The sequence below is a fragment of the Mycobacterium sp. RTGN4 genome (assembly GCF_033804635.1).
Classification (GTDB): domain Bacteria; phylum Actinomycetota; class Actinomycetes; order Mycobacteriales; family Mycobacteriaceae; genus Mycobacterium.
This window is the reverse complement of record NZ_JAPZLB010000007.1, coordinates 1-112,983: the sequence shown is the minus strand read 5'-3', so window position 1 is coordinate 112,983 and position 112,983 is coordinate 1. Positions and strand designations below refer to the sequence as shown.

Annotated in this window: 108 protein-coding genes, 1 tRNA gene, 3 pseudogenes and 1 riboswitch (1 of these 113 only partly in view); of the genes and pseudogenes, 59 read left to right on the top strand and 53 right to left on the bottom strand. The window is 66.0% G+C overall.

The window, feature by feature from the left end; all coding sequences use genetic code 11:
• On the bottom strand, positions 1 to 327 hold the 5' portion of the coding sequence (locus tag SLQ30_RS16745; protein WP_319447185.1) for a helix-turn-helix domain-containing protein. The gene continues 318 nt to the left of window position 1, outside the view; the window shows 327 of its 645 coding nt (coding positions 1-327); the start codon lies at positions 325 to 327; its stop codon lies off the left edge, out of view.
• Positions 328 to 366: 39 nt separating this feature from the next.
• Between SLQ30_RS16745 and SLQ30_RS16740 the strand changes: the two genes are divergently transcribed.
• The gene (locus tag SLQ30_RS16740) at positions 367 to 1,086 is read left to right on the top strand and encodes an alpha/beta fold hydrolase (RefSeq protein WP_319447186.1); all 720 of its coding nucleotides are present in this window, start codon (positions 367 to 369) and stop codon (positions 1,084 to 1,086) included.
• Positions 1,087 to 1,098: 12 nt separating this feature from the next.
• Here the strand turns inward: SLQ30_RS16740 and SLQ30_RS16735 are convergent, their stop codons facing one another.
• Together SLQ30_RS16735 and SLQ30_RS16730 are read right to left on the bottom strand one after the other, a co-directional pair.
• Positions 1,099 to 2,109, bottom strand: a complete 1,011-nt coding sequence (locus SLQ30_RS16735) for a zinc-dependent alcohol dehydrogenase (RefSeq protein ID WP_319447187.1) — start codon at positions 2,107 to 2,109, stop codon at positions 1,099 to 1,101.
• Positions 2,110 to 2,132: 23 nt separating this feature from the next.
• Positions 2,133 to 4,319, bottom strand: coding sequence for an acyl-CoA dehydrogenase (locus SLQ30_RS16730; RefSeq protein ID WP_319447188.1), 2,187 nt, complete (start codon positions 4,317 to 4,319; stop codon positions 2,133 to 2,135).
• 114 nt (positions 4,320 to 4,433) lie between these two features.
• Between SLQ30_RS16730 and SLQ30_RS16725 the strand changes: the two genes are divergently transcribed.
• Both SLQ30_RS16725 and ppdK read left to right on the top strand, forming a co-directional pair.
• Positions 4,434 to 5,240 carry a thioesterase family protein gene (locus SLQ30_RS16725; RefSeq protein ID WP_319447189.1) on the top strand — a complete coding sequence of 269 codons (807 nt, stop codon included), beginning with the start codon at positions 4,434 to 4,436 and terminating at the stop codon, positions 5,238 to 5,240.
• An 80-nt stretch (positions 5,241 to 5,320) separates the two neighbouring features.
• The gene (ppdK, locus tag SLQ30_RS16720; RefSeq protein ID WP_319447190.1) at positions 5,321 to 8,014 is read left to right on the top strand and encodes a pyruvate, phosphate dikinase; all 2,694 of its coding nucleotides are present in this window, start codon (positions 5,321 to 5,323) and stop codon (positions 8,012 to 8,014) included.
• A 10-nt stretch (positions 8,015 to 8,024) separates the two neighbouring features.
• Here the strand turns inward: ppdK and SLQ30_RS16715 are convergent, their stop codons facing one another.
• Positions 8,025 to 8,342 carry a hypothetical protein gene (locus tag SLQ30_RS16715; protein WP_319447191.1) on the bottom strand — a complete coding sequence of 106 codons (318 nt, stop codon included), beginning with the start codon at positions 8,340 to 8,342 and terminating at the stop codon, positions 8,025 to 8,027.
• 364 nt (positions 8,343 to 8,706) lie between these two features.
• On the opposite strand from SLQ30_RS16715, the gene SLQ30_RS16710 reads away from it, so the two are divergent.
• Positions 8,707 to 10,119, top strand: coding sequence for an MFS transporter (locus tag SLQ30_RS16710; RefSeq protein WP_319447192.1), 1,413 nt, complete (start codon positions 8,707 to 8,709; stop codon positions 10,117 to 10,119).
• Positions 10,120 to 10,133: 14 nt separating this feature from the next.
• Here the strand turns inward: SLQ30_RS16710 and SLQ30_RS16705 are convergent, their stop codons facing one another.
• The 3 genes from SLQ30_RS16705 to SLQ30_RS16695 all read right to left on the bottom strand — a co-directional run bounded on the left by SLQ30_RS16705 (position 10,134) and on the right by SLQ30_RS16695 (position 12,590).
• On the bottom strand, positions 10,134 to 11,342 hold the full coding sequence (locus SLQ30_RS16705; protein WP_319447193.1) for an FAD-dependent oxidoreductase: 1,209 nt from the start codon (positions 11,340 to 11,342) through the stop codon (positions 10,134 to 10,136).
• A gap of 106 nt (positions 11,343 to 11,448) precedes the next feature.
• A complete protein-coding gene (locus SLQ30_RS16700; protein WP_319447194.1) occupies positions 11,449 to 11,727 on the bottom strand; it encodes a hypothetical protein in 279 nt (92 codons plus the stop codon).
• 98 nt (positions 11,728 to 11,825) lie between these two features.
• Positions 11,826 to 12,590, bottom strand: coding sequence for a GntR family transcriptional regulator (locus SLQ30_RS16695; RefSeq protein ID WP_319447195.1), 765 nt, complete (start codon positions 12,588 to 12,590; stop codon positions 11,826 to 11,828).
• 152 nt (positions 12,591 to 12,742) lie between these two features.
• On the opposite strand from SLQ30_RS16695, the gene SLQ30_RS16690 reads away from it, so the two are divergent.
• Genes SLQ30_RS16690 through SLQ30_RS16675 form a run of 4 tightly spaced genes read left to right on the top strand, consistent with a single transcriptional unit; the run spans position 12,743 to position 18,355 of the window.
• Complete coding sequence (locus tag SLQ30_RS16690; RefSeq protein WP_319447196.1) at positions 12,743 to 14,257, top strand: amino acid permease; 1,515 nt, start codon at positions 12,743 to 12,745, stop codon at positions 14,255 to 14,257.
• Positions 14,254 to 15,696 (top strand): FGGY family carbohydrate kinase, encoded by a 1,443-nt coding sequence (locus tag SLQ30_RS16685; RefSeq protein WP_319447197.1) that lies wholly within the window; start codon positions 14,254 to 14,256, stop codon positions 15,694 to 15,696. Before SLQ30_RS16690 ends, SLQ30_RS16685 begins: the two co-directional genes overlap by 4 nt.
• Complete coding sequence (locus SLQ30_RS16680; protein ID WP_319447198.1) at positions 15,693 to 17,102, top strand: NAD(P)/FAD-dependent oxidoreductase; 1,410 nt, start codon at positions 15,693 to 15,695, stop codon at positions 17,100 to 17,102. Before SLQ30_RS16685 ends, SLQ30_RS16680 begins: the two co-directional genes overlap by 4 nt.
• Positions 17,099 to 18,355 carry an NAD(P)/FAD-dependent oxidoreductase gene (locus SLQ30_RS16675; protein ID WP_319447199.1) on the top strand — a complete coding sequence of 419 codons (1,257 nt, stop codon included), beginning with the start codon at positions 17,099 to 17,101 and terminating at the stop codon, positions 18,353 to 18,355. Before SLQ30_RS16680 ends, SLQ30_RS16675 begins: the two co-directional genes overlap by 4 nt.
• 42 nt (positions 18,356 to 18,397) lie before the next feature.
• Here SLQ30_RS16675 and SLQ30_RS16670 read toward each other — a convergent pair whose 3' ends face one another.
• On the bottom strand, positions 18,398 to 19,003 hold the full coding sequence (locus SLQ30_RS16670) for a TetR/AcrR family transcriptional regulator (protein WP_319447200.1): 606 nt from the start codon (positions 19,001 to 19,003) through the stop codon (positions 18,398 to 18,400).
• Positions 19,004 to 19,125: 122 nt separating this feature from the next.
• Here SLQ30_RS16670 and SLQ30_RS16665 point away from each other — a divergent pair, with 122 nt between their 5' ends.
• Genes SLQ30_RS16665 through SLQ30_RS16650 form a run of 4 tightly spaced genes read left to right on the top strand, consistent with a single transcriptional unit; the run spans position 19,126 to position 23,081 of the window.
• Complete coding sequence (locus tag SLQ30_RS16665) at positions 19,126 to 21,105, top strand: molybdopterin-dependent oxidoreductase (RefSeq protein WP_319447314.1); 1,980 nt, start codon at positions 19,126 to 19,128, stop codon at positions 21,103 to 21,105.
• 40 nt (positions 21,106 to 21,145) lie between these two features.
• Positions 21,146 to 22,006: an SDR family NAD(P)-dependent oxidoreductase gene (locus SLQ30_RS16660; protein WP_319447201.1), complete on the top strand. Its 861-nt coding sequence runs from the start codon at positions 21,146 to 21,148 to the stop codon at positions 22,004 to 22,006.
• 18 nt (positions 22,007 to 22,024) lie between these two features.
• Complete coding sequence (locus tag SLQ30_RS16655) at positions 22,025 to 22,567, top strand: nuclear transport factor 2 family protein (protein ID WP_319447202.1); 543 nt, start codon at positions 22,025 to 22,027, stop codon at positions 22,565 to 22,567.
• Positions 22,557 to 23,081 (top strand): nuclear transport factor 2 family protein, encoded by a 525-nt coding sequence (locus SLQ30_RS16650; protein WP_319447203.1) that lies wholly within the window; start codon positions 22,557 to 22,559, stop codon positions 23,079 to 23,081. The genes SLQ30_RS16655 and SLQ30_RS16650 overlap by 11 nt, the downstream gene beginning before the upstream one ends.
• A gap of 24 nt (positions 23,082 to 23,105) precedes the next feature.
• Here SLQ30_RS16650 and SLQ30_RS16645 read toward each other — a convergent pair whose 3' ends face one another.
• The 3 genes and pseudogenes from SLQ30_RS16645 to SLQ30_RS16635 form a co-directional block, all read right to left on the bottom strand.
• Positions 23,106 to 23,369: a cupin domain-containing protein gene (locus SLQ30_RS16645; protein WP_319458330.1), complete on the bottom strand. Its 264-nt coding sequence runs from the start codon at positions 23,367 to 23,369 to the stop codon at positions 23,106 to 23,108.
• A gap of 165 nt (positions 23,370 to 23,534) precedes the next feature.
• Positions 23,535 to 24,332, bottom strand: a pseudogene (locus SLQ30_RS16640) (LLM class F420-dependent oxidoreductase); the annotation flags it as partial.
• 23 nt (positions 24,333 to 24,355) lie between these two features.
• Positions 24,356 to 25,270, bottom strand: coding sequence for a TIGR03619 family F420-dependent LLM class oxidoreductase (locus SLQ30_RS16635; RefSeq protein ID WP_319447204.1), 915 nt, complete (start codon positions 25,268 to 25,270; stop codon positions 24,356 to 24,358).
• Positions 25,271 to 25,439: 169 nt separating this feature from the next.
• Between SLQ30_RS16635 and SLQ30_RS16630 the strand changes: the two genes are divergently transcribed.
• The 6 genes from SLQ30_RS16630 (at position 25,440) to SLQ30_RS16605 (ending at position 30,304) form a co-directional block, all read left to right on the top strand.
• The gene (locus SLQ30_RS16630) at positions 25,440 to 25,889 is read left to right on the top strand and encodes an Rrf2 family transcriptional regulator (RefSeq protein WP_319447205.1); all 450 of its coding nucleotides are present in this window, start codon (positions 25,440 to 25,442) and stop codon (positions 25,887 to 25,889) included.
• Positions 25,879 to 26,739 carry a helix-turn-helix transcriptional regulator gene (locus SLQ30_RS16625; protein WP_319447206.1) on the top strand — a complete coding sequence of 287 codons (861 nt, stop codon included), beginning with the start codon at positions 25,879 to 25,881 and terminating at the stop codon, positions 26,737 to 26,739. Before SLQ30_RS16630 ends, SLQ30_RS16625 begins: the two co-directional genes overlap by 11 nt.
• Positions 26,740 to 26,820: 81 nt before the next feature.
• Positions 26,821 to 27,564 carry an SDR family NAD(P)-dependent oxidoreductase gene (locus tag SLQ30_RS16620; RefSeq protein ID WP_319447207.1) on the top strand — a complete coding sequence of 248 codons (744 nt, stop codon included), beginning with the start codon at positions 26,821 to 26,823 and terminating at the stop codon, positions 27,562 to 27,564.
• A gap of 43 nt (positions 27,565 to 27,607) precedes the next feature.
• Entirely contained in the window at positions 27,608 to 28,003 is a 396-nt protein-coding gene (locus SLQ30_RS16615; RefSeq protein ID WP_319447208.1) for a VOC family protein, read from the top strand.
• Positions 28,004 to 28,005: 2 nt separating this feature from the next.
• A complete protein-coding gene (locus SLQ30_RS16610; protein ID WP_319447209.1) occupies positions 28,006 to 28,989 on the top strand; it encodes a saccharopine dehydrogenase family protein in 984 nt (327 codons plus the stop codon).
• 97 nt (positions 28,990 to 29,086) lie between these two features.
• On the top strand, positions 29,087 to 30,304 hold the full coding sequence (locus SLQ30_RS16605) for an NAD(P)/FAD-dependent oxidoreductase (RefSeq protein ID WP_319447210.1): 1,218 nt from the start codon (positions 29,087 to 29,089) through the stop codon (positions 30,302 to 30,304).
• 4 nt (positions 30,305 to 30,308) lie between these two features.
• Here the strand turns inward: SLQ30_RS16605 and SLQ30_RS16600 are convergent, their stop codons facing one another.
• Positions 30,309 to 31,148: a helix-turn-helix transcriptional regulator gene (locus SLQ30_RS16600; protein ID WP_319447211.1), complete on the bottom strand. Its 840-nt coding sequence runs from the start codon at positions 31,146 to 31,148 to the stop codon at positions 30,309 to 30,311.
• An 86-nt stretch (positions 31,149 to 31,234) separates the two neighbouring features.
• Between SLQ30_RS16600 and SLQ30_RS16595 the strand changes: the two genes are divergently transcribed.
• Positions 31,235 to 32,173 carry an SDR family oxidoreductase gene (locus SLQ30_RS16595; RefSeq protein WP_319447212.1) on the top strand — a complete coding sequence of 313 codons (939 nt, stop codon included), beginning with the start codon at positions 31,235 to 31,237 and terminating at the stop codon, positions 32,171 to 32,173.
• 12 nt (positions 32,174 to 32,185) lie between these two features.
• Here the strand turns inward: SLQ30_RS16595 and SLQ30_RS16590 are convergent, their stop codons facing one another.
• From SLQ30_RS16590 to SLQ30_RS16580, 3 genes are read right to left on the bottom strand one after another with little or no spacing between them, the layout of a single operon-like run.
• Positions 32,186 to 32,566 (bottom strand): DUF4267 domain-containing protein, encoded by a 381-nt coding sequence (locus SLQ30_RS16590; protein WP_319447213.1) that lies wholly within the window; start codon positions 32,564 to 32,566, stop codon positions 32,186 to 32,188.
• 18 nt (positions 32,567 to 32,584) lie between these two features.
• The gene (locus tag SLQ30_RS16585) at positions 32,585 to 32,902 is read right to left on the bottom strand and encodes an NIPSNAP family protein (protein ID WP_319447214.1); all 318 of its coding nucleotides are present in this window, start codon (positions 32,900 to 32,902) and stop codon (positions 32,585 to 32,587) included.
• On the bottom strand, positions 32,902 to 33,378 hold the full coding sequence (locus SLQ30_RS16580; RefSeq protein ID WP_319447215.1) for a DUF1772 domain-containing protein: 477 nt from the start codon (positions 33,376 to 33,378) through the stop codon (positions 32,902 to 32,904). The genes SLQ30_RS16585 and SLQ30_RS16580 overlap by 1 nt, the downstream gene beginning before the upstream one ends.
• A gap of 118 nt (positions 33,379 to 33,496) precedes the next feature.
• Between SLQ30_RS16580 and SLQ30_RS16575 the strand changes: the two genes are divergently transcribed.
• From SLQ30_RS16575 to SLQ30_RS16560, 4 genes are all read left to right on the top strand, one after another.
• Positions 33,497 to 34,087 carry a TetR/AcrR family transcriptional regulator gene (locus tag SLQ30_RS16575; protein WP_319447216.1) on the top strand — a complete coding sequence of 197 codons (591 nt, stop codon included), beginning with the start codon at positions 33,497 to 33,499 and terminating at the stop codon, positions 34,085 to 34,087.
• Positions 34,088 to 34,303: 216 nt separating this feature from the next.
• A complete protein-coding gene (locus SLQ30_RS16570; RefSeq protein ID WP_319447217.1) occupies positions 34,304 to 34,792 on the top strand; it encodes a hypothetical protein in 489 nt (162 codons plus the stop codon).
• Positions 34,793 to 35,008: 216 nt separating this feature from the next.
• Positions 35,009 to 35,428, top strand: a complete 420-nt coding sequence (locus SLQ30_RS16565) for a hypothetical protein (RefSeq protein WP_319447218.1) — start codon at positions 35,009 to 35,011, stop codon at positions 35,426 to 35,428.
• 73 nt (positions 35,429 to 35,501) lie between these two features.
• Positions 35,502 to 36,038, top strand: coding sequence for a hypothetical protein (locus SLQ30_RS16560; protein ID WP_319447219.1), 537 nt, complete (start codon positions 35,502 to 35,504; stop codon positions 36,036 to 36,038).
• Between the two features lie 12 nt (positions 36,039 to 36,050).
• Here the strand turns inward: SLQ30_RS16560 and SLQ30_RS16555 are convergent, their stop codons facing one another.
• Positions 36,051 to 36,416, bottom strand: coding sequence for a hypothetical protein (locus SLQ30_RS16555; protein ID WP_319447220.1), 366 nt, complete (start codon positions 36,414 to 36,416; stop codon positions 36,051 to 36,053).
• A gap of 425 nt (positions 36,417 to 36,841) precedes the next feature.
• On the opposite strand from SLQ30_RS16555, the gene SLQ30_RS16550 reads away from it, so the two are divergent.
• On the top strand, positions 36,842 to 39,274 hold the full coding sequence (locus SLQ30_RS16550; protein ID WP_319447316.1) for a LuxR C-terminal-related transcriptional regulator: 2,433 nt from the start codon (positions 36,842 to 36,844) through the stop codon (positions 39,272 to 39,274).
• Here SLQ30_RS16550 and SLQ30_RS16545 read toward each other — a convergent pair.
• Positions 39,271 to 39,516: a hypothetical protein gene (locus tag SLQ30_RS16545; RefSeq protein ID WP_319447221.1), complete on the bottom strand. Its 246-nt coding sequence runs from the start codon at positions 39,514 to 39,516 to the stop codon at positions 39,271 to 39,273. The genes SLQ30_RS16550 and SLQ30_RS16545 overlap by 4 nt on opposite strands.
• A 779-nt stretch (positions 39,517 to 40,295) precedes the next feature.
• Here SLQ30_RS16545 and SLQ30_RS33135 point away from each other — a divergent pair.
• Positions 40,296 to 40,535 carry a DUF4189 domain-containing protein gene (locus tag SLQ30_RS33135; RefSeq protein WP_413468071.1) on the top strand — a complete coding sequence of 80 codons (240 nt, stop codon included), beginning with the start codon at positions 40,296 to 40,298 and terminating at the stop codon, positions 40,533 to 40,535.
• A 688-nt stretch (positions 40,536 to 41,223) separates the two neighbouring features.
• Here the strand turns inward: SLQ30_RS33135 and SLQ30_RS16540 are convergent.
• On the bottom strand, positions 41,224 to 41,751 hold the full coding sequence (locus SLQ30_RS16540; protein ID WP_319447222.1) for a hypothetical protein: 528 nt from the start codon (positions 41,749 to 41,751) through the stop codon (positions 41,224 to 41,226).
• Between the two features lie 191 nt (positions 41,752 to 41,942).
• Between SLQ30_RS16540 and SLQ30_RS16535 the strand changes: the two genes are divergently transcribed.
• The 5 genes and pseudogenes from SLQ30_RS16535 to SLQ30_RS16525 all read left to right on the top strand — a co-directional run bounded on the left by SLQ30_RS16535 (position 41,943) and on the right by SLQ30_RS16525 (position 44,770).
• Entirely contained in the window at positions 41,943 to 42,431 is a 489-nt protein-coding gene (locus SLQ30_RS16535) for a CAP domain-containing protein (protein WP_319447223.1), read from the top strand.
• A 366-nt stretch (positions 42,432 to 42,797) separates the two neighbouring features.
• A complete protein-coding gene (locus SLQ30_RS33130; RefSeq protein WP_413468062.1) occupies positions 42,798 to 43,250 on the top strand; it encodes a DUF4189 domain-containing protein in 453 nt (150 codons plus the stop codon).
• A gap of 81 nt (positions 43,251 to 43,331) precedes the next feature.
• Positions 43,332 to 43,571, top strand: a complete 240-nt coding sequence (locus SLQ30_RS33125) for a DUF4189 domain-containing protein (RefSeq protein WP_413468060.1) — start codon at positions 43,332 to 43,334, stop codon at positions 43,569 to 43,571.
• A 20-nt stretch (positions 43,572 to 43,591) separates the two neighbouring features.
• Positions 43,592 to 43,729: pseudogene (locus SLQ30_RS16530) on the top strand (HAD family hydrolase); the annotation flags it as partial.
• Positions 43,730 to 43,843: 114 nt separating this feature from the next.
• Positions 43,844 to 44,770 carry an FHA domain-containing protein gene (locus SLQ30_RS16525; protein ID WP_319447224.1) on the top strand — a complete coding sequence of 309 codons (927 nt, stop codon included), beginning with the start codon at positions 43,844 to 43,846 and terminating at the stop codon, positions 44,768 to 44,770.
• A 1-nt stretch (position 44,771) separates the two neighbouring features.
• On the opposite strand, the gene SLQ30_RS16520 is transcribed toward SLQ30_RS16525, so the two are convergent.
• Positions 44,772 to 47,852: an FAD-dependent oxidoreductase gene (locus SLQ30_RS16520; RefSeq protein ID WP_319458327.1), complete on the bottom strand. Its 3,081-nt coding sequence runs from the start codon at positions 47,850 to 47,852 to the stop codon at positions 44,772 to 44,774.
• A 98-nt stretch (positions 47,853 to 47,950) separates the two neighbouring features.
• Here SLQ30_RS16520 and SLQ30_RS16515 point away from each other — a divergent pair, with 98 nt between their 5' ends.
• Positions 47,951 to 49,675 (top strand): serine/threonine-protein kinase PknH/PknJ, encoded by a 1,725-nt coding sequence (locus SLQ30_RS16515; protein ID WP_319447226.1) that lies wholly within the window; start codon positions 47,951 to 47,953, stop codon positions 49,673 to 49,675.
• Between the two features lie 76 nt (positions 49,676 to 49,751).
• Here the strand turns inward: SLQ30_RS16515 and SLQ30_RS16510 are convergent.
• The 6 genes from SLQ30_RS16510 to crcB (SLQ30_RS16485) form a co-directional block, all read right to left on the bottom strand.
• Positions 49,752 to 49,824 (bottom strand) — tRNA-Ala (locus SLQ30_RS16510).
• Between the two features lie 55 nt (positions 49,825 to 49,879).
• Entirely contained in the window at positions 49,880 to 51,187 is a 1,308-nt protein-coding gene (locus SLQ30_RS16505; protein ID WP_319447227.1) for an MFS transporter, read from the bottom strand.
• Entirely contained in the window at positions 51,184 to 52,818 is a 1,635-nt protein-coding gene (gene pgm, locus SLQ30_RS16500; protein ID WP_319447228.1) for a phosphoglucomutase (alpha-D-glucose-1,6-bisphosphate-dependent), read from the bottom strand. The genes SLQ30_RS16505 and pgm overlap by 4 nt, the downstream gene beginning before the upstream one ends.
• A gap of 63 nt (positions 52,819 to 52,881) precedes the next feature.
• On the bottom strand, positions 52,882 to 53,346 hold the full coding sequence (locus SLQ30_RS16495; protein ID WP_319447229.1) for a universal stress protein: 465 nt from the start codon (positions 53,344 to 53,346) through the stop codon (positions 52,882 to 52,884).
• A gap of 32 nt (positions 53,347 to 53,378) precedes the next feature.
• Complete coding sequence (gene crcB / locus SLQ30_RS16490; protein ID WP_319447230.1) at positions 53,379 to 53,747, bottom strand: fluoride efflux transporter CrcB; 369 nt, start codon at positions 53,745 to 53,747, stop codon at positions 53,379 to 53,381.
• Entirely contained in the window at positions 53,744 to 54,253 is a 510-nt protein-coding gene (crcB, locus tag SLQ30_RS16485) for a fluoride efflux transporter CrcB (protein ID WP_413468059.1), read from the bottom strand. The genes crcB (SLQ30_RS16490) and crcB (SLQ30_RS16485) overlap by 4 nt, the downstream gene beginning before the upstream one ends.
• An 18-nt stretch (positions 54,254 to 54,271) precedes the next feature.
• Positions 54,272 to 54,346: riboswitch (Fluoride riboswitch) on the bottom strand.
• A gap of 85 nt (positions 54,347 to 54,431) precedes the next feature.
• Here crcB (SLQ30_RS16485) and SLQ30_RS16480 point away from each other — a divergent pair.
• The 3 genes from SLQ30_RS16480 to mbtN are packed head-to-tail and all read left to right on the top strand — an operon-like array spanning position 54,432 to position 57,438.
• Entirely contained in the window at positions 54,432 to 54,701 is a 270-nt protein-coding gene (locus tag SLQ30_RS16480; RefSeq protein WP_319447231.1) for an acyl carrier protein, read from the top strand.
• 5 nt (positions 54,702 to 54,706) lie between these two features.
• Positions 54,707 to 56,275 carry a long-chain-fatty acid--ACP ligase MbtM gene (gene mbtM, locus SLQ30_RS16475; protein ID WP_319447318.1) on the top strand — a complete coding sequence of 523 codons (1,569 nt, stop codon included), beginning with the start codon at positions 54,707 to 54,709 and terminating at the stop codon, positions 56,273 to 56,275.
• Positions 56,272 to 57,438: a mycobactin biosynthesis acyl-ACP dehydrogenase MbtN gene (gene mbtN / locus SLQ30_RS16470; RefSeq protein WP_319447232.1), complete on the top strand. Its 1,167-nt coding sequence runs from the start codon at positions 56,272 to 56,274 to the stop codon at positions 57,436 to 57,438. Before mbtM ends, mbtN begins: the two co-directional genes overlap by 4 nt.
• On the opposite strand, the gene SLQ30_RS16465 is transcribed toward mbtN, so the two are convergent.
• The 3 genes from SLQ30_RS16465 to SLQ30_RS16455 are packed head-to-tail and all read right to left on the bottom strand — an operon-like array spanning position 57,435 to position 59,405.
• A complete protein-coding gene (locus SLQ30_RS16465) occupies positions 57,435 to 58,061 on the bottom strand; it encodes a GNAT family N-acetyltransferase (RefSeq protein ID WP_319447233.1) in 627 nt (208 codons plus the stop codon). The two genes, mbtN and SLQ30_RS16465, sit on opposite strands and share 4 nt — an antisense overlap.
• Before the next feature lie 41 nt (positions 58,062 to 58,102).
• Complete coding sequence (locus SLQ30_RS16460) at positions 58,103 to 58,975, bottom strand: LLM class F420-dependent oxidoreductase (protein WP_319447234.1); 873 nt, start codon at positions 58,973 to 58,975, stop codon at positions 58,103 to 58,105.
• A gap of 4 nt (positions 58,976 to 58,979) precedes the next feature.
• A complete protein-coding gene (locus SLQ30_RS16455) occupies positions 58,980 to 59,405 on the bottom strand; it encodes a hypothetical protein (RefSeq protein WP_413468058.1) in 426 nt (141 codons plus the stop codon).
• Positions 59,406 to 59,438: 33 nt separating this feature from the next.
• Between SLQ30_RS16455 and SLQ30_RS16450 the strand changes: the two genes are divergently transcribed.
• Positions 59,439 to 59,624, top strand: a complete 186-nt coding sequence (locus SLQ30_RS16450) for a hypothetical protein (protein ID WP_319447235.1) — start codon at positions 59,439 to 59,441, stop codon at positions 59,622 to 59,624.
• On the opposite strand, the gene SLQ30_RS16445 is transcribed toward SLQ30_RS16450, so the two are convergent.
• Positions 59,621 to 60,778: an acyl-CoA desaturase gene (locus SLQ30_RS16445; protein WP_319447236.1), complete on the bottom strand. Its 1,158-nt coding sequence runs from the start codon at positions 60,776 to 60,778 to the stop codon at positions 59,621 to 59,623. The two genes, SLQ30_RS16450 and SLQ30_RS16445, sit on opposite strands and share 4 nt — an antisense overlap.
• Positions 60,779 to 60,788: 10 nt before the next feature.
• Entirely contained in the window at positions 60,789 to 61,874 is a 1,086-nt protein-coding gene (locus SLQ30_RS16440) for a ferredoxin reductase (RefSeq protein WP_319447237.1), read from the bottom strand.
• Between the two features lie 85 nt (positions 61,875 to 61,959).
• On the opposite strand from SLQ30_RS16440, the gene SLQ30_RS16435 reads away from it, so the two are divergent.
• Positions 61,960 to 63,165: a helix-turn-helix domain-containing protein gene (locus SLQ30_RS16435; RefSeq protein ID WP_319447238.1), complete on the top strand. Its 1,206-nt coding sequence runs from the start codon at positions 61,960 to 61,962 to the stop codon at positions 63,163 to 63,165.
• Here SLQ30_RS16435 and SLQ30_RS16430 read toward each other — a convergent pair.
• Entirely contained in the window at positions 63,156 to 64,658 is a 1,503-nt protein-coding gene (locus SLQ30_RS16430) for a subtype B tannase (protein ID WP_319447239.1), read from the bottom strand. The genes SLQ30_RS16435 and SLQ30_RS16430 overlap by 10 nt on opposite strands.
• A 109-nt stretch (positions 64,659 to 64,767) precedes the next feature.
• On the opposite strand from SLQ30_RS16430, the gene SLQ30_RS16425 reads away from it, so the two are divergent.
• From SLQ30_RS16425 to SLQ30_RS16395, 7 genes are all read left to right on the top strand, one after another.
• The gene (locus SLQ30_RS16425; RefSeq protein ID WP_319447240.1) at positions 64,768 to 65,925 is read left to right on the top strand and encodes an acyl-CoA dehydrogenase family protein; all 1,158 of its coding nucleotides are present in this window, start codon (positions 64,768 to 64,770) and stop codon (positions 65,923 to 65,925) included.
• Positions 65,926 to 66,000: 75 nt separating this feature from the next.
• On the top strand, positions 66,001 to 66,468 hold the full coding sequence (locus SLQ30_RS16420; protein ID WP_319447241.1) for an SRPBCC family protein: 468 nt from the start codon (positions 66,001 to 66,003) through the stop codon (positions 66,466 to 66,468).
• Complete coding sequence (locus SLQ30_RS16415; protein ID WP_319447242.1) at positions 66,461 to 68,293, top strand: sulfatase-like hydrolase/transferase; 1,833 nt, start codon at positions 66,461 to 66,463, stop codon at positions 68,291 to 68,293. The genes SLQ30_RS16420 and SLQ30_RS16415 overlap by 8 nt, the downstream gene beginning before the upstream one ends.
• A 74-nt stretch (positions 68,294 to 68,367) precedes the next feature.
• Positions 68,368 to 69,177, top strand: coding sequence for an SDR family oxidoreductase (locus SLQ30_RS16410; protein ID WP_319447243.1), 810 nt, complete (start codon positions 68,368 to 68,370; stop codon positions 69,175 to 69,177).
• A gap of 60 nt (positions 69,178 to 69,237) precedes the next feature.
• Complete coding sequence (locus SLQ30_RS16405; RefSeq protein ID WP_319447244.1) at positions 69,238 to 70,854, top strand: peptide chain release factor 3; 1,617 nt, start codon at positions 69,238 to 69,240, stop codon at positions 70,852 to 70,854.
• A gap of 24 nt (positions 70,855 to 70,878) precedes the next feature.
• Positions 70,879 to 71,265, top strand: a complete 387-nt coding sequence (locus tag SLQ30_RS16400; RefSeq protein WP_319447245.1) for a carboxymuconolactone decarboxylase family protein — start codon at positions 70,879 to 70,881, stop codon at positions 71,263 to 71,265.
• Positions 71,266 to 71,273: 8 nt separating this feature from the next.
• Positions 71,274 to 72,161, top strand: coding sequence for an NAD(P)-dependent oxidoreductase (locus SLQ30_RS16395; protein WP_319447246.1), 888 nt, complete (start codon positions 71,274 to 71,276; stop codon positions 72,159 to 72,161).
• Between the two features lie 30 nt (positions 72,162 to 72,191).
• On the opposite strand, the gene SLQ30_RS16390 is transcribed toward SLQ30_RS16395, so the two are convergent.
• The 14 genes from SLQ30_RS16390 to SLQ30_RS16325 form a co-directional block, all read right to left on the bottom strand.
• Entirely contained in the window at positions 72,192 to 72,884 is a 693-nt protein-coding gene (locus SLQ30_RS16390; RefSeq protein ID WP_319447247.1) for a TetR/AcrR family transcriptional regulator, read from the bottom strand.
• Between the two features lie 12 nt (positions 72,885 to 72,896).
• Positions 72,897 to 73,334 carry a hypothetical protein gene (locus SLQ30_RS16385; RefSeq protein WP_319447248.1) on the bottom strand — a complete coding sequence of 146 codons (438 nt, stop codon included), beginning with the start codon at positions 73,332 to 73,334 and terminating at the stop codon, positions 72,897 to 72,899.
• Between the two features lie 82 nt (positions 73,335 to 73,416).
• Complete coding sequence (locus SLQ30_RS16380) at positions 73,417 to 74,328, bottom strand: LLM class flavin-dependent oxidoreductase (protein ID WP_319447249.1); 912 nt, start codon at positions 74,326 to 74,328, stop codon at positions 73,417 to 73,419.
• Entirely contained in the window at positions 74,325 to 74,942 is a 618-nt protein-coding gene (locus SLQ30_RS16375) for a helix-turn-helix domain-containing protein (RefSeq protein ID WP_319447250.1), read from the bottom strand. The genes SLQ30_RS16380 and SLQ30_RS16375 overlap by 4 nt, the downstream gene beginning before the upstream one ends.
• 189 nt (positions 74,943 to 75,131) lie before the next feature.
• Positions 75,132 to 75,614 carry an FHA domain-containing protein gene (locus tag SLQ30_RS16370; RefSeq protein ID WP_319447251.1) on the bottom strand — a complete coding sequence of 161 codons (483 nt, stop codon included), beginning with the start codon at positions 75,612 to 75,614 and terminating at the stop codon, positions 75,132 to 75,134.
• Positions 75,615 to 75,754: 140 nt separating this feature from the next.
• Complete coding sequence (locus SLQ30_RS16365) at positions 75,755 to 77,044, bottom strand: VWA domain-containing protein (protein WP_319447252.1); 1,290 nt, start codon at positions 77,042 to 77,044, stop codon at positions 75,755 to 75,757.
• Positions 77,041 to 78,048: a PP2C family protein-serine/threonine phosphatase gene (locus SLQ30_RS16360; protein WP_319447253.1), complete on the bottom strand. Its 1,008-nt coding sequence runs from the start codon at positions 78,046 to 78,048 to the stop codon at positions 77,041 to 77,043. Before SLQ30_RS16360 ends, SLQ30_RS16365 begins: the two co-directional genes overlap by 4 nt.
• Positions 78,045 to 80,264: a serine/threonine-protein kinase gene (locus SLQ30_RS16355; RefSeq protein ID WP_319447254.1), complete on the bottom strand. Its 2,220-nt coding sequence runs from the start codon at positions 80,262 to 80,264 to the stop codon at positions 78,045 to 78,047. The genes SLQ30_RS16360 and SLQ30_RS16355 overlap by 4 nt, the downstream gene beginning before the upstream one ends.
• Positions 80,261 to 81,406 carry a hypothetical protein gene (locus SLQ30_RS16350; RefSeq protein ID WP_319447255.1) on the bottom strand — a complete coding sequence of 382 codons (1,146 nt, stop codon included), beginning with the start codon at positions 81,404 to 81,406 and terminating at the stop codon, positions 80,261 to 80,263. The genes SLQ30_RS16355 and SLQ30_RS16350 overlap by 4 nt, the downstream gene beginning before the upstream one ends.
• 2 nt (positions 81,407 to 81,408) lie before the next feature.
• Positions 81,409 to 82,371: a glutamate ABC transporter substrate-binding protein gene (locus SLQ30_RS16345; protein WP_319447256.1), complete on the bottom strand. Its 963-nt coding sequence runs from the start codon at positions 82,369 to 82,371 to the stop codon at positions 81,409 to 81,411.
• Positions 82,368 to 83,630, bottom strand: a complete 1,263-nt coding sequence (locus tag SLQ30_RS16340) for a hypothetical protein (protein ID WP_319447257.1) — start codon at positions 83,628 to 83,630, stop codon at positions 82,368 to 82,370. The genes SLQ30_RS16345 and SLQ30_RS16340 overlap by 4 nt, the downstream gene beginning before the upstream one ends.
• A gap of 37 nt (positions 83,631 to 83,667) precedes the next feature.
• Complete coding sequence (gene nagA / locus SLQ30_RS16335; protein ID WP_319447258.1) at positions 83,668 to 84,840, bottom strand: N-acetylglucosamine-6-phosphate deacetylase; 1,173 nt, start codon at positions 84,838 to 84,840, stop codon at positions 83,668 to 83,670.
• 9 nt (positions 84,841 to 84,849) lie between these two features.
• A complete protein-coding gene (nagB, locus tag SLQ30_RS16330; RefSeq protein ID WP_319447259.1) occupies positions 84,850 to 85,635 on the bottom strand; it encodes a glucosamine-6-phosphate deaminase in 786 nt (261 codons plus the stop codon).
• A gap of 2 nt (positions 85,636 to 85,637) precedes the next feature.
• Positions 85,638 to 86,108: a PTS glucose transporter subunit IIA gene (locus SLQ30_RS16325; RefSeq protein ID WP_319447260.1), complete on the bottom strand. Its 471-nt coding sequence runs from the start codon at positions 86,106 to 86,108 to the stop codon at positions 85,638 to 85,640.
• 115 nt (positions 86,109 to 86,223) lie between these two features.
• On the opposite strand from SLQ30_RS16325, the gene SLQ30_RS16320 reads away from it, so the two are divergent.
• From SLQ30_RS16320 to SLQ30_RS16305, 3 genes are all read left to right on the top strand, one after another.
• Positions 86,224 to 87,813, top strand: a complete 1,590-nt coding sequence (locus SLQ30_RS16320) for a PTS transporter subunit EIIC (RefSeq protein ID WP_319447261.1) — start codon at positions 86,224 to 86,226, stop codon at positions 87,811 to 87,813.
• A gap of 129 nt (positions 87,814 to 87,942) precedes the next feature.
• On the top strand, positions 87,943 to 88,230 hold the full coding sequence (locus SLQ30_RS16310) for a hypothetical protein (protein ID WP_319447262.1): 288 nt from the start codon (positions 87,943 to 87,945) through the stop codon (positions 88,228 to 88,230).
• Between the two features lie 191 nt (positions 88,231 to 88,421).
• Complete coding sequence (locus SLQ30_RS16305) at positions 88,422 to 88,724, top strand: DUF4193 domain-containing protein (RefSeq protein ID WP_319447263.1); 303 nt, start codon at positions 88,422 to 88,424, stop codon at positions 88,722 to 88,724.
• A 10-nt stretch (positions 88,725 to 88,734) separates the two neighbouring features.
• On the opposite strand, the pseudogene SLQ30_RS16300 reads toward SLQ30_RS16305, so the two are convergent.
• Positions 88,735 to 89,043 (bottom strand): annotated as a pseudogene (locus tag SLQ30_RS16300) (sugar phosphate isomerase/epimerase); the annotation flags it as partial.
• On the opposite strand from SLQ30_RS16300, the gene SLQ30_RS16295 reads away from it, so the two are divergent.
• From SLQ30_RS16295 to SLQ30_RS16265, 7 genes are all read left to right on the top strand, one after another.
• Positions 88,951 to 89,343: a substrate-binding domain-containing protein gene (locus tag SLQ30_RS16295; protein ID WP_319458326.1), complete on the top strand. Its 393-nt coding sequence runs from the start codon at positions 88,951 to 88,953 to the stop codon at positions 89,341 to 89,343. The pseudogene SLQ30_RS16300 and the gene SLQ30_RS16295 overlap by 93 nt on opposite strands.
• A complete protein-coding gene (locus tag SLQ30_RS16290) occupies positions 89,340 to 90,170 on the top strand; it encodes an aminoglycoside phosphotransferase family protein (RefSeq protein WP_319447266.1) in 831 nt (276 codons plus the stop codon). Before SLQ30_RS16295 ends, SLQ30_RS16290 begins: the two co-directional genes overlap by 4 nt.
• A 67-nt stretch (positions 90,171 to 90,237) precedes the next feature.
• Entirely contained in the window at positions 90,238 to 90,666 is a 429-nt protein-coding gene (locus SLQ30_RS16285) for a cupin domain-containing protein (protein ID WP_319447267.1), read from the top strand.
• Between the two features lie 150 nt (positions 90,667 to 90,816).
• Positions 90,817 to 91,929, top strand: a complete 1,113-nt coding sequence (locus tag SLQ30_RS16280; RefSeq protein ID WP_413468070.1) for a cytochrome P450 — start codon at positions 90,817 to 90,819, stop codon at positions 91,927 to 91,929.
• Between the two features lie 26 nt (positions 91,930 to 91,955).
• Complete coding sequence (locus tag SLQ30_RS16275; protein WP_319447269.1) at positions 91,956 to 92,603, top strand: TetR family transcriptional regulator; 648 nt, start codon at positions 91,956 to 91,958, stop codon at positions 92,601 to 92,603.
• A gap of 154 nt (positions 92,604 to 92,757) precedes the next feature.
• Positions 92,758 to 93,702 (top strand): zinc-binding dehydrogenase, encoded by a 945-nt coding sequence (locus tag SLQ30_RS16270; RefSeq protein WP_319458325.1) that lies wholly within the window; start codon positions 92,758 to 92,760, stop codon positions 93,700 to 93,702.
• A 7-nt stretch (positions 93,703 to 93,709) separates the two neighbouring features.
• Positions 93,710 to 94,873, top strand: coding sequence for a sulfotransferase (locus tag SLQ30_RS16265; RefSeq protein WP_319447271.1), 1,164 nt, complete (start codon positions 93,710 to 93,712; stop codon positions 94,871 to 94,873).
• Between the two features lie 4 nt (positions 94,874 to 94,877).
• On the opposite strand, the gene SLQ30_RS16260 is transcribed toward SLQ30_RS16265, so the two are convergent.
• Positions 94,878 to 96,278, bottom strand: coding sequence for an alpha/beta hydrolase (locus tag SLQ30_RS16260; RefSeq protein WP_319447320.1), 1,401 nt, complete (start codon positions 96,276 to 96,278; stop codon positions 94,878 to 94,880).
• Between the two features lie 238 nt (positions 96,279 to 96,516).
• On the opposite strand from SLQ30_RS16260, the gene SLQ30_RS16255 reads away from it, so the two are divergent.
• Positions 96,517 to 97,683, top strand: a complete 1,167-nt coding sequence (locus SLQ30_RS16255) for an LLM class flavin-dependent oxidoreductase (RefSeq protein ID WP_319447272.1) — start codon at positions 96,517 to 96,519, stop codon at positions 97,681 to 97,683.
• 61 nt (positions 97,684 to 97,744) lie between these two features.
• Here the strand turns inward: SLQ30_RS16255 and SLQ30_RS16250 are convergent, their stop codons facing one another.
• Positions 97,745 to 99,280 carry a hypothetical protein gene (locus SLQ30_RS16250; protein ID WP_319447273.1) on the bottom strand — a complete coding sequence of 512 codons (1,536 nt, stop codon included), beginning with the start codon at positions 99,278 to 99,280 and terminating at the stop codon, positions 97,745 to 97,747.
• 528 nt (positions 99,281 to 99,808) lie between these two features.
• Between SLQ30_RS16250 and SLQ30_RS16245 the strand changes: the two genes are divergently transcribed.
• The 3 genes from SLQ30_RS16245 to SLQ30_RS16235 are packed head-to-tail and all read left to right on the top strand — an operon-like array spanning position 99,809 to position 103,529.
• Positions 99,809 to 101,878 (top strand): FUSC family protein, encoded by a 2,070-nt coding sequence (locus tag SLQ30_RS16245; protein ID WP_319447274.1) that lies wholly within the window; start codon positions 99,809 to 99,811, stop codon positions 101,876 to 101,878.
• Between the two features lie 59 nt (positions 101,879 to 101,937).
• Complete coding sequence (locus SLQ30_RS16240; protein WP_319447275.1) at positions 101,938 to 102,960, top strand: ketopantoate reductase family protein; 1,023 nt, start codon at positions 101,938 to 101,940, stop codon at positions 102,958 to 102,960.
• A 23-nt stretch (positions 102,961 to 102,983) separates the two neighbouring features.
• Complete coding sequence (locus SLQ30_RS16235; protein ID WP_319447276.1) at positions 102,984 to 103,529, top strand: nuclear transport factor 2 family protein; 546 nt, start codon at positions 102,984 to 102,986, stop codon at positions 103,527 to 103,529.
• A 5-nt stretch (positions 103,530 to 103,534) separates the two neighbouring features.
• Here the strand turns inward: SLQ30_RS16235 and SLQ30_RS16230 are convergent, their stop codons facing one another.
• Entirely contained in the window at positions 103,535 to 104,788 is a 1,254-nt protein-coding gene (locus SLQ30_RS16230; RefSeq protein WP_319447277.1) for a hydroxyacid-oxoacid transhydrogenase, read from the bottom strand.
• Between the two features lie 107 nt (positions 104,789 to 104,895).
• Between SLQ30_RS16230 and SLQ30_RS16225 the strand changes: the two genes are divergently transcribed.
• Positions 104,896 to 105,912, top strand: coding sequence for a zinc-binding alcohol dehydrogenase family protein (locus tag SLQ30_RS16225; RefSeq protein ID WP_319447278.1), 1,017 nt, complete (start codon positions 104,896 to 104,898; stop codon positions 105,910 to 105,912).
• Between the two features lie 44 nt (positions 105,913 to 105,956).
• On the opposite strand, the gene SLQ30_RS16220 is transcribed toward SLQ30_RS16225, so the two are convergent.
• Entirely contained in the window at positions 105,957 to 106,463 is a 507-nt protein-coding gene (locus SLQ30_RS16220) for a DUF2505 domain-containing protein (RefSeq protein WP_319447279.1), read from the bottom strand.
• A gap of 149 nt (positions 106,464 to 106,612) precedes the next feature.
• Here SLQ30_RS16220 and ponA2 point away from each other — a divergent pair, with 149 nt between their 5' ends.
• A complete protein-coding gene (gene ponA2, locus SLQ30_RS16215) occupies positions 106,613 to 109,060 on the top strand; it encodes a transglycosylase/D,D-transpeptidase PonA2 (RefSeq protein WP_319447280.1) in 2,448 nt (815 codons plus the stop codon).
• A 27-nt stretch (positions 109,061 to 109,087) separates the two neighbouring features.
• Here ponA2 and SLQ30_RS16210 read toward each other — a convergent pair whose 3' ends face one another.
• The 3 genes from SLQ30_RS16210 to SLQ30_RS16200 form a co-directional block, all read right to left on the bottom strand.
• On the bottom strand, positions 109,088 to 109,528 hold the full coding sequence (locus SLQ30_RS16210) for a DUF6632 domain-containing protein (RefSeq protein ID WP_319447281.1): 441 nt from the start codon (positions 109,526 to 109,528) through the stop codon (positions 109,088 to 109,090).
• A gap of 97 nt (positions 109,529 to 109,625) precedes the next feature.
• Positions 109,626 to 111,782, bottom strand: coding sequence for an alpha/beta fold hydrolase (locus SLQ30_RS16205; protein ID WP_319447282.1), 2,157 nt, complete (start codon positions 111,780 to 111,782; stop codon positions 109,626 to 109,628).
• Between the two features lie 5 nt (positions 111,783 to 111,787).
• Positions 111,788 to 112,867 carry a class I SAM-dependent methyltransferase gene (locus SLQ30_RS16200; protein ID WP_319447283.1) on the bottom strand — a complete coding sequence of 360 codons (1,080 nt, stop codon included), beginning with the start codon at positions 112,865 to 112,867 and terminating at the stop codon, positions 111,788 to 111,790.
• Between the last annotated feature and the right edge of the window lie 116 nt (positions 112,868 to 112,983).

Sequence of the window (112,983 nt, the reverse complement as noted above, 5' to 3'; positions counted from 1 at the left end):
CATCGACTTCATGAGCTGGTCGACCAGTTCGAACATCGGGGTGCCACGGCGGATTCCGGCGTCGGCTTCCTCGATCATCTTTCGGCTGGTGCCCCAGGCCACTTCGAGGAGAATCTCTTGTTTGTTGGCGAAGTGAAAGTAGAAGGTGCCCTTGCTCACTCCTGCAGCCCGCGCGATCTCCGCGACCGTCGTGGCCTCGAACGCCTCCTCGAAACCCCGCTCGTTCCACATGTCGAGGGCAGCGTGGATCAACTTGCGCCTGGTGTCGCGCGACCGGCTCTGGGCCAGTCCGGAGCGACGGGGTGGCGCGGTTGCGCTGCTAGCCATGCGCGAAGGCTATCGGTGTAGCGAGGTGACTACCAAGCAATGATCACTTCGCGTTTCACCGACTCCGGCGGCGCCCGCCTCCACTTCCTCGACTCCGGCGGATCCGATTACGGCGCCTCGATCGTCTTCGTGCCCGGCATGACCGACATCGCCGATGACTACGCCGAGGTGCTGCCGCTCCTCGGTCGTCGCACGGTCGTCGTCGAGTTGAGAGGGCACGGAAGAAGTAGCGCCCCGGTCGCTGGGTACGACCTCGCCACGCTAGGTAGCGACGTCGGCGCGGTAGTCGACGCCGTGACCGACGGGCCGGTGCACGTCATGACGTTCTCCCGGGGCACGTCGTATGCGCTGGCCTGGGCCATCGCGAACCCTCGCCGGGTGAGATCGGTGTCGATAGGCGACTACGTGCCAGAGGAACGCGTGCTGACCGGCGCACAAACGCGCTTCCTGCTCGACGGCCGCTGGCGTGGCACACTCGTCCGCGATCGCCTCGACGAAGCGGGCGCCATCGCGCAGTTCAACGCTGCTCGAACACAGTCCTTCTGGGAGCCGCTGGCAGATTTGCAGCCGCCGTTGCTCGTCGTACGCGCTCGCGACAGCCCCATCATCGGGGACGCGGACTGGGCGCGCTATCGCCAACTGTTCCCGACCGCGCACCTGCACGAGTTCCCGGATTCACCCCACGACATCTTTCGTCCTGACCGTGGCCGCTATCCCCGACTGGTCCGCGAACACGTCGACCGCATCGACGGACGCTGACCGCGACAACGATCAAGGGAACGTGACGACGACCTTGTCGGCGGCACCCGGCGCGCCTGCCAGCTCGAGTGCTTGGCCGACGTCGGCGAAGGGCACGGTGTGGCTGACGATCAGCGCGTACTTCTGCCAGTTGGCAATCAAATCCCTTGTTACCTCGAAGATCTCGTCCGGGTAACCCATGGATCCGACGATCGTGAGCTCGTTGCTCATCACGTTGGTCAACTCGATCGGAACCGGCTCCTTGTGGACGCCAACGATACCCAGTGTGGCGCCCTTCTTGGCGGCTGCGAGCGCGATCTCGACGACGGGCTTCGCGCCCGCTGCGTCGAGATAGATGTCGGTGCCTGCCTTGCCTCCGAACATCGCCTCGCCGTCGCCGTGCAGCTCGATGAGTCGGGCGACGACGTCTTCATCCGCCGAATTGATCACGGCGTCGGCACCGATCTGTAGTGCCTTGTCGAGGCGTGCGGGAATGAGGTCGGCGACGACCACATGGCTTGCGCCGAGCGACTTGAACGCCAGCACCGCGCCAAGCCCGACGGGGCCCGCACCGAACACGACCACCTTGTCGCCCGGTTTGGCCTTGCAGCGGTTGGCGCCGTGGCGGGCTACGGCCATCGGCTCGTTGAGTGCGGCGACTTCCCATGGGATGTGGTCGGGGATGACCTCGAGGCTGGTGCCCCGTACCGCGTTCTCGACGAGCGGGTAGTCCGCCAGTGCTCCGCTGGCTCCCCCGTTTCCGATGATGCCGCTGGGTGCGGCCATCGGATTGATGACGACGTGATCGCCGACGGCGATGCCGGTCACCTCGGACCCGACCTCGACGATTTCGCCGGCGGGTTCATGTCCGAGCGGCGTGCTGCCTTGTCGCGGCGGGACGCCACCGATGGCGATGTAGAACGCGTCCGAACCGCAGATGCCGCAGGCCCGCATCCGGACGAGTACGTCCCTGGGTCCTGCATGGGGTTGCGGGGCATCGCAAACCTCGGCCGTACCCGGCCCCGTCACCGTGGCTACCTTCACGTCATCACCTTCTCGATCGACGTCTACGTGTCACGGGGCAACCCCAGCAGGCGCTCGGCGATGATATTCAGTTGCACTTCCGAGGTTCCGCCGTAGATCGTCGTGGCACGGCTGGTCAGTAGATAGTTCACCCATTCACCCTGCAGTTCATCGGGTTTGGCGATGGCTCCGTCGACGCCGAACGACGCCAAGCCGAATTCGGCGTAGGCCTGCGCGGTCCGCATCGAGAGCAGTTTGGAGATCGCTGCCGACGGCAAGGCGTCCCCACCTGCGAGCGTCAACAGCGTCGATCGCATGTTGAGCACCTTGGCTGCGTGACCCTCGGCCATCAGTTGGCCGGCCCGGTTTTGTTCGAGCTGGTCGAACTGCCCGTCCCGCACTAGCTCGACGAGGCGTTCCAGGCTGGCGAGGTTCGGGTTCTCGCTACTGCCGATGGAGACCCGCTCCGCGGTCAGGGTGTTGCGACTGACTTCCCAGCCCCGGTTGACGTCGCCGAGCACCATGTCGTCCGGCACGAAGACGTCGTCGATGAACACTTCGTTGAAGAATTCGATGCCGGTCAGTTCGCGCAGTGGCCGCACCTCGACGCCCTCGCTGGCCATGTCGAGCAGGAAGTAGCTGATGCCATTGTGTTTTGGAGCGCTTGGCTCCGTTCTCGCCAGCAGTGCACCCCACTGCGAGAACTGCGCGAGGGTGGTCCAGATCTTCTGGCCGGTGATCCGCCAGCCGCCGTCGACCTTGACGGCCTTGGTCGACAGACTGGCCAGGTCCGAACCGGCACCGGGCTCGGAAAACAATTGGCACCAGATCATTTCACCGCGCAGTGTCGGCGGGAGAAAGCGCTGCTTCTGCGCTTCGGTGCCGTACGCCACGATGGATGGGACGAGAAAGCTGGCGATGCCGAGCGCGGGGCGGCGGACCTTGGCCGTGATGAATTCCTGCGCGGTGATGATCTGCTCGATCGGAGGCGCCGAACGGCCCCACGGTTTCGGCAGATGCGGCGCCACCCACCCGCCCTCGACGATGGCGGTTGTTCGTTGGTCGGACGGAATCGCTTTGAGCGCAGTGACTTCGGCGCGGATTTCCTCGCGCAACTTCTCGGTATCGGGGTCCAGATCGATGTCGAGCTTGCGCAACCCCGTCGTGGTGGCGGTGTCGACGACGCGCTGCGGATAGTCTGCGGCGCGGCCGAACGAGGCCGCGATGCCGAGTGCCCGGCGGTAGTAGACGTTGGTGTCGTGCTCCCAGGTGAAGCCGATACCGCCGTGTACCTGGATGCAGTCTTGCGCGCAGGACTGCGCGGCGGCAGGGGCCAGCGTCGCTGCCACGGCGGCAGCGAATTCGGCAGCGGATTCCGGGTTGTCGATCCCTTCGTCGATGGCGCGGGCGGCATCCCACACCGCTGCGGTTGCGCGTTCGGTGCGGGCGAACATCTCGGCGCACTTGTGTTTGATCGCCTGGAACTGACCTATGGGCCTGCCGAACTGTTCGCGAATCTTGGCGTAGGCGGCCGCCGTATCGGTCGCCCAGCGCGCGACACCGACGGCCTCGGCCGAAAGCAACGTGGACGCGATTGCCTGCGCAGCGCTGCCGCCGAGGTTGCTCAACACGCGCTCGGCGGCCACCTCCACCGCGTCGGCGCGAACGTGCGCGACCGGGCGCAGCGGGTCCACGCTGGCGACTTCTTCGACCTCGAGTCGCTCGGTGTCGAGCACCACCCATGCCCTGCCCGCTTCGGTGGCCACCGGCAGGACGAGCAGCGTCGCCTGGGCAGCGGCAGGTACCGAACGGGCCTGGCCACTGACCACCAACGCACCACCGCTGCGGGTGCCGGTCAGCGCCGATTCCATCGCGAACGTGGCGATCGCCGAACCGGAGGCCAGTTCGGCAAGCAGTTCCGCATCTGGATCGTTGGCCGAGATCAGCGCGCTTGCGATCGCCGAAGGGACGAACGGGCCGGGCACCGCGCCGCGACCGAACTCGGCGAGCACCACTGCGAGTTCGAGGATGCCAAACCCTTGCCCGCCAACTGATTCCGCCAGATGAACACTCTGCAGGCCCTGATCGGCGGCGGCCCGCCAGTACGGCGGCGGAATGGCGACGGGCGTCTCCAGCGCCTCGTGCAGCACGTCGGGCGGCACCATCCGCTCGACCAGGGACCGCACCGAGTCGGCCAGGTCCTGGTGCTCGGGAGTGATGGCAATGGACATGACGGTGAGGCTACGCGGGGTTTGCTTTCCCACGTCCTCGATTGGCGAGCGAGCGCCCGAAAACGATCGGTTACAGTAACCGTTCCCGTATCACCTTCAGCCAAGGACGCCACGATGCAGACGCCCACCCTGACGCCCTTCTTCGTGTCCGAAGCGGACACATTCGTACCGAACGAGATCGCTCAGGGCGGCTGGGGTCCGACGCTTGGTGGGCAGGTGGTTGGCGGCCTGCTCGCCAGGGTCGTCGAGCAGAAACGCGCCGACGACGAACTTGTGCCTGCGCGGTTCACCGTCGACATCCTGCGCCGCGTGGCCACCGAACCGGTCCGGGTGACCGCTGAAGTCGTGCGGGTGGGCCGGCGGATGCAGGCCATCGACGCCACGATGACCCAGCGTGGCGAGCTCGTCGCGCGCGCCTCGACGCTGTATCTCCGGCGCAGCGAGCAGCCGTCCGAACTGCCATGGACCACCAACATTTCGATGCCGGCACTGCCGGAAGAGCCGGCGCAGTTCAATGACGCCGTGCCGATGTTCATCACCGCATACGGGCGCGAGCTCAGCCAGGGTGGCCGCGGGTTCGAGTGGCAGCACGACGGTCCCCGGTACGCCTGGCTCCGGGAGATCCGCGCACTGGTCGACGACGAGGACACGACGCCGTTCGTGCGCGCGGCGATGGCGGTGGACGTCACGGCCTCGATGACTGGGTTCAGCACTGCTGGGCTGGGATTCATCAACGCCGATTACACCCTGACGTTGTGCCGGCTCCCGGAAGGTCCCTACATCGGGCTTGCGGCGTTGACGCACTACAGCGCGGCGGGCATCGCCACCGGGACCGCCAGCCTGTTCGACGCAGCAGGCCCGATCGGCACCGGGGTGACCACAGCGGCCAGCAACTCACACTTCACCGCCCGATCCGGCTGACCGAAAACGCGGCTTCACCAATTCCCGCACGACGGCGGCGACATCGGCTCACTATCGAACTCACCTCAAGGAGACGATGAGTGACCAAGTACGTATTCGACTTCACCGAAGGCGACAAGAGCCAGAAGGACCTGCTGGGTGGCAAGGGTGCGAACCTGGCCGAGATGACGAACCTGGGCCTTCCGGTGCCGCCAGGATTCACCATCACGACCGAAGCGTGCCGTGAGTACCTTGCGCACGGCAGCGCCCCCGGTGAGTTGCGGGTACAGGTGACCATGGCGCTGCGGGGGCTGGAGGACGGAGTCGGCAGGCGGCTCGGCGATCGTCACGATCCGCTGCTCGTCAGTGTTCGCTCCGGCGCGGCGTTTTCGATGCCGGGGATGATGGAGACGGTGCTGAACGTCGGGCTCAACGATGCCAGCGTGAAGGGGCTCGCCGAGGAATCCGGGGATGAGCGCTTCGCCTGGGATTCCTATCGGCGGCTGCTGCAGATGTTCGGTAAGACCGTGCTCGAGATGCCCGGTGAGGTCTTCTCCGACGCACTGGACAAGGCCAAGTCGACCAAGGGGGTTTCCAGCGACGTCGAGCTCGACGTCGACGAGCTCAAGGGACTTGTCGCCGTCTTCAAGGAAGCGGTGCACGAGCATTCCGGTCATGAGTTCCCGCAGCATCCCCGCGAGCAACTGGACATGGCCATCAACGCCGTCTTCAACTCCTGGAACACCGACCGTGCGCGGCTGTATCGGCGCCGCGAGCGGATCCCACAACATCTGGGCACCGCCGTCAACGTGTGCACCATGGTGTTCGGCAATCTCGGCGAGTCCAGCGGCACCGGCGTCGCGTTCACCCGCGATCCGGCATCCGGCCGGTCCGGCGTGTACGGCGACTACCTGTCCAATGCTCAGGGCGAGGACGTCGTTGCAGGCATCAGAAACACACTGTCGTTGGACGACCTGAAAGCCCTTGACCCACAGTCGCACAAGCAGCTCATCAAGGTGATGCGGCGGTTGGAGACGCACTATCGGGATCTGTGCGACATCGAGTTCACCATCGAGCGCGGCAAGTTGTGGATGCTGCAGACCCGCGTAGGGAAGCGCACCGCCGCGGCAGCGTTCCGGATCGCCGGGCAGTTGGTCGACGAGAACCTGATCACGATGGACGAAGCGCTGTCCCGCGTCTCGGGCTCGCAACTGGCGCTCCTGATGTTTCCGCAGTTCGACCGGTCGGCCCGGCGAGAACTGCTGACCAAGGGGATGGCCGCCTCCCCGGGTGCGGCCGTTGGTCGCGCGGTGTTCGACTCGCCGACCGCCAAGGCCTGGGTCGATCGCGGCGAACAGGTTGTGTTGGTGCGCAAGGAAACCAACCCCGACGACCTCGAGGGCATGATCGCCGCCGACGGAATCCTGACCGCCCGCGGCGGGAAGACCTCGCATGCCGCCGTCGTCGCCCGCGGAATGGGCAAGACCTGCGTGTGCGGTGCCGAAGCGCTCGACGTCGATGCCGTGGCCCGGACCGCCCGGGTCGGCACGGTACTGATCAACGAAGGCGATGCGATCAGCATCGACGGGTCGACCGGCGAGATCTTCCTCGGGGCGATGCCCGTTGTGCCGTCCCCGGTGGAGACCTACATCCAGTCCGGGCTGGCGACTGCCCTGGAAGGCGCGGATGACGAGACGACGGCTCTGGTCACGGCGGTCGACCGGTTGCTGACCCACGCCGACGACTCCCGTCGGCTGGAGATCCGCGCGAACGCGGACACCGCCGAAGACGCCGTCCGGGCGAGAAGCCTTGGCGCACAAGGTATCGGACTGTGCCGGACCGAGCACATGTTCCTCGGCGATCGACGCACGCTGATCGAGCGGGTCATCCTGGCCGGCACGACCGATGCACGCGATGAGGCGCTGGCGGCCTTGTTGCCGTTGCAGCGCAAGGACTTCACGCAGCTGCTCGAAGCAATGGACGGCCTTCCGGTGAACATCCGGCTGCTGGACCCGCCGTTGCACGAGTTCCTGCCCGATCGCACCGAACTCGCAGTCAAGGTCGCTTTGGCCCGGGCCGCTGGGGATACCGGCGAGCAGGTCGACAAGGATCGCAAGCTGCTGGCCGCCGTCGAGGCCATGCACGAGTCGAACCCCATGCTGGGCTTGCGTGGCGTGCGTCTGGGTCTGGTGACACCAGGCCTGTTCGCGCTGCAGGTGCGGGCCATCGCCGAGGCCGCCTGCGACCAGCTCGCAGCAGGCAGGAATCCACGGGTCGAGATCATGGTCCCGCTGGTGGGTTCGGTGATGGAGCTACACCTGGTGCGCGACGAAGCCGAACAGATCCTGGCCGAGGTGGCCGCCGAACGCGGGGTGACGCTGAAATTCCCCATCGGGACGATGATCGAGCTGCCGCGAGCCGCGCTGACCGCACACCGAATAGCCGACGCTGCGGACTTCTTCTCCTTCGGCACCAACGATCTCACCCAGACCACGTGGGGGTTCTCCCGTGACGACGTCGAATCCTCGCTATTCGCAGCCTATGTGGACAAGGGCGTGTTCACCGTGTCCCCGTTCGAGACCATCGACGCCGACGGTGTCGGCCGGCTAGTGAAGATCGCTGCGAAGGAAGGACGCAAGACCAAGCCCGGGCTGAAACTCGGGGTCTGCGGCGAGCACGGCGGCGACCCGGAGTCCATCCACTTCTTCCACCAGACCGGGCTGGACTACGTGTCCTGCTCTCCGTTCCGGCTACCGGTGGCACGGTTGGAAGCCGGACGCGCCGCCGTCAAGTAAGGCCGCGAGGTTAGTCCGACCCGTCCGGGATAAAGAGCAATTGCACCGGCAGTCGCGGCTGATCTTCGGGATCGTACTTATTGCCCACACGTGCCCAACCGCCCTGGAATGCGATCTCCCACATCGGGGCATATACGTCGCAGAAGTGAAAGACATCGCAGCAGTCGCCAGTATGCACCTCCTGAACGACGGTGCCGAAAGGCCAAGCGTCCGACTGCATTTCCTCGGCCGTCGAGAGGACGGAGAGGACCGGCTTCACCCCTGCTGTCATGCATCGCTCCTGTTCGAGCTCCGTCGGCGGGCCGAATGTGCTGACCACCATGGACATGCTGGTCCAAGTCTACATCAAACATTGCTACGAAAACATTATCATCGTGTTATCGCAGTTCAACACCTTGAACAGTCAAAGACATTTCATCGCTAGTATAGCGCCCGTGTGCACGGTTTGCCCGGGGCGTTAATTTTGCCAATGCAAACATCCGCCAGACTCGCCGAGCCCTCGGAACAGCGGAATCGCCAGCGACACCATCGCGACCGCCATGAACTGCAGCGCAGAAACTGAGCTGTGTTCGCTAGCTCGATGGCCTGCGGCGCGCGGGTCACCTCGCGCAACGCCGCCCCAGCCGCGGGGCGTAAGTTCGCTTGGGCGGCGCACTGACCGCCACGTATGGATTGGATGGTTTGTGGCGTCGATGACCGCGGTCGGATTCCGCTCCGAGCGCGGACCGGTGCTCGGCTCCGTCATGCTGAGTACCGGACTGGTCGCCATCGACTCGACCGTGCTGGCGACCGCCGTGCCGTCGATCGTCGGCGAATTCGGTGGCTTCCACCAGTTCCCCTGGTTGTTCTCCGCATACCTGCTGGGGCAGGCCGTTACGACGCCGATCTACGCGAAGCTCTCCGACGTCTTCGGCCGCAAGCCGATCATGCTGCTGGGGATCGCGCTGTTCCTGCTTGGCTCCATCCTTTGCGCTGCAGCGTGGAACATGCTTGCGTTGATCGTCTTTCGGGCAATCCAGGGCCTGGGTGCCGGGGCCGTCCAGCCGACGGCGATGACGATCGTCGGGGACATCTACACGGTGGCTGAGCGTGCCAGGGTGCAGGGCTACCTGGCCAGTGTGTGGGCCATCTCCTCGGTCGTCGGCCCCATGCTCGGCGGCGTCTTCTCACAGCTGGGGATCTGGCGTGGCGTGTTCCTCATCAACATCCCGCTATGTCTGATCGCGGCCTGGATGTTCCACCGGCACTTCCACGAGGCGATCACGCCGCGGCATCGCACAGTCGATGCGCTCGGCGCGCTGCTGCTGGCGTTGGCGATGACGTCGTTGGTGCTTGCCGTCCTCGGCGGGGGCCAGACCTGGGCGTGGCACTCCGTGCCGAGCATCAGCGCGTTCGCGCTGGGCGCGGTGCTGTTGGTGACCTTCGTCGTGGTGGAACGCCGAGCCGTCGAGCCGATACTGCCGCTGTGGGTCTTCTCCCGCCGACTGCTGTGCGCGACCACGATCGTCGCGTTCGGCATTGGCGCCATCTTGATGGGGCTGACCTCCTACGTGCCCACGTACCTCGAAGGATCGCTGCGGGTGCGACCCGTCGTCGCGGGTCTTGCGCTGGCCGCGTTGACGATCGGTTGGCCCGCGACGGCAGCCGTGGCCGGAAAGTTGTATCTGCGATGGGGATTCAAGCGGACTGCAGTCGTGGGCGTCACGCTGGTGATCACGGGCGCGGCGGTGTTGGTGGCCATGGCACACCGGCCGAATGTCGGCGTCGTGGCGGCGGCGTGCTTGGTGATCGGTGGCGGCATGGGGTTGTTGGCGGTGCCCACGTTGATCGCCGCCCAGTCCAGCGTCGACTGGAGCGAACGCGGCGTCGTCACGGGCAACAACATGTTCGCCCGGTCATTGGGTAGTGCCGTCGGCGTCGCCATCTTCGGAGCGATCGCGAACTCGATCTTTGGTCCCGGTGACATCCATTCGATCGGTCCGGTGGCCATTCAGGCCGGCTCGGCTGCGGTGTTCATCGGGGTACTAGTCGTCGCCGTGACGACGGCCATCGCCGTGCTCGCCATGCCGCAGACACCGACGCACCAGCACGCTGATCGCACTTAGCGGGGCACGAGTGGTTACGACGTGTGCACGTCCGGAGTGCGCACATGCTCGGGGCGGAAGCCCCGTCCGACGATGAGGGGCGGAATCGCCTGCAGCGGGCCAAGACCCACGATCTTTGGCACGCGAATCGGGGACAGGTCACCGGTCAGGTTGGGCGCGATGACTCTGTCCTGCGCGAACACCTGGAAGGCCTGGATGAATCGGGTAGGCAGTTCACGCCGGCGTTGCACCTTCGCGAGCTCCGCGGTGGTCAAGCGGCCTTCCCTCAGCGGGGCGCACAGGATGTTAGCTGCGGCCACCGCGTCGGCAACGGCGAGGTTGATACCGACCCCACCCACCGGCGACATAGCATGTGCGGCATCTCCAATGCACAGCAGTCCCTCACGCCACCACGTCTTGAGCCGGTCCACTCGAACGTCGAGCTCGCTGGTGTCGGCCCAAGAGGTTATGTCGTTCACGTGTTCCCGCAATCGCGGTTGCACGGAAACCAGTCGCTCCTTGAACGCCTCCAGCGAGCCGCCGCTGGGATGGGACCCCTTGGGCACAATGCTTGCGACCTGCCAGTAGTCGCCGCGGTAGATCATGGCCATGAACAGGCCCTTGCGCAGCACGCCGAACAGTTCCCGAGGGTCGCCCGGGCGCCATTTCAGCCGGAACCACAGCACGTCTATCGGCGAGTGCGCACTGGCGAGTTCCATGCCCGCGGCGGCCCGCACCGCTGACTTGCGCCCGTCGGCGGCTACCACCAGTTCAGCGTGCACCTCCAGTTCCGGGGTGCGCACGCCGACCACTCGATCGCCGTCGAAGAGAAGGTCAGTGACCTCGGCATTGCGGACCAAGGTGAATTCGGGGTAGGCCGAAGCCTTTTCGGCGATGAAGTCGAGGAAGTCCCACTGCGGCATCAGCGCGATGTAGGGCTGGTTGAAACCAAGCCGTTTGAGCACGCTGAAGTTGCCGAAGGTGCGAAGCGAGCCGTCGGTGTCGAAGGCGACCCTGTCGATCCTGGTGTGCGGTAGTGCAAGGAACTCGTCGATGAGCCCGAGTTCGTCCATGATCCGCAGAGTGGTCGGATGCACGGTGTCGCCACGGAAGTCACGCAGAAAGTCGTTGTGCTTCTCCAGGACGACGACCGAAATCCCGGCCCGGGCCAGCAGCAGTGCGTGAACCAGGCCGGCGGGACCGCCACCGGCAACACACACCAGGGCCTGCAGTGCTCGAGTCATGGCCTGACAGTACTCGCGCACGGCCACAGCCTCCGCGCGTGTGCGGCCTGCCGTGCGTCAGCCTCAAAATGCCTGTACCACAGCCGCTCTGGCGAACGACCGGCACTCAGCAGTCGAGTTGCTCGATTGCGGTCGGGACGATGTACATCGCGGCAGCTACCGAGACGCCCAGGTCCTTGATGACCATGGGAACCGCGTCGGACGACTCTCTCCCCGGACTGAGGAATCGGCACACCTTGTAGCCCTCGGTCAGCAGCTGGTTGCTGCTCAGATACGCGAGCTCCGGCTGGATCTCGTGCAGGTACTCGTGCTCATCTGCCGAGGAAGGCGGTGCGGTTCCGATCGCGATGCCCGCAAAGAGGGCAACTGCAAAGAAAGTCCTCATTGGCTACCTCCTGATCGAGGTCAGCGTAGAACACACGTAGCGTTCGCCACGTGCTTTTGGAGTTTGCCGCCCGTCGGACTTCGAAGCGTTGCCGCCGATCAGTGCGGGGTTGTCGGCGCTGCAACGGTCGCGGGCGTGAGTGTCTCGGAGACTTCGAACGCCGTGCGGTCCGCGCGGTAGACGTCACGGGCGTATTCGATGCACTGCCCCGTCGTGTCAAGGGTGCGTCGGGTGAGCAGGGTGCCTGCCGACCCGGGCCGCAGACTGAGTTGGGCACTGGACGCGTCATCGAGCACGATCGACTCCAGCACGGCGCTCGATTGCGCCAACTCGATGCCGTATCGGTTTCGCAGCAGGGCCCACAGCGATCCGTCGTGAGGGTCGTCGAGGATGCCGGGTGTCCGTGCGGCAGGCAGGTATGTCGTTTCGAGGGCGAACGGAACGCCGTCGACGGTCCGTAGCCGGTGGAAGACGTTCACGGCCGCATCCTCGTCGAGTTCCAGCGCGAGGCGCACCGACGGACTCGGCTGCTGACAATCCGCCCACAGCAGTTGGGCGGCGGGCCGGTGGCCGAGGCGGGCGACCTCCTCGGAGAAGCTGCCGATGTGGAAGCGCACCCTGGGCTCGGCGACGAATGTTCCGCGGGGCGGTCTGCGGTATACCACCCCCTCGCTCTCGAGCAGCGTGAGTGCTTGGCGGGCGGTCATTCGGCTGACCTCGTGTTGCTCGGCCAATTCACGCTCGGAAGGCAGCAGTGTGTGAGGTCCCAGCTGCTCAGAGAGGATTCTGTCGCGCAATGCCTCCGCGATGGCGATGTAGCGGGGAGCCGTCGGCCGACGTTTGTTGCTGCTGGCGGACGGCATGCGACCAGCGTAATCGGGCGCGGCGCAATTGTGAACCATCTGGTCTAGGCCATGTGGTTGTAAACAGTTCGTTTCCCGGCTTGACAGTGCGCTGGATCACACCAATACTTTGGCTCAACCGCATGGTCTATACCAACCGGAGGAGCCAAGTAATGTCCGACCCGAAGTCCGCCCCCCGAGCCGGGGGTGACGCCGCCGAACTCGCGCAGTTCGGATACAAGCAGTCGATGGAGCGCCACACCGGAAAGTTCGCCTCGTTCGCGGTCGCCTTCGCCTTCGTCTCGATCGCCACCGGCATCTTCACCACCTACGGCGCGGTGCTGAATTCCTCCGGACCGGTCGGGATCTGGACGTGGCCGATCGCCGTCGTCGGTCAACTCGCGGTCGCATTCGTGCTCGGCACCGTGGCCTCGCGGATCCCGGTAACCGGCTACGCCTACCAGTGGATGTCGCGGCTGGCCAACCCGATCCTCGGCTGGATCATCGGGTGGATCTCCTTCACCTTCCTGGCCATCGTCGTCGTCGCGGTGGACTACACGATCGCCTCGACGGTGCTGCCAGTCCTGCTCGACTACCAGGCGACCAGTTTCGTCACCTGGGGTGTCACCGCCCTCGTCCTGTTGGCCCAAGCCGTGCTGCTGGCGCTGTCGACCAAGTGGAGCGAGCGAGTCAACAATGGCGCGGTGTCGCTGGAGTTGATCGGGATGGTCACTCTGACGGTACTTCTGCTCATCGTCGCGGCGGTCCGTGGCGACATGGACGCTGGCAACCTCTTCAGCAAGGGAGCCGTTCCTGCCGAAGGCTTTTGGAGTTTCGGAGACTGGACATCGGCAGGCCCGTGGATGCTGGGCTTCCTGCTCGGCGCCTTCACGATCGTCGGGTTCGAATCGGCGGCCAACCTCGCCGAGGAGACCAACGATCCTGAGCGCGTCGTCCCCCGGGCGATGTGCCAGGCCGTAATCGCCTCCGGTGTACTGGGTTTCGTGTTCCTCATCGCCGTCACCCTGGCCGCAGGCGACCCGGTCGCGCTCGCCGAGTCCGGCACGCCGATCGCCGATGTCATCAAGCACACCCTCGGCTCGGTGGTCAGCACACTGCTGCTGCTCATGGTGGTCATCGCAATCTTCGCCTGCGGTCTGGTGATCATGATGACCGGAGTTCGCTTGACCTGGGCCATGTCCCGCGACGAGCGGTTCCCCGGCTGGCAGCAATGGAGCCAGATCTCACCCCGGTTCCACACCCCGCTGCGGGCCACTGTGCTGTTCGTCGTGCTCGCCCAGTTGATCCTGGCCATCTTCTCGCAGTCCGAGACGGCGCTGTTCACCCTGTTCGGCGCGGCGACTCTGCTGCCTGCGGTGATCTACGCAGCCACGGTCGTGCTGTATCTGCTCAAGCGCAACGACCTGCCGGTCAACGGCAAGTTCGACCTTGGCGGCTGGGAGAAGCCGATCCTCGCCGTCGCGGTGGTGTGGCTGGTGTTCGAACTCGCCCTGTTCCGCGATGCGTCCTTCAAGGACGCCTGGCTCTATGTCATCGTGATGGTCGTGATCGGCGCGAGCTATCTCGGCTATCTGCTCGTCCGCCGCGGACGCCATGGACTGGCAATGCCCGACCAGCATTCGATCGACGCGGTACTGGACCAGGAAGCGGGCACACACCGGCCATGACCTACGTCCTCGCCATCGACCAAGGCACTTCGGGTACGAAGGCGATCGTCGTCGATGAAGCCGGGCAGGTCGTCTCGATCGCCGAGGTCGCGCTGCGGCCGGACTACCTGCCCGGCGGAGGCGTCGAACAAGACCCGGAAGCGTTGTGGGCCTCCGTCGTCGGCGCCGGACGTCGCGCGCTGGACGATGCCGGGGTCACCGTATCCGCGGTCGCGTTGGCCAACCAGGGCGAGACGGTGTTGGCGTGGGATCGCCGCACCGGACGGCCACTCACGCAGGCCATCGTCTGGCAGGACCGCCGCGCCGAGTCCATCTGCGCGAACCTGGCCGGCTCCGCCGAAGCAGTCGCTGCGAAGACGGGACTCGTGCTGGACCCGTACTTCTCCGCGCCGAAGATGGCGTGGATTCGGGCGAACCTGACCGCCGACGGCGTGGTCACCACCACCGACACCTGGCTGATCCATCGGCTGTGCGGGGCGTTCGTCACCGATTACTCGACCGCGAGCCGCTCACTGCTGCTCGACTTGGACTCCACCACTTGGGATTCCGAGCTCGTTGAACTCTTCGGCCTGGGATCCGAAGAGTTACCCGCCCTCGTCGACTGCGACCACGTCGCCGGGGAGACCGACGTCTTCGGCCCACCTGCCATCCCGGTCACTGGGCTCATCGTCGATCAGCAGGCCGCGCTCCTTGCCGAGAGTTGCCTCGAGCCGGGTTCGGCGAAGTGCACGTTCGGCACCGGCGCGTTCCTGCTTGCCCAACTCGGCGAGCGCCCCGGCCGCTCGCATGCCGGGCTGACCACCTCGGTGGCCTGGCGGCTGCGGGATCGCACCTCCTATTGCGTCGACGGCCAGGTGTACACCGCCGCATCCGCGGTGCGCTGGGCCATCGACCTCGGATTAGTCACCGCCGCAGACCAACTCGACACGGTCGCAGAATCCGCCGGTGACTCCGGCGTGCTGTGCGTCCCCGCACTCGCAGGACTGGCCGCACCCTGGTGGGACGCGCAAGCCACCGCCTCCTTCACCGGGATGACGCTCAGCAGCGGACCCGGGCACCTGGTCCGCGCCCTATTGGAGGGCATCGCCGCCCAGGTTGCGGCCCTAACCGACCTGGTCGCCGACGACCTCGGCCAGCCCCTGACCCGGCTGCGGGTCGATGGCGGCCTGACCCGCTCCGCCGTGCTCATGCAGGCCCAAGCCGACCTGGCCCGCATCCCCGTCGAGATCTACCCCTCGGCGCACGCCACCCCATTGGGCGCCGCCGCCTGCGCCCGGCTGGCACTCGACCCCGCCGCCGGCATCGCCAAGGTGGTTGGCACATGGGCACCGCAGCACACGTACGAACCACGATGGACAGCCGACCGCGCCGCCGACTACATGAGCCGCTGGAAGCACGCGGCGAGCGCGGCGCTCGCCCAGAAGGAGACCCAGCCATGACCACGACCGCTCCCGACGTCAGCGATGTCGTCGTGATCGGCGCAGGCATCGTCGGCGCGGCGATCGCACGGGACTTGGCAGGCACCGGCTTGAGCATCACCCTCGTCGAAGCCCGCGACGACGTCGGTGACGGCACCAGCAAGGCCAACACTGCGTTGCTACACACCGGTTTTGATGCCACGCCCGGCACGCTGGAGTCACGACTCGTCGCGCGCGGCTATCACCTGCTCGGTGCCTACGCCGAACAGACCGGCATCCCCGTCGAACGCACGGGTGCACTTCTCGTCGCCTGGACCGACGAGGAAGTCGAGGCGTTGCCCTCCCTCAAGGACAAGGCTGAGCGCAACGGCTACCACGCCTGCGAGCTCGTCGATGCCGCCGAGGTCTACCGTCGCGTCCCCGAACTCGGCGCCGGTGCGCTCGCCGGGCTCACGGTGCCAGGCGAGGCCATCATCTGCACGTGGACGACGAACCTTGCGCTGGCCACCGACGCCGTGCGGCGCGGCGTCACGCTGCGCCGTGGCGCCGAAGTCACCGACGTCATCCCCCGCACCGACCGCTCCGAATACACCACCCTTGTCACCAGCAAGGGTGACATCCACGGCCGCTGGATCGTCAACGCCGCCGGGCTGGGTTCGGACTACCTCGACGCCAAATTCGGCTACCACCGCTTCACCGTCACTCCCCGACGCGGGGAACTGTTCGTCTTCGACAAGCTCGCCCGCCCGATGGTGCCGTGCATCGTGTTGGCCGTGCCGTCCTCGCGCGGCAAGGGCGTGCTCGTCAGCCCGACCATCTACGGCAACGTCATGGTGGGTCCCACCTCCGAAGACCTCGAAGATCGCACCGCCACAGGCACATCCGAGGACGGCTTCGAGTTCCTCCTCACCAAGGGCCGCGCCTTGATGCCGACGCTGTTCGACGAAGAGCTCACCGCCGCCTACGCGGGGCTGCGCGCTGCGATCGATCACGGCGACTACCTCATCGACGTCGACACCACGCAGCAGTACGTCCTGGTCGGCGGCATCCGCTCGACCGGGCTGACCTCGGGAATGGCGGTCGCAGAACACGTGATGGGCTTGCTGGCCGATACCGGGCTCGACCTCACCCCGCGCGCCGAACTTCCCCCGCCACCGAAGATGCCGAACATCGGCGAAGCCTTCACCCGGCCCTACCAGGACGCCGAGCGCATCGCCGAAGACCCGGCGTATGGGCGCATCGTCTGCTTCTGTGAACGGGTCAGCGCAGGCGAGCTCCGCGACACCTTCGAATCCCCCATCCCGCCTGCCGACCTCGACGGACTACGGCGCCGCACCCGGGTCATGAACGGACGCTGCCAAGGTTTCTATTGTGGCGCACACACCGCGGCAGTGCTGGAGTCCGGGATCTCAGTGGTGGCCCGATGACCCAGCAGGACAACAATGTTCAGCATGTCGCCGTCGCGGTCATCGGCGGCGGACCGTCGGGCCTGACTGCGGCCGCCAACCTTGCACCGCTCGTCGACGGTACCGTGCTGGTCATCGAGCGCGAAGCCGAGACCGGCGGGATCCCGCGCCACAGTGATCATCTCGGCTACGGAATGCGCGACCTGAAGCGGTTCATCAGCGGACCGGCCTACGCGCGCCGACTGACCGATACCGCCCGTGACGCCGGAGCGCACCTGGAAACCGAAGCCATGGTGACCGGATGGGCCGGCGAGCGGCGACTACAGGTGACCTCGCCGCGCGGACGGCGCATCGTGGAAGCCGATGCCGTCGTTCTGGCGACCGGTGCGCGAGAGCGACCGCGACCGGCGCGGTTGATTCCCGGTGACCGTCCCGATGGGGTGTACACCACGGGTCAACTGCAGAACCTCGTCCACCTCAACCACGCTCACGTCGGCACCCGGGCCGTCGTCATCGGCGCCGAACTCGTCAGCTGGTCGGCCGTCCTGACCTTGCGCGAAGCCGGCTGCGCCACCGTCGCCATGACGAGCGGCTACCCTCGGTCCGAGGCGTACGCCGCCTTCCGGATCCCGGGCCGCTTCCTGCTCAATGGGCCGGTGCTGACCCGGACCCGGGTCGTCAGCATCAACGGTAAACGCCGTGTCCAATCGGTTACGGTCGAAAACATTGACACCGCAGCGCGTTCCACGCTCGAATGCGACACCGTGATCACCACCGGCGATTGGATTCCCGACCACGAACTCGCCCGCTCCGGCGGCGTCGAGATCGACCCCGGCACCCGTGGTCCGGTCGTCGATGCCAGTTTGCAAACCAGCAAGCCCGGCGTATTCGCTGTCGGGAACCTGCTTCATCCGGTCGACACTGCCGACGGGGCGGCCCTGGACGGACGGCATGCCGCGCCCAAGATCGCCGCCTGGCTTCGGGCCAATACCGATGCACCGCAAGGAATCCGGGTACGTGCCGCGTCGCCGTTTCGCTGGGTGGCACCACAACTCGTCACCCCGGACGGGGCCGTCGCACCCCGCGGCGACCTGCTGCTCTGGACCGACGAATACCACCGGACGCCGAAGGTGCGCGCCATCCAGGACGGACGCACGATCGGCGAGAAACGCACCCCTTGGCCCGCCGCACCGGGACGCGTCTACCGCGCACCGTGGGCGCTGGTGGCCGACGCCAATCCCGGCGGCGGCGACATCACCATTGCGCTGGGCTAGCACTACTCGAAGTGGGGATCGGCACCGTGCCACACACGCTGATCAGCGGGTGCGCACCATTGCGGGCGCGAGGCCGGTCAACAACGAATCGACCGCGTCCGAGATCAATTGGTCATCGAGCGGATCGATCATCTTGTTGTTGGCCATAGTCGCCAGACCGTGCAGTGTCGCAAACATCAGCGTGCCGATCCGGCGGACGTCACCTGGTGCGAGGTCCCCGGTCGACTGAGCCGACGCGACCAGGCTTCGGACTGGAGCGAAACTCAGTTCCCGTGCTCGCGCGAGCGCGTCGGAAGCGTCGGCGAGATACCGGCTCCCGGACATCAGGTCCACCAACGCTGGGTTGTCAGCGGCGAACCGGACGTAGGCGATCGCAACGTCTTTCAGCACGACGTCGAATGCGCGGCCGTCGGCTTCGGCAGCCAATTCCAGCTCGGATCCCAGGCGGCGAAAGCCCTCCGCCACTAGCGCTTCCAGTAGCGCGGCTTTGTCGTCGAAGTGACGCCGCGGGGCGCCGTGGCTGACTCCGACCTCGCGGGCAAGCTCACGCAACGACAACCCGTCGACGCCCGACAGCCGCAGCGTCGCCTCGGCCTGCGCGAGCAGGGCGGCCCGAAGGTCGCCGTGGTGGTAGCGACGATCGGCCATGGTCAGACGATACCAAGAATGTTGTCGTTGACAGCATTGTTGGCACTGACTACATTCGCATTCGGGGATCAACCCGGTCACCGCCCATCGGGTCGTGAGGAGGAGCCATGGCCGCCGAGGGCATGCGGACGGTCCGAAGCTTCTGCCGGGTGTGCACCTCGGTGTGCGGAATCCTCGTGGACGTCGATGGCGACACGGTGACCCGGGTGCGCGGCGACCGCGAACATCCACTCTCGCAGGGCTATACGTGCCCGAAGGGCCGCGCGCTCCCACTGATGCACCATCATCCCGACCGTATCGAGCGGCCGCAGATGCGCATCGACGGCGAGTTGCTGGACACGTCGTGGGAGCGCTGTCTAGACGATCTCGGCGCGCGCATCCGGTCCATCATCGACCGTCATGGGCCGGAATCGGTCGGCATCTTCTTCGGCACGGGTGTCGGTATGGACGCCACCGGCACCCGGGTAGCTGAAGCACTGCACGCCGCCATCGGTACACCGGCCAAGTTCAGTCCGATGACCATCGACGGCACAGCCAAACCGTTGATCTCCGATCTGGTCGGCGGATTCGTGGGGTTGTCCGGCCGACCCGACTACGACGGCGTCGACTTCATGATCTTCGTGGGCACCAACCCAGTGATCTCGCACGGTCACGCGATCGCCGTGCCGAATCCCACCGGTACCGTGCGTGCGATCGCCAAGCGTGGTCAGGTGTGGGTCATCGATCCACGCCGCACCGAGACCGCTCGATTGGCGACCGGCCACCTCGCCCCACGACCCGGCACCGACCACGCTGTACTGGCATACCTGGTGCGCGAAATCCTCTGCGATGGGGTCGATCCCGACGTACCCGTGCAAGACGCAGCGCTACTAGCGACCGCAGTCGAGCCGTTCACACTCGAACACACTGCGACGCTGGCCGACGTCGCACCGGACGAGTTGGTGCGACTCCGCGACGCGGTGCGAGCCGCCGAGCGGGTGGCGATCGAGACCGGCACCGGCGTGACCATGACGGCCGACAAGGCCAACGTCACGCAGTGGCTGGCATGGGTCTTGATGATCCTCACCGGATCGATGAACCGGCCCGGCGGCACCTGGTTTCATCCTGGATTCGCCTATCATCTCGAGGGATTCGAACTTCCCTGCTCACCGCCGGAGGGCTCGTTCGGTCCTGGCCCGCGTAGCCGCCCCGGTACTCAGTCGTTCATGGCCGAATGGCCATGCGCCACGCTCGTGGACGAGATCGAGGCAGGCAACATCCGCGCCGTGCTCAATCTCGGCGGAAGCCTGATGACGTCGTTCCCGGACACCACCGCCCTGGAACCGGCGCTGCGCAAGCTCGAGGTACTGGCCACCACCGAGATCATCGCCAACGAAACTGCTGCGTTGTCGACTCACGTGCTGCCGACCAAGGATCAACTCGAACGGTCGGACGTCACGATTTGGGACGCACTGAGCTCGCGGGTCTCGGCGCAACACACGCCTGCGGTCGTCGCTCCGGTCGGCGACCGGCGCTCGATGTGGTGGTTCCTCGCCGAGCTCGGCCGACGGCTAGGGCACGACGTCGCCGACCCCGCGCAGCCCGACGACACGATACTTGCCGGCGTAATCGCCGCCGCACGTTGCTCATTCGATGAGTTGACGGAAACCGGGTGGGTAGATGCGGGCCACCAGTTGCCCGCCCCATGGGTGGAGCGGCACATCGAACGATTGGGTGGGTGGCGACTGGCCCCACGGCTCTTGGTCGACCAGTTGGCCGCGCTGCGAGCGCCCGCCCCGCTCGTACTGACCCCACGCAGGCAGATGCGGCGGCTCAACGCCCAGTTCGACTTCCTCGGCGATCCCGCCGACGTGCTCATCAATCCCGACGACGGCGCGGCGGCGGGTGTCGTCGACGGCGCGTCGGTAACCGTTCGCAGTGCGCACGGAGAGTTGACCGGCATTGCGAAACTGGACCCTGGCATCCGCCGCGGCGCGGTATCGGTCCCCCACGGCCACGTCGAGGCGAACGTCAACGCGCTGACGAACAAGGACGACATCGACCTCGTGACCGGCATGGTGCGCTATTCCGGCGTGCCGGTCAGCCTGCACCCGGCACACTGAGCGCGAGCCAATGTAGGAACGGTCTTGGTGAGGAGCAACGTTGGGTGCACTATCCGGCAAGGTCGCCGTCGTGACCGGCGCAAGCCGCGGAATCGGGAAGGGCATCGCGCTCGCCCTGGCCGACCACGGTGCGTGTGTCTACGTCACCGCGCGGACCACGGCGCCGGGCACCCATCCGCTGCCCGGGACGCTTGGCGAGACGGCCGCCGAGGTTGACCGACGCGGCGGCAAGGGAATTGCCGTTGCGGTCGACCATGGAGTCGACGAACAAGTCGCGGCGCTCTTCGAACGCGTGATGGACGAGCAGGGTCGGCTCGACCTTCTGGTCAACAATGCCTTTGCGTTGCCCGACACGCTCGTCGAACCCGATCCGTTTTGGGCCAAACCGCTTTCGTACTGGCAGATGGTCGACGTCGGGGTGCGCTCGAATTACGTCGCCGCCTGGCATGCCGCGCGGATCATGGTCCCGCAGCGCGCCGGGCTGATCGTGGCAACGTCGGGCTATGTCGGGGTGACTTACACCTACGGTGTCGTCTTCGGCACCTGCAAGGCTGCGGTCGACCGGATGGCCAGGGACATGGCCATCGAGCTCAAACCGCACGGCGTGGCGTCACTGTCGTTGTGGATGGGCTTGACCTTCACCGAGCGTGCAGGACTCGCGCTCCAGGAGAACCCGCAGATGTCGTCGCAGACCGTCACCGACCCGCTCGTCGGTTCATCGGCCGAATTTCCCGGCCGGGTGATCGCCGCACTCGCGGCCGACCCGAATGTCATGGCGCGCACGGGTGGAACGTACATCGCCGCCGAACTCGCACTCGACTACGGCGTCACCGACGTCGACGGCACGGTGCCTCCATCATTGCGCGCTCAGCGCGGCTCGCCGCTGTATGGACCCGTTTAGCCGCCAAGAGGAGGCACGTTGACCGACACCGCACGACTCGAACAACTGCTCGACCGACAGGACATCTTGGACTGCCTCACCCGGTTCAGCCGCGGAACCGACCGCTTCGACCGCGAACTGGTACTGAGCGCCTTTCACGCCGACGCCGTCATCGCCGCAGGCGATTTCGTAGGAGGCCCGGTGGACCTCTACGAGTGGTCCACGGCCATGCACGAAGAAGGACAGACCGCGACCCACCACAACCTGCTGAACCACACCTGCGATTTCGACGGCGACATCGCCCACACCGAGACCTACTACCTGTTCGTCGCGCGCAACCGGGACGCGACCAATTGGATCGCGGGCGGACGCTACCTCGACCGATTCGAGCGACGTGACGGCGCCTGGAAGATCGTGCTGCGAAACAACGTCATCGAATGGTCTGGCCTCGTGCCCACCATGGACATCCCCTTTGCCGACGTGCCCGACATCCACCTCAACGGCACCCCATCCCGCGACAGGTCCGACCCGTCCTACCAACGGCCGCTCACCAACAGACGCGAGGTACGACGTGCGAGGTGAACTGACCGACATCATCGACCGCGAGAAGATTCGCGACCGCCTCGCCCGGCTGAGCCGCGGCGTCGACCGACGAGATGCAGAGCTGATCCGCGCTTGCTACTGGCCAGATGCCAGCGACGACGAAGGCGTGGCCGTCTGCTCGGTCGATGAACTCGTCGACTGGATCGTGCCGGGCGATCCCGCCATTGCCCTGACGTTGCACACCCTTGGGCAAAGCCTCATCGAACTCGTTGGCGATACCGCACTCGCCGAGACACACGTCACGGCCTATCACCGCGTGCGAGTCGACGACCACGATCGCGACATCGTGTTGTGCGGGCGCTACCTCGACCGCCTTGAAAGGCGCGCCGGCGAGTGGCGCGTCTCGCATCGAAAATTGCTCTGCGACTGGCAGAACGACCTCGGTGCAGCGGCCGACTGGTCGCAAGGGCTCTTCGGCGCGCCGTTCGTATCGGAGCATCCCGTGGGTCTGGCGCGCGGCGATCACAGTGAGTCTTTCCTCCGATCCGGCTAAGCGTCAACGGGATTCACACGTCCGTTACGGTGTGCGCGTTTCGTTGGTGGGAAAGTCCGGGATGGGCGAGAAGACCTCGATCATGGTGGTGTCTTCGAGCGCCACGGCGGAATGAGGCACCCAGCCCGGGATCCCGAGCGCCTCGCCCGGCCCCACCTCGAGCGCCTTGCCATCGACCACGTATTTCATGCGCCCGGTCAGGATGACGTCGATCTGCTCCATCGGGTGGACTTCCTGCTCGGTGAGATCCGCGGGATTCGGGATGGCGGTGCCCGCCGCGATCTCCACCCGGAGCACCTGGGCGACGTCGGCGGTCAGCGCCTTGATCGTGATCCGATCGCCGAACTCCGCCAACGGGGTTGGGGCGATCTGATTCCAGATGCGGTGCTGCGGTCGGCCGGAGTCGCGCGGCGGCGGCGTTGGCCAGCCGAGCGAACGTGCGACGTCCACGTACTCGTCGAGCTTCGCGAGCGTCTCCCGCTCAGGCAGTGTCTCCAGGTCGAACACGACGCGTTCGGCGCCGCTGTCGGCGTAGCCGCGTAGCGCAGTCTCGGTCACCGGGCCGACGTGGGCGGCGGTCACCGGAGTGTCGCATCCAGTCACCGCGCGAAGTTCCGCCATTGCCACGGTGAGTTCGTCACTGCTGGGGCTGACGGCGTACCAACCGGCACCGAATTTCTTGATCCGCGGGAACGCTGCGGGTCCGCCGCCGAAGTAAAGCGGTGGGTGCGGGCGGTGCACCGGTTTGGGCCAGGCGTACAGCGGCTCGAGGTCGACGAATTCACCGTGGTACTCGGCGATCTCGCGGGTCCATATCGCCTGCATCGCCTCGACGCGCTCGTCGGCGAGCCTGCCCCGCGTCTTCGGATCGGTGCCATGGCTTTCCATCTCCTCGCGGTTCCAGCCGATGCCGATACCGAAGAGGAACCGCCCGTTCGAGAGCAGATCGAGGGTGGCGACCTCCTTGGCGGTGATGACGGGGTCGCGTTGGGCCACCAACGCCACGCCGGTACCCAGCAGCAGGGTGCTCGTCACCGTTGCCGCAGCCGTCAACGCCAGGAACGGATCCATCATTCGGTAGTACTTCTCGGGCAGCTCACCGCCGCCGGGAAAAGGGCTGCGTCGTGAGGCGGGAACGTGGGTGTGCTCGGTGACGAAGAGCGAGTCGAACCCTCGTTCTTCGAGTGCCTTGGCCAGTGGAGCGGGACCGATTCCTTGGTCCGTGAGAAAGGTTGCGACACCGAATTTCATTGTGACTCCTATAGATAAGTCTGCTACGGGTGAGTTGGCGTGAGGTCGATCCGCGCTCCGAGACGCTCCAGAAGCGGACGTAGCGTGTCCTCGGACAGACCAGAGAGCAGTGTCCGCGACACTCCGGCCTGGGCGAATCGTTCGAAGACGCCGGTGACGTGATCGATCGCCGTGCCACCTCGTGCGGCTGCTATCAGTTCGCCGACGTTGCCTGGATAGGGCACCGTCACCTCGATCTCACTTGGATCACGTTGCACGCGTTCCATTTCCACGGCGAGGAGTTCCATCAGCGGTGGCAGTTGCTCCGCGTCGGTGATGCTGGGGAAGTAACCGTCACCGATTTCCGCAGCACGGCGTGCCGAACGTGCCGAACGGCCGCCGATCACGATCGGCACGCTCCGGTGGATCGGGTGCGGCAGGCTGATCGCGTCATCGAATTGGACGTGGGTGTTGTGCACGGTGGCCTTGGTATCGCGCCACAGCGCCCGCATCGCCTCGACGTAGTCGTCGTGCCGGCGACCGCGGTCGGCGAACGGCACACCCACGACAGCGAACTCCTCGGCGAGCCAGCCCACCCCGACACCTAGCACGACTCTGCCGCCACTGAGCACGTCCAGGGATGCGACCTGCTTGGCAAGCACTACTGGATTGCGTTGCGGGAGCACGATTATTCCCGTTGCAAGCTTGATCCGATCGGTGACCGCAGCGGCGAACGACAGCCACGTCAGCGGGTCGGCGATGTCGAATTCCTCGGCGCCGCCCATCATCTTTCCGGACTCGTCGTAGGGGTACTCGGTCTCGTATCCGGAGGGCACCGCGGCGTGATCGATCGTCCACAGCGACTCCACTCCTAGCTGCTCTGCCAGTACCGCGGTACTGCGGGCTCCCTGCGGGGTTGCTCCGTCACCAACGTTGACGGCGAATAGACCTAGCTTCACGATGACCTCCCTTGGCGCGTTGTCGAAGACGAGTCAACGTGGCTGAAGTCGGTTGCAGAAGGGCGGACCTTCCTAGGAGTGCCGCACCCAGGAACGGCGGATGCTGTGGGCGCGGGCAGGTTTCAGCTCCCGGATGACACGTGTAACAAACCCGGTTACAGTCAACGCAATGAGCGCGAACAGCAGGATGACCTTGGCCGTTCACGTGCTGACGTGGATCGCCTTCGACCGTCGTGGCACCGACGACGCGATCGGCACCTCGCAGCGAATCGCGACCAGCGTCAACACCAACCCGGTGGTCATCCGCCGATGCCTCGGCGAGCTGCGGGAAGCCGGGCTCGTCGAATCACGGCGCAGCAGCGGCTGGGCCCTTTCCCGGGCGGCCTCCGACATCACCCTGCACGACGTCTATCGCGCGGTCGGCGGCAGCGTGTTCGCCATGCACGCCTCGCCGCCGGACCACGAATGTCATGTGGGATACGGGATTCAACCCGTGTTGATCCGGGCCTACGGGCGCGCCACCAGCGCACTGTGCGGATCATTGGCGGACACGACGATCGCAGACATCCTGCGCGACACACTGGCCGAGGCCGACCGGGAGCTCGCTGATGCCCACTGACTCACGGCGCCCGCCCACCAACGAACTGGGCGGCTTCCTCAGAGCTCAGCGTGCGCGGGTGACGCCGCAGGAGGCAGGTCTGCCCGCCGTATCGGGCAGGCGCGTCGCGGGTCTGCGGCGTGAGGAGGTCGCCGTCCTCTCGGGGGTCAGCGCCGACTACTACGCCCGCCTGGAACAGGGCCGTGAGCGCACCCCCTCCGCGCAGGTCGTCGACGCGATATGCCACGCGCTACGACTCACCCCGGACGCCAGGGCGCACGCGTTTCGCCTCGCAAAGCTCTCGCCCACCTCGATGCGAACCGGCGAGCCCAACGAGACGGTCAGCCCTGAACTGCTCCAGACGATGGCCGCATTCCCGCATGCGGTCGCCTACGTCACCAACCCCGCGCTTCGCATCCTCGTCGCCAATCCCGCCGCCGTGGCCTTCAGCGCTCCCTTGCAGCGCAAGGAGGAGAACGTCATGGCAGCGATCTTCCTTGACCCGTATGCACGGGAGTTCTACGTGAACTGGGCCGAGGTGTCCAAGGCGACGGTCAGCGCGCTGCGCCTGGCCGAGGGCTTCGTGCCTGCGCACCAGGAAGTCACCGAACTCGTCGCGCGGCTCTACCGGGACAGCGACGCATTCCGTGAGTTGTGGGACGACCAAACCGTGCAAGGCCTCACCGCAACACGGACGACGATCCGCCATCCCGACGTCGGGTTGCTGCAGCTGACCCACCAGGTCTTCGACGTCCGCAGTGCCCCCGGCCAACAGCTCACCGTGGCCACCGCTGCGCCAGGGTCGGCCAGCGCCGACGCCTTGGTACTACTGGGGACACTGTCTGCATCCCGCCACCAAGAGTGGGTGTAGCACTCCTAGGATCGCTCGCCCTTCCCCGCCCGTGGTCGTCCGCGTTGACTCGTAGTCACCACACCTGGAAGGCAGACATACATGAGCATCGTGATCATCACCGGAGGCAGCCGCGGCATCGGCGCCGCCACCGCATTGGCGTGCGCCCAACGTGGAATGGGCGTGATCCTCACGTACAACAGCAATCCCGAATCCGCCCACGACGTCGTCGACAAGATCGTTGCAGGCGGCTGCCGAGCGGCCGCGTTGAAGCTGGACGTTGCGGACAGCTCGTCGTTCCCGGCTTTCGGTGACGCCGTCGCGACGGCACTGCGGACGACGTGGGACCGCGCCGACTTCGACTACCTGGTCAACAACGCGGGCTACGGCCTGTTCAGCCCCATCACGGCCGTCACCGAGGCCGAGTTCGACGGCCTGTTCAACGTGCATCTGAAGGGGCCGTTCTTCCTTACGCAGGCACTGCTGCCGTTGCTCGCAGACGGCGGTCAGATCGTCAACCTCACCAGCGCAACGACCCGGGTGACCACCGCCGGGGTGGCGCCGTACGCCAGCTTCAAGGGCGGGCTCGAAGTGCTCACCCGCTACATGGCACAGGAATTCGGCGACCGCCGCATCCGGGTCAACGCAGTCTCCCCCGGCCCGATCCGCACCGAGCTAGGCGGCGGACTCAACGACGAGTTCGAGACCCTGCTTTCCGCGCAGACGGCGCTCGGCCGCGTCGGCGAGCCCGAGGACGTCGCCACCGCCATCGTCAGTCTGCTGTCCGACGACAGCCGTTGGATCAACGCCCAATCCATCGAAGTCGCAGGAGGTTTCGCCATCTAATGGCCCGGACCCTCGACATGACACAACAAAGGAAGGTCATCACATGCTCGACCACGTATTCATCTCGGTGAGCGACATCGAGCGCTCCATCTCCTTCTACTCCGCAGCGCTCGCGCCACTCGGCATCACGACCCGCGTCGACTACGACGGAAAGGACGGTCCGCCAGGGCATCCCGATCTGAAGGGTTTCGGGGCGGACGGCCGCATCTTCTTCTGGCTCCGGGCCGGGGACGCCGACAGCCGAGCCGCCCACGTCGGCTTCGTCGCGAACAGTGCGGCTGAAGTCGATGCCGCCTACGCCGCCGCGATCGCCGCCGGCGCCACCGACAACGGCCCACCGTCGACGCGGGAGTACTACGACCCCCGCTACTACGCGGCCAGTGTGCTGGACCCGGACGGTTACAGCCTCGAATTCACTTACAAGAGTTGGCAACACTGAACATGACTGCCCTGATGATCTACGGCGCGACCGGCTACACCGGCCGGATGGCCGCCGAACACGCCGCGGCGGCCGGACTCAAACCGATCCTGGCCGGGCGCGACGGCTCGCGTCTTGCGGCCCTCGCCGACGAACTCGGCGTCGACCATCGGGCATTCGGCCTCGACGACCCCTCCGTCGTCGACGAGTCGATGTCCGATGTCTCCGTCCTACTCAACTGCGCAGGCCCGTATCAGAAGACGGCGCACCCGCTCATGACGGCCGCGATCCGGTCCGGCAGTCACTATCTCGACGTCGCCGCCGAACTCGACGGCTATCGGCTGGCCGAAACGCTCGACGACCAAGCACGGGCAGCGGAGGTAATGCTGCTGCCCGGCAGCGGCGGCAGCGTCGCCATGCTCGGATGCCTGGCGGGCCATGCCGTAGAGCGCGTTTCACATCCGAAGCGCATCCGGATCGCACTGCATGTCACCGGTTCGATGTCGCGCGGGTCGGCCATCAGCGCCGCCGAGAACTTGACCACGGAGTGCCTCATGATGGCTGATGGCCACCTGGTGAGTCGCGATCCCGGCGAGGTCCGAGAGTTCGACTTCGGCACCGGGCCGACGACCTGCTCCCCGGTGACGCTGCCCGATCTGGTGACGATCTGGCGCTCTACCGGAGTCCCTGACATCGAGACGTTCGTGCACGTCTCGGGAGGCGGGTTTCCCGAAGGCGATCTCGACGCCCTGCCTGCTGGACCCACCGACGAACAGCGGGATGCCAACCGATACCACGCCGCCGTGGAGGTCACCGGCGCCGACGGACGGGTGGTGCACTCTGTGCTCGACACCGTCAACGGCTATACGTTCACCCCCATGGCGGCGACGGAGGCCGCGCGCCGTGTGCTCGGCGGTGAGTTCAGAGCCGGATTCCACACTCCTGCAACGATATTTGGAAACGGCTTCGTCGAAACCATCGCCGACAGCGGCGTCTTCGATCTCTAGGCGGGGCTGTACTCAAACTCTGAGCCGATTGCACGGCGTACCGACGGCCCTGGTGCCCACTCTTGTTTGTGAATCGACGGGGAGCGACGATAGGGGGATGCCGCCCACCAAACGTGTTCTTGTGCTCGGGTCTGGCTTCGCCGGGCTTTGGGCCGCGCTCGGCGCCGCCCGTCGCCTAGACGAGCTCGGGGCTGCGCAAGGCGCAGTCGACGTCACCGTCGTCAGTTCGCAGCCATTCCACGATATTCGGGTCCGAAACTACGAGGCCGATCTGAGCGCGTGCCGAATCCCGTTGCAGGACCTACTGGATCCGGCCGGTGTCAGCCATATCACCGCTGACGTGACCGGAATCGACGCCGTGGCTGCGACGGTGAGCACAGCCGACGGTGCAACGCTGGGCTACGACCGCCTCGTACTTGCGTTGGGCAGCAGGGTGGTCAAGCCGAACCTCCCCAGGCTTACCGAGTTCGGTTACGACGTCGACACCTACGACGGCGCGATGAAGCTTCAGGCGCACATCCACCAGCTGGCCGAACACGCGGCGGATCCCGCAACCGCGACGGCGGTCGTCGTCGGCGCCGGCCTCACCGGAATCGAACTCGCCAGTGAGCTACCCAAGATCCTTTCGGACGCACTAGGGGCCGGAGTCTCACCGCGGGTGATCCTCGTCGACCACAACTCGCACGTCGGGTCCGACATGGGTGAATCTGCTCGTCCGTTCATCGCGAAGGCGTTGGTCGACAACGCGGTTGAAACCATCACCGGGGTGGGCGTGACTGCCGTTGACGAGCGAAGCGTAACGCTGTCGTCTGGGGAGGTGGTGCCGGCGGCAACAGTCGTGTGGTGCGCCGGAATGCGGGCGAACCCGTTGACGACGCAGTTCGGCGTGCCGTGCGACAAGTTGGGTCGGCTGCCCGTTGACGACCATCTGAGAGTTGAGGGCGTTGCCGGTGTGTTCGCCGCAGGCGACGTGGCGGCGCTGGAGGTGGACGACGAACACACATCCGTGATGTCGTGTCAGCACAGTCGGCCGATGGGCCGCTATGCAGGCCACAACGTGATCAGCGACTTGCTGGGTGCCCCAATGTTGTCGCTGCGAATCCCCTGGTATGTCACGGTTCTCGACCTCGGACCGGCCGGCGGGGTGTACACGGAGGGCTGGGACCGACGAGTCGTCAGCAGCGGCGCAGCGGCCAAGGCGACCAAGCGACTGATCAACGGTGAACGCATCTATCCCCCGCTCAGCGGCGACCGGACCGCACTGCTCGCCGCAGCCGCCCCGGAGTTGCAAGCCGCACCCGCACACGGGCATTGAACACTCACGCCGACGATGGCGCGCCAATCACCGACAGCAGCTGCAGCTTTTGGTAGCTTTCGCTGCCTGGCACCGCTGTGTAGACCAAGAGCGCCTGGGACTCGTCGGGGTCCAGCAGGACCTGGCAGTTGAGCTCCATGAGCCCCACCTCGGAATGCTGGTAGCGCTTTACCTCTCGCGGTCTGACACCGACCTCGTGTTCCTTCCAAAGGTCGCGAAACTCCTCACTCTGGGCGGTGAGCAACTCCGCCAGTCGAGCGGCCTTGGACCCGGGCCCGCGGAGGGTGAGTATTCCCCGAAGCCCCGAAACGTACATCCGCGAGTAGAACTGGTGATCCTCGGACGGATGGATACCGCGCGCTTCCGGATCGGTGAACCACCGGTACCCGATGCTGCGCGCCGCGCCCGTGTGCCGGCTCAGGTCGCCAACGAGCGCAACGCCGAGCGGAGTCTGCCTCAGCGTCTCCCCGAGCTCGGTGACGATCTCCGCCGGGGTGTCGGTGAGCCTGTCGAAGATTCGCAGCATCCCGGGGCTGATGTGATCGGTGCCTGCGCCCCGGGCCTGCGGCTGGTGCCCGGCAAGGCGGAAGAGGTGGTCGCGCTCGTCGCGAGAGAGGTGCAACCCCTGAGCGATCGAGGCGATCATCTGCTCGGAAGGCTGTGGGCCACGCTCACGTTCCAGTCGCGAGTAGTAGTCGGTCGACATATGGCACAGCACGGCGACCTCCTCCCGTCGCAGCCCTTTCGTCCGACGTCGCTGCCCACGTGGGAGTCCAACATCCTCCGGCTGTAGGGCCTCCCGGCGATGGAAGAGGAACTCCGCCAGTCCTGCGCGATCGATCATGTGTACATCTTCGCCTCAGCCGGATCGGTTACCCACGGACTGTCAGACCGTGGATATATCTCTGACTCCCCGGCAGGCTTGTTGCCATGGCACGCAGCGAATACGACATAACCATTCCCGACCTCTTCGGAAAGCGAGCGGTGGTCACCGGTGCGAGTGACGGCGTCGGACTCGGCATCGCAACCGTGCTCGCCGGTGCGGGCGCCGAGGTGATCATGCCGGTCCGCAACCCGCGCAAGGGTGAGGCGGCGGTCACCAAGATCCGTGACCAGCACCCGCACGCAAAGCTGGCACTGGAGTCGTTGGAGTTGTCTTCGCTGGCGTCGGTGGCAGCGCTCGGCGACAAGCTGCGCGCCGACGGAGCCCCGATCCACTTCCTCATCAACAACGCTGGCGTCATGACACCGCCCGACCGGCAGACCACCGCCGACGGATTCGAGCTTCAGTTCGGCACCAACCACCTTGGCCACTTCGCGCTCACCGGCCACCTGCTGCCGCTCCTCAAGGCCGGCCGCGCACGGGTGACCTCGCAGACGAGCATCGCCGCACGCAGCGGCACGATCAACTGGGACGACCTGAACTGGGAGCGCAAGTACGACGGCATGGCCGCCTACCGGCAGTCCAAGATTGCGTTCGGGCTGTTCGGGCTCGAACTCAGCCGCCGCAGCTCGACCGCGGGATGGGGAATCACCAGCAACATCTCTCATCCCGGTGTCGCCCCAACGAACCTGCTCGCGGCACGTCCGGAGGTCGGTCGGGCCGAGGACACCGTTGGTGTCCGTTTGATCCGCTGGCTCTCGGCGCGAGGCCTCATCGTGGGGACTGTGGACAGCGCCAAGCTCCCGGCGCTGATGGCCGCGACCTCGCCCGAAGCCAAGCCCGGTGCGTTCTACGGACCCCAGTGGCTCGGGAACGTGGGTGGCCCTCCCGGTGAACAGAAACTCTGGAAGCCGATGCGCGACAACGAGACCGCAGTACGCGTGTGGACGGTGTCGCAGGAGCTCACGGGAGTCACATTCACGTGATGTTACCTCCCCCTAGGAAATGAGCAGGAGCGCGGACGTGACGAGCATGACGGCCGCGGTGAGCCCATGGACTCCCCAGGCGATTGACTTGGAGCCGCCGTTGCCGAGCACGATGAACGCGTCGGCGAGCGGAATGATGGTGGCGGCCAATATCACCCAGCCGAGCAGGTGCGTGGCACCCGCGGCCATGAGCACGAAGACGATCAGCCCCGACGCGATGTCACGGACGCCCTTGACGGTCAGATAGGCGCCGGCGGACGGCTGGCCGAGCTCTGCTGGCACGCCGTAGCCGGCGGCGGCGACGCGCGGCGCGACGATGAACCGTGCGCCGATGAATACGATGCCCACACCGATGAGTCCGGCGAGTGTGTAGCCAATTGTCATGGTGGTCATGTCAAAGCTCCTGGGGTGTCAGTGGATTGGTGAGAACGATGTCGGGTCCAGAGGCACCGACTGAACGTCGACGATCTCGTCGACGTCGAACCCGGCCATGTCGGCGGCGAATTCCGGGCTGGTCATGATCTGCCGCGTGAGTTGTTCGGGGTCGGCATCCGGCGGGTAGCCGATCAGCGCGACGAGTCGATTCGCGCCGCCGCTTCGCTCGGTCCACACACCGTGGGTGGTGACCCCGAATGCCGTGAAAGTCGGCAGGTGGCGGGCCCAGTGCACGGTCGCATACTGCTGCAGGGCTTCGGGCGATCGCAGCGTGTAGATCCTGAGTTGAAACATCAGCTCACCAGCGCCACGCACAAGGCAACCACTGCCAGCCCTTGCAGGGTCGCGCGGGCGACGATGATTCGATCCCACTTCTCTTGCAGCACACGCCCATTCGGTAGCGAATGCCCGGCGTCGGCGGCCGCGGTCAGTTGTCGATTGATGGGCGCGCTCACCCGGGCGTAGAGCACGAGCCAGACCAGCAGCAAGACCAGCGCGGCGCCGGCCGCGATTGCCTGTACCCAGTGCTCCGCCACCGCGGCGAGCGCCGCGCTTGTCACGGCGCCCAGAATCCCGATGACTCCGGGCACTGGCATGCGCCGGTCTCCGTATCGATGCACGCTTCCGGTCACCGCGACCAAGGCATCGTCGTCGATCGACGCCAAAGCCGGTCGCAGCACGATCGCGCAAAACACGTCGGTGCCGTAGACCACCGCGGTACCCAGTACCGCGGTAAGCACGGCTGCGTGAGTAATGAGATCTAAGCCCATGACAAGGCTCCCGTCGCTCGTAATAGCTAGCAATGCTAGTTCGTGCTAGCAACGCTAGCCCCAGGTCATCGCACTGTCAATAGCAGCGCTAGTTTCACTAGCCGTGCTATAACAAGGTATGGCCATTGAGGATCGTCGTGAGCGTGAGCGCTCGGCCCGTCGACGGCTGATCATCACAACGGCCCGCGAGTTGGCCGAGGCCGAAGGCTGGGATGCGGTGACGACGCGTCGGCTGTCGGCTCAGATCGAATACAGCCAGCCCGTGTTGTACAACCACTTCACCGGCATGGAACAAATCGCTGATGCCGTCGCCATCGACGGGTTCGGCGAGCTCGCGGACGTGACACGGGCTGCCCGGCTACGCGCAGGCACCCCCAGCGACGTCCTGGCCCGGATCGCACACGCCTACCTCGACTTTGCCCGCGACAACCCGGCCGTTTACGACGCGATGTTCGTCCGCGCGACCGCCTTGCACTTCGCCGCCGAGGACACCCCGCCTCAGCTGACGGCGGCCTTCGCCGAGCTGCACCAGGCGGTCGGCCTCATCGCCGACGCGCAGGATGCGGACACGCTGACCGAGGTGTTGTGGGCCGCGCTGCACGGACTGATCACCCTCAGCCGGGCCGGCCGACTACGCGCCGACTACGACTCAGACCGTGTCCAACTGCTCGTCGATCAATTCACCAGCAATCGAGAAGCGAAGCGATAGGCCACGCACCCGGCCTGGGGTGCGGGCACGCGCAATGGTTGCGCCTCCGGTTGCCTGGCACTCCCGAGTGCCGCACGATGAGTACCTGAACAACACATGTACAAATCCTCTGATTTGCCTGGAGACACAATCCGCGACACCGCCGGCGCCTGATCGCATGAGCCGGACGAAACACGCCGAGGCCAACATGCACGCCGGGAACCGGAACCAAACGAGTTGAACGCACGAATCTGTCTGTTCCTTTCCGCCACTCCGTTATCCGCTGCGCTCCTCTTCGCACCGAGTGCCCAGGCGGAACCCCCGCCGACGATCCCCGGAGCGGACGCCGCCATCGCAAAGGCTGAAAGCGAGCTCGGGTCAGACCGCTTCGGCCCATACGGATGTGAGGCTTTCGTGGCCTACGCCTACGGCGTGCCGCAGGCTCGGTACGGCTGGGACGGCGCTTCCGAAACCATGTACCAAACCCTCCTCGGACAAGGTCAGATCCACACCGACATGAATCCCCCGCGGGGAGCACTCGTCTTCAGCAAGGGATCCGACGGCCCGCACATCGACCTTGCCCGCGGAGACGGGACCTATGTCTCCGGTGGCGTCCAAGGACTCGCACGAGGGTACGGCGACGGGCACAACATCCAGATTCTGCCCAGCCCCAACGTGGGGCGCAGCTGGCAATACCGGGGCTGGAGTCTGGCCTATCCGCAATGACTTTGAGTGACTTTTCGCCGGGATTCCCGGTGGCCGATAGGGACGCCGGATCGAAATCCAGGTAGTCGATCGGGGCGCCGGATCGAAATCCAGGTAGTGCGCTACGGGGTGGGCTGATCCTCGCGTGCATCAGACTTGACGCTGGTGGATGGAGTGACGTCGCTGCGATGAGGGCAGCTCACGGCCAATTCAGTCGGGTAAGGAAGGTTGGGCGCTATGGCCTTTGCACGGGTATGTGCCACGATCACCGTCTTCGTCGCCATCGCGCTGGGCGCCAGCGCGCCGGCCTGGGCTGCCGACATGAGCGGGGCTTATTGGGCTACCGAGATCGGCGATCCCGCCGCGGTATGGACCTTCAGCCCGTGCGGCAGCGGGTGCGCCGAGGTCGTGTTCGCCGACGGTCGAACCGCGCAGGCCAGACTGGACCGTGGCCAGTGGAGAGTCGACGACGTCGGCAACTCCACCGCGATCAAGTGCACCGCCGACGGCACCCAGAGCGTCGGATCGGCCCATTACTCATGGGATTCCACCACCTTGGCGGGTCAGGTGTGGGCCACCGACGACACCGGAGCGTGCGGGGTGCTACCCGGAACCGACACGGTCGGCGTGCCGTTCAATCTCACTCAGGTGCGCTAGGCATCGACCAATGAATCATCAACGGACACAACGAGTCACCGCAGGAGCTCTTATGCATGACAGTGCGCGGCCGATGAGCCGATACAGCCTGTGCTCGTTGCTCGCAGCGGTTGTCGTTGCCGTCGTCGCCCTCAGCCCATCGGCCTACGCCGACGACGACGATCTGTTCACCCCCACCGGGCCGTCCATCGTCGTCGGCGGAACCGTCCACCCCCCGGGGACCATCGTGGTCGATCCCGAAACACCAGCTGCGACAACGGGACCGATCGACCCGTCGAAACCCATCGACGTAGATCCAAGCGCCAGGGTCAATTTGGCTTCGCCGACATGCTGCGAATGGGTCAAAATGGCGGGATTCACCCAACTGGTGGGGGTCCCATACTGGCCTTCCTACGCCAAACCACCGGTTAAAACGGTTGAAGTCAGGCCCGAGAACGGTCGAACGGCCTACCTCGACAACCACGGGCGGTACTGGGTCCTGTACAAGGGTGCCGCGACATTCGAGCAGGTCGGTGGATGGCCAGCGCCGTTGCCGACGGCATCTTCGCCGCAGTTGGATCCTTACAAACCCATATTCGGCGACGGTCTTCCGGTACAAATTCCGAAGTGAGATCGAGTGTCGTCACGCTGACAAGTCTGCGGCCGCGAAGGAGTTCTTGGTGAAGAAGTTCAGCATTGCCGTTGCCATCGTCGCACTGTTGGCCGCAGGGTGCTCTGGCGGTACGAGTGCGCCCGTGACCGTCACCGAAACCACGACCTCGTCGGCGATCTCGTCCACGCGAACTCCAACTCCAACTCCTACGACCGGTGCACCGGCGTCGTCTGGCACCAAGACTCCGGCGACATCCGCCTCGCCGACTCCGGCACCGGGCACGCCAGCACCCGGCACGCCGGCACCGGGCACCGACTTCGGCGGCACCTGCGAGGGACAAGAGCACTGCCCGACCGAGCGAGGGGTTCCGCCGGGCAACACCGACTTCGGTGGCACGTGCGAGGGGCAGGAACACTGCCCGACTGTTCCCGCCGCACCGCCTGCACCTGCGCCGCAGCACGGCGCCGATTTCGGCGGGACCTGCGAAGGCCAGGAGCACTGCCCGGCGGCCGGGTAGTCGCGGCCTCACCGCAGGTCGTGTCCCTAGGTAATTAAGTTGGGCACCTTACAGAATGACTCGGCTGTGAGGTAGCTGGGGCATTAGCATTCGGCCCATGGCAGATAGCTGGCCGCTGATGAGTCGTGCGGAGGAACTCGGCTTCATCGGCGAGGCGCTCGACGATGGCGAGCACAAGGGTGTCGTCGTTGCCGGCACGGCCGGGGTCGGTAAGACCCGATTGGCTCGTGCGGCGGCCGAAGCGGCGGCACGCTCGGGATGGTCGGTGCGCCGGGTGGCCGGTACTGCGACGGGTCGGGCGGTGATGCTCGGAGCGTTCGCGCGGTGGGCCGATGATTCGGATTCCTCGTCGTCGGCATTGGTGCGCAAGGTGTTCGCGGGGTTGACCGAAGGTACTCCCGGTGGGCGTTTGCTGGTGCTGGTCGATGATGCACATCTACTCGACGATCTATCGGCGCTGATCGTGCATCAACTGGTGCTGCAGGAGGTGGCGAGTGTCATCGCCACCATCCGCACTGGCGAGTCCACACCAGACGCCGTGACGGCGCTCTGGAAGGACGGACTGCTGCCCAGGCTGGAGTTGCAGCCGCTGTCCCGCGACGAAACCCGAGCTCTGCTGCAATGTGTTCTCGATGGTCCGGTGCTGACCAGCAGCGCCGACCGGCTGTGGGAGCTCAGCCGTGGGAACGTCCTGTTCCTGCGGCACCTCGTCCAGGATGAACAGCGGTCAGGCCGTCTTTCACGTGTCGGCGGCGAATGGTGTTGGACAGGAGCACCATCGGCGTCACCGTCACTTGTCGAACTCGTCGAACAGCAGATCGGCGCGGTGCCCGAGGACGTCCAACAGGTCGTGGACCTAGTCGCGATCGCCGAACCGATCGACCGGCAGATCCTGGCTGGTCTCGCCGAACCGGATTCGATCGAATCTGCCGAGCGGCGTGGGTTGATCGCGGCCGCCCTCACCGGAAATGGCATTTCTGTCGGGCACCCGCTATACGGCGAGATTCGGCTGGCCAACTGCGGACCGTTACGGCTGAAGAGGTTACGTGGGCGCCTCGCAGAAGCCATGGCAGATATGCCCGGAACTGATCTGCTTCGGCTCGGCCTGCTGTGGCTGGAGTCCGACCTCCCCCCTGACGTGAAGATCTTCAGCCCGGCGGTGAAGATCGCCGGGTCTCGACTCGACATGGGTCTCGCAGAGCGACTCGCGCGCGCCGCGGTGGCCGCACACGCGGATCCCGAGACGAAGATCCCGCTGGCCTGGGTCCTGTACCTGCAGGAGAAGGGCAGTGACGCCGAGGAAATCCTCGACACGCTCGATCCGTCCGAACTGGCCAATAACGGCTTCTTCGACGGATCGATCCTGCGTGCTGCAAACCTGTTCTGGCCGTTGCGTAGACCCGGTGAGGCGCTCACCGTGATCGGGGATGCGATAAGCCTCGGTGATGACGCCCGAAACCATTCGCTGCGCACGTTCCGCGCCGCGATGGAAGTGGTGGCCGCCGATCCGACCGCAGCAATCGAGACGCTTGCCACCGTCGATCGCAGTCAGCTCAATGACCACAACCACATCATCGGCTATGCCGCCGAGACGATTGCGCTTGGCGACGTCGGTCGTGTGACCGACGCGGGTGTGCAGGCCAAGATGGGTTACCGCGTGCTTGAAGAGTCTCCGCAGGAAGAGTCTTTCCATGGCACGGGTCTGGCCGAATTCCATGCGTACGCGCTGCTGGCGGCAGGCTACGTCGACGAGGCGGTGGCCGTGACCGACGAACAGTATCGTCGGTATGCCGATCTGCCGGGGATGTCACGGTCGATGGCAATTGCCGCGCAGGGCATGACCGCCCTCGGTAACGGCGATCTGGCGGCCTCCCGGCGATTTTTCCGTTCGGCGGCAGAGAGTTTCGGCGGATACGGCGAGATTTCGGGTCTGTTCTACCGATTCAGGATTCTGCAGACCGAAGCGCTGGCGCGGTCCGGCGACATCGATGCCGCCCTTCCCTTGATGGAGAAATTGGACCGAAGCCGACATCCCGCGTACGAGTATGTGGAATCGGGATACCTATTGGCGGCCGCTTGGGTCAATGCGGCGCAGGGGCGAACCACAATTGCCCTCGAGAATGCCTCGCGCGCAACAGCATTTGCCAATAGCCACAACCAGTTGGCGCGCGAGGTTCTTTGTTTGCAAACCAGTGTGCAGTTCGGCGACGCTGGCGTGGCCGGCCGACTGGAAGAGCTTGCCGCCCTGGTGGAGGGGCCCCGGGCGCCGTTGTCGGCCCGATATGCACGCGCGCTGGCCGACGACGATGCGCCCAGACTGGATGGCGTCTCAGCTGGCTTTGAAGCGATCGGCGACACATTGGCTGCAGCTGACGCCGCGGCACAAGCGGCCGTCAGTCACCGCTCGGCCGGCCGGCGCGGTAGCGCACTGACTTCAGGTGCCCGAGCTCAAATGCTGGCGGTGCAGTGCGGAGGCGCAGTCAGTCCAGCACTGGCTGCGAGCAAGGTGACGTTGCCATTCACCCGGCGAGAGCACGAGATCGCCGCTCTGGTCGCCAAAGGCCTGTCCAATCGGGATATCGCCGAAGCGATGTCCTTGTCGGTCCGAACCGTCGAGGGTCACGTCTTTCTGGCCAGTACCAAGGCTGGAGTGTCGTCGCGTGCAGAACTGTCCGCTTTGGTCCAGCGCCTCCACGATCTAGGGGCGGACCCTGGAGGCGCTCTGATCCCGACCTAAGCATCGGTGTTGTCGATGGCGCTGTTCAGTTTGCGTCGCGCCATCTCGAACAAGGTGCTCAGGCTCTCCCGCTCGATGTGCAGGTATCCACAGATGACGTCGTCGGCCACACCGGCATCTTGCAGGCGAAGTGCCAGCGAATACGCTTCGGGCAAGCTTCGCAGCGCCGCTTCGTACTCGTCGTCCGTTGTCACGAGAAATCCGCCGCGCACGGCGACAGCGGTCGGCGCCGAAACTGCCACCGCGGCCTCATTGCCGATTGCCCATCACGCTCCCCTTTGACCTGTAGCGAACTACCTTCGGTTGCATATCCGGCCATCTGGTCTCAGGTGCTTCAGACGAGGCGACTTGACATCATTCTCGTAGATTCGCTGCAGCCGCGGGAATACCGCAATCCAAGCTAGACCCGATATAGCTTGCTAACAACAGCTTTCGGCGGTCGGGGCGAAAGACAGGTAGTCGTGCTCGTCGTCGACGTGAAATCCACGTAGTCCGCGACGGGACACCCGCAGGGACAGACAGCCGTAATCCGTTGCCACAGTTGAAGACGACGGCGCGACGGTCCGCCTCGCAGAACTCTGACCTCACGGGTTCCGTTGCCGTCTACGTCCGGTGACGAGCACAGGAGTGTCACACCTCCAGGTAGTCGCTGCCGAAAACCAGGTAGTCCTGGTCGCAGCCGCCCTCAAATACAGGTAGGGCAGCACGGGGCACGCAACCCTTCGCTGCGCCCAAGATTGCACGAGAACGACCCGAGCTGCAACGAACCAGCACGCCGCTCGACATCAGTCCACCTGAAAACGAGCATGGCGCCGGCCGTGACCAGTCGCAGACCATACGATCGAGAAAAGGAAAGATCATGTCAATCATCAGCTTTCGAGCACCCATGGCAATCTCCGCAGCGGGTATCGCCGCGGTAGGCGCCGCTATCGTGGCCCTGAGCCCCATCGCACACGCTGACGATCAATGGGCGGCGTGTGCGGCGCCGGCCAGCGCCACAAGCACCGGGAACACGATCTGTTTGGGAACGCCGTACCCCGACCAGGCCTCGGCCGAGTCGCGCGCGCTGGCCATGTGCAACTACCTAAAGAACCGGGGATGCACCGTGGTGGTCAGCTACACGGACTGCGGCGCGATCGCTGGAAACGGGAGCCAGTGGGCGGGGGGCAGGGGCCCCACGCAAGGGGACGCAGAACAAGACGCCCTGAGAAATATTGACAACGGCAAGATCGCCAAGTCGACGTGCCTCCTGCCAGGCTGATCGCCCTCGGATTCGACTTTGCGCACAGAAGCGCCGCAGAGCGCTGACGGATCGGCGACCTGAGTCGCAGGCGACTATACGGCGGCTGCGATCAATGAATCATCAACGGAAACAACGAGTCACCGCAGGAGCTCTCATGCATGACAGTGCGCGGCCGACGGGCCGATACCGCGTGTGCTCGTTGTTCGCAGCGGTTGTCGTTGCCGTCGTCGCCCTCAGTCCGTCGGCCTACGCCGACGACGACGATCTGTTCACCCCCACCGAGCCGTCCATCGTCGTCGGCGGAACCGTCCACCCCCCGGGCACCATCGTGGTCGATCCCGAAACACCAGCTGTAGCAACGGGACCGATCGACCCCGCACAGCCCATCGGCGTAGATCCACGAGTCAGGGTGCCTTTGCCTAGATGCTGCAACGCCATAATCGCAAATGGAAAGGAGACGCCGTACCCGCAGTGGCCTGGTGTTGACGCCAAACCGCCGGTTTTTCCGGTTCAAGAGAGGAGCGAGGACAATCGAACGGCCTACCTCGACAACCACGGGCGGTACTGGGTCTTGGACTACAAGACAGTGACATTGGAGCAGGTCGGTGGGTGGCCGGCGCCGCAGACGACGAACCCTTCGGATCAGCCGATGCCGACGCATAGTTCCAGTTCCGTATACGGAACTTCGCCGTGAGATCGAGTGTCGTCATGCTGACAAGTCTGCGGTGGCGAAGGAGTTCTTGGTGAAGAAGTTCAGCGTTGCCGTTGCCGTCGTCGCGCTGTTGGCCGCAGGGTGCTCTGGCGGTACGAGTGCGCCCGTGACCGTGACCGAAACCACGACCTCGTCGGCGGTCTCGTCCACGCGAACTCCAACTCCAACTCCTACGACCGGTGCACCGGCGTCGTCTGGCACCAAGACTCCGGCGACATCCGCCTCGCCGACTCCGGCACCTGGCACGCCGGCACCGGGCACCGACTTCGGCGGCACCTGCGAGGGACAAGAGCACTGCCCGACCGAGCGAGGGGTTCCGCCGGGCAACACCGACTTCGGTGGCACGTGCGAGGGGCAGGAACACTGCCCGACTGTTCCCGCCGCACCGCCTGCACCTGCGCCGCAGCACGGCGCCGATTTCGGCGGGACCTGCGAAGGCCAGGAGCACTGCCCGGCGGCCGGGTAGTCGCGGCGAAGCCCCGTGACGATGTCGCGAACTTCTTCAGCTGATTCGTCGAGCACAGCAGTTTCACACCTACAGGTAGTCGCTGCAGAAATCCACGTAGCCGTGGTCGCAGCCGCCCTCAAATACAGGTAGGGCAGCACGGGGCACGCAACCCTTCGCTGCGCCCAAGATTGCACGAGAACGACCCGAACTCATGGGCGTGTCTGCCAGCCATACCAATCACCCACTTAGACAGGAGTATTCATAAATGAAGACCACCAGCCGGTTGACCCGTCGGAAGGCCCGCAACACAATCGGCGTCGGGGCGGTCGTCCTCGCGCTGACCGCGGCGCTGGTCGGCGCCCCCGCCACCGCGTCGGCAGACCCAGACCCAACACTGCTCAAGCTCATTAACCAGCAACGAGCACAAGCGAACCCCCGTTGTAAGGCCCTCAACGCGAGCCCTCAACTGCAGGCCGCCGCCGACAGGCACGCGAAGGACCTCGCCACCTACGGCTGGCGCAATGACCACAACGACAACGATGGAACGTTGGCCGAACAGCGCATCGACCAGGCGGGTTACGACTGGGGGTCGTTTGGTGAGAATCAGGCGCAGGGTACGTCGGCGCAGGACGCGGTCAACGGGTGGATGAACAGCGGAAGCCACAAAGCCAACATGCTCGACTGCGCAATGACAGACGCGGGGACGGCAAGTTCCGGTTCGGTCTACGTAGCAGTGTTCGCCCACCCTCTCTGAACAGTAAGCGAGGTCAGGTGATCATTCACGCAACCGTAATCCGTTGCCACAGTTGAAGACGACGGCGCGACGGTCCGCCTCGCAGAACTCTGACCTCACCGGTTCCGTTGCCGTCTACGTCCGGTGACGAGCACAGGAGTGTCACACCTACAGGTAGTCGCTGCAGAAAACCAGGTAGCCCTGGTGGCAGCCGCCCCCAAATACAGGTAGGGCAGCACGGGGCACGCAACCCTTCGCTGCGCCCAAGATTGAACAAGAACGACCCGATCTGCAACGCACCACCACGCCGCTGGACATCAGTCCACCTGAAACGAGCATGGCGCCGACCGTGACCAGTCGCAGACACAGTCGAGAAAAGGAAAGATCATGCCAATCATCGGCTTTCGAGCACCCATCGCAATCTCCGCAGCGGGTATCGCCGCGGCGGGCGCCGCTATCGTCGCCCTGAGCCCGATTGCACACGCCGACAATAAATGGGGAGCCTGTGCAGCGCCGGCCAACACCACACTGACCGAGAACGCGATCTGTTTAGGTGGTTACGGGGAATTCGACCAGGCCACGGCCGAAAGAGTCGCCCTGCAAACATGTAACAACCCGCCTCAATCGGCCCGGCGATGCATCGTGGTGGTCAGCTTCGGGGACTGCGGTGCTATCGCTGTAAACGGGAGCCAGTGGGCCGGGGGCAGGGGCCCCAGGCAAGCGGACGCAGAACAAGACGCCCTGAGAAGTCTGGCCAACGGCAAGATCACCAAGTCGGCGTGCATTTGGCCAGGCCCGGCTCCGGCGCCGGAGCCGGAGCCGGAGCCGGAGCCAGGCTGATCGCGTCGGATCGACATTGCGCACAAAAGAGCCCCGAACCTGATAGCCGAAGATTGGACGAGAACCGGCAACGCGGTCTGTTTGAGTAACCCGTACCCCGACCAGGCCTCGGCCGAATCACGCGCGCTGGCCCTATGCAACTACCGGGAGGGCCGGGGATGCACCGTGGTGGTCAGCTACACGGACTGCGGGGCGATCGCTGGAGACGGGAGCCAGTGGGCGGGGGGCAGAGCCACACAGCAAGGGCTCGCAGAACAAGACGCCCTGAACCAGCTGGACAACGGCAAGATCGCCAAGTCGGGATGCGTCACGCGAGGCTGATCGCCCTCGGATTCGACCTTGCGCACGCCGTCGGCAAGCCCGCGCCCGCCGGATTCCTTTCCGCCGCTTCACGGCTCGGGGTCGACCCGGATGAGATGTACATGATCGACGATCTCAACAACGATGTGCTGGCCGCCAAGGTGGTCGCGATGGTCGGGTGTGCTGGTGCGTCGACGCGCTAGGAGCTCAGGCCGCACACCGCCTCAATGCGTGCCCGCGTCGGGCCAAGGGGACTTAGGATGGCTGCGATCGAAGACGGAGGGCGATGCCGCGTGCAGCTAGTACCTTTCACCGTTCGGTTGGCACGCGGCGACGGCCTTGTCGCACGGTTCGGCGACGTCGTCGTGTACACCGTCAGGAATAACGATCCGGCGGCCGCGCTGATTTCGGCCGTGGCATCAGCCGCGCACAATCCGCGTGCCGGTGCGATGCTCACCGAACAGATCGGGCCGGCCGCCTTCGATGATGCGCGCAGTGTTTCGTTCGGTGCGGTCGTGGGGTCCGCGGAGGGAACACAGGTACTTCTTCGCGGTCGGGTGAGCACCCGGGTCGAGACGCAGCAGGGTACCCACGAGTTGTCAGGCGAGTCGGACCCAAGATGGGTCAGCGAACTGCTCCCAGGCGCACTGCGGAAGGCCGAGCTCTGGGGCAGCCATTCCGGTCTGACCCCGATTCCGCGCACCGACCTTCGGGCAGGCATGGTCGCAGGTGGAGGATTTGTTCTGCTTGGCCCCGCCCAAGCCGTGCCCGCGGTGCCGGATGTCGATGCCACCGAACGGATTTCCTCCGCATCGGGAACGACTGCGACCGAGTTGGCGTCGAGGGCCGCCCCGGCTGAAACTGCCGTGGCCTCCGCCACAGTCGGAGTGCTGTCGACACCCGACGGCGCCACTTATGTGTTGGACCGGTCTTATGTCATCGGCCGTGCTCCGCTCACCGATGACGCCGTGCGCAATGCGACTGCCTCGCCGATCGTTGTTCAATACGATCCCTATATCTCCCGCGTGCACGCTTACATCACGGTGGACGGGGGCGGGGTATTCGTGCGCGACGCGGCTACCACCGCCGGTACGTTCATCGCTGCGCCCGGCGATTCGGAATGGACCCAAATCGGCACAGCGCCAACGCAGCTCGAGCCGGGATGGAACATGCGGATCGGTGAGTGGATCGCGACCTACCGGGTGAGTCTCGGCCAGTAGCTCATCGCGCGGGAGCGGGTTCGCCCGTCAACGCGCTCCAGTCGCCCGCCCGCAACGCTTTCCGCGCCTCGGGACTGATCCTTAACCTGCTCGCCACGGCGGCCTTCGCCGCGGTGACATCGGAGGGGTGATGCCCCAATACCGTCGCACCGACGACGCGGCCCTCGAAGATCAGCAACCGTCGATAGGACGGCACGGTGGGCCGGTCGATGACAATGACTTCGTCTGTCGGCGATGCCTCGACTTTTCCTATCGAGAATAGTTCCAGGCCAACGCCTTTCAGGATCGTAGCTGGCGTATCGGAGGTCAGGATCATGTCGCCGCCCAGTGCGTTGACGGCCGCTGCCTCGGCCTGCTCGACGGCAACCGGCCACAGCCCGAGCACCTGGTCGACGTGCTCGGCGACGTCACCTGCGGCGTACACCCCGCGCACCCGCGTCCGCATCATGTCATCGACCAACACGCCTTTGCCGACCGGGATCCCGGCCTCACGGGCCAACTCGACGTTCGGGCGGATGCCGGTTGCCGCCATGAATACCTGGCAGGGCAGGTGGCGGCCGTCTTTGAGGACAACCCCGCCGACCGCGGGCGTGCCGTCGACCCGAGACGTCTCTGCCTCCTTGAGCACGGCGATGCCCGCCTTTGCGAAGTGGTTCTCCACGAGCGCAGAACACCTGGAGTCGAGCTGGCGGCTGAGCAGTCGCTTGCCCCGCTCCAGAACGGTCACCCGCAGGCCGAGCAGGTGCAGCGAGTAGGCGGCCTCCAGACCGAGCAGCCCACCACCGGCAACCACGGCGTCGCGGCAACCATGCTTCTGGACATAGGCGCGCAGCTGCATCGCATCGCTGGCCTCACGCAAGACGAAGCTGCCGGGTCTGTCCAACCCGTCGATTGCCGGTCGCGACGCGCTCGAGCCCATCGCCAGGATCAGCCGGTCGTACGGCAGCGCTTCGCCGGTACCGAGCAGAACGCGCTGCGAGCGGATGTCGATGCGCTGCGCGACCGTGTTCAACCAGGCATGCACGCCATGGTCGTCGTACCACTGGTCGGGCAGCAGGTAGAGGCCCTGCATCGCCGAGCGGCCGTAGACCAGACGGGAGATTCCCATCCGGTTGTACAGCGCATGAGACTCCTGCCCGACAAGATGGATTTCACAGTCGGGGTGGCCCCTGCGTACGAAGTCAGCCGCGGTGACACCCGCGATACCGCCGCCAATGACGACGACGCTGACGATCGACCGGTCGAATCGTGTAGGCGTTGTGCCGACCTGGTCACCTGGCTGCGGGGTCAATGAAACCGTGACGGTTCCCGACTCAATCCGAGCGCAGCATGCCATCCTTGTGGACTTGCCGAAGCCTAAGCGCCGCAACGTGTTCAGTTCGTCCTGCCCTGGCGGCGTTAGGCATGATGCACCGTCCAGCACCGCGACCGGGTCGGCGCCGCAGACGCCCATCCGGCAGCCGGCCTCGATCGGCTGGTTGTTCCGTTCGGCAACGTCGAGCAGGCTGGTGCCGATCTCCGCGGCCACCGCGGCTCCATCGGATTCAAAGTGGACCCGCGCTGCGCTCTCGGTCTGCGAACGGGGTGGCACTTTGGGCTGCTTGAGCAGCACGGGCTCAGCCCGCGCGCCTGTCGTCCACGCGAACTGCAACTCAACGACTCTGGTCCGGGCGATCCACAACAGCGTCAGCACAGCGATCCCGCTGCTGATCAGCCACCGCACCCACGGGACGTCCACCCCAGTCATCTCGGCGAACGATGCGGCGAGCACCGGGCCAGCAAACCAGTAGAAGATATTCAGCGCCGCCGCAGCGTAGATCACCGCCACCGTGGGTGAGCTGAGCGGCGTGACGGCGTCCACCGCATAAAATAGCCCGACGCTCACCAGCACGAACAACCCGAGCAATGGATAACGCTCCGCGAGCGGCAGTTGCGCATCACCGAGGAGGATGAAGAAACCCAGGATGAAACCGGGCAGCGCCGCGACGAACAGTTTGCGTGCCCCGCTCCACTTACCGTCGGTATCGGCGAGGTCGGCCTGGTAGGCGGCGCGCGGCTTGAAGTCGTAGCAGTTCTTGGCGCAACCGACGCAGGTCTTGCAATGGCTGTTGGGGACCGTGACGTAAGGCGTCTGCCCGTACGCGCGCTGCAGCGGGAACAACGGACAGATGCTGCTGCACCAGCCGCTCTTGCCCTTGAAAACGAAGCCACCCGTGAACGCCACCGCGATCGCCATCGCGAGCACGATTCCCGTTGCGGCTCCGCTCTGATCGAGCCCGGCGAGCCGGGTGGCTGCGATACCGAAGAACAACGCCATCGCGATCAGATAGCCGCGGTTGCGCAACCAGTCCGGTGGCTCCAATGCGCGGCCGAAGCCGAACACCCGGGGTATCTGGTTGGTAGCGGCAAGGGGACAAATGTTGCGCCACAGTCCCGGCGCGGCGAGGAAGAGCACCGGCAGCAGCGGCACGATGACCCCGAAGAACACGAACAACCCGGCCGCCGGCCGCACGAAAAGGGTTACCACCAAGGCGAAGTAAGCCACAACGCTGCCGATGCGGACTGCTTGCCACAGGCGCAACGGCACCGTCGTCGGCAAGTCGGTGTAAGCGGGAAACAGCTCCCTGTCGCCAGTCGGGTCGATACCTAGAACACGTTCGGCCAGTGCCACCGCGGGTGGTCTATCGGTCGCGACGACAGGTGGCGGCGGCATTGAGACGGCCCGCATGTTCATTCGGGTGGCGTCGACATCGGGCTCTGGCAGAGGTTGTTCGCCGCCACGGGAGGCAGGCATTGAGAGCACGATGATCTCGGAACGGCCAAGGCGCACCACGTCACCCGCGGAGAGCGCGGCTCGCCCTGTCAGCGCGACACCGTTGAGCAGCGTGCCATTGCTGCTGCCCAGATCAACCACCGACAAAGCAGTGGGACTGGGCACTACCCGCAAGTGTTCACGAGACACCTCCGAGTCCATGAGAATCTCGCCGGCACAATCACGACCGACCACGATCGGTCCGCTCAACGCCAACCGACGGGGACTGCGACCCCAGTCGCGAATCTCGATCAACGGCCTTTGGTCCATTTCAGCGCTCGCTCTCATGACGCTGGGGTGCGGATCATCGTACGTCCGACGAGGGATTTCGGCGTGGGATAGGGCATTACGGCTATAGACTTCGCGCCATGCCACTGGCGCCGGGCGACACGTTTGCGGGCTTTACAATCCTGCGCCAGCTCGGATCCGGCGGAATGGGCGAGGTCTATCTCATCGACCATCCGCGACTGCCCCGCCGTGAGGCGCTCAAGATCCTGCCAGCCGCCCTAACCGCGGACGACGAGTTCCGCCAGCGATTCAACCGCGAAGCCGACGTCGCCGCCGACCTCTGGCACCCGCATATCGTGGCGGTGCACGACCGCGGCGAGTCGAACGGTCAGCTGTGGATCACCATGGACTTCGTCGAGGGCACCGACGCCGCAGCCCTGATTAGAGACCGCTATCCCGCAGGCCTGCCCCCGGAATTCGCCGCCGAGATCGTCACCGCCGTCGCCGATGCGCTCGACTACGCGCACGAACGGGGCCTGCTGCACCGCGACGTCAAGCCCGCGAACATCCTGCTCAGCGAATCCGGCGGATCATCGCAGCGACGCCGAATTATGTTGAGCGACTTCGGTATTGCCCGCCGAATCGATGACAACAGTGGACTGACGGCCACCAACATGACGGTCGGCTCACTGGCCTATGCGCCACCCGAGCAGCTGATGGCGGCGTCGTTGGACGGCCGGACCGACCAATATGCGCTGGCCGCAACGGCATTCCAGCTTCTCACCGGGAAGCCGCCGTTCGACAATCCCAACGCGGCGAGCGTGATAACCAGCCATTTGTCTGCCTCGCCACCGAAGATGGCCGATCGCCGACCCGATCTGGGTTTGCTGGACCCGGTGATCGCCAAGGCGATGGCGAAGAAGCCCGCCGACCGGTATCCGACCTGTCGCGATTTCGCTTCTGCCCTATCTGAACTCGTCGGTGCGGCGCCGCAGACCGATCATCCAACGATGGTGGCCACGCCGGCAATCGAAGGTGTGGCCGTCGGTGTGCCGGCGCAGCTTTCCGCCGCGACGCCCTCGGGACCGGCGCAGCTCCCCGACGCGAAGCCTCCTCGACGTAAGGGTATTTGGATCGCCGCCGCGGCCATTGCTGCCGTGCTCCTTGGCGTCGCCGCGGTGGTTGCGGTCCCGCGCATCATGCATTCGTCGCCAGAGCAGACCGAATCCGGTGCGGCAAGCTCGTCCGGCGCACCGCAACCGCCGCCCTCCGCCGGAGCCGGGCTGCCGGTCGTGCCGGTATCCGCGGCCAATTCGCTGCTTGCGCCCGCCACCAAGATCAGCGCGATCATTGGCGCCAAGGTCGAGGACACGGACTCATATCGCGAGCCCTACGACACCGCGGGCCGCGTGCAACCCGAGGAATGCGCCGGCGCCGTGTTCGCCGGGACGGCGCTGGTTTACGGGGATCGCGGTTATACCGCGCTGCGCCAATCTCTCCTCTATCCGCCGGAGGGCAGCCCGTCCAACCACCTCGTCGACCAGTCTGCGGTGCTGATGCCGACCGTGGATGGCGCTGCCAAGGTCCTGGCCGATTCGATGCAGCAATGGGGGGACTGCACGGGCAAGACCCTGGCGATCGCCGATCCCATCTACAACGTGACGCTGGCCGACGTGCAGCAGCGCGGCGATCTGATCGTTCAGGACCGGACAGTCTCCGACTACTCGGTGCCCAATTATCGCTGTCAACATTCCCTCGGGGTGTGGTCGAACGTCGTCGCCGAGGCGGTGGTGTGCGGAGACACGGACGTCGGTGATCAGTCGCACACCATCGTGGAGGCCATTCTGTCGAACGCACGGACCTAGGCGTTCAGTTGCGCCGGATCTGTGGCGGCCTACCTATCGCTGCCGGCGAATCCGCAAACCGGCCTAACCAAAAGGGTGGAGCTAAGGGGATTCGAACCCCTGACCCCCACACTGCCAGTGTGGTGCGCTACCAACTGCGCCATAGCCCCTAAAGTCGTGCTGGTCGACGGTACACCACCAGCAGGATCGGTTCAAAACAGCTGGTCACGGTAGTTCTCCACCGGCCTCTGGGCCCAGTGCGCGCACCGGCGTGTGCTCGGCACCTGGCCGCGGTCGGGTCTCGGGCGCGAAAACCCAAAAGATCGCGGCGACCAACAGGATCACGCCACTGATGACGAACGCCGAGCCGAACGAGAAATGCTGGGCGATCTCGCCGACCGCGAGCGACCCGACGATCGCGCCTGCATCCGCCATCATCTGATAGCTCGCGACGGCCGTCCCACCGCGCGACTTGTTGCCGACGATGTCGGCGACGGCGGCCTGCTGTGGTGCAGTGAACATGCCGGCGGCCGCACCCGCCACCACGGCGCCCGCAAGGAACAACGTCAACGACGACGCCAGCCCCACCATGATGGTCGCCACCCCGGACGCCACAAGGCCGACGATGAGCAGCGTCCGCCTGCCGATCCGGTCGGAGAGATATCCACTGGGAATCGTGGCGGCCACGTTGCCTGCCGCGAAGGTCGCCAGCGCCAGCCCCGCGACGCGCGGACCTCGCATCAGCACCTCGGTGACGAACAACGGCACCAATGCAATGCGCAGGCCGAAGACCGACCATCCAGTGGCGAAGTTCGACACCAGTGCCGACCGGTAGGCCCGGTTGCGCAGCGCCATGCCCAGGGTCACCGGCGGTTCCGACTCTGCTTCGGCTGGCGCGGCCAACGCGGAGTGCCGCAACCGGAAGTACACCACCGCCGCCGCCACCAAAAGCGCGACGCCATAGATCGCGAAGGGTGCCGACAACCCGAGTCCGGCGGTCAAGCTCCCGAGCACCGGCCCACACACCGATCCGACCAGGAATGCGCTCGCGAACAAGCCAGCGACGCGCCCGCGTGCATCAGGTGGGGATATGCGAATCATCAGGCCCAGCGACGACACCGAGAACATCGCCGACCCGAACCCGCCGAGCGAACGGAACAGCAACAGCTGCCAATACGTCTGAGCGAATGCGCATGCCGCCGTCGACAACGCGACGATCAACAACCCCGTCAGGTAGACGCGCCGCTCCCCCAGCTTCTGGATGACCAGCCCGCTGGCCGGGGCCGCGAGCAACCGCATCAACGAGAACGCCGTGATCACGAACGTCGCGGCGCTGATGCTGACGCCGAAGTTGCGCGCATACTGCGGCAGCACGGGCGCCACCACGCCGTAACCGAGGGCGATCACCACGTTGGCGGTGATCAGCACCCAGACTTCACTCGGCAGCTTCTGCTTGGCCTCCGATATTGCTTCCCGGGTCGCTTCGCTCCTGCCCTCCGAAGCCGTACAGTCGGCCTCCGCGTCGGAACTCACCCTATGACTGTATTCACCAGATCTTTCGCCGCCTCCTGCACCTCGGCAAGATGCTCCGGTCCCTTGAACGACTCGGCGTAGATCTTGTAGACGTCCTCGGTACCCGACGGCCGCGCGGCGAACCAGGCGTTCTCAGTGGTGACCTTCAGCCCGCCCAGCGGTGCGCCATTGCCGGGCGCGGTGGTCAGCTTGGCGGTGATCGGTTCGCCGGCCAGTTCCGTCGCCGTCACCTGGTCCGCCGACAGCTTGGCCAGCCGGGCCTTCTGTTCACGGTCGGCGGGCGCGTCGATGCGGGCATACGTTGGCGCGCCGTACTTCTCGGCGATCGCCGCGTATCGCTGCGACGGCGTCGAGCCCGTCTTGGCCAGGATCTCCGAGGCCAGCAGCGCCAGGATGATGCCGTCCTTGTCGGTAGTCCATACCGATCCATCAGTGCGCAGGAACGATGCGCCTGCGCTCTCCTCGCCGCCGAAACCGATTGTCCCGCTGATCAACCCGTCGACGAACCACTTGAATCCGACCGGTACCTCGATCAGTTTGCGGCCCAGCCCGGCCACCACGCGGTCGATGATCGAACTGCTCACCGCCGTCTTGCCCACCGCCGTCGACCCCGGCCACCCCGGCCGGTTGGCGTACAGGTAGTCGATGGCCACCGCCAAGTAGTGATTCGGATTCATCAGTCCCCCATCGGGAGTGACGATGCCGTGCCGATCGGAGTCGGCGTCGTTGCCGGTGGCGATCTGATAGTCCCCGATCTTGGAGATCAGCGACGCCATCGCGTTGGGTGAACTGCAGTCCATCCGGATCTTGCCGTCGGTGTCGAGCGTCATGAACCGCCACGTCGCGTCCACCAGCGGGTTGACCACCGTCAGATCCAGCTTGTGCGTCTCGGCGATGGCCGCCCAGTAGTCCACACTTGCGCCCCCAAGCGGGTCGGCGCCGATGCGTACGCCCTCGGCACGGATGGCGTGGATGTCGACGACGTTGGGCAGATCCTCCACGTAGGCGTTCATGTAGTCGTGGCGCTGTGCGAGCTGCACCGCCCGCGCCAGCGGAATGCGCTTCACGTCGGCCAAGCCGCCACGCAGAATCTCGTTGGCGCGCTTGGCGATCACGCCCGTCGCGTCGGTGTCCGCGGGCCCGCCGTTGGGCGGGTTGTACTTGAAGCCGCCGTCACGCGGCGGGTTGTGCGATGGCGTGACGACGATGCCGTCGGCCAGGTCGCTGTCGCGGCCGCGGTTGAACTTCAGGATCGCGTGGCTGACGGCAGGCGTCGGCGTGAAGCGATCGGCGCCGTCGATCAACGCGACGACGTCGTTGGCGGCCAGCACCTCGAGCGCCGACGCCCAGGCCGGTTCGGATAGCGCGTGGGTGTCACGCCCGATGAACAGCGGGCCCGTCGTGCCCTGTGAGGCCCGGTACTCGACGATCGCCTGCGTCGTCGCAAGGATGTGAGCCTCGTTGAACGCCGCGTCGAGGCTGGAGCCGCGGTGTCCCGACGTGCCGAACGCAACCTGCTGGTCGACGTTCTCCGGGTCGGGTTGGAGCGTGTAGTAGGCCGTCACCACCTGTGCGACGTCGATGAGATCTTCGGGTTCTGCCGGTTGCCCGGCGCGGGGATTGGCGGCCATGGTTACCGATTCTGCTCCGGTTCCGCCCTCCGCACCGCCGCGTCGCCAAGAATTCAGCTCGAGCTAGGCAGACGACGTGTCGGGCACGAGCAGCACCGGTCGGCCGTGCTTGCGCGACAATTGGTGTGAGACGGACTGTCCGGCGAACGTGTCGATGAACGAGTGCATGCCGCCCCGGGGCGCTCCGACCACGATCATCACCGCATCGACCTCCTCGGCGAGGTCGGCGAGCACGTCGGGCGGACGACCGTGCATGGCGTGATAGGTCCAGTTCGCGCCAAGCTCGCTCAACAGTGCGCGTGCACCAACGGCATGCGCCTCGAGGCTGTCGTGGAACTGCTGCTCCCAGTCCCACGCGTCCGGATCGATGGGCAGGTCGTCGAAGTCGGCGATGTGCACGACGTGAAGGTGGGCGCCCAGGCGTTGAGCAAGGCCGACGGCAAAACGTAACGCCGCGGCGCTCGCCGGTTGCCGGTCCCAGCCGACCACCAACTCCGTCGAGACTCCGTCGTTGTTGGTGTTGTCCATCTCGGGCTACCTCCTCCGTCGTAGAGCGCTCATCAGAGCGCCCACACCAGGGCGAGTCCGGCCGCGCACGCGGCGACCGACGAAACGAGTGAACCCGCCGCGTTGGCCAACGCCTGCAGTCGCTGGTCCTGCTGGACCAGGCGGACCGTTTCGAAACTCGCGGTGCTGAAAGTCGTGTATCCGCCGCAGAATCCGGTGCCCACGACGGTCTGCCACATGCTGGACTGACCGTGGAATAGCACCAGCCCGGCGAGCACGCCGAGCAGTAGCGACCCCGTCACGTTGATGATCACGGTCGCCCACGGGAACGTGGACTTCCACCGTTGCTTGATCAACGCGTCGAGCACGAATCGAGCCAATGCGCCCGAGGCTCCGGCGAGCAGGGTGAGAGTGGGAATCACGCTGACGCCCTCCGCCGGTGCACGCTCGCCGCGACGACGATGCCGAGCCAGGCGGCGACGAGTCCACCTACGACGCTGAGCACCCCATAGCCGATCGCCGTGGGAAGGTGACCGTGGCGACCGAGCAACACGACTTCCAACGCGAACGTGCTGTAGGTGGTGAAGGCACCGCAGCCACCAGTGCCTGCACAGAGCCGGGCCCGCCGCCGCCAACCGGAGTCATCGCCAAGCCGCGCCAGGGCCTCCAACAAGCCGCCCAGGATGAACGCGCCGCTGAGATTGATGAGAAACGTCGCCCACGGCCACCCCGCGGCGTCGTGCGGCAGCAGATTCTCGATCCCGTACCGCAGCGCCGTGCCGACGACGCCTCCGGCGAACACCCACGCCAGCGCCGAGGGCCGCACGTGCAACGGTGTGCCCGGCGTGGCGACGACGTCGGGATCGCTGGGCAACTCAGTGTGGGAGTCGCCAGAATCATCGGCACGGTCGGCATCTGGTCGTTTCACACACACCTACCCATCGCGACGACGGTAGGAACTATCAGCCAGTTGGCGGTTCGAGCGACCTGGGCTCGGGCGAGATCCATCACCACTGCTGGAGGACTGTACCGCCTCCGCCACGCCGTGTCGCCGACGACCACGTAAGCCTAGCCTTGCCTAATTCTGACGTGTACCGTCGCACGCCGTGGAGCACTCAACACCCGAAGAGGTCAGCGTCGCGCTCGGCGAAATCCTGCGCGACGACATGAACGTCGACATCAGCCGAATCGCGCCCGACTCCAGGCTCATCGACGACGTCGGACTCGACTCGGTGGCCTTCGCCGTCGGCATGGTCGCCATCGAGGACCGCCTCGGAGTTGCCCTCACCGAAGAGGACCTGCTCAGCTGCGACACCGTCGGCGAACTCGAAGCCGCCATTCTCGCGAAGGTGCCTGCCGCACAGACGAACTCGTGAACGAACTGGCTGCGGCGCTCTCGACAGCCATGTCAGGCGCCGCCACCAAGCTCGCCGTGCTCGACTCCGAAGGCAAGTGGGCGCACCACCCATGGGGCGAGGTACACGCCCGCGCCGAGAACGTCGCCGAGCGGATCGGAGCCGACGGCGCCACCGCGGTCGGACTCATCGGCGAACCCACGGTTGAGTTCATCGCCGCCATTCCCGGCACCTTCTTCGCTGGCGCGGCATTGTCCATCCTGCCGGGCCCCATCCGCGGCGCCAACGACGATCAGTGGGCGCTGGCCACGCTGGCGCGCTTCCGCTCCATCGGCGTCCAAACGGTCTTCAGCCATGGTGCCCAGTTGGAGTTGCTGGGTAAGCACGCCGATGCCATCACGGTGCACGACGTCACGAAGGTCGGCCATGCGCAGCGCTCGACGACGTTCCAAGGGGCGGCAGGCGGCGACGTCGCGATCCTGCAAGGCACCGCGGGGTCGACCGGTACGCCGCGCACGGCAGAGATCTCGTCGGTCGCGGCCCTTGCCAACTTTCGCGGGCTGATCGAGCGCGTCAACGTCGACCACAACTCTCGGGCGCATAGCTGGCTGCCCATCTACCACGACATGGGGCTGGCCTTCCTGCTCACCGCCGTCTTGGCAGGCGCCGAGCTGTGGCAGGCCCCGACGACGGCATTCGCCGCGTCACCCTTCGGCTGGCTCAAATGGCTCTCCGAGAGTCGCGCCACCATGACTGCGGCGCCGAACATGGCCTACAACATCATCGGCAAGTATTCCCGCCGCATCACCGACGTCGACCTGAGCAACATCGGTTTCGCGCTCAACGGGGGTGAGCCGGTCGACTGCGACGGCACCGAGCGCTTTGCCACCGCAATGGCCCGCTTCGGGTTCGACCCAACGGCGCTGGCGCCGTCCTATGGGCTCGCCGAATCAACCTGCGCAGTAACGGTTCCCGAGCCCTTCTCCGGGCTGCACGTCGACGAGATCGCGATCACCACCGCCACTGGGCAGTCGACCCGCCGGCTTGCAGTGCTCGGCGACGCGATTCCCGGGATGGAGGTCCGCCTCAACGACGCCCATGCACGTACGACGGACGTCGTCGGTCGGGATGTCGGCGAAATCGAGGTCCGCGGAACGTCACTCATGTCGGGATACCGCGGCGAAGCGGCGATCGACCAGGAGGACTGGCTGCCGACCGGCGATCTCGGCTACTTCGTCGACGGGGGCCTGGTGGTCTGCGGGCGTGCCAAGGAACTCATCACGGTGGCTGGCCGCAACGTGTTCCCCACCGAGATCGAGCGGGTCGCCGCGCAGGTCAAGGGCGTCCGCGAGGGCGCCGTCGTCGCGGTCGGAACCGGCGAGACGTCCGCAAGGCCGGGGCTGGTCATCGCCGCAGAGTTCCGCGGCGCCGACGAACCCGCCGCCCGCAGCGAGTTGGTATCGCTGGTCGCATCGCAGTGCGGCGTGGTGCCCACCGACGTGGTGTTCATGAAACCGGGCTCACTCCCCCGCACCTCATCGGGCAAGCTCCGCCGACTCGAAGTCAAACAGAACCTGAATGGAGTCAATCGATGACGGCCACTACCGAGGCTCCGCCCACCGAGGACTATCGCGCGCTGCTCGACCACGTATTCGACGAGCGCGTCACGGCATGGACAGCGGAAGCCGAAGAGCACGAACACTTTCCGCGCGAGCTCATCGAATATCTCGGCAAATCAGGGGTTTTCGCTGCGAAGTGGCCGCCCGGTCAGCAGCAATCCGACGTCGCGAAGGTCATCGAGCTGGCCAGAAAGCTCGGCCGACTCGGTTCGGCCGGCATCGGAGTCGGGGTAGGACTGCACGACTCGGCGATCGCGATCTTGCGCCGCTTCGGCAAGTCGGACTACCTGAAGGACATCGCCGAACAGGCCATCCGCGGCGAGGCCGTGCTGTGCATCGGCGCCTCCGAACAGTCCGGCGGCTCCGACCTTCAGATCGTCGGGACCGAAGTCCGCTCCGTACGTGACGGTTTCGAGGTCGAGGGCATCAAGAAGTTCGTCTCGCTGTCCCCGATCGCCGACCACGTCATGGCGGTGGCCCGCAACGTCGACCACGATCCGAACAGCAAGCACGGCAGCGTCGTCGTGATCGCCGTGCCCCTGGCGCAGTGCGAGGTACAGACGCCGTACCGCAAGGTCGGCGCGGGACCGCTGGATACCGCCGCGGTGCACATCGACACGTGGGTGCCTGCCGACGCATTGGTCGCCCGCGCCGGAATTGGACTGGCCGCAATCTCGTGGGGCCTGGCGCAGGAGCGGATGTCGGTGGCCGGCCTGGTGTCGTCGTCTGCCCAGAAGGTCATCGGAATCACGTTGGCACGCATGATGGCTCGTAGTCAGTTCGGCCACACGCTCTACGAGCATCAGGCGCTCCGGTTGCGCATCGCCGACCTGCAGGCGCGCGTTGACATGCTGCGCTATGCCCTCGACGGCATCGCCGCGGCGGGCAAGTTGGACCTCCGCGCGGCCGCGGCCATGAAGGTCTGCGCTGCCCGCCTCGGCGAAGAGGTCATGAATGAGTGCATGCACATTTTCGGCGGCTCGGGCTATCTAGTGGACGAGACGCCGCTCGGGAAGTGGTGGCGTGACATGAAGTTGGCGCGCGTCGGCGGAGGCACCGACGAGGTGCTGTGGGAGCTGGTGGCCGCGGCGATGAAGCCCGATTACGAGGGCTACGCCGAATTTAACCAACTGCCCTAGGCGTTCGGGACGTCCTCCGGCGTGCGCGGCAGGGTGTAGAGCGCCATCCGACGGTTCGCCATGTCGTGCTCGCCAAGGAAGCTGCACCCCGCCCACTCGCACAGTCGGCGCGCCCCGGTATTGCGGTGGTCGGGGTCGAACATGATGCGACGGCACTGCGGCTCTAGCTCGAACAGACTGGCCACCACGCGCGGCAGCAGGATGGGGGCGATGCCCTTGTTCACGAACCGCAGGTCTGCGAGGGCGGCGTGCAACCCCAGATCGTGCGGGTCCGCGGCGTAACGCGGCGCGATCGAATCCTTCGCGGCCCGGTACACCTCGAGGTAGGCGACCTCCTTGCCGCGGAAGCTGCCGACGAACGGGCGGGAGTATGCGCCCGCGAGTTGGGCGCGCAGGTAACCACGCCAGCGTTCGGGCGGCCAGTCGTACTCCCACGCCTCGGCAAGGTGGGGGCGGTTCATCCACTCCGAGATCAATTCGGCGTCGTCATCGGGATCGGCGACGCGAATGTCGTACGGATCGGCCAACTCCGGGGTCGGAGGGGCCGCGATCGAACGCACCTCGACGGCGAGCGACGGCAGTTCACGGGGAAGCACGGGCAGTGCCTCATCAATGTCGGTCATCGATCGTCGAGCCTACCGGAGTCAACTAAGGATAGGTTTGCCTACCTTGATGGCGGGCGCCATTGCGCGGCGAGATCCGCCACCCACGCGTCGGCCTCCCGAGGATCGTCTGGCGGGCCGGCCACGACGACCAGTTCGTCCACTCCGAGTTCGGTCAACGCGGCGACGTCGGAATGTTGGGGATCGCGCAGTGCCACCGCCAGCCGCAGTTCGTCGGGATCGCGGTTGGCCTGGAGGCACAGTGCCCGCAGCGTCGCGATGCGCTCGGCGGCGGCAGCCACGTCGTCGACGTTGAAGCCGTACCAGCCGTCGCCCCACGCGGCGGCACGGCGCAGCGCGGCATCGCTGTTGCCCCCGAGCACGATCGGAATGCGCCGGTTGCGCATGGGCTTGGGGTTGACCCGCACGGAGTCGAACGCGACGAACTCGCCGTCGAATGACGCGACGTCATCGCGCCACAGCGTCCGCATCGCCGCGACGTATTCGGCGGTGCGCGCGCCCCGCCGCTCGAACGGCACGCCCAATGCCTCGAATTCCTCCCGCGACCATCCGATGCCGATGCCAAGCGTGAAACGGCCGCCACTCAGCGTGTCGAGGGTGGCGGCCTGCTTAGCCAGATGCACGGCATTGTGTTCGGGGAGCAGTAGCACTCCGGTCGCGATCCCGATCGTCGACGTTGCCGCCGCCGCGAAGGCGAGCCCGATCATCGGGTCGATCCAATCCGCTTGGGCAGGAACGGCAATCTGGCCGTCAGCGCTATACGGGTACCGCGACGCGGAGCGGTCGACCATCACGACGTGCTCGCCCGACCACAGCGTGGCGAACCCATGGCGCTCGGCGGCGGCGGAAACCTCGGCGATGACGCCACGGTCGGCGCCTGCCCCGATGCCCAGCGCGTGCAATCCCAGCTTCATGACGTCATGTCCCGAGCAGTGTGATGGCCGCGACGACCAACGCGACCACCTTGATCAGTTCCAGTGCGATGTACGCGTAGTGCGCGCGGGAACGCTCCCCTTCGTCGCCGGCCAGCACCTCGGAGGTGCGCTTGGACAGCAGAGGTCGCACGAGCACCAGCTGCAACAGCAACGCGGCCACCGCGACCGACAGCGCCACGTCCAGCCGCAAGGGCGTGTGATGGGTGAACAGGGCCGCCGCGGCGATCATCGCGAACAACAGCTCGGCGGTGTTGAGCGCACGAAAGATCAACCGGCCGATGCCCAAACCGATACGAAGAGTCACGCCGGGGGCCCGGAACTTCAACGGCGCTTCGAGGAACGAGATGGCTACGACCATGCCCAGCCACACGAATACGGTGGCGGTCGCCACCCGCGTGCTCAGGTCCACGGCCGCAGCCTACGACAGTGGGATGCTTACTCGGTGGGTGCCGACCGTGACTACGTTGCCGAGCTGATTCGTTGGGTCGACTCCGGCGCCACCTGGCAGGTCGTGGCGCGGACGCGCCACGGGGTCACGGTGGCGTTGATGCGCTGCGACGGCGGCGAGGAGGCCGACCGGTTCACAACGGACGACCCGCGACTGCTGGCCTTCGTCGAGGATCGCTAGGCAGCTTCGGCCACCGCGGCCGGCGCGACGGTCGCAGCAGGCGCGGCCTTGCGCAGGAAGGCAGTGGGCTTGAAGTCATTCGGCAGCGACAGCTTGAAGACCTTCTTCCACGCCGACGCCACCTGCCTCGGCATGGATCCGGTGGTGTAGGTCAGGCCGTAGCGCTCGAACAGGTCCTGAATCCGCGGGGCGATCTCCTGATAGCGGTTGCTTGGCAGATCCGGGAACAGGTGGTGCTCGATCTGGAACGACAGGTTGCCAGTCATGAAGTGCAGCAACGGCCCTCCGGAGATGTTGGCCGAGCCGAGCATCTGGCGCAGGTACCACTGTCCGCGCGTCTCGCCCTCGATCGACTTCTTCTCGAACGTCTCGACACCTTCTGGGAAGTGCCCGCACATGATGACCGAGTGTGTCCACCAGTTGCGCACCAGGTTGGCCGTCAGGTTCGCGGTCAGCGTGCTCAACGCCGACGGGCCCGACAGCAGCGGGTGTAGCAGGTAGTCGCGGGTCGCGTGCTTGCGGACCTTGGCGAGCACCTTCTTGCCCTGGGCCCGGAATTCGTCCTTGTCGGTGCGGCCCTTGAGGTACTTGCCGATCTGCAGGTCGTATGCGGCGATGCCGTACTGAAATAGGCAGGCGTTGATGAAGTTCCACAGCGGCTGGGCCAGGTAGAACGGCATCCACTTCTGATCCTCGTCGACGCGCATGATGCCGTAGCCAAGGTCGTGGTCCTTGCCGAGCACGTTGGTGTAGGTGTGGTGCACCTCGTTGTGAGAGTGCTTCCACATCGACGCTGGCGACGCGTTGTCCCACTCCCAGGTGGTCGAGTGGATCTTGTCGTCGCGCATCCAATCCCACTGGCCGTGCATCACGTTGTGGCCGATCTCCATGTTTTCCACGATCTTGGAGACGGACAGTCCGACGGTGCCGACGATCCACGCGGGCGGGAACAGCGAGAAGAGCAGCACGGCGCGGCTGCCGAGCTCGAGCTTGCGCTGGCCGTCGATGACCTTTCGGATGTAGGCGGCGTCCCGCTCGCCGCGGTCGGCGATGAGCTCGGCGCGAATGGCGTCTAGCTCGCGCCCGATGTTCTCGACGTCCTCGTCGGACAGGTGTGCGGTGGGATCGGTCTTGGTGGCTTGCAGAGTATTCATGGTGACTCCCTTAGAGTTCGATGTCGCAGGCGCCCGCAGCGGCGGAGACGCAGGTTTGGATGAGCACGCCGTCGGCGGCAGTGGTCAGGTCGCCGCTGCGCAGATCGCGTACGGCGCCTTGTCGCAACGGTGCTACGCAGCCGAAGCAGATGCCCATCCGGCAGCCCGATGGCATCAGGACTCCAGCGGCTTCGCCTGCGTCCAGCAGGGTTTGGGCACCGTCGACGTCCACGGCGGTTTCCGACTTCGTGAACGTCACCGTGCCGCCCTCGCCTGCGGTCACGACCGAGGCGCGGAATCGCTCGGTGTGCAGCCGCTCGGAGATCCCCTCAGCCTCCCAACGGCTTTCGAGTGCGTCCAGCAGACCGGCGGGCCCGCAGGCCCAGGTGTGTCGCTCGGCGAGGTCGTCGACCAGCTGGTCGAGTTGCTCGACGTCGAGCATGCCCTCGGTGTCGGTATGCTTCTCCACCAACCGGATTCGGCCTTCGCTGGCCAGCATGCGAAGCTCGGAACCGAAGATGACGTCGGCTGCGGTGGGTGCGGAGTGCACGACCAGCACGTCGGCACTGCGGTCGGCGAGGTTGCGCAGCATCCCCATTACCGGGGTGATGCCGCTGCCCGCGGTCAGGAAGAGGATCTTGGCCGGTACCTCGGCGCCGAGCGTGAAGTCACCCGCGGCCTGGTCGAGTTGGACGACGGTCCCGACTGCTGCGCGCCGGACGAGGTGATTGCTGACGACGCCGTCCGGGATGGCCTTCACCGTGATGGCGATGCAACCATCGCGTCGGCTCGTGTCGGAGGTCAGCGAGTAGGCCCGCCACTGGCGGACCCCGTCGACGTCGATGCCGATGCGGACGTACTGCCCAGGAGTGTGGGTCTTCCAACCTCGTCCGGTCTTGATGACCACGGTGACCGCATCACGGGTCTCGGGCTCGATGGCGACGATGCGACCGCGCAAGTCGGCGCCCGAGCGAAGCGGGTCGATGACGTCGAGGTAGTCGGCGGGGACCAGCGGGGTGGTGACCCGTTCGGCGAACTTGATGACCCGCTCCCGCAACGCGCCGACAGCGGTCGGGCGGGGTGCTGTTGTTGTCATGTTCCCACTGTGGCTGAGTAGAGGGTATAAAGTCTTGACCATTGAGCGTGAATAGTCGCCACAAATTTGTTCGCAAAGGATAGTTTTGTCCGAGCCGGCACTTCGCTTCACTGGCCTCGACCTCCCTGAAGAGGTGGTCGAGGCGCTGCAGGCCGTGCTGCCGCGAATGGCGGAACGGACCGTGACCGCGGTGACCGTCGAGGTGCCCAGCTACACCCGGGCGTTCAGCGGGCGCATGGGCCAGGTCATCGAGAACGCAGTGCAGATGGCGCTCGGCGCCTTCCTGCGGCTGGCCGTGCGCGCACACGATTCCGACCCGACCGCGACGCTGCGGCCCGCCCTCGACGGAGCCTACGAGCTGGGTCGGGGTGAGGCCCGCCAGGGCCGCTCCATGGACGCGCTGCTGTCGGCCTACCGCGTCGGCGCCCGCGTGGCCTGGCAGGAACTGTCAGCCACTGCGGTCGAGGGGGGACAGTCGGCCGCCACCGTGGCCCGTTTCGCGGAACTGGTCTTCGCCTTCATCGACGAACTGTCGGCATCCAGCGTCGCGGGCCACGCCGACGAACTGGCGACGACGGGCCGGGTGCGGCAGCGTTACCTCGAGCGACTCGCCAAACAGTTGCTTGCCGGCGAGCCCCCCGAGACGTTGCGCGCGAGCGCCGAGCAGGCCGACTGGCGTCCACCCGAGACCTTGACCGCAGTGGTAGTGGCAGAAGCTCAAACCCGCGGCTTGGCAGCACGATTCGGCCAGTCGACGTTGCAGCTCAGTGAGGACCTTCCGGGCGTAGACGCGTCGGAGTCGCTGGCCGTGCTGCTCGTTCCCGACCTGGACGGCCGCCACCGCGGTCAGCTGCGCTCGGCTCTGCAGGGCAGGCGGGCGCTGGTGGGTCCCGCGCGGCCGTGGATGGAGGTCCAGTCGTCGTATCGCCGCGCGCTGCGGGCGCGTGAGCTGACCATCGCCGATGATGTCGAGATCGTCGACACCGACCAACATCTCGTCGAGTTGGTGCTGACCGCCGACCGGGAGGCCGCCGACGATCTCCGCCGCCACGCCCTGGCGCCGCTCGCACATTTGCGGCCCAACACCGCCGAGCGATTGGCGGACACCCTGAGGTCCTGGCTGCTACATCAAGGCCAACGCGACGCCGTGGCCGCGGACCTGTTCGTGCACGCACAGACGGTGCGCTACCGAATGACTCAGCTGCGCGAGCTCTACGGGGATCGGCTCAACGATCCAAGGACCATCCTTGAACTGACTGTGGCACTGGGTATTTCACGACATCAGCCCTGATAGTCGGTCACCGTGCGAATCCAGGCGATGAACTCGGCCGCGTCGGTGTTGGCGCCATGCCCCTCGTCCCAATACATCTGGTGGTTGACGTCGGCGCCGAGCGCGTCGAGCTTCGCGGCCAGGTTGGCACTGACGGTGAGTGCGGTGTCGGTGTCCTTGGTGCCGAGCCGAATCCACCAGTGCGGAGCATGATTCGGGTTCGGCTGGCCGAGGAAGTACATCGGATTCATCAAGTCGACGAGTTCGGAGATGTCGCCGTCCAGTCGGTGACTCTTGAGCCCGGTCGTGTCGTGGTCGATGCCGAATTGGGTGAAGTGCCTTGCCTTGGTCGTTCCGCCGCCGAACTCGTTGTTCTCGGCCGCGGACAGGTCGAAGGCATCGAACGCGGGTAGGGCCTTCTTTCGCGGCCCGACGTGTGCGAGGTAGCCGGACCAGTCGAAGCCGGCCTTGCCGTCGGCCCATGCGATGAACGGGTTGGCCGCGAGATACGCCGAGCGCTCGGCATCCGGCAATGCCGTGAGGTAGCGGGCGGCCGAGGGCTGCAAGTATTCCTTCAGCAGGTAGTCGCCATAGGTCTCCGCGCTGAGCGGGCCGAAGCCATTGCGGCCGTTGATTTTCAGCGCAGCCTGATACTGCGCGAACTGAGCGCGTAGTTCACCCGAGAGCGCTTGGTCGACTTGGCCACCCGGGGCTTGGGTGACGTTGGTGCCCCAGTTCCACTCGTAGGCGGCATCGGCGTGCTCAAGGTCGGTGATCGGGCACCAATCGGCGCTGACGAAGATGGCGTCGCTGGTGTCGGCGGCCCCCAGTTCGTCGAGATACCTCGAGTAGCGCGGGCTGTCGCCGGACGCACCGAGAAGCGCCGAAAGTGCGCCCCCTGCACTCGTTCCCGTCGAGATGAGCTGGTCGGTGTTGCCGGGGATGCGGCCCCTGTTGAACCGCAGGTAGCGGATCGCGGCCTTGAGGTCGACGATGGCCGCCGGCGCCGTGCCGTAGTAGGCGCCGCCTGCGTCGACCAGTGACCTACCCCGGCAGCCCGGTTCCACTGCGACATAGCCAGCAGCAAGGGCCAATTGGGCGAGGTTGACTCCCGCGTGCAGCCCGGCCTCGCCAACACCCTTGGCGTCCTTCACCGTGGCAGGCATGTAGCCCCATACCGAGTTGACGAAGACGATCGGAGCATTGGCCGCGTCCACGGCTTTGCCGTCGATCGAGATCGGGACACTAACGACCAAGCTCTGGTAGTCCTCGTCGACCGGGTTGGCCACGTAGGTCACCGGGCCGTAGAAGCGATAGGTGACAACCTTCGGGCCCGCATCCGTGGTGATCGTCGTCGTCTGCTCGGCCGGGTTGCCACCGAAGACCAGCGCACTGGGTGCACCGGGGCCACTCGGCGACGGCCGGCTACCACCCGAACAGCTGCCGAGAAATGTCATTCCCGCGACGGCGCCCAGCCCCAACACGAGCGTCCTGCGGTTCACCTCGGCGTTCACCCGGTCCTCCTCGTCATGAATATCCGCTACGCGGGGTACACATACCCATCGCGGGCCGGGGTTACCCGTTACCTGAAGGCGGGTCAGACCAGCTCGTAGCGTGGGAGCCATGAAGCGAACGCTGTACGACGACGACCACGAGACCTACCGCACGACGCTCCGCGACTTCATCGAATCCGAGGTCGTCCCGGTGTTCGATCAGTGGTACGAAACCGGCATCGTGCCGCGAGACTTCTACCTCAAGCTGGGCGAACTGGGCGTATTCGGGATCGAGGTCGCGGAGGAGTTCGGCGGGGCCGGCATCGAGTCGTACAAGTTTCAGGCGATCCTGTCCGAGGAGACCAACCGCGCAGCCGTGTCGTTCGGGGCGTCCGGCGCGCACATCACGCTGTGCCTGCCTTACCTGCAGGCCTACGCGAACGACGAGCAGAAGCAACGCTGGCTGCCGGGATTCGTCACCGGCGAGACGATGTTCGCCATCGCCATGACCGAGCCCGGCACCGGATCGGATCTGGCAGGCATGCGTACCACCGCCAAGTTGACGGACGACGGCAAGCACTACGTGCTCAACGGCTCGAAGACGTTCATCACCGGCGGTGTCCAGGCCGACCGGATGATCGTGTGCGCACGCACCGCGCCGCCCAGCGAGGACGATCGGCGCTACGGCATCTCACTGCTCGTCGTCGACACGACGCTGCCCGGCTACTCGGTGGGCCGCAAACTCGACAAGCTCGGCCTGAAGGTGTCCGACACGGCCGAACTGAGCTTCACCGACGTCATGGTGCCCGTCGAGGATCTGCTCGGCGAGGAGCATCGAGGCTTCTCCTATCTTGGCCACAATCTGCCAAGGGAACGGCTCGGCATCGCCGTCAACGCGTACGCGCAAGCCAAGGCGGCCGTGCAATTCGCCAAGGCGTATACGAAGGATCGCCTGGTCTTCAACCAGCCCGTGGCGGCCTTTCAGAACACGAAGTTCGAACTCGCCGCCTGTCAGGCCGAAGTGGACGCCTGCGAGGCCGTCGTCGACCGCGCCGTCGAGGCACTCGACAAGGGCGAACTCTCGGCTGCCGACGCCGCGTCGGCCAAGCTGTTCTGCACGGAAGTGGCCTCGAGGGTCATCGATCGCTGCCTGCAACTGCACGGCGGCTACGGCTACATCACCGAGTATCCGGTCGCCCGGCTGTATGCCGACAGCCGCGTGAACCGCATCTACGGCGGAACTAGCGAAGTGATGAAGTTGATCATCGCAAAGAACATGGGGCTGTGAGACATTCGCGCAGTCGTCTCGCGGCCGTCAAGACTTGAGGCCAGCTATCGAAGACCGGCGACACATGCCCCCGCCATGGTGTTGGATGGCGGAGTGGCAGACATCAGCCGTACGCGGACGATAGCGGCCCCGCCACAGGCGATCTGGGATGTGCTGGCCGACTTCGGCTCCTTGAGTTCCTGGGCGGCGCGCGCCGACCACTCCTGCATCCTGAACCAGGGACCGGACGGCGGCGCGATCGACACCACTCGGCGTGTGCAGGTCGGACGGAACACCGTGGTGGAACGCATCATCGAGTTCGAACCGCCATCGGCCATCGCCTATGCCATCACGGGTCTGCCAAAGCAGTTTCGCCACGTCGTCAACCGCTGGACGCTGGCGTCCTCCGGTAGCGCGACCGAGGTGACGCTGACCAGCAGGTTGGAATTCGGCTCCACCCCTGTGGCTCGCGCCGCTGGGTGGGTCGTGTGCCGCGGGATGGCAAAGCAATCCGACTCGCTGTTGGCCGCCCTGGCAAATCGAATGGAGCACGCACATGGGTGAGACAGCACCCCCCGACGTCGTCATCCTCATGACCGACGAGGAACGTGCCGTCCCACCGTATGAGTCGGCCGACGTGCTCGCCTGGCGTCAGCGCATCTTGAGTTGCCGCCGCTGGTTCGACGAGCACGGCGTGAGCTTCGCGCGGCACTACACCGGATCGCTGGCGTGTGTGCCCAGTCGGCCGACCATCTTCACCGGTCAGTATCCAGATCTGCACGGGGTCACCCAGACCGATGGAATCGGCAAGCGCTACGACGATTCCCGGCTGCGCTGGCTGCGCCGAGGTGAGGTGCCGACGCTGGGCAACTGGTTCCGCGCCGCCGGGTACGACACCCACTACGACGGCAAGTGGCACATCTCGCATGCCGACCTCGAGGACCCGGTCACCGGTGAGCCGTTGGCGACCAACGACGACGACGGCGTCGTCGATCACGCCGCAGTGCAGCGCTATCTCGACGCCGATCCGCTCGACCCGTACGGCTTCTCCGGCTGGGTCGGTCCGGAGCCGCATGGAGCGGCCATGTCCAACAGCGGTTTTCGTCGTGATCCGCTCTTCGCCGACCGAATCGTGGCGTGGCTCGAAGATCGCTACGCCCGAAGGCGCGCCGGCGACGAGCAGGCGCTGCGCCCGTTCCTGCTGGTGGCCAGCTTCGTCAATCCACACGACATCGTGCTGTTCCCGGCCTGGCAGCGCCGCAGCCCGCTGGATCCCACCCCCACGCTGGATCCGCCCCACGTGCCCGCGGCCCCGACGGCAGAGGAGGACCTGCGTACCAAGCCGGCCGCACAGATCGCGTTCCGCGAGGCGTACTACTCCGGTTACGGTCCCGCCCCCGCCATCGGCCGCGGCTACAAGCGCAACGCCCAGCAGTACCGCGACCTTTACTATCGCCTGCACGCCGAGGTCGACGCGCCGCTGGACAGGGTGCTCCGCGCCGTCACCGAGGGCGGGTCCGGCAACGCCGTACTGGTGCGCACGTCCGATCACGGCGAGCTACTCGGGGCGCACGGCGGACTGCACCAGAAGTGGTTCAACCTCTACGACGAGGCGACCAGGGTGCCATTCGTCATCGCCCGCATCGGCGCCGATGCGACGGAGGCTCGCACCGTTACGGCGCCGACGTCGCACGTCGACCTCGTACCCACCCTGCTTGGCGCGGCCGGTATCGACGTGGATGCCGTCGAGGCCGTGTTGTCGGAATCGTTTTCCGAAGTGCACCCGCTGCCAGGTCGTGACCTGATGCCGGTGGTCGACGGCGCGCCTGCCGACGAGGATCGGGCCGTCTACCTGATGACGCGGGACAACGTACTCGAAGGCGACACCGGCGCATCGGCAGCGGCCCGCCAGCTAGGCCAGACAGTGAATCCGCCCGCGCCACTTCGCATCAAGCTGCCCGCACACGTGGCCTCCAACTTCGAGGGCCTGGTGGTCCGGGTCGACGACGCCGGCGAGGAAGGCGGAGCGCCCGGTGGCGCCGGACACCTTTGGAAGCTGGTCCGTACCTTCGACGATCCTTCGACGTGGACCGAACCCGGTGTGCGCCAGCTGGCCTCCAATGGCATCGGCGGCGAGGCGTACCGGACCGATCCGATCGACGATCAGTGGGAGCTCTACGACCTGACCGCCGACCCGGTCGAGGCCAAGAACCGGTGGACCGACCCCGATCTGCACGAACTACGCCAGCACCTGAGGATGGAGCTCAAGCGCGCCCGCGCCTCGTCGGTGCCGGAGCGCAATCGGCCATGGCCGTACGTCGAGCGGCAGCCGCCCACCGGCAAGTCACCCAGTGTGGTGAAACAGGTGTTGGCGCGCCTGAGGAAGTAGCCGACGTGCCGGTGCGTCCGGTCATTGGGACAACCGGCGGACGCCAAGGCCCTCAAGAGGGCATCATTTCGCGCATGCCTTCTTCGCTTCAGCGCTATGCCGACCGCCGCGTCCTGATCACCGGCGGCGGGTCTGGCATCGGACAAGCCACCGTGCTCCGGATCCTCGAGGAGGGCGGCCGCGTGGCCGCCGCCGACATCAGCGAGTCAGGGCTGAAGGACACCGTGGCCAAGGCCGACGGGCACGGCGACCGGCTGTCCACGGTGCAGCTGGACGTCGGCGACGAAGCGTCGGTCAAAGCGGGCATGGCCGAAGCAGTCGCGACGCTGGGCGGGTTGGACACCTTGGTCAACGCGGCCGGGATCCTGCGGTCGGCGCACTTCACCGACACCACACTGGCCGATTTCGAGCATGTGGTGCGGATCAATCTCATCGGCACGTTTCTGGTTACCAGGGAGGCGATTCCTGCGCTGCGACAGGGAAATTCGCCTGCAGTCGTGAACTTCAGCTCCACGTCGGCGACCTTCGCGCATCCGTACATGTCCGCCTACGCCGCCTCCAAGGGCGGCATCCAGGCGATGACGCACGCCTTGGCATTGGAGTTCAGCAAGGAGCGGATCCGATTCAACAGCGTGCAGCCAGGATCCATCTCGTCGGGGATGACCGACGGCGTCGGCGAGTCGAAGCAGAGCATCGGACCCGGACTGCCCGACGACATGGACTTCTCGTTGCTCGGCAAGATCCAGGCGCTGCTGCCCCTTGAGGGTGGCGCCATGTTCGCGAAGCCCGACGCGGTGGCCGCGGTGGTGGCGATGCTCGGCTCCGACGACGCCTACTTCGTCACCGGCACCGAAGTGCGCATCGACGGTGGGACGCACATGTAGCCGGTCCGCTGGCAGCACGATTATTGATCCGGGCCTGCGGCCAATATCATCGACGGAGAGATGACCGTCAATGACCTGGCCAGACCTGCAAACAAAGTCTCCGCCGAAGCCGCCCGCCGCCGAACCTTCGCCGTGATCAGCCACCCCGACGCGGGTAAGTCCACGTTGACCGAGGCGCTGGTGCTGCACGCCAATGCCATCACCGAAGCAGGCGCCATCCACGGCAAGGCGGGCCGCCGCGCAACGGTCTCGGACTGGATGGAGATGGAGAAGGCCAGAGGCATCTCGATCACGTCGACGGCGCTGCAGTTCCCGTACTCCACGGCGGGGCAGGACTGCGTCATCAACCTGCTCGACACCCCCGGCCACGCCGACTTCTCCGAAGACACCTACCGCGTGCTCACCGCCGTCGACTGCGCGGTGATGCTCATCGATGCCGCCAAAGGCCTTGAGCCGCAGACCCTCAAGCTCTTCCAGGTCTGCCGCCATCGCCGCATCCCCATCATCACGGTGATCAACAAGTGGGACCGGCCCGGGCGCGATCCGCTGGAACTCATGGACGAGATCGCGGCGCGCATCGGGCTGCGGCCCACGCCGCTGACGTGGCCAGTCGGAATCGCAGGCGACTTCAAGGGCGTACTCGATCGGCGCTCTGGCAACTTCATCCGCTACACCAGGACCGCAGGCGGCGCCAAGGCCGCACCCGAGGAGCACATCGCCCCCGAGCAGGCCCATGACGCCGCCGGGGTCGACTGGGACCGGGCGGTCGAGGAGTCCGAGTTGCTCGAAGCCGATGGCGCCGACTACGACCCCGAGACCTTCCTCGGCTGCGAGTCCACACCGGTCTTGTTCACCTCCGCCGCGCTGAACTTCGGCGTCAACCAACTCCTCGACGTGCTGGTGCAGCTTGCTCCGCCACCCAGCGGGCAGGTCGACGTCGAGGGCCACCGACGGCCCACCGAGGCGCCGTTCAGCGCCTTCGTGTTCAAGGTGCAGGCAGGCATGGACTCGTCTCACCGCGACCGCATCGCGTACGCCCGGGTGTATTCGGGCACCTTCGAGCGGGGCGACGTGCTGACCCATGCCGCCACGGGGAAGCCATTCGTGACCAAGTACGCGCAATCGGTGTTCGGCCAGCAGCGGTCCACGCTCGATGCCGCATGGCCTGGCGACGTCATCGGGTTGGCCAACGCCGCTGCGCTGCGTCCAGGCGACACGCTCTACCGCGACGTCCCCGTGCAGTACCCGCCGATCCCGAGCTTCTCCCCCGAGTACTTCGCGGTGGCCCGCGGCACCGATCCGAGCAAGCACAAGCAGTTCCGAAAGGGAATCGAGCAGCTTGAGCAAGAAGGCGTCGTTCAGGTGCTGAGGTCCGACAAGCGCGGCGACCAGGCGCCCGTGTTCGCCGCCGTCGGCCCCATGCAGTTCGAGGTGGCCACGCATCGGATGGCCGCCGAACTCAGCGCGCCGATCTCCCTGGAGTCGCTGCCGTACACCGTCGCGCGGATCGTCGATCCGGAGGACGCGGACTTCCTCAACAGGCAGCCGTCGGCCGAAGTTCTGACGCGGACCGACGGAGTGATGCTGGCGCTGTTCTCCACCAGCTGGCGGCTCGAGGGGTTCCAGCGCGACAACCCGAACGTGCACCTGCGCTCGCTGGTGGCCGCAGCCGATTAATACACGTAGTCGTACACTTCCGGCATGACTTCGGATCGGCCAATTTACGACAAAGGCCTGGCGATCCGTCGGGCCGTCATCGGTGACGCATACGTGGACAAGGCCTTGAGCGAAGCGGATGACTTCAGCGGGCCGCTTCAGGATCTGGTCACCGAGTACTGCTGGGGCGCGGTGTGGGGTCGCGACGAACTGCCACTGAAGACGCGCAGCATGCTCAACCTCGCGATGATCCCAATTCTCAACCGGCCCAACGAGCTACGTACCCACATCAAGGGCGCCCTGACCAACGGCGTCACTCGAGATGAGATCCGCGAGGTCTTCCTGCAGGTCGCCATCTATGCCGGCGTGCCCGCCGCCGTCGACAGCTTCCGTATCGCGCGCGAGGTGTTCGCCGAACTGGATCAGGGCTAGGAGACACCGTGGACATCGGATTCATCGGCCTGGGCCACATGGGTTTTCAGATGGCCCGCCGTCTCATCGAGGCCAATCACCGAGTCGTCGTCTTCGACACTCGCCCAGAGGTCGTCGACGAACTGGTGGCGCTCGGCGCCGAAGCCGGGTCCTCGGTGCAGGACGTCGCCGACCGGGTCGAGACCGTGATGGCCAGCCTGCCGTCGGTCCAGGCCTCGATTGACGTCGCAACGGGTCCCGACGGTGTCGTCAGCGGCGAACGGGTGAAGCGCTTCGTCGACTTCTCCACCGTGGGCGCGCCGACGGCGGTCCGCATTCACGACCTGCTCGCCGAGCGCAACATCGTCCAGGTCGACTGCCCCGTCAGCGGCGGTGTCGGCGGCGCGCAGAAGGGCACGCTGGCACTCATGGTCTCGGGGCCGGAGGCAGACGTAGCCGCCGTGCGGCCTGCGCTCGACGTGCTCGGCAACGTCTTCTTCATCGGCGTGCAACCGGGTGCGGGGCAGACCATGAAGCTCGCCAACAATCTGCTTGCCGCAACGAGTTTGGCGGCGACCTCGGAAGCCGTCGTGCTTGGCGTGAAGGCCGGTCTCGACCCGGCGGTGATGATCGAGGTCTTCAACGCCGGTTCGGGCGCCACCCACGCCAGCCGCGACAAGTTTCCGCGCGCGGTGCTACCCCGCACGTTCGACTACGGCTTCGCCACCGGACTGATGGTCAAGGACGTACGGCTCTGCCTGGAACAGGTGGAGGCCCTTGGCTTGGCGATGGAGATCGCTCAGGCCGTCGGCCGGGTGTGGGAAGGCGCGTTGCGCGAAACGGGCGCCGACTCTGACTTCACCTCGGTGATCAAGCCGATGGAGCAGGCCGCCGGAGTCGTGGTGCAGGGCACCTAGCGGTCACGCCGCGTGCGTCCCCCTTGGTCGCTAAAGCAGCGCGACCATCGCCTCGACCTGTTTGCGGTCGAGCACGACCGTCGACCCGTCTGGTAACCCGAGGATTCGGTCCGTCGCGACGCCGTAAAGCTTGAGCCGCATCACCGAAACATCGATCGCCTTACGGCGCGATCTCGCATCGGGCGCATTGAGCACGTCGACAAGGTGGTTCTGCATGCCGGCCGCGAAGCCCTGAATCATGTCACCGACACCCTCGGGATCGAAGGTGTCGAACACACCCTCGGCTACCCCCTGTGCGATCAGATCGGTAAGGACAGGCCGAAACAGGTCCTCCCAGATGGTGACGATCCGCTGGTACAGGGCCTGGTTCTGCGGCTTCAGTAGGGACGTCATCGCCGCGATCTGTTCGGGCGCCCCCATCGCCATCTTGACCTGGTAACTCGCCCGAAGTCCGGCGTTGAGGCGATCCAGCGCGTTCTTGCCGGGCTGGGCGAAGATTGGCTGCAACGCTTCGAACGCTTCCGCGGCACTGCGTTCAGCGAGCGCGGTGACCAGCGCCTCCTTGGACGGGAAGTAGTGGTAGAAGGCGCCTTTCGACGTAGATTCATTTGCGAGCAGGTCGTTCAGGCTGACGTTCTCGTAACCCCGTTCGAGGAAGAGCGCCAGTGCCTGGTCGAGCAGTTCGGTCCGCCGGACGGCCCTGGGTTTCACAACGCGCGGCATGACGATATTGAATCAGTCGACCTTCTTCACCCACCCCACGTAGGCCAGGTAGAGCCCGCACAGTGCGAGCAGTCCGAAGGCGACCCGCACCAGGCCGACCGCAGGTCCCGAGGTTTGGGCGGCGGAGGTGGCAGCGTCGACGACCAACTGCGGCACCGCGAGCAATGCGAAGCCCCGCAGGAGTAGGAACCAGCCGAACAGCGAAACGATCACGGCGGCGACGCTGCGCCAATACTGGTGGAACGCAACGACAAACAGGCCGCAGAAGAACAACAGCGCCCCCGCCATCCACGGCCACAGCGGGTCCGTCGAGAAGCTGGACATGATGCTCCCAAGGCTTGCGGCCCGGATCGCGACGATCGCGGGGACCACGGCGATGAAGGGTCCGAGCACGCGCGCGAACGAGCGGGTGCGCAGCGAGGGATCAGTACTGGTGACGGTTGTGCTCATGAGTACGCCTCCTTGTCCACGTGGCGGCGGAGGGCCGTCCATCCGCCTTTTAGACCACTGGTCTATAGATTAGACCACTGGTCTAAACATTGACCACTGGACCCTTGAGCAGCGGTGCAACCTCGGATCCGACGAACGTGACGAACGAGGAGATGTCCACGTCGGCGGCGGGTTGCAGCACCACGGTGTCGGCGCCTGCCGCGAGCCAGCGGTGGGCAGCGCGGGCAATGTCCTGCGCACTGCCGAAGGCGGCGGCGTCTTTCGTCGAGTCGACCTGCCAGAACTCGAGCTCGCGCATGGCATCCGCACGGGCGTCGGCCCCGGTGGCGGTGACGATGTTCACGATCACCGAGTGCGCGCCGATGCGCCCGAACTCCTGCCGTCCGGAATTGATGTGGACCAACGCTTCTCGGACTTCATCGGGCGTCGTTCCACTGGTGAGGATGGTCCCGCTAGACAGTTCACCGCTGAGTGCCAGCGTGCGCTGGCCCGTCGCCGCAGCGAGCAGCTCGATGTTGGGATTCGGTGGCCACTCCAGACACACGTCAGCCAGCTGAACGTAGCGACCCGAATAGGTGACGGTTTCGCCACGCAGCAGTGCAGTGAGACACGTGAGGTACTCGCGCAGGTAGGTCATCGGCGACGAGACTCTTGCCCCGATCTGCCCCATCCAGTCCTGCACCCCGTGACCAACCCCGATGCGAACCCGACCCGGGAACGCGCGCTCGAGGGTGGCAATTTCCATCGCCGTCAGCGCGACGTTGCGCATCGGGGCCGGCAACACCCCGACCCCCACCGTCAGAGTATCGCTGTGCGACAACGCAATCGCAGCGGACGAAATCCCTCCGTGAGCGAAACAGTCCTCCCACAGCCATAACTCGTCTAGGCCCGCGGCGTCGGCGGCGCGGGCCACGGCCGCAAGTCCTTCCGGCGCCAACTGCGGGCGGAAGACACAACCCACCCGGGGCCCTGCGGTCGGCATGTTCCCAGTCATGTGCGCTCCAAGTCCTCAATGATCCGCTGACGAACGTAGTTCCACGTTCGGCTGTCCCCCCGGATGTCGCCGACGGCTTCGAGTAGGGCGTCGCCCCGGAGTGCGGTGACCGCGAACCGCAGCTTCATGTCGATGTCGGGCGACGCGGCGATCTTCCCGCCGAACATCGCTTCTGCGCGGCTGGCAATGTGCACGTCGGTGGCGTTGAAGACGGGAATGATTCGGTCCATCAGCGCTTGGTCGTGTCGAGCGCCGGCATGGGTGGCCACCGCGGCATGGAAGACCACGCTGTGGAAAACCTCGTACAACATGTCGAGGGCGTCGGCCAACCTCTTCGGCCCAGGCTTCAGCGTCGCGAGTTGTGCATCGAACTCGGCCAGCCGCTCGGCGACGGCCTGCGCGAGCACTCCGGCCACCATCTCGGTCTTGTTCAGGAAGTGGTGCAGCAAGCCGCCACGGGACAGCCCGGACGCTGCGGCCACTGAGGCAAACGTGGTGGCCTGATAGCCGCGGTCGGCCAACGAGGCCAGCGCCGCATCGACGATCGCGCGCCGAGCCGCGTCGACGCGCTGCTGCTGAGTCCGGCGCGTCGGGCGTTGAGCGGTGGCCCCCACGCCGTCAGCATATACCGGACACTCATCCGGTATTGACAGGACGATCGTCCGCTATCTAGCGTGAGGAATCCGCCCCGCCGAGGAATCGCTACAAGCTGCCAAGAAGCGTCGCGGTGGTCGATGCGTTGCCGCTGTCGAGCGCAGGAAAGGTGCTCAAAGGCGAGCTGCGCCAGCACTATACGGACAGCGCTAACTCCCCTGCTCGATCGTGATCGTGGTCCACGCGCCGACGTGGATGCGGCCCCCGTTCGCAAGCGGAGTTTCCTCGTTCTTCGGCAGGAGGGTGTCACTGCCGTTGATACTGGTCCCGTTGGTCGAGCCCAGGTCGGTCACGGTGATCCCCGAGTCGTGGATGCGTAGCACCGCATGCTGTCCGGAGACCCCGCGGTCGGCGGGGTGGATGCCGAGGTCGATCTCCGGCTGCACACCCTGGTCGCGGTTACCCCTCCCGATCAGTGCGGTGCTGCTCTGCAACGGGATTCGGCGGACCGGGAAGAATTGCGGGAAGTCGACGGTCTCGGGGCCCTCGCGGAGGAGCACGCGTTCGTAGAACTCACGGTCGGCAGAAACCACGGCCGTCCAACCCACCGCGGTGATCTCAGCGTGCACGGGCTCCGCAGGCGCGGGCAGCGCGGAATCGTGTCCGCACGTCTCGCAGAAGCGGCCGCTCACCGGGAACCCGCACGCGGGGCACGGCTTCTCAACGGGCGCGGGCGTTGAATTAGGTTGCGCGGCAGGGGGTCCAATCGGCGAACCACATACGTCGCAATAGTCGGCTGCCGTCGAGTTGTGTCCTTCTGCGCACGTGGGCATCAGGCCTCCTTCCGTACCCGAGCGGTCTTCGTCGACCTGGCATCGAGCGCCATCTCGTCAGCCGCGGCGACCTCGCGCTTGAGCCGGGCCGTTCCGGTTCGCTCGTCGACCTCGATGACTCCTCTGAGCAGTTTTGCCGTGCCGTCGTTGCCCGATTCCACGGCGAGTTCCATGGCGCGCTGCAGCTTCGCGGTCGCGGTCGCGACGTCCCCGCTCTTGCGCGCGCTCAATCCGTCCTGCACGGCTTGGGCAAGCTCGGCCTGACCCGTGTAGTGCGCCACCCGGCGACTGATCCGCGCCGACAACTCGGTGTCCGCAGTCCACAGTGCCTTGACCAGCCCCTCGCCAAGAACCTCGTCGCCCGCGACAACGCTGATCCGCGCCACCAGCTTCTCCCGCCCCGCCGCTGCGGGTTCGACCTCGACCTGCACGTGGTAGTCGCGATCCTCGGCACCCCAGGAGCCCAGCGGATACTCCCCCGTCTGATTCCCCGAATCGACGCGGCGGCCGGTCAGGTCTTCGACGGTGGGTGCGACCTGCTTGACGAACTCGATGCGGGCGCCAGCAGGGGTCCAGAGCCGCAAGGTGAGGTCGGGAATGGTCTTGCTCATGGACACCCGCATCATCGCCGCGAAGTCGTCTGCCAGGTCCGCGGGGTCGGCGACGATGTCCACGGTGCCCAGCAGTGCGGACGAGATCGACCGCAACTCCTCGACGTGCCAACTGGTGCCGACTCCCCGGCAATCGCACGTGAATACGCCGACGCTCGCGGCGATCTCCGCTTGCAGTTGTTCAGGTGTTTCGTGCTCGTCCTTGCCGTCGGTGAGCAGGATCGCGTGTGTGAGCGCCCCAGGGTGCAATCCGACGATGCCCCGGACATACGCGAGCCAGGTACCCATCGCGGTGCCCCCGTTGGGCCGTAGACCGTCCACCGCGCGCGCGGCCGCGGCCCTGGTCGACGGGCTTGCCCGCACCGGCGTTCCGTCGCCAGGGTAGACCGGAGCGGCCTGCCCGGTACCCGCGACGATCGCGAAGTACGTACCTTCGATCAGCTCGTCGATCGCAGCGGTGGTAGCGCGTTTCGCGGCCTCGAACTTGCCCTCGGGCTTCAGCATGGAGGTCGAGCAGTCGATGATGATGGCCTCGACCCGCTCCGGTGGCGCAACGGCCGCCGCTACGTCGCTTCCGGCCGTGATGCTGACAATCGCGTCGACCGTGCCGGTGCCCTCGGCGAGGTAGGGATTGTGATCGACGTCGACGGAAATGCCCTGCTGTTCATCCGAACTCATGTAGCCCCTCCGATTGGGATCACTGCCACGGTGATGTTGTCGTGGCCACCTGCCTTCAAGGCATATTCGGTCAGCGCGTGCGCCGCCGCGGTTGGATCAGTACCCGTGCAGAACGGTGCGAGGTCGGCGGGCTCGGGCAGGTAATTCCACAGTCCGTCGGAGCACAACAATAAAGAACCGGGGCCGACGACGGTGATCGCCTGCACACTCGACTCAGACCAGGGCGTCGGTTCGGAGTCGGCACCGAGCCACCGGGTGAGCGTGTGTGCACCGCGTTGCACGATCTCGGAGTCAGGTGCGGCGCCCGCGGTAATGAGCTCTTGCGCGACCGAGTCGTCGACGGTCAACTGTTGGGCGATTGCCGGTGGATCGGGCAGCCAGTATGCCCTGCTGTCCCCGACGTTGCCGACCGTGATCTCAACCGCCCCTTGCGAAGTCGGGACCACGGTTGCCGCGGTGTACGTGCAGGACGGCGCGGTCGTGGAATCCCCTCCCCGACCGGCCGCCACCGCCGCCTTCGCCGCATCGGCCAGCCCCGCCAACACCGCTGCGCGTGCGCCCTTGGACGCGGCCAGCGCGGTCAGCATGCCATCGACTCCGGCCACCGACGCCGCGACCGCGGCCAATTGTGCTTCCCCCGAGCTCGATACCCCGTCGCACACGACCACGGCGACCGCATCCGACACCGTCCCAGCCGCGGCCGCGTCCTCGTTGCGAGTGTGGTGGAGCCCGCGGTCGGTGATCAACGCCATCGGCCCTAGCTGTGCCTCGTCACGATCGGGCTCGGCGCGCCGATGGCCGCAGGCGGTGCAGTACTCATCGGTGAACGTCGTGTTCCCGCAATCGGAACACGGGCCATCGGCACGTCCCGCGCGTGGGATGGCGACTCGGCTGACCTCCGGCACCTGCACCTCCACCAGTGGCGCGCCACAGCTCTCGCAGAACCGGTGGGCCTGCGCGGCGAGCGTCGCGCAGCTCGGGCACGCAGTCTGCGGGCCGGTCATACCCTGGTCCTCGGACGAATGGCATTCGCGCGCTCGACCAGCGCGATACGGGCCCACATTTCGTCCGTCTCGTGGGCTAGCTCGCGGTAACAATGTTCCATTCCGGTCCGTATGCCGCGTTCGTCGAAATCGGCGCCGAGTATGCGTGGAGTCTTGGTCGCGTTTCCCGCCCGCAGCCAACCCAACGCCGCGTCGAGCACCTGCAGCCGGATCGTCGCTCGTTTGGCGGTCGATTCCAGCTTCAGCGCCGCAGCCCGCTTGTCGGCATCGAGCAGGATCTGCTCATTGAGCTGTTCGGATGTCCGGCCGTCCAGCAACACCTCGATCGCCGTGGCACGGGCGGCAGTGAAATGTGAAGACGCCGAAGGGACTTGGTCAAGTGCAGCGATCGCACTCCCACGATCGCCCGCGCGCTCGCGCTGTCGCGAAAGTCCGAACGCGGCGCTGACGTAGCTGCGGTCCGTGCGCCATACCGCGTCGTAGTAGCGCATGGCGTCGTCGCGCGCGCCCCGTAGTTCTGCGGTGGCGGCGATGGCGATCTTGGGTGCGAGCTCACCGGGCAACGACGACAGCACCGTATCGAAATCAGCTGCGGCCCTGTCGTATTCGCCCTCCAGTAGCGCGCACTGTCCGCTGTACCAGACCAGTCGCCAGTCCCCGGGGAGCACCGCTTCGAGCTCGGCAAGGCGCTTGCGCGCATCCTTCACGGCGCCGACCTCGAGGTCCGCTCGGATGAGTCGCAGCGGGATTTCGACCGACGAACTCTTGCCTTGGTGGGCGCCACCTCGGGCCAGGTCGAGCGCGTGCTCGAGCTGAGCGGGCGGGACACCGCTGGTCGTGGCCAGCAGGGCGGCACCGGAGTCGGTAGGGTCGACCACGGGAACCGGTAGCGCCGCAATCACCCGAGCGGGTTCCACCGTCGCGTCCCGACCCGCGCCGTAGACCTCGCGCTGCGGGCTGAAGTACGTCGACATGCGCGGCTGCGCCGATCCCGTGTCTGCGGAAGCGATCTCGTGCAGCACGCCGGTCAGCTGGTCAGCCAGTTCCTCCATCGACGAGAATCGCCGCGCGGGGTCGGGGTCGGTGGCACGCAGTATCGCGCGGTACAGGGATTCGTGATTCGCGAGCACCGGTACGGTCTCGGGGCCCGGCAACTGATCGACGAAGCGCCCACGCTCCTGCGGAACGTCCATCACGAGCACGGCGAGCGTCCGGCCGACCGTGTACACGTCGGTGGCGACGGTCGGTCCGGTGGTGGCGATCTCCGGCGCCTGGTAGCCCACGGTCCCGAAGATCGCGCTGGTCTCGTCGTCCATCGGGATGACGGCGCCCAGATCGATGAGCTTGAGTTGCTCGTCGGTCTGCATCACGTTGTCCGGCTTGAAATCGCAGTAGGCGAGCCCCTGCGCGTGGAGATACCCGATCGCAGGCGCGATCTCGACGATGTAGGCGACGGCCTGGTCGGGCGGCAGCGGGCCGCCCTTGGCCTTGCGGATCTGCTTGAGCGACGTGCCGCCCACGTACTCCATGACGATGTACCCGACCGGGGCGGACGCTCCCGCGTCGAGGTGTTCGACGAAGTTGTAGATCCGGACGATGTTCGGGTGCTCCACCTCGGAGAGCGTCAGCACCTCGGCCGCGGCGGCGGCCATCGCGTCGGCGTCGGTCGAGTTGATCAGCCCCTTGAGCACCACCCAGCGGTTATGCACATTGCGGTCGACCGCAAGGTAGATCCAGCCGAGCCCGCCGTGCGCGATGGCGCCCTGCACCTCATACTGGCCGCCGACGAGGTCACCGCGAGACAGCTTGGGGATGAACGAATATCGCGTTCCACACTGAGTGCAGAAGCCTTCCGCGCGTCCCGGCGTACCTTCGCTGCCACGTCCGACGGGCTTGGCACAGTCGGTGTTGCCGCAGAACCGGCTACTCTCTGGCACCTTCGGGTCGCTCAAGATCGCCGCTGCCGGATCACCCCTCGGCACTCGCGGTATCGCGACCACGCCCGCACCGAGGCGGCCCCGCGCGCTGGAGGACGATCTGGACGAACCGCTACGTGCGGTGCCCGCCGAGCGGGCGGTCGGACGGCTGGCCGCCGTGCTCTTGGCGGCCGCGGTGACGGTGGATGGCACGGATCCTGGCGGCGCGGGCGCGGTGCCGCACACGTCGCAGTAGCCGTCGACGACGGTCCCGCCGCATCCGGGTTCGACACAGGTCATCTCGCGCCCTCCTGCTTCTCGACGAGCAACTGCCGGTAGTGCGCCACCGCCCGGGTCACCGCCCGAAGGTCACACGGTTGGCGATGCAGCAGGCCCGAGGCAATACGGCTGCTCGCCAACAGGTCTCGGTCCTCGCCGAGCTCGAGCCTGGCCGCCTTGGCCTGGTATGCCGTCAGCCGGCCCTTGAGCTCGGTACGGCGGTCGAGCAGCCCTTGTGCGAGTTCCTCGTCCTCGCGCGCCACGCGTAGCGCCGCCTCGATCCGGCGGCGCAGGTCCCGCAGTGCAGCGGGATCTGGCGTGGTGATGGAATCGAGTTGCGCGCGTAGCCCAGGCTCGGCGTCTTCGTGGCTCGGCAGCGGCCCGGCCAACACGGTCTGCTCGACCCGCACACGCACGTCGGCCGCACTGGCGACGGCTGCGCGCAGTGTGTCGAGTTGCCCGACGGTCACCGCGATGGCGTCAGCCCAATTCGATTGCAGTTCAGCGAGTTCAGCGAGTTCGGTGGAGCGCCGGTCGACGTCGGCCACGATGGTGCGCACGCGTTCCTCGACGTCGGACGTGGTCAGGGACAGCGGATCGGTCGCCGAAACGGTCAATAGTTCGGCCATCTGCTTGGGGCCAGTGGCACCCGCGGCGTCGAGCCGCTTCTGCAGCGGACCGAGCCGCGCTACGACGAGCGAGTTGATTTTCTCGACGCCGTCAAGGAATTCGGCCACCGCCGGGTACGCAGCGCGCATGTCATCGGCCACGTCGCCGAGTCCGACGTAGCCCACCGATTCTCCTGGTGCGGTGATCACCCGCTGTGCCAGCGGGATTCGCTCGCGTGACACCTCGAGCGGTCGTTCGCGCAGCAGCCTCGTCAACTCGACACGGTCGTCGTCGTCAGGCTTCGACCGGCGACCCCGCAGCGCCTTGGCGGAGTCGAGGATCGTCGTCATCCGTCCCACGTCCTCCCACAACTCGCCAAGTGCTCGCTCGATCACCACCCACCGTTGCGCGGTCACACCCGTCGGTGGATAACGCCGCACGTGCTCCAGCCCTTGGTGACTATCCAGTTCCATCAGCGTCGCCACGGCTGCAGCCACTTCCTTTGTGCGGGAATCGAGCTCGCGGTCGATCTCGTCGGTCGTCAGCGCGGCCACGATCAGTCCTGATAGCGCGCGGGCGGAGGGCCAGGCGACGGCCCGAGGGGTTGCAATTGGGCTTGATAGAGCTGTTCCCACGTCCCGTCGGCCCGGATGTCCTCGAGCACGCCGTTCACGAACCGAACGAAGTCGACGTTCTCCTTCTTGATGCCGAGTCCATACGGTTCGACACCGAGGCTCGGACCCACTACTTCGACGTTCGGATCCTGTGCGGCAAGGCCTGCGAGCACCACCCCGTCGGTGCCGATGACGTCGAGCTGCCCCTGTTGCAGCATGACGAGGCAATCGGTCCACGTGCCCGCACTGAACACCGTTGGCCGCGGGTTTAGTTCGAACAACTTCGCCAACGACGTCGTGCCAGCAACAGCACACGCCCGCTTGCCGGAAAGGTCTGCAGCAGTTCGGATTCCCGAACCCTTCAACACGAGCAGACGCTGATCGGCGTAGAAGTACACCGTGGAGAATGCGACGTTGTTCTTGCGTGCACAATTGATCGAGAAGGTCCTGGCCACCATGTCCACCTGACCGGACTGCAGAACCGATTCCCGTTCACCTGCCTCGACCACACGCAGATCGATGCGGTTCGGATCGCCGAAGATACCGCGTGCGACCTCGCGGGCGACGTCGATGTCGAAGCCCTCCAGCTGACCCGTGGCAGGGTCACGGAAGCCGAACAGATACTGGCTCTGGTCGACACCGACAACGAGCCGCCCGCGTTCGGCGATCGCCGCCATCGTCGAACCTGGGGGCATGGCACCGGGTTTGGGGAGCGGGCCGGGGCGCAGGCTGGCTTCCTTGTCGCAGTCCGCGTCGGCTGCCGGGGGCAGGGTCGTCACCTCCTGGACGCCGCCAGGCATGGCATCAATCGGGGCGACCGTGACGGCCTGCGGCGACGGCGACGACGTTCCACATCCGGCGACGAACGCGCACGCGAGTGCCGCCATCGCGATCCGCGCCCTCACAGGAATTCCTTTAGCCGGGGCCACAATCCGACGACGGTGGCCGAGCCGGCGATCACCATCAGGATCAGCGTGCCCGTCGGACTCCACGTCAGCCGTGAGCCGGCCGTCGACACCCCGCCGCGCAGGTTGGCCCGAGTCTGTTCGATCGCGTCACTCAGGCTGGATTCGACGGCCGCGAACTGTGCGGCTGACGCACTCGGATCAGCACCGACCGCCTGCGCCACCGCGCCCGGGTAGTCGCCTGCGTCGTAGCGCTCCACCTGTTTGCGGTGACTGGCAGTCCATTTCACGACGCCGTCGACGGCGGCAGCAGGACCTTGAGCCACCAGCGTGGAGAGTTCGCCGATGTGACCATTGAAGGATTTCTCTCCTGCGGTGAGGTCGCCGCGCGTGATCAGCTGCAGGGTCTCGTCGGTCCGCGCCTCCTGGGCGAGGATGCGGGCCTTGGCGAGCTGCTCGAACCGCGCGGTGCCCTCGGTTCGGCTCTGGTCAATGCTGGCTGCCGCGAATCGGTTGGCGACGACGATCCATGCGATCACCAACAGGACCAGCCCCGCCGCGACGACCAGCCCCTTGTTGAACTGCCGGTTGGTACGTCCGACCAGAATCAGCGAACCGACCACGATCGCCGCCAGCACACCCGCCAACAACACCAGCCCGACGATCGGCAGCGACCCGACTGCGCGCTGATCGGCTTCGAGCGCGGCGAGGTTGTCGGTATAGATCTGCTCCGCCCCGGGAAGCAGCGACGTCTGCATCAACGAGGCGGCTTCCCGTAGGTAGGCGGACCCCACCGGAAAGCCCTGCAGGTTATTGGCTCTGGCCGACTCGACCTTGCCCGTGTAGGCCGCCAGCCCCGCCGAGATCCGCGCCAACGCGGTACGCGTGCCCGCGTCGGCGGCTCCCGCGGTCGCGTCGGTCAGCGCCGAAGCGGCGTCCGCCAGGGCCTGTTGGTACCGGGTCCGCATCGGCGCCGTCTGGAGCCCGCCGGACAGGTAGGCCGACGAGGCGGCGGCATCGGCCGCCGACAATGCGGCGTACAGCTTCTGCGCCGAGTAGGCGAACGGCTCTGAACGGCCCAGCACGTCGTTGCGCTCGGCAATTCGGCCGTTGAGTTGCGCTGCGCACACCACGCCTGCGATGACGCAGCACGCCGCGACGATGACCGCGACCAAACCGACGAGCCCGGGGGTGGTGCGAGCGAAGCGTCGCAACCAGCCCACGGATGCTCGCGCGTCCAGCGTGCCCACAGAAGTCACTCAGTTCACCCCCTGACGCGATGGTAACCGCACATGATCAACATGAAGGACCTAGGCGAGAAATCAGCCCGGACGGCTCGACGACCCAGGATCCTTGCCGAACGACCCCTGCGACGGCGAGCTCCGAGTCGAGTACCACTAGGTCGGCCGCCGCCCGAGGGATAAGGCCTTCGCACGGAAGACCCAGTGCCCGTGCGGGATTCAGTGACGCCTGACGGACGGCCAGCTGCAGGGCGTCGTCGCACGCGAGCCCACTGTTGGTGACGGCGAATCGGAACACCCTGTCCATGGTCGCGGTACTACCCGCGATGGTATCGGTGCCCGCCACTCGCGCCACCCCTTCGACGACGTCCACCGCCAACGGCCCCAGCCGATAGACCCCGTCGGCCATCCCGGTGGCCGCCATCGCGTCGGTCACCAATGAGACCCGGTCCGGCCCGGCGCTGTGCGTGACGTGACGGTAGATGGCGGGGTCGACGTGCACGCCGTCGGTGATCAATTCGACGGTCACTCCAGGCTCTTCGAGCAACGCGATGATCGGACCGGGCTCCCGACGGTCGATGGGACGCATTGCATTGAACAGGTGCGTTCCGACCGTCGCGCCAACCTCGATCGCGGCCAGGGTCTGGTCATACGTTGCCTCGGTGTGGCCGACGGCCACGACCACCCCGGCATCAACGAGTTGCCCGATCGCCGCGAGCGCACCGGCTCGCTCGGGTGCGATGGTGACCATGGCAACGGTTCCGCCGCCCGCACCGAGGATGCGGTCCAGCTCGGCGGCGTCCGGGTCGCGCATCAGGGCCGGCTGATGGGCGCCGCACCGCGTGGTCGACAGCCAGGGCCCCTCCAGGTGAATCCCCGCGATCAGGCCGGACCGCACGTCGTCGGCCAAAGCTCGCACCTGGCGCAGTAATTCGTCCGTTCCGGCCGTCACGAGGGAGGCGACGAGCGTGGTGGTGCCGTGCCGTCGATGGAACTCCACCGCGGTGGACGTCTCTGCGTGTGATGCGGAGGAGAAGTTCGCCCCGCCACCACCGTGGAGGTGGGTGTCGACGAAGCCGGGAACCACCGTCATGGCGCCGAGCTCGTGGTCCGCCGGTCGCGGCGCGGCCCCCGCGCCAACCGCGACAATCGTTGCCCCGGCCACATCAATCCAACCGGGCCGCAACAGTTCTCGGCCCGTGAGCAAGGTGTCAGCGGTTATCAACATGCGGTTGCCTCAGATACCCTGCCAGTCCGGCTTCGAGCGATGGGTCTCGCGGTAATAGTCGACCAGCTGAAGCCGGCGCGCTGCTGCTTCGTCCAGCAGCACCGTCACGTGCGGATGGTGCTGGAGGATGGTCGCGGGCCACAGCGCGCTGACCCCACCCTCGACCAGGTGATGAACGGCCTCGGCCTTACTGCGACCGGTTGCCACCAGGATCACGTGCCTGGCCTCCATGATGGTGGCCAGCCCCTGGGTCAGACAGTGCGTCGGCACCGATTCGACGTCGTCGCCGAAGAAGCGGGCGTTGTCGATCCGCGTCTGCCTGGTGAGCGTCTTGATCCGGGTGCGCGACGCCAGCGAGGAGCCCGGCTCGTTGAACGCGATGTGCCCATCGGTACCGATACCGAGGAGCTGCAGGTCGACCCCGCCCGCGTCGCGGATCGCGCGCTCGTATGCCGCGCACGCGGCCGGAATGTCGGCGGCTTCGCCGTCGGGGCCTTGCACTGCGTCCGGCCCGAAGTCCACCCGCGACACGAACACGGCGTCGATGACGGTTCGATACCGCTCGGGGTGCTCGGCGGGCAGCCCGACGTATTCGTCGAGGGTGAAGCCGCGGGCCGCTGCGAAGGAGACCAGCCCGGCATCGCAGCGTTCAGCCAACTCGTCATAGACCGCCAGCGGCGATGATCCGGTGGCCAAGCCGAGCACCGCAGTCGGCTTTCGCTGCAGCAGCGCGGCGATCGCATCGGCAGCAAGACTCCCGATGGCCCTGATGTCCGGCAGGAGGACGACTTCCATCGTTATTTGGTCGCCGTGAAGAGGATTGCTCCCGAGACGAGCTCCGCGCGCAGGGCGACCGCATCGGACGGGGTCACGTTTCCGGGCTCGCGCTCGTCCATGACCACAACGGGGACAATGGGATTGAGCCCTTTGGCCTCGATCGAGGGTACGTCGTAGGTGATGACGAGCTGACCGGCCGTGACCTCGTCGCCCTGGCTGACGTGTGCCGTGAAGCCTGCGCCGTTCAGCGCAACGGTGTCCAGCCCCAGGTGAACCAGCACGCCGACGTTGTCCGGGGTCAGCACGATGTAGGCGTGTGGCATCAGCTTCAACAGCTTGCCGCTGACCGGGGCGACCGCGTCGACCACCCCACGCGGGGGGTCGATGGCGGCGCCGTAGCCGACCATGCCCTGAGCGAACACCGGATCGGGGACATCGCCGAGCGGAACCGCGCGCCCTGCGACCGGGGCGAGGACTTGCGTGATGCTCATGCGCACCAACAATACGAGCGCGGGGGCAAGACGGTCTCGGGTTCACAGGTTCTCGGCTAAGCTTCCGCACAATTTCGGCCTGCGGGCGAGGATTGCGGCGGAGGAAGGTAGGCGGATGACTGATCTCACGAAACCGCAAGGAGTGCAAAAGAAGTCGGGTCCGCGCATTCCCGGCTTCGCACAATTGCAGCGACTGGGCAAGAGCCTCATGCTGCCGATTGCCGTGCTGCCGGCGGCCGGAATCCTGCTGCGGCTGGGCCAGCCCGACCTGCTTGGCAGCATCAAGACTCCCGTCATCGGACCGTTCTTTCAGGCCATGAGCGCCGCGGGCGATGCGGTATTCGCCAATCTCCCCCTGCTCTTCGCCGTGGGTGTCGCGATCGGATTCGCCAGGAAGGCGGACGGTTCGACCGCACTGGCGGCCGTCGTGGGCTATCTGGTGGTGCAGGCGGTGTTCAAGACCATGTCGCCTGTCGTGCTCGCGGGCGAGCTAGACAAGGCAGGCGAGCAAGCCCAGATCAACTACAGCGTGTTCGCGGGGATTCTGGTCGGCCTGCTGACCGCATGGCTCTTCGACCGCTACCACACCATCCAACTGCCGTCCTACCTCGGATTCTTCGGTGGCAGGCGCTTCGTCCCGATCGTGGTGTCGGTGGCGTGCCTGTTCCTCGGATTCGCGATGAGCTACTTCTATCCGATCTTCGATGCGGGTCTGACGGGCCTCGGCAGGTTCATCGGCGGCTCGGGTGCACTGGGTGCGTTCGTTTACGGATTCGCCAACCGCATGCTGATACCGCTAGGCCTGCACCACATCCCGAATTCGTACGTGTGGTTCCTCTACGGCGACTACCAGAAGCCCGACGGCGATGTCGTCACCGGCGAGCTCACCCGCTTCGCCGCTGGTGACCCCACCGCCGGCCTGCTCACCTCGGGGTTCTACCCGGTGCTGATGTTCGGGTTGCCCGCCGCCGCGCTGGCCATGATCCTCGCCGCCAACAAGAAGCAGCGAAAGGTCGCGGTCGGCATCCTTTCGGCAGCAGCGCTCACCGCGTTCCTGACCGGAGTGACGGAGCCGCTGGAGTTCGCGTTCATGTTCGTGGCGTTCCCCCTGTACGTCGTGCACGCGGTGCTCACCGGCCTGTCCTTGGCCATCGCCTACCTACTCGACATTCATCTCGGGTTCTCGTTCTCGGCAGGACTCATCGACTTGCTGCTCTACGGCACCGCGCCTGCCGCGAAGAACATCCCCCTCCTCATCGGGATGGGCGCGGTGTTCTTCGTCGTGTACTTCCTTCTGTTCAGGTTCGCGATCACGAAGTGGAACATGAGGACTCCTGGACGCGAACCGGAGGACGAGTTCGAGGCGGAGCAGGCAGCGAACCTCGGCCAAGGCGTCGACGCTCCCACTGCGGTGACCGTCGGCGGATCAGATGCCGCGACCGACACGTTGACCGCGCCCGTGTCCGTCGACTCCGACAGCAAGGCCGAGCAGCTCATCGCAGCGTTCGGCGGTCGCGAGAACCTCGTGAACGTCGACGCCTGCATCACCCGTCTGCGCATGGAAGTCGCCGATACCGGCAAGGTGGACCAGGCTCGCTTGAAGAGTCTCGGAGCCGCGGGAGTCATCGAGGTGGGCAACAGCGTTCAAGCGGTGTTCGGCACTGCTGCCGAGGCGCTCAAGAACGACATTCTCGACGTGCTGTAGCTCCGCGTTGACCTGCCCATCTCGAGTGTGAACCGGCCGTCGGCGACGAGCTGGCGACAACATCACTTTTAGGCGCAGCGGCTGGTGGGTATTTGACGAGAAGGTCAACCGCCAATCGAGGAGCAATCGATGATCGAACAGGGCTATTCGGAGTCCGGAGATCCCATGCTGGAGCTCTTTGGGCACGGTTGGACGCCGGCCGACGAGCAGAACATCGACACCTACACCGGTCGGCACCGTGCCGTAGACAGGAGATTCGACATGGAACCGCAGGGGAATCCGCAGTCCATCCCGAAGGACGCGACGAGGCCGACTGAGGAACAACGTGAGCTACAGCACGAGCTAGAGCACCGAGATGACGACCCGTACGCCCCGGGCCGGCACCAAGATCGTCACCAGATCGCCGACGAGACCTAGCGCCAAGACCGGGTCTCTTGCCCACGGGCCGGGCACTTCGACACGACGAAGCCGCCCTGTACGACGATCGCCCCGACTACGGGTACGTTCAGCGGGCCAAAATTTGTTTGTTTCGCTTTGCCTGCGGACGGGAACAAGCTGCGCATCGTTCACGTTGTGGTGACGCCGGATGAATACCAGAAGGGACTTCCATGGCTACTGATTACGATGCACCCCGCCAGAAGGAAACCGACGACGTCGCCGACGAATCGCTCGAAGCGCTGGCCGGGCGGCGCAATGACGCCGCCACCGCCGTGCTCGACGTCGATGACGGCGAGTCCGAACTCGAGGCCTTCGAGCTACCCGGTGCCGATCTCTCCGGTGAGGAGTTCACGGTGCGGGTCGTCCCCAAGCAGGCTGACGAGTTCACCTGCTCGAGCTGCTTCCTGGTACAGCACAGTCATCGCCTCGCCAGGCAGGTCGGCGAGCGCATGATCTGCGCCGACTGCGCCTGACGACTGACCGCTAGACGGCCACCGAATTGGCCGCCTTCAACGTGTCCGCAGCCACTCGAAGCCCCTCGAGCCTTCCGAGTTCGACGTCCTCGTGCTCGATGTTGACTGCCATGTCCGGGTCGACCTCGCCAAGTGCCGCCAGGAAGCGCTGCCAGAACTCGACATCGTGACCGCGCCCGACGGCGACGAAGTCCCACGCGGAATCCTCCGGCCACTTGTTCACCACATGGCGACCCCCGAGCCCAGTCGGATTCTGATCCAGCGGGATTCGGGTGAAGCGCTCATCGAGCACGCCATAGATCTTGCAGTTGTCGTTGATCGTGGCAGCGGCCGACCGCGCGGGTTACCAGGTCGTGCTTGGCGCGGTGACGGCCACGCATCAGGAGTCGCGCGTCATCGAGACGCTGCTCGCCGCATCGCAATCGGGATGCTCGACCAACTCAGTCACATCGACCTGACGTCCGTCAGCCAACAATCCCGAGAGCAGGCCGACCGCGCCGTCGCAGCACTGGTGGAACGCCTTAACGGCAACCGCGCCGAAGCGAGTTCCTCGGTGTTGCAACCGCGTTTGATCGTGCGAGGGACGACCGGACCGCCGCCCGACACCGGGGTTTCGTGACCGAGCCTCCCCCAGACATTCGCGCAATGGTCGAGCAGTGGGAACTGCGCCCCGACGGACCAACCACCCACGGGTCAGGCGCCCTTCTGCTACCGGTTCGTACCGCCGACGGTGCGCCCGCGGTACTGAAGGTCAGCTTTCCCGACGCGGAGTCCAAACATGCGCATCTGGTGCTGCGGCGCTGGGCCGGTACGGGGGCTGTCCGCTTGCTCCGTGCCGACCCGCACCATCGCGCCGTACTCCTGGAACGGCTCCGTCCGCAGGACCTCGACACCCTTGCCGACACCGAAGCGTGTGAGGTGATCGCCGGACTCCAGCGCCGCGTCCACGTGCCCGCGTTGCCTCAATTGCGTTCGCTTACTTCATATGTCGAGCAGTGGGCACACGAATTCGAAGCGTTGCCCCGTAGCGCGCCGATCCCCCGCAGGCTGGTCGAGCAGGCCGTCGCGCTGAGCCGAGACCTGGTGGCCGATCCCACAGGCGCCGACGTCGTGCTCCACGGCGATCTCCACTACGGGAACGTGCTCGCGGCCGACCGTGAGCCGTGGCTGGCGATCGCACCGCGGCCGTTGAACGGCGATCCGCACTTCGAACTCGCCCCGATGTTGTGGCACCGCTGGGACGAGTTCGCCGGACACATCCGCGATGGAGTGCGGGCGCGCTTCTACATGCTCGTGGATGCCGGCGCGCTCGATGAGCAACGAGCGCGCGCCTGGGCCGTCGTTCGGGTGGTCCACGAGGCGACCCGCGCACTGGGTGCCGGTTCGCAATCCGACACCTCGACGCTGACCAGGTTCGTGACACTCGCGAAGGCACTGCAGGATTGACATTGGCCCACATAAGGGACATGTAATTGGACCATAGATCTGGTGCACTTCGACTTATCGTTGAGGCATGTTGACCATTGGGCCCGCTACGACGAACACGTTTGACCTTCTACTGCACCAGAATACGAAGATCGCCGAGGGTTCGGCGGCGATGGTCGCCACGGTGACCATCCCTCCCGCGGATCCGGGTTCCGGCCCACACCGCCACTCCGGCCCCGTGTTCGGCTACGTCTTGCAGGGCGAAATCCTGTTCGAGCTCGAAGGCGAACAGCCCTACCCACTCAAAGCGGGAGAAGCATTCTGGGAACCCGGTTTTGACGTCGTGCACTATCAAGCGGCGAATCTGCGCGACGACATGGAGAGCAAGTTCGTGATCTTCATGCTCTGTGCTCCCGACGTACAGATGATCACCTTCCTCGACGAGGACGAGCTCCATGCGCGCGACCATCTTCGTCATCCGAGCACGCAAGGGCATGACGCACTCACCCCGAACTAGACAAAAATCCAAAAGTGTCCACCTGCTGTTCCGCGAAGGCCTAGCCTTGACCCAAGGCGAAACCTACGTGTGAAACACCGGAGGACTCCCGTGACTGCTTCAGTACGACTTCCGTTTCTCCAGCCTCACCCACTCGAGCCGCCGCCCGACCTGTGCGCACTGCAGGCCACCGGACCGATCCACCGCATCCGCACGGCAGTCGGCGACGAAGCCTGGCTGGTGACCGGCTACCCCGAGGTACGCAGGCTGATGGACGCCGAGTTGCTGGGCCGCGCACACCGCGATCCCGCCAACGCGCCGCGCAGCAGGACGTCGGCGATCTTCGGCGGCCCTGTCGGCGATTTCGACACCGAAGTCGAAGATCACACCCGGATGCGGCATCTGCTGCAGCCGCACTTCTCGCCCAAGCACATGCGCACACTCGAGCCCAAGGTCGAGCGGCTGTGCGCAGAACTGCTTGATGACTTGGAACGGCTCGGCCCTCCCGCCGACCTGCTGACGAACCTGGCGAGGCCGCTGCCCGTACTGGTCATCTGCGATCTGCTCGGCGTGCCCTACGCCGATCGGAATCGATTCCAGCTGTGGGTGGACGACGCCGCCTTCGGCTCAGACGACGCGGTCTCCGAGGCGGGCCTGGGCGCACTGCTCGACTACGGGATGGAACTCGTCGCCCACAAACGGGATCACCCTGACGACGACGTGATTTCGCGATTGTGCGACGAGCCCGAGCTGGCCGACGCCGACATCGCACGACTAGCGATGATGCTCCTATTCGCCGGCCATGAGACCACGATGCTGCAGATCTGGCTTGACGCGGTACTTCTGCTGAGCAATCCCGATCAGTGGCAGATGCTGCTCGACGATCCGGAGCTCATCCCCAAGGCCGTAGAAGAGTTGCTGCGCACGGGCATGCCCGGCGGAATCGGCGTTCCGCGCTATGCCAGGGCGGACATCGACGTCGACGGCGTGACGATCCGGGCAGGCGACCTGGTCCTGCTAGACCCCGGCGCAGCCAACCACGACCCGGCGGTCTTCCCCGAGCCCTACCGCCTGGACATCACTCGGGTGGGCACCTCCCACGTCGGGTTCGGTTACGGTCTGCACTATTGCGTGGGCGCCGCACTGGCTCGGATGGAGCTCAAAACGGTCTTCTCCCAACTCATTCCGCGTTTTCCGCAAATGCGGCTGAGTTCTGAGCCGACCCTGGCCACCGGGTTTCACTCACTGTCGCACGGGCTGGTCGCGCTGCCGGTCTCTTGGTAGCACTCCGCGGATCTAGTATCTGACGCGTGCCACCCGACGCATCGAAGACCAAGGCCCGGCTGCTCGACAGTGCCGCCAGAGCCTTCGCCCGCGACGGGGTCTTCAATGCGTCGCTGATCGACATCACCCGCCAAGCGGGCCAGCGCAACCGGGCTGCACTCACCTACCACTTCGGATCACGCGACGGCGTGCTCTGCGCCGTGCTCGACCGCCACGCACCGTTCCTGGCCCGTCGAGAGGGCGAGCTTCTCGACATCGCGACGCGGGCGCCCGCCGACGACCTCGGTCCCGTCATCGAGGCGATCGTGCGGCCCGCCGCGGAGCTTGCGGACCGCGATTGGAGGGGGCGTTGCTGCCTGCTGATCATCGCCGAATTGACCACCGAAGACATGGCGCAGTACAGCCAGGAGCTTCAGGAGGTGCTCGCTCGCACCGGCGGCAACGAAGTTTTCGCGTTGCTGACCGAGCGCACCGGTTTCCTCTCCGATTCCCTTCGCACCGAACGGTTCTCGCTGATGGTCATGTTCATCTTGCGTGCCATCGCCGACCGTGCCCGGTTGTTGGAGCGACGAGATCGGCACGGGCGACCGCAACTCGACTACGAACCGTTCGTTGCGAACCTGGTGTCGATGGCGGCGGCCGCCATGGCCGCACCTACGCACCCGTTGACATAAGTACCCCTGCTTACTACTGTTGCCGCTGCGTGCATCGGTGCACCGCCTGGCAGGAGGTCGACGGTTGAAGGCGCTTCAAGTCATACGTCACGGAGCTCCATCGGAAGCGCTTGCAGTTCAAGATGTTCCGGTCCCAGAGCCCGGGCCCGGCGAGGTGCGGATCGCGGTCTCGGCAGGCTCGCTCAATTTCGGGGACATCGCGCGGTGTCGCGGCACGGTCGCCAGCGTCATGGGTCAGGTGCCCTTTACGCTCGGCATGGACGTCTGCGGCGTGGTGGAGCAGGCCGGCGAAGGCGCATCCGAGTGGGTGGGCCGCCGGGTCGTCGCCATGGCCAAACAGTCCCTTGGCGGATTAGCGGAGTACGCGATCGCGCCGATCACCGGAACCTTCGATGCGCCGCCCCAGTTCGACGACGTCACTGCGGCGGCCTTCACGCTGCCATTCCACGTCGGCTACCTCGCGCTGCACCAACGCGCGAAGCTGGCCGCTGGTGAGACGCTGCTCGTCGTCGGAGGAGCCAGTGCGGTCGGGACGGCGGTCATCCAACTCGGTGTTGCCGCGGGCGCCAAGGTGATCGCGATTGCCGGCGGAGCCGAAAAGGCGCGGCTGTGTTCCGAACTCGGCGCCTCGGCCATCGACTACACCGCGGGCGGCGACCTCTTCGACGAGGTGAATGCCCGGACCGATGGGCGTGGCGCCGACGTGGCCGTCGACCTCGTCGGTGGCGAGCAGACCGAGGTCATCTGGACGTGCATGGCACGCGAAGGGCGTTACCTGCCGGTCGGTTTCAACGACGATCCCCAATCGGGGCTGACGGGCCGTCCGCTGCGCAAGGTGTCGATGGGCAACTTCTCAGTGCTCGGGGTGATCCTCGGTTACGGCGAGCTCCCGGTCGACTTCCGCCGATTCGGCCTCAACATGTTTCCCGCCGAGCTCGGCCGCGAAGTGCACGGCGCGCTGCTCGACCTGGTGGCCTCGGGCGCAGTCCGTCCCGTGATTGGTCGTCAGATCACGCTGGACGAGGTCGCCGCGGCCCTCGACGACCACGAGCACCGCCGGACCTCGGGGCGCACCGTCGTCGCGATGGCGCGCGGGTAGACCACCGATGCCCGAATTGAACGCCGACGAGATCATCTCGGCTGCAGTCGAACTCGCAGGTTCCGATGACTTCGGCCCGGACGAATTCCTCGAGGGGCTCACCGTCCTGTGCGCATCGGCCGACGAGCAGGCCCAGCTGAATGAAATCGGCCATTTCGCGTTGCAACAGAACATGATCGGCGGCCTCGCCAATCGGCTGAAGATTCACGACTGGATCCGCCAGCACCCCGAGGTGCGGCAGGAACGCATCGAGGCGCCCCTGATGGTGGTGGGCCTGTTTCGGGCGGGCACGACATTCCTGAGCCAGTTGCTCGACCAGGACCCCGCCAACCGGGCGCTGCTGCGATGGGAGGCCGCCGACAGTGTTCCGCCTCCGAACCCGCAGACGTACCGATCGGGTCCCCGCGTCGATGCCGCCAACACGGCCATCGAGATGCTCGAATCCCTGAACCCGCGGATGAAGATCGTCCACCACGAAGACGCCGAGGGACCCACCGAGTGCATCACCCTGCTCGGCCAGGACTTCAAGAGCCTGACCTGGGAGGCGATGGCGAACGTGCCGTCGTACAGCGAGTGGCTGCTGGAGGCCGACTACCAGTCGGCATACGAGTACCACCGCACCGTGCTGCAGGTACTCCAGAGCGGAGGTCGGCGCGGTGCGTGGACGTTGAAGAGTCCCAACCACGCGATCGCCCTTGACGCATTGCACGCGGTGTACCCGGATGCGCCACTGGTACTTCTGCACCGGGACCCGACGGTGTTGTGTGCGTCGGCCTGCAGCCTCATCTCCACGCTCACCGGGACGTTCAGCGATGCCGACCACATCGCCTACATCGCAGCACACTGGACGCAACTGCTGGCGACGTCCATCGAGCGGGTCGAGGCCTTCCGACTGGCCCATCCGGAGCACGAGATCATCGACGTCCAATACGCCGACCTCGTCGGCGATCCGCTGCGCACGGTCGAGACCGTGTACGGAGCCTGTGATCGAGTACTCGACGACCGGGCGCGGGCCGCGATCGCAGCGTGCGTCACCGCAAGTCCGAAGGGCCGATTCGGCACACACGGATATCGTCTCGACGAGTTCGGACTTCGGGCCGACGCCATCCGTGACCGCTTCGCGGACTACATCGAGCGCTACGACGTGCCGACCGAGGCCAGCAACGCCTGACGCGCTACCCCGGCAGTTTCAGCGGTTTGCCGGCCAGCGACGACGTGACGGCCGGCGCCGCCGGTGCCGGCAGCGGGATGCGAGGCACGCCCGGCGTACCGAGCTGACCCGCCAGCCACGGCAGGGCTGAGGCGAACGCTCGACCGGCGAACGGCCAGTCGTGCCTTCCGGTCTCGGCCACCACGGCGCACGCGATTCCGCGGGAATGGCCAAGCGCGCACAGTGAATTGGCCGCGCTGCGCTGAGGATTGTCCGGCGCCGAGACCGTGCCGTGCCCGTCGACGGCGCCACCCGAGGTGACGAACAGCCCCGAGACTCCGTTGTAGACAGGGTGTTTGGTCATGACCGTCGTTGGATCGAAGGCACTCCATTCGGCGGTGCTGCCACCGAACAGCCTTGCCACTGTTTGTTCCTTCGACCCCAGGTTCGGACCCGCATCACCTGCGATATCGACGAACCCACCGAAGAGGTCTGGATGCATCACCGCCAGGTCGATCGCGCACGTGCCGCCCGACGAGAACCCCACGACACCCCGGGTCGACGCCGTCATGCCCGTGCCGAAGTCGGAACTCAGGAACGGGATGACGTCTTTGGTGAGGTGGTCGGCCGCGTTTCCGCGCGAACCGTTCACGCACTCGGTGTCGACGTTGAAACCGCCGCCCGAATCGACGAAGACGAGGACCGGGGCGAAGCCGCCGTGGGCGAGCGCGAAGGCGTCGACGGTGGTGATGGCGTCGCCCGCCCGCAGCCAGTCGGACGGCGTGTTGAACTCAGCGCCGACCATCATCACCGTCGGCAGGCGTGGTGGTGGATTCGCCGCAAACCACGCAGGCGGGAGGTACACCAACTCGCGTCGGTGCGCGAAGCGCGATGCGCTCGAACCGATGTCCACCGGCACGACGACGCCCTTGGCGGGCACGGTGCCCGCCAGTTGCATCGCGGTAACCGTTGCGCGGTCGGTCTGGTTGGGTAGCGGGCCCGCAGTCAGTTGATCCCAAGCCGTCCCGACGGTCGGGAAATAACCCACCCACAGGTTGAGGGCGAGCGCTGCGCACAGCAGCGAAGCCGGTACGGCCAGTGCCGACAGCCCGCGGCGCCACCATCGGGAGTGGCGCCAGCCAGCAATGGCAGCGACGCCTGCCAGCCCCGTCACCGCGATCCACAGCCACAAAGACCGGGGTGCAGGCTCACCGGCCAGCCCAGCGGAGCCCACGTACCAATGCGCCCACGCGCACAGTCCGATGCCGCCCACCGCAGCGACGGGCAACCAGACCATGCGCCACCGCCGCGTTCGCCAACCCACGCCGAGGACGAGCACCACCGCCGTCGCGACCTGAATGAACACAGGCGCCCAACCATGCATCAGCGAGACATGTGCGAGGTCGTGGCGCCACGATCCGCCCATCGCCGTCAGCGGCGTCAACGCGACCTTCGGCATCGGTTCACCGAATCCGCCTGCGTCCCAACCGGGAACGACGCCGAATGCACGACCACGAAGCAGCACCTTAGTCAGCTGACGTGCTGAATTTGGTGGGGAACCGCGTAACACCCGCTGTGAAGATGCAGTCAATCGGCGAACGTCGTGCAGCACTGAATTCGCGCAGTCGGCCAGGAATCGGCGGGGGGCGGGTCAGAATGGCTAGATGCGCTTCGGAAACTTCATGGCTCCCTTTCACCCGGTCGGTCAGAACCCGACGCTCGCGATCGAGCGTGACCTCGACCTGATCGTCGCGATGGACCGGCTCGGTTTCGCGGAGGCGTGGATCGGTGAGCACCACTCCGCGGGTTTCGAGATCATCGCGTCACCCGAGGTCTTCATCGCAGTGGCCGCTGAGCGGACCAAGCACATCAAGCTGGGCACCGGCGTCAGCTCGCTGCCGTACCACAATCCCCTGATGCTGGCCGACCGCATGGTGCTGCTCGACCACCTCACCCGCGGACGGGTGATGCTCGGCTGCGGCCCCGGCCAACTCACGTCCGACGCCCACATGCTCGGAATCCCCGCGGACGAGCAGCGGCCCCGCATGGAGCAGAGCCTCGACGCCATCATGCGGCTGTTACGCGGCGAGACCGTCACCATGCACACCGACGGATTCACGCTGCAGGATGCGCGGCTCCAGCTGAAGCCGTACAGCGACCCATGTTTCGACGTCGCGGTGGCGGCGTCCTTCTCGCCCACCGGCCCGCGCGGCGCGGGCAAGCACGGCATCGGCATGCTGTCGGTCGCGGCTACCGCCAAGCAGGGCATGGATCTGCTTGCCCACCATTGGAAGACGTGGGAAGAGGTGGCGCATGAGCACGGCCACGTCGCCGATCGCTCGAAGTGGCGGCTCGTCGGCCCGATGCACCTCGCCGACACGAGGGAGCAGGCGGCCCGCGACGTCGAGTACGGCATCGTGGAGTTCTCCCGGTACTTCAAGCACATCCTGCCCGCCGGCCCGGTGCAGGGCGACACGGCCGCCGAGATCATCGCCAACAATCGTGACTTCGGGTTCTCCGTCATCGGCACGCCCGACGACGCGATCGCCAAGATCGAGGAACTGATCGAGGCGAGCGACGGTGGCTTCGGCGCGTTCCTGCTCATGGACAACGATTGGGCGCCACCGGCCGCGAAGCTGCACAGCTACGAACTCTTCGCTCAGTACGTCATCCCGCACTTCACCGGACAGCTTGCGGCACCGGCCGCGTCGAACGATTGGATCCTCGGTAGCGGGACCGAGTTCGTGGACCGTGCCGCGCACGCGATCGGCAAGGCCATCGATGACCACGCCGCCGAGCAGGAGGCCAAGCAGGCCCCGGCTGCCACCTGACAAAACGAGTGGCCCCCTCCATGTCGGAGGGGGCCACCCGTTTGTTCGAGGTGTTGCTCGGCTACTCGGCGCTCGCCTTCTCGTGCTTCGGCGGCGTCGTGGCCTTCTTGACGTCCTTTGCGAGCTTCTTCAGCGCTGAGCTCACCGGGTTGTTGACGGTGGCGCGGTGCTTGGGACCGGTCTTCGCCTTCTCGGTGGTCGTGCTGGAATCCGCTCCCGACTTGGAAACAGGCGTCTCAACAACCTTGGCGTCGGTGTCCGGCTTGGGCACCCCAAGCACGTTCTTGAGCCCTGGCTTGATCGAATCCCTAGCCGGAATCAGCACATTGGCTCTGAAGTCGCTGACGAGGCTGCCGTGCATATCTGTAGGCGTGGTGCTGGGATCGCCCCCGATGGGCTTCGGCAGGACATCGTCGATCGCGAAGATCGTCGGGTCAGCGATATGCAGCGGCGCGTCGACGTAGGACTCGGCCACGTCGTACAGACCCTGCTTGTCACCCTTGACGAGCGCTTGCGCTGCGGCGATCGGGCCGAGCGCCCCAAGCGCAGTATCAGTCACGAACCGCTGTCCGGACTCGGCGAGCCCTTGAGCTAGCCGGGTGGCGGTGAACACCGGGTCGCCGACCGGGTCGGGTTCGGCAAGGGTGGTCGCGCTACGGCCCAAAAGAGACGTATCGAGGGCGGATGGCAGCCCCAACGATTGCTTGATCTGTTCCCGAAGTGCGTAAAGCACCTGGACGCGGAACTTGAGTATGTCGCTGCCCTGGCTGAATTGAGGAGTGAGGCTGGTGTCGCCGCCGAAAGGCTCGGGCAGCACGTTGTCCAGCGCGAAGATCGTGGGGTCGGCAATATGCAGCGGGGCGTCGATGAAGTTCACGGCGATCGCCGTCAACGCCGCCTCGGGGTTGTCACTGCCGAGCGCCTGAATGACGGCAAGCGGAGTGAGCGCTCCAAGAGCCGTATCGACGACGAAGTTCTCGCCGGATCCGGCGAGCCCCTTCGCAAGCTCGGCCAGTTTTTCCGGCAAGGTCGTCGGCAGCGTCTCACCCACGGGCGCAGCGGCTGCGCCGATGCCGACAGCGGGTTGCACACCCAGCGCGTCCTTGATCGCTTCGCGGAGTGCGTAGAGCACGTTGACGCGGAACTTGAGTACGTCGCTCGTGTTGCCGAGACGGGGGTCCGGGTTGGGGTCTTGGCCCAACGGCTCGGGCAATACCTTGTCGAGCGCAAAGATCGTCGGGTCGGCCACATACAGCGGTCCGTCGATGTAATCGGCGATGATGGCCTTCGTCGCTGCGTCGTCGCCGAATGCCCCGGCCAGGGCGATCGGACCCAGGAGGCCCTTCAGTGTGCTTTCCACCAAACGCTCGCCCGACCCGCCGACGCCCGTACCCAGGATCTGCAACGCCGCCAAGAGGGACGCCGGCGTGGGTGTCGCCGTCGCCGCCAAGAGCTTCATGTCCGAGACGTCCACCGTCCGGATTTGATCGGCCCTCATCTGCTGTGCCGGCTGCGGCGCCATCGGAGCTAGCGCTAACGCGCCCGCTCCGACCATCGCGACGCCGACAGTGACGCAGCCTTGTACCCGTTCCCTCATAGATTTCCCCTCAAAAGTGGCGCATGTCCGAGCGACAGCCCCCTGGCTGCAGCGAACTTAACCTATTCTCAGGTTATCTGCGCTACTTCTTGGGAAATTAGTTGCCCTTGCTTTCGATTATCGTTGTGTTTGCAACGAAATTTCAAGATCGTTGCGTTAACTAACTTTCTGCATTACTGCCAAAAGCCGCACCTGAAAGCCGCCCTCGAGGCCCGACTACGCCGTAGCTGACCCGAATTGCGTGCCAACGAGATTCGCCATCAAGATCAGGGCGCGTTAATTGGAGACACCTAAGGGTGGCACATGGGGGCCCTCCGCATGGCGAACGGCGAACGGGAGGTGAACATCCCGACCCGACAGTCGTCGAACCCGCACCCTCTTGGTGGCGCAGCGACGGTTGAGGCTGCCTCGGCCGGCACCTCGACTGGCGCGCAAATGGTCGGCACAGCAAACGACATAAGGCCAGAAGGCCAGGTGAATCCAGGTGTGGCTACGGATGTCACCAGACTCGTAACGCACAATCGAGCGATGCAATCCGCAGCGCTGACCGGCACTGCGCGATTTCTCGTCGACTCCGATCCCGGGCGGCTGCGCCTACGCAGCGCTGCGGCAACGACGACGGCTCTGGTCCTCGCCATCGTCGCGCTGCTGACCTTTACTCGCTTCGCGCACCAGCCGGTAACCGTCGCAATGCTCGGCACCATCGTCGCAATGCAATCCTCGGCCGCCGTCAAGGATCGCCACCAGCGCAGCCGCGTCGTCACGACGCTGCTGCTGTTCTTCCCAGCGGTCGGCGCAGTGGCCTTGGCAGCACTGCTGTCCCCTTACGGATGGATCGCCGACGTCGGATTCATCGCCGTGCTCTTCGGCGCCGTGTGGGTTCGCCGGTTCGGCCCACGTGGCAACGCCATGGGGATGGTGGCGTTCATCTCGTACTTCTTCGCGCTGTTCCTGCGGGCGACACCCGCCCAGTTACCGACGCTCGCCGTCGCCATCGCCGTTGGACTGAGCGCCTCGCTGTTCGTGCGGACGCTGATATTTCCCGACCGTCCCCACGTCGAGGTGCGCCGCCTGGTCCGGGCACTGCGAGGGGTGTCTACCTCCGTGTTGGAGGTCGCCACCAATCAAGCCGAACACGACCTCGCCGTGCTGCGGCGCCGCCTGGATCGGCTGGGCGAAACGGCAATGATGATCGACGATTGGCTCGACCGCCACGACGCGGCGCAATCGCTGAACGTGACCAGTGAGGATCTCGCATTGCGGGTCTTCGACGCTCAGATCGCCATGGAGCAGCTCGCCAGCCTGCTGTGGTCGATCGACCCGGCGACGGCATGGCCAAGCGGACTCGACGACGCCATCGCCTCACTGTGGTTGTGTTTGCAACACAATCCATCCGAAGACGAACTCAAGGTTGCCCGCAAACACGCCGTTGCTGCCGCCGATCGCGCCGACCTGTCCACCCCGGAGGGCGTCGCCACAGTGGTCGCCTACCGAGGGGTGCAGGCGCACTTGGCAATTCACCACATCACCACGAATGCCTTGGGCAGCTCCGACAGCGCCGACTCCGATCCGGAGCCAGCTCCCGAGGAAGAGCAGGCTGGACTGAATCCCAGCACGAAGGCAGCCATTCAAGTGGCCGTTGCCACCACCGCGGCCACCATCCTCGGCGAATTGATTTCACCCGACCGCTGGTATTGGGCGGTACTGACCGCCTTCCTCGTCTTCACCGGGGTGTCCACACGCGGCGAGATTCTCACCAGGGCCGGTCACCGCATCGTCGGTACCATCGCCGGTGTCGTGGCTGGCGTGTTGCTCGCCACCCTTGTCGGGCACAACCCGCCCCTTCAAATCGTGCTACTGGTGATCTGCGTCTTCTGCGCGTTCTATCTGGTCACCGTCGCCTACGCCTGGTTGACGTTCTTCGTGACCGTGTTGCTTGCGATGTTGTATGGACTGCTAGGCAATTTCAGCGTCCAGGTCCTCGAACTCCGCATCGTCGAAACCGCGGCGGGTGGTCTCGTCGGCATCGCTTCGGCGTACTTGATCTTCTCGACGGGCACCCGAGCCACCTTCACCGAGAAGGTGAACGACTATCTCGACCGGATGACCGACTTGATCGACGCAGGCATCGCTTCGGTGGTCGCTCCCGGCGGCGAGACCGAACTCGTCGCCGCGACGCGTCGCCTCGACACCGCCTTGCAAGACGTGCTCAAGGCAGGCAAGCCGCTCGAGCTGGGACCCGCCGTGCGGAGCCGGCGCGGTACCCAGCGCGTGTTGCGCGGACTTCAGGTGAGCAACCGATCAGCACACGCCCTTGCCCGCGCCGGCGTGAACGCGGCAAGGGCGGATTCGGACACCGCGCCGCCCGAGGTCACCGCGGTCGCGTTGCGCGAAGCAGCGGACCACGTCAGCCGCACGATCGACACCGTGAAGCAGGTGGTAGCCGGAAACTCCTGCGAGCCGCAGGAAAAGACCACGGAGGCAATGATCTTGGACGTCATGGGCACATCGGACATCCCCCCTGGTCCCGTGCGCGGTGCAGTTCGGGCGTTGAGCACGCTCGACCGCGTGCTCACCGAGGTCACCACCCGCGTCTGAACCGTGTGCGGTTGCGGCCACACAGCGTCACACCAGCAGAGGGCGCTAGCCTCGAATCAATGCGTTACATCATCATCGGAGCGGGTGCCGTCGGCGGCACCATCGGCGGGCGGCTGGCGCAGAGCGGGCACGACGTCGTCCTGGTCGCCCGCGGAGCACATCTCGCTGCCCTGCAAGATCGGGGACTCCGGCTCGTCACTCCGACCGGGGTCGTCACGCAAACCATCCCGGCCGGCTCCGGCCCGGAACCGCTCGGCGAGCTGCGCCCCGACGACGTACTGGTGCTGACGGTTAAGTCCCAGAACACGGCTGAGGCCCTGCAGGTCTGGGCCGGGGCCCCTGTCGCGGGCGGCGGGTCGGCGGCCGAACGACTCCCGATCGTGTGCGCCCAGAACGGAGTGGACAACGAGCGGACGGCTTCGCGACTGTTCGACGCGGTATACGGACTGTGCGTATGGCTTCCGGCCACGCACCTCGAGCCCGGCGTGGTGGTGTCGCATACCGCGCCGTTGAGCGGAATCCTGATGCTCGGCCGCTATCCGGGCGGAGTGGACCCCGTCGCCGAACACATCGGCGCGGACCTGTCGCGAAGTGTCTTCGACGCGCCCGTCGTTGATGACGTGATGCGTTGGAAGTACGGGAAATTACTCAAGAATCTCGCCAACGCCCTTGATGCGCTGCTCGGCCCGGCCGGCGCCCGTCACGCGGACGTCGTCGCCGACATCCGGCGCGCGGTTCAGGCCGAGGGTGAGGCCGTGCTGGCGGCCGCCGGGATTTCGTACAACTCAGACGACGAGCGGCGGGTGTTGCAGGGCAACCGGATGGAGTTCCGCGACATTCCGGGCGCCCCGCGCGGCGGCGGATCGACCTGGCAGAGCTTGACGCGCGGCGCGAGTTCGGTTGAGGCCGACTACCTCAACGGGGAGGTCGCCTTGCTCGGCCGACTGCACGGCGTCGCCACCCCCGTCAACGTCCTGTTGCAACGGCTGGTCGGCGCTGCGGCGCGCGCACGCCGCGCGCCGGGTGACGTGCCTGCGGAAGACTTGGACGCCCTACTCAACGTGGTAACCGCTGGACACTGACGTCGGGCGGCTACGCTGCGGCGATGGCATCGACGGACGCGCTCCAGCAGGAAATGCTCGACGAATTTGCCCTTCGAAAGCTCGTCCATGGCTACTGCCGTGCCGTCGATCGCGGGGACTTCGAGACGCTGCGCAGCCTTTACCACCGCGACGCCACGGACGCCCACGGCGACTTCTCGGCGGGCACCGCTGACGACTTCGTCGCTCAACTCCAGGCCGCGCACCCCTACGTCGTGTCCATGCAGCACAACATCACCACGGTCAACTTCGCAATCAGCGGACATCTCGCCGAGGGCGAGGTCTACACCATTGCCACCCATACGCTCAGCGCGGGTGATCGCGACGTCGACGTGATCGTCGGCGGAAGGTACCTCGACAAGTATGAAAAGCGGGACGGCACATGGAAGTTCATCGAGCGGGCCATCGTCACTGACTGGGCCCACGTCAACGATCCATCTTCGGTCGACCTCAGCCACCCTATAACCAAGGACACCCCGAAGGGCTCCCCCGGCCCGAATGACGCGTCACACCAGTACTTCTCGCTGTTGAAGCTGGGCCAGTCCAACTAACTCGCTCACCAGTAGCGGATCGCGCTCCGGAAAAGCTCCGCAAGCAACGACTTGTCGCATTCGATTGGCGCGTTTTGCAGCAGCCGCTGTTGGGGCCACGCGCCGTCGGCCAGGGTGGTGGCGTCCGCTTCGGTATAGCCCACCGCCGACAACCCGTTGGGTACGCCCACGGCCTGCATGACGCGCTCGAGTTTCTCGGCGAGCACCTGGCCCGCATCCTCGAGTGCCACGTCGCTGACGTCGGCCCCGAGGTGATGAGCAGCCTCGAGATGGCGCTCGGGGTAGGTGGGGGCAGTGTGACGGAAGACCGAGGGGGCGTTGAGGATTACCGCCATGCCGTGCGGGACCATAGGCTCGGATCCGGGATAACCGTCGGGGTGGAAGCCACGCACTTGCCCGGCCACCGCGTAGGCCATGGCGTGCGGGATGTGCACTCCCGCATTGCCGAACGCGATGCCTGCGAGCGTCGCGGCCCACATGGTCTGTTCGCGCGCCTCCCGGTCGGAGGCGTCGTTGACGGCTCGCTCGAGATAGCTGCCGAGCAAGCGCATCGCTTCCCGACTCCCGAGGTCGCTCCATGGGTTGGCGCCCTGGCTCATTGGTCGCAGCCCCGGTCGGCTGGGTGCGGGACGCTGGACGAAGGGGCGCGCGGTGAACGACTCCAACGCGTGCGACAGCACGTCGAGCCCGCTGTAGGCGACGACCTGGGCTGGCAGCGTGTCGGTGCAATCCGGATCGACGAGCGCCTCGGTCGGACGTAGCGCTGGTGACGCGATGCCGGTCTTGGCAGCCATCGACAGCAGATCGAAGATGGCGATACCCGTCACCTCGCTGCCGGTACCCGAGGTCGTGGGGCAGGCGATGTGCGGTGCCAGCGCACCGGGTACCGGCGTTCCCGCCCCGACCGGCGCGTTGACGTAGGACAGGAAGTCGGCCGGGTGGCTGGCGTATAGGTTGGCCGCCTTGGCGGTATCGATCACCGATCCGCCCCCGACGGAGACATAACCGTCGGGCTTCGCCTCGCTCGCGAACGCCGCTGCTCGCCTGAAGGATTCATCCGTCGGTTCCACGTGGACGTCGGTGTAGGGCACGACGTCGAGGCCCGCCGCCCGAAGCGAGCGCTGCGCCGTGTCGAAGATCGATAGTCGGGCCACCGAGGCGTCGGAGAACAGCGCCACTCTGGTCATTCCCAGCGCCGAGGCCCGATCCCCCAGTTCCTCGAGGCAGCCGCGACCGAAGGTGATCCTGGACGCGTCCACGGTGAAAGCCGATTCGAATCCATCACCGGCGCCCTGGTAGTGACAGCAACTCATCGAGCCTCCCAATGCACACCCACGATCGTACGAGTCGGCGTATACGTCATGTCATGACCGCTCGGACGATGCGCGCCTGGCGCGTACGAACACCGGGGCCGATGAGCGCGCGCCCCCTCGAATTCGTCACGACCGACGTCACCGAACCCGCCGACGGCGAGCTCCTCGTCGCGGTCCGCGCCTGCGGCGTATGCCGCACGGACTTGCACGTCACCGAAGGTGACCTGCCCGTGCACCACCCGCACGTCACCCCAGGCCACGAAGTGGTCGGCGAGGTCGCTGCCGTCGGACCGACCGTCACCGACTTCTCGGTCGGCGACCTAGTGGGTGTTGCGTGGTTGCGGCACACCTGTGGACGTTGTCGCTTCTGCAACAGCGGCAGGGAGAACCTGTGCCCGGAATCGCGCTACACGGGTTGGGACGCCGACGGCGGATACGCCGAGTTCGTCACCGCCCCAGCGGCATACGTGCATCACCTACCGTCCGGATACTCGGACGGCGAACTAGCACCCCTGCTCTGCGCCGGCATCATCGGCTATCGGTCGTTGCTGCGCGCCGACCTGCCACCACGCGGCAGGCTGGGCATCTACGGCTTCGGCGGAAGCGCCCACATCACGGCCCAGGTCGCACTGGCCAGCGGCGCCGAGGTCCACGTGATGACCCGTGGCCAACGAGCGCAGGAGTTGGCCCTGTCGTTGGGCGCCGCATCCGCGCAGGGCGCCAGCGACAGACCACCCGTTCCGCTTGATGCCGCGATCCTGTTCGCACCGGTGGGCGAGCTAGTGCTACCGGCGCTGGAGGCACTTGACCGCGGCGGCACCTTGGCCATCGCGGGCATCCACCTCAGCGACATTCCGACCTTGAACTACCAGCGTCACCTGTTCCAGGAACGTCAGGTGCGTTCGGTGACGTCGAACACCCGCACCGATGCCCGCGACTTCCTGACGTTCGCCGAGCACCACCACATCGACGTCACCTGCCCGCCGTACCCACTGGACAAAGCCGACGCCGCGCTGAGCGACCTGAGTTCGGGCCGGATCGCTGGTGCCGCGGTGTTGATCAACTCGTGACGACGCCGCCGCCCGCGCCTGCAGGCCGTGGGCTGCGGGCTTGCTCAGGCATTCTCCGAGATCCACTTCGCGGTGAAGCGCAGCATCGCAGGAGTCTCTTCGACCGTCTGGCGACCTAAAAGACTCTCGAGCTTGCCGCCGATCAACGGGACCTTGACATTGACGGTCGCGGTGCAATTCAGGCGCGAGCGGTTCTGTGCAGGCGCCAGCAAAGCCGTGCCGAGCTTCGCGGAGCCTATCGCTCCGCGCGCCACAATTTTGGCTTCCCCTCGGACCAGGTCGTCGCCGATCAGGCTCCACGTCGCGTTTTGCACGATCTCAAGATCGCGGGGATAGAGCCTCGCGAACAACGGGGGCAGCGCATCGTGACGCAGGTCCTGGACGACGACCAAGTGCACGGCGCCATCGGTACCGATGCCAAACGAGTCCAGCTTGCCGATGCCGCCGACCTCCGCCAGCCGTGCCAGCCAGTATTTCTCCTCGGAGAACGCCAAATGGAGCTGTTCGAGGGTGACCGGGCATTCGACCGAGAAATCGTACGATCGGGACATGGCAGCAGGTTATCTGTGCTGGCCTCCGCGGGGACTCGGTTCAGCATAGGGAATCGCTGCCGCCGAAATGTTCGCCTTCGCCAAGTAGGCGCGCCGACTCTGGGATTGATTCGCCCGTTGTGCTCGTTTGCTCACCTACGCTGGCGGACATGGAGCAGCAACCGGCGATTGAGAAAGCAGTCGCCAAGCTTGTCTGCTTCTGTCTACTGGCGGGGGTGCTCGCCGCGGCGTTGATGTTTCCGCTCGTGGGTGGCTCGGGCGCCGCGATCAACCGGGCCTTCGATTCGGCGGCCGAGGATTCGTCGCAGCTGGTCGACGGTGAGGTGCCGATCGTCTCCACGATGGTGGATGCCGCCGGGAACCCGATCGCGTGGCTCTATACCCAGCGCCGATGGGTAGTGCCGACCGATCGGATCGCCGACACCATGAAGTTGGCGATCGTCTCGGTCGAGGACAGACGCTTCGCCGAACACCGCGGAGTGGACGTGCCGGGCACCCTGACTGGATTCGCTGGGTACCTGCAGGGCTCCGACACTCGGGGTGGATCGACCATCGAGCAGCAGTACATCAAGAACTACCACCTGCTCGTCACCGCCAAGAGCGAAGCCGAGCGGCGGGCAGCAGTGGAGACGACGGCTGCGCGCAAGCTCCGCGAGATCCGAATGGCGCTGACGCTGGACAAGGTGCTGACCAAGCCGGAGATCCTCACCCGATATCTGAACTTGGTGCCGTTCGGCAACGGCGCGTACGGCGTGCAGGACGCGGCGCGCACCTACTTCGGCATCGACGCCGCGCAGCTCAACTGGCAGCAGGCTGCATTGCTGGCCGGGATGGTGCAATCCAGCAGCGCGCTCAATCCGTACACCAACCCCGATCGCGCGCTGGCGCGACGCAACGTCGTGCTCGACACCATGATCGAGAACCTGCCGGAGGAGGCCGAACAGCTACGCACTGCCAGGACCATGCCGCTGGGCGTGCTGCCGCAGCCCAGTGCTTTGCCGCAGGGCTGCATTGGAGCGGGCGACCGAGCCTTCTTCTGCGAGTACGCGCTGGCGTATCTGGCGAAGGCGGGCATCGACAAGGAGCAATTGGCCCGTGACGGCTACCTGATTCGAACCACGCTCGACCCGAAGGTCCAAGCCAGCGTCAAACAAGCGGTCGACACGGTCGCGAGCCCGACGCAGGACGGTGTCGCGAGCGTAATGAGCGTGATCAGGCCCGGGAAGGATGCGCACCGGTTGCTGGCGATGGCGGACAGCCGCAGCTACGGGCTCAATCTCGCCGCAGGCCAGACCGTGCAGCCGCAACCCTTCTCACTGGTCGGCGATGGCGCCGGATCGATATTCAAGATCTTCACGACGGCCGCCGCGCTCGACATGGGCATGGGCACCAACGCTCAACTCGAGGTGCCCCAGAAATTCGAGGGTACGGGCCTCGGCAGTAGCAACACGCCTGGATGTCCACCGCTGACCTGGTGTGTGAAGAACGCAGGCAGCTACCGCAGCCCCATGAGCGTCACCGACGCGCTGGCACAGTCACCGAACACCGCGTTCGCCAAACTGATTGCGCAGGTTGGGGTGTCGCGCGCGGTCGACATGGCGGTCAAACTCGGGTTGCGATCGTATGCCGAGCCGGGCACCGCCAGAGCCTATGACCCGAACAACAACGAGAGCCTCGCGGAATTCATCAAGCGGCAGAACATCGGCTCCTTCACACTCGGCCCGTTCGAGCTCAACGCGCTCGAGTTGTCGAACGTTGCAGCGACACTGGCGTCGGGAGGCGTGTGGTGCCCACCCAACCCCATCGAGAAGGTCATCGATCGCCATGGCGGCGAAGTGCCCATCCCGACCGCCGCGTGTGAGCAAGCGGTTCCCGTCGGGCTGGCTAACACCCTGTCCAATGCACTGAGCAAGGACACGATCAGCGGCACCGCGGCCGGGTCGGCCGGCTCCGTCGGATGGAGCCTGCCCATGTCGGGCAAGACGGGTACCACCGAATCTCATCGGTCGTCCGGCTTCCTGGGCTTCACCAATCAGTACGCCGCCGCGAACTACATCTTCGACGACTCGCCTGCACCGTCCGGTCTGTGCTCCTTCCCGCTCCGAAAGTGCGGCGACGGCAACCTATTTGGCGGAAAGGAGCCGGCGCGCACCTGGTTCTTGGCCATGAAACCGATCGCCAACGACTTCGGTCCGGTGGCGCTGCCCCCCACGGATCCGCGCTACGTCGACGGGGTTCCAGCCACCAAGCTGCCGAGCATCAGCGGCCTGACCGTCGATGCAGCGCGTAAACGCCTGCAGGAAGCGGGTTTCCAGGTTGCCGATCAGCCCACATCGATCAACAGCTATTTGTCGAAGGGCGCTGTGGTGGGTACGGCGCCTAAGGACAAGGCCTTCCCCGGCTCGATCATCGTGATCAACACGAGCAACGGGATCGCGCCCGCACCGGTCTACTACCCTCCCGCGCCCCGGCTAGATGCGCCGCCTCCTCCTCCGGAAGAGGCTCCACCCCCGGACGTCAACGTCATCAACATCCCCGGACTGCCGCCGATAACGCTTCCCGCTCCGCCTCCGCCGCCACCGCCTCCGCCGCCCTGATAAAGGCGGCAGGGGTGATCAGCGGCGTCACATCACTGGCTGATGCTCGCCGGCAGCCTTGCCGACGCCGGACTTGACCACTAGCACGGCCAGGGCGACGGCCACCACCAACAGCGCGGGTACGTCGCCTGCAAGGTGTCCCATGTGGTGCCCGGCACTGAAGGATTGCACCGCCATGATCGCTGCATGTACGACGCTCGAGACGACGGTAAACCAGATGAGGCTCACGTTGGCCTCGGGCCGTCGCGCCGCATTGAGCAGGAATGCGCCCAGCGTCGCGTAGATGCCGACGATCATCATGAAGTAGAGCGAGTCCTGTGGCGCTCCGTGATGCCATGCCCATCCCGATGGCCAAACCAGCGCCAAAGGATAGAGGGCAATGCACGCCGCACCGGAAACGACGAGCGTCACCTGTAGGAGTTTGTACGGGAGCGTCGGGGCGTTGGCGCCCTCGTTGCGAATCATCATGAGACATTCCGATCTGGGATGGGATCTTTCAGTACACCGTCACCGTCGCACGGAGCGGCCTGGCGGCGAATCCGGTGCCCCACCTAGTCATTGGCGGTCAGACCAGTTCTGCGAGCATCGCGGCGGCCCGCGCCGCGCCATCGGTTTCGACAGGGCGGTATGAGGTCGGTCCCGACGCCTGCGCGACGATGGCTCTTGCCAACCGATCCGGATCGGCGGCCTCGGCATAGCTCATTGCGCGGCCGGCACCGTAGCGCTCCAACCGGTGCCGGACGTGGAAATTCTGCTCGAAGTGATGCTCGAGCGGCACATAGATGAAAGGCGTTCCGGCCGTGGTGAGTTCCATGCAGGTGCTCAGACCGCCCTGAACCACGGCAACGTCACAGGCCGCCAGATACTGGTCGAGGTCGGGCAGGAAGCCACGCACGCGGACACCGCTTCGGGTGGGTAGTGAAGCGGGATCGATCCGTGGTCCGGTGACCATCAGGAAGTGCAAGTCTGGCGCGAGCTTTCGGGCCGCGGGCACCGCGTCCAACACTCGACGCAGCAGCGACTCGCCGACCGAAGTCCCACCGACGGTGACGACACACAGGCGCTGATCGGCCTTCACTCCAAGCCGTCGTCGCAGGGCAGCGCGTTCCGGTGCCGACGGGGGAAGTCCGCCTGCGACATACCCGCAGAACTCGAAGTTCTGCTCGGTCCAGTCGCGGATGTTCGGCAATCCCGGTCCGAATGGCTCGGCGACGACGTCGGCGGGGTTGCCGACGAAGATCGAGCGGTCACGCAGGCGTGGGAATCGGGCGCGGTGCTCGATCATCTCGCTGTTGTAGTCCGCGGTGAGGGCCGCCTCGGCCGGACCGCCGTCGGGCATCGGAAGGTAACCGACGAAGTCGGTCATCCACGCAAACGCAAAGCGCTTCAGTTCGGGGTTCTCGTGCAGAAAGTAATCCACCTCCCACGCTTCGTCGCCGACCACCAGGTCGGGCATGTCGGCGCGGATGACTTCGTCGAACAACATGAAGTTGGCGACCAGAATCTCGTCCATCCGGCGAATCGCCTCGAACGCGTGGAGGTCGTGCTCGCCGGACTCGGCCTCGATGTGCGCGGACTCGGTGAGCAACTGGCGCGACGCCGGGTGCACGGATTCGCCTGCGGCTTCGAGCACTCGGGTGACGGGGTCCTGTGCCAACCAGGTGACGTCCAAATCCGTTCGCGTGCTGCGTAACTGCTGTGCAATCGCAACGGCCCGGCGCGCGTGGCCAAGACCGATCGGTGAGCACATGTACAGCACGCGGCGTCTGCGTTGCAACGCGCGCGTCCAGGTGACCGGTGGCACCGGTGAAGGCGCCACCTGCTCGACGAACTCGCGGATCAGGTTGTTGATGCGAACCGGATCGCGGCCGCTCGGTCCGTGGCCGGCGTGCTCGATCAGAGTCAACTCGCCGCCGGTCATCTCAGCGAGCCGTTGGCCAATCTTGGCCGACCGCAACCGATCACCCGTGCCGTGCACGACGTGCACCGAGCATTGCACTCTGGGTGCGATGTCGTCGATCAGTTCGACGGTGAGCCCGTGTGCGCCAAGGCGCGCCGACGTGGTGTCCACCAGCACCTGGGCGTCGGTGTCCGCCGACCAGAGCAGGGCGTCCTCGATCTGCTTGGTGGAGTGCGGCTCGGAGAACATCTCGGTGAAGTAGAACTTCCGAAAATCGTCCAGGTCGCCGTGCAGCCAGTTGTGCCGGGTGTACTTCTGCCAGCTGCGGGGTTCGTCGAAAACCGTGAGCCAACGGGCGAGTTCGAGGTCGGGGCGGGTCATCTCGAGCCCGCATGCGGGTGCAATGGCGACGACGCCCTGTACGCGTTCGGGCTGTGCGGCGGCCAGGTGCACGGCCCAGGTACCTCCGCAGGAGAACCCCACCACGACCGCCCGCTCGGTCTGCGTGGCGTCGAGCACCGCCACCGCGTCGGCCGCGAACTCGTGATCGGCGTAGGCCGCGGCGCCCCGAGGACGGCTGGACCGACCCGAGCCCCGACCGTCGAAGGTGACGACCCGATAATGGCGCGCCAGGAAGGCCACCTGCGCCTTCCAGAACCGGGACGTCACTATCGACCAGGTCGGCAGCAACATGACCGTGGTAGCGGCCTCGCCGTAGACGTCGAAGTGCAGCGAGACGCCATCGCGACTCGCTACACCCGACTCGTCCGGTACGCGGGCTGGCCGTTGTTCGGCCTTCACCCACCCATCGTCGCGCGTCATCGACGTTACGGCCGGACTTCGAACACGTTGTGGAACGGGGTCTGCGCAGCCACCCGGAACCGGGTGAAGCCGGCTGTCGACACCACGTCGCGGATCCGAGCCGGGCCAGCCTGGGTCCCGAGCGCCAATCCGACCGGCTGCGACAGAGACGACGGAGTGCACAGCAGCGTCGAGAATCCGTAATACGTGCGCCCGACGGGGTGCAGGTTGTCCTCGACATGGTCGCCGGCGATCGGTTCCACGATCATCCAGGTGCCGTCATCGGCGATGACGTTGCGGACGTGGCGGGCGGCACCGACGGGATCGCCCATGTCGTGAAGTGCGTCGAACGTCGTCACCACGTCGTAGGGACCTCCGGTGAACGCGTCCGCATCCGCGGTCTCGAACTCGATGTGCGATTTCAGGCCCGACTGATCGGCCCTGCCGCGGGCGGTCGCGATCGACCCCGAGTGACAATCCGTTCCGCGGAAGCGCGACGTTGGAAAGGCCTGGGCCATAAGGATTGTCGACGCACCGTGACCGCATCCGACGTCGGCGACCGAGGCGCCGTTGGACAGCTTGTCGACCACCCCGTCGAGCGCGGGCAGCCACTCCGCGACCAGATGTGCGTGGTACGTCGGCGCAAAGAAGCGTTCGCAGCCGACGTGCACGTCGGTGTGATGGTCGCCCCAACTCACCCCGTCGCCCGTGCGGGCCGCCTCGACGATGCGGTCCGCGTCGCACACGGTTCCGTGGGCGATCTGGAACAGCCCGCCGACAAATGCGGGGCTGGCCTCGTCGGTCAACGCGACGGCGTGTTCGGGCGGCAGTTCATACCTACCCGTCGACGGGTCGTAGGTGACGAACGATCCGGCGGCCTGGGCATTGAGCCATTCGCGGGCGTAATGCTGGTCGGTGCCGGTGCGTTCGGCCAGTTCGGCTGGCGTGCTCGGTCCGCGCTCGGCCAGGCTGCGGTAGTAACCGAGCCGGTCGCCCATCACGACCAGGGCGCCGTTCAGCACCGCGCCGACCTCTTCGACGGCCTTGAACACGAAGGCCATCAGTTTTTCTGGATCGACCGCTGGGGCGGTAGTGGTGTTGTTCATGGGGTGTCCTAATCGGTAGTTGGGATTGGTGCCGGTCGTAGACCGGGGTCGTTCCTGGTGAGGGCTGCTGTCAGGTGACGTCTGCTGGGTCCCGACGCGAGACGTCTTGAGAAAGA

Coding starts and splice junctions, on each gene's coding strand:
- SLQ30_RS16740 (WP_319447186.1), top strand. CDS start 367: ATGATCACTTCGCGTTTCACCGACTCCGGCGGCGCCCGCCTCCACTTC.
- SLQ30_RS16730 (WP_319447188.1), bottom strand. CDS start 4,319: ATGTCCATTGCCATCACTCCCGAGCACCAGGACCTGGCCGACTCGGTG.
- SLQ30_RS16725 (WP_319447189.1), top strand. CDS start 4,434: ATGCAGACGCCCACCCTGACGCCCTTCTTCGTGTCCGAAGCGGACACA.
- SLQ30_RS16715 (WP_319447191.1), bottom strand. CDS start 8,342: ATGTCCATGGTGGTCAGCACATTCGGCCCGCCGACGGAGCTCGAACAG.
- SLQ30_RS16710 (WP_319447192.1), top strand. CDS start 8,707: ATGACCGCGGTCGGATTCCGCTCCGAGCGCGGACCGGTGCTCGGCTCC.
- SLQ30_RS16705 (WP_319447193.1), bottom strand. CDS start 11,342: ATGACTCGAGCACTGCAGGCCCTGGTGTGTGTTGCCGGTGGCGGTCCC.
- SLQ30_RS16700 (WP_319447194.1), bottom strand. CDS start 11,727: ATGAGGACTTTCTTTGCAGTTGCCCTCTTTGCGGGCATCGCGATCGGA.
- SLQ30_RS16695 (WP_319447195.1), bottom strand. CDS start 12,590: ATGCCGTCCGCCAGCAGCAACAAACGTCGGCCGACGGCTCCCCGCTAC.
- SLQ30_RS16690 (WP_319447196.1), top strand. CDS start 12,743: ATGTCCGACCCGAAGTCCGCCCCCCGAGCCGGGGGTGACGCCGCCGAA.
- SLQ30_RS16685 (WP_319447197.1), top strand. CDS start 14,254: ATGACCTACGTCCTCGCCATCGACCAAGGCACTTCGGGTACGAAGGCG.
- SLQ30_RS16680 (WP_319447198.1), top strand. CDS start 15,693: ATGACCACGACCGCTCCCGACGTCAGCGATGTCGTCGTGATCGGCGCA.
- SLQ30_RS16675 (WP_319447199.1), top strand. CDS start 17,099: ATGACCCAGCAGGACAACAATGTTCAGCATGTCGCCGTCGCGGTCATC.
- SLQ30_RS16670 (WP_319447200.1), bottom strand. CDS start 19,003: ATGGCCGATCGTCGCTACCACCACGGCGACCTTCGGGCCGCCCTGCTC.
- SLQ30_RS16665 (WP_319447314.1), top strand. CDS start 19,126: ATGCGGACGGTCCGAAGCTTCTGCCGGGTGTGCACCTCGGTGTGCGGA.
- SLQ30_RS16630 (WP_319447205.1), top strand. CDS start 25,440: ATGAGCGCGAACAGCAGGATGACCTTGGCCGTTCACGTGCTGACGTGG.
- SLQ30_RS16625 (WP_319447206.1), top strand. CDS start 25,879: ATGCCCACTGACTCACGGCGCCCGCCCACCAACGAACTGGGCGGCTTC.
- SLQ30_RS16620 (WP_319447207.1), top strand. CDS start 26,821: ATGAGCATCGTGATCATCACCGGAGGCAGCCGCGGCATCGGCGCCGCC.
- SLQ30_RS16615 (WP_319447208.1), top strand. CDS start 27,608: ATGCTCGACCACGTATTCATCTCGGTGAGCGACATCGAGCGCTCCATC.
- SLQ30_RS16610 (WP_319447209.1), top strand. CDS start 28,006: ATGACTGCCCTGATGATCTACGGCGCGACCGGCTACACCGGCCGGATG.
- SLQ30_RS16605 (WP_319447210.1), top strand. CDS start 29,087: ATGCCGCCCACCAAACGTGTTCTTGTGCTCGGGTCTGGCTTCGCCGGG.
- SLQ30_RS16600 (WP_319447211.1), bottom strand. CDS start 31,148: ATGATCGATCGCGCAGGACTGGCGGAGTTCCTCTTCCATCGCCGGGAG.
- SLQ30_RS16595 (WP_319447212.1), top strand. CDS start 31,235: ATGGCACGCAGCGAATACGACATAACCATTCCCGACCTCTTCGGAAAG.
- SLQ30_RS16590 (WP_319447213.1), bottom strand. CDS start 32,566: ATGACCACCATGACAATTGGCTACACACTCGCCGGACTCATCGGTGTG.
- SLQ30_RS16585 (WP_319447214.1), bottom strand. CDS start 32,902: ATGTTTCAACTCAGGATCTACACGCTGCGATCGCCCGAAGCCCTGCAG.
- SLQ30_RS16580 (WP_319447215.1), bottom strand. CDS start 33,378: ATGGGCTTAGATCTCATTACTCACGCAGCCGTGCTTACCGCGGTACTG.
- SLQ30_RS16575 (WP_319447216.1), top strand. CDS start 33,497: ATGGCCATTGAGGATCGTCGTGAGCGTGAGCGCTCGGCCCGTCGACGG.
- SLQ30_RS16565 (WP_319447218.1), top strand. CDS start 35,009: ATGGCCTTTGCACGGGTATGTGCCACGATCACCGTCTTCGTCGCCATC.
- SLQ30_RS16560 (WP_319447219.1), top strand. CDS start 35,502: ATGAGCCGATACAGCCTGTGCTCGTTGCTCGCAGCGGTTGTCGTTGCC.
- SLQ30_RS16550 (WP_319447316.1), top strand. CDS start 36,842: ATGCTCGGAGCGTTCGCGCGGTGGGCCGATGATTCGGATTCCTCGTCG.
- SLQ30_RS16535 (WP_319447223.1), top strand. CDS start 41,943: ATGAAGACCACCAGCCGGTTGACCCGTCGGAAGGCCCGCAACACAATC.
- SLQ30_RS33130 (WP_413468062.1), top strand. CDS start 42,798: ATGCCAATCATCGGCTTTCGAGCACCCATCGCAATCTCCGCAGCGGGT.
- SLQ30_RS16520 (WP_319458327.1), bottom strand. CDS start 47,852: ATGGACCAAAGGCCGTTGATCGAGATTCGCGACTGGGGTCGCAGTCCC.
- SLQ30_RS16515 (WP_319447226.1), top strand. CDS start 47,951: ATGCCACTGGCGCCGGGCGACACGTTTGCGGGCTTTACAATCCTGCGC.
- pgm (WP_319447228.1), bottom strand. CDS start 52,818: ATGGCCGCCAATCCCCGCGCCGGGCAACCGGCAGAACCCGAAGATCTC.
- SLQ30_RS16495 (WP_319447229.1), bottom strand. CDS start 53,346: ATGGACAACACCAACAACGACGGAGTCTCGACGGAGTTGGTGGTCGGC.
- mbtN (WP_319447232.1), top strand. CDS start 56,272: ATGACGGCCACTACCGAGGCTCCGCCCACCGAGGACTATCGCGCGCTG.
- SLQ30_RS16465 (WP_319447233.1), bottom strand. CDS start 58,061: ATGACCGACATTGATGAGGCACTGCCCGTGCTTCCCCGTGAACTGCCG.
- SLQ30_RS16460 (WP_319447234.1), bottom strand. CDS start 58,975: ATGAAGCTGGGATTGCACGCGCTGGGCATCGGGGCAGGCGCCGACCGT.
- SLQ30_RS16445 (WP_319447236.1), bottom strand. CDS start 60,778: ATGAATACTCTGCAAGCCACCAAGACCGATCCCACCGCACACCTGTCC.
- SLQ30_RS16440 (WP_319447237.1), bottom strand. CDS start 61,874: ATGACAACAACAGCACCCCGCCCGACCGCTGTCGGCGCGTTGCGGGAG.
- SLQ30_RS16425 (WP_319447240.1), top strand. CDS start 64,768: ATGAAGCGAACGCTGTACGACGACGACCACGAGACCTACCGCACGACG.
- SLQ30_RS16420 (WP_319447241.1), top strand. CDS start 66,001: ATGGTGTTGGATGGCGGAGTGGCAGACATCAGCCGTACGCGGACGATA.
- SLQ30_RS16415 (WP_319447242.1), top strand. CDS start 66,461: ATGGGTGAGACAGCACCCCCCGACGTCGTCATCCTCATGACCGACGAG.
- SLQ30_RS16410 (WP_319447243.1), top strand. CDS start 68,368: ATGCCTTCTTCGCTTCAGCGCTATGCCGACCGCCGCGTCCTGATCACC.
- SLQ30_RS16405 (WP_319447244.1), top strand. CDS start 69,238: ATGACCGTCAATGACCTGGCCAGACCTGCAAACAAAGTCTCCGCCGAA.
- SLQ30_RS16400 (WP_319447245.1), top strand. CDS start 70,879: ATGACTTCGGATCGGCCAATTTACGACAAAGGCCTGGCGATCCGTCGG.
- SLQ30_RS16390 (WP_319447247.1), bottom strand. CDS start 72,884: ATGCCGCGCGTTGTGAAACCCAGGGCCGTCCGGCGGACCGAACTGCTC.
- SLQ30_RS16385 (WP_319447248.1), bottom strand. CDS start 73,334: ATGAGCACAACCGTCACCAGTACTGATCCCTCGCTGCGCACCCGCTCG.
- SLQ30_RS16380 (WP_319447249.1), bottom strand. CDS start 74,328: ATGACTGGGAACATGCCGACCGCAGGGCCCCGGGTGGGTTGTGTCTTC.
- SLQ30_RS16365 (WP_319447252.1), bottom strand. CDS start 77,044: ATGAGTTCGGATGAACAGCAGGGCATTTCCGTCGACGTCGATCACAAT.
- SLQ30_RS16360 (WP_319447253.1), bottom strand. CDS start 78,048: ATGACCGGCCCGCAGACTGCGTGCCCGAGCTGCGCGACGCTCGCCGCG.
- SLQ30_RS16355 (WP_319447254.1), bottom strand. CDS start 80,264: ATGACCTGTGTCGAACCCGGATGCGGCGGGACCGTCGTCGACGGCTAC.
- nagA (WP_319447258.1), bottom strand. CDS start 84,840: ATGTTGATAACCGCTGACACCTTGCTCACGGGCCGAGAACTGTTGCGG.
- nagB (WP_319447259.1), bottom strand. CDS start 85,635: ATGGAAGTCGTCCTCCTGCCGGACATCAGGGCCATCGGGAGTCTTGCT.
- SLQ30_RS16325 (WP_319447260.1), bottom strand. CDS start 86,108: ATGAGCATCACGCAAGTCCTCGCCCCGGTCGCAGGGCGCGCGGTTCCG.
- SLQ30_RS16320 (WP_319447261.1), top strand. CDS start 86,224: ATGACTGATCTCACGAAACCGCAAGGAGTGCAAAAGAAGTCGGGTCCG.
- SLQ30_RS16310 (WP_319447262.1), top strand. CDS start 87,943: ATGATCGAACAGGGCTATTCGGAGTCCGGAGATCCCATGCTGGAGCTC.
- SLQ30_RS16305 (WP_319447263.1), top strand. CDS start 88,422: ATGGCTACTGATTACGATGCACCCCGCCAGAAGGAAACCGACGACGTC.
- SLQ30_RS16295 (WP_319458326.1), top strand. CDS start 88,951: ATGGCGACCCCCGAGCCCAGTCGGATTCTGATCCAGCGGGATTCGGGT.
- SLQ30_RS16285 (WP_319447267.1), top strand. CDS start 90,238: ATGTTGACCATTGGGCCCGCTACGACGAACACGTTTGACCTTCTACTG.
- SLQ30_RS16265 (WP_319447271.1), top strand. CDS start 93,710: ATGCCCGAATTGAACGCCGACGAGATCATCTCGGCTGCAGTCGAACTC.
- SLQ30_RS16260 (WP_319447320.1), bottom strand. CDS start 96,278: ATGGGCGGATCGTGGCGCCACGACCTCGCACATGTCTCGCTGATGCAT.
- SLQ30_RS16255 (WP_319447272.1), top strand. CDS start 96,517: ATGCGCTTCGGAAACTTCATGGCTCCCTTTCACCCGGTCGGTCAGAAC.
- SLQ30_RS16250 (WP_319447273.1), bottom strand. CDS start 99,280: ATGAGGGAACGGGTACAAGGCTGCGTCACTGTCGGCGTCGCGATGGTC.
- SLQ30_RS16245 (WP_319447274.1), top strand. CDS start 99,809: ATGCAATCCGCAGCGCTGACCGGCACTGCGCGATTTCTCGTCGACTCC.
- SLQ30_RS16240 (WP_319447275.1), top strand. CDS start 101,938: ATGCGTTACATCATCATCGGAGCGGGTGCCGTCGGCGGCACCATCGGC.
- SLQ30_RS16235 (WP_319447276.1), top strand. CDS start 102,984: ATGGCATCGACGGACGCGCTCCAGCAGGAAATGCTCGACGAATTTGCC.
- SLQ30_RS16225 (WP_319447278.1), top strand. CDS start 104,896: ATGACCGCTCGGACGATGCGCGCCTGGCGCGTACGAACACCGGGGCCG.
- SLQ30_RS16220 (WP_319447279.1), bottom strand. CDS start 106,463: ATGTCCCGATCGTACGATTTCTCGGTCGAATGCCCGGTCACCCTCGAA.
- ponA2 (WP_319447280.1), top strand. CDS start 106,613: ATGGAGCAGCAACCGGCGATTGAGAAAGCAGTCGCCAAGCTTGTCTGC.
- SLQ30_RS16210 (WP_319447281.1), bottom strand. CDS start 109,528: ATGATGATTCGCAACGAGGGCGCCAACGCCCCGACGCTCCCGTACAAA.
- SLQ30_RS16205 (WP_319447282.1), bottom strand. CDS start 111,782: ATGACGCGCGACGATGGGTGGGTGAAGGCCGAACAACGGCCAGCCCGC.
- SLQ30_RS16200 (WP_319447283.1), bottom strand. CDS start 112,867: ATGAACAACACCACTACCGCCCCAGCGGTCGATCCAGAAAAACTGATG.